Raw genomic sequence first — 115,343 nt, forward strand, 5'->3', positions numbered from 1 at the left:
AGTCGGGCGCGTACTTCGGCCGCGGCAGGATGGCTTATTCCGTCCCGGGGGGGCCCACGCCGGACGTGGCGGAATGGGGGGTGATGCGCTGGAGCGACAAGACCGGCGCGATCCACGAGATGCTGATCCCCCTCGTGAACACGTGGCTGGGCTGGGACCACCTGAACAGCCTCTAGCCCTCCTCGCCGCCGGCGCGATGACCGCCGGACCGCGCCGGCGCGGCGACCCGCTCAGGGCGCGGGGACGCAGGTCCCGCCGCCGCAGTCGGCGGTGCAGAGCCAATGGCCCCTGTCGGGATCGCAGGTGCACACCGACGGCGCGCACCCCTCGTCGGCGCAGATCTGCCCCTCGGGGCAGCCCTGGGTCTTGCAGCCGACCGGGCTTGGACCGCTGCACGCGGGCTCGTCGGGCACGCACGTGCCGCCGCCGCAGTCCTCGGTGCAGGCCCACGCGCCGGTCGCAGGATCGCAGGCGCACTCCGAGGGCGCGCACCCCTCGTCGGCGCAGGTCTGGCCCTCGGGGCAGCCCTGGGTCTTGCAGCCGACCGGGTTGGGACCGCTGCAGGTGGGCTCGTCGGGCACGCAGGTGCCGCCTCCGCAGTCCTCGGTGCAGTACCACGCGCCGGACTCGGGATCGCACCCGCAGTGCGAGGGCGCGCAGCCCTCGTCGACGCAGGTCTGGCCCTCGGGACAGCCCTGGACGTGGCAGCCGACCGGGCTGGGACCGCTGCACCTCGGCTCGTCGGGCACGCAGGTCCCGCCTTCGCAGTCGTCGGTGCAGTACCATGTGCCGGTCTCTGGATCGCACCCGCAGCGCGAGGGCGCGCAGCCCTCGTCGACGCAGGTCTGGCCCACGGGACAGCCCTGGGCGTGGCAGCCGACGGGGCTCGGGCCGCCGCACTCGGCGCCGGGGCCGCTCGACGCGCTGGCGCCATGGCCGGCGCTGCTCGCGCCGCCGCCGTCACCGCCGGCGCCGCCGCCCAGCGGCGAGCTCCCGCACGCAGCGACGAGCAGCGAGAGCGCCGAGGAGCAGCAGAGCGAAAATGCGATCTTCGAGAGCCTCATCACCAAGCCTCCTGCCGCATCAATCTACGGCATCCCTCCCGCGGGTCACGGCCCCGTCGCGGCGCCGATCCGGCGATCGCTGTCTGCGGTGTGTCTCCGCGTCTGGATCTCCTCTCATGTCGCGCGTCAGGGCTCCGCACCGGCATGATGCCCCTCCGAGCGGCCTCATCCAGATCCTGATTCAGAGTGAGCGGCCGAAATGTCTGCGGAGGGCGGAATACCGACCAGCGCCTCGGCCCGCGGCGCGCGTGGCGTTTCGAGACGTGACCTGCGCGGGGCGCCGCTTCCGGGGGAGGAAGCGCTGCCGTTCGGCTCGCTCACGCTCGTCGCGGAAGTGGTCAGCAGGGCGTGGATCGAGCATCCTCTCTGCGTCATGTCTGTTTTGTTACAGCCGAGCGGGTTGGCCGATCCGGGCGTCAAGGAGTCGCTTCGTGCGAGCGAGGAGCGCTTTCGGCTGCTCGTCGAGACCATCCAGGATTATGCCATCTTCATCCTGGACGACCGAGGTCATGTGGCCACGTGGAACCCGGGGGCGGAGCGGATCAACGGCTACGAGGCCAGGGAGATCGTCGGCCGCCATTTCTCGACGTTCTACCCGCCGGAGGACGTGGCCGCGGGGAAGTGCGACCGCGAGCTCGAGCAGGCGACCGCGCTCGGGCGGGTGGAGGACGAGGGGTGGCGCGTCCGCAAGGACGGCACGCTGTTCTGGGCCAGCGTCGTCATGACGGCGCTGCGGGACCGCGATGGCACCCTGATCGGCTTCGCGAAGATCACCCGGGATCTGACGGAGCGCCGGCACGCGGAGGAGGCGCTCCGCCGGAGCGAGGAGCGCTTCCGGCTGCTCGTCGAGAGCGTCAAAGACTACGCCATCTTCATGCTCGATCCGCAGGGCGTCGTCACGACCTGGAACCGCGGGGCGCAGGAGCTCAAGGGGTACACGGCCGAGGAGATCCTCGGGCACCATTTCTCTCGCTTCTATCGGCAGGAGGACGTCCGCGCCGGCAAATGCGCGTGGATGCTCGAGGTCGCCGCCCGCGACGGGCGGGTGGAGGACGAGGGGTGGCGCGTCCGCAAGGATGGAGCGCTGTTCTGGGCCAGCGTCGTCATCACGGCGCTCCGCGGCCCCCACGGGGAGCTCGTCGGGTTCGCGAAGGTCACGAGGGACCTCACCGAGCGGCGCCGGGCCGAGGAGGAGCGCCTCCGCCTCGTCCAGGCGCAGGAGGCGAACCGCATGAAGGACGAGTTCCTCGCGACGATCTCGCACGAGCTGAGGACGCCGCTCAACGCGATCCTCGGGTGGTCGTCGCTCCTGTGCGACAGCGTGAGCGACCCCGAGATCGCGAAGGCCTTCGACACGATCCGGCGAAACGCGCAGGCGCAGGCGAGGATCGTGGAGGACGTGCTCGACGTCTCGCGCATCATCACCGGCAAGATGCGCATCGAGACCAGGCCGCTGAGCTTCGCGGCCATCGTGGATCAGGCGATCGAGGTCGTCCGCCCGGCCGCGGACGCCAAGGGCATCGAGCTCGTCGTGCATGGCGGAGGGCGCCCCCTCATGCTCCTCGGGGATCCGGCGCGGCTCCAGCAGGTGGTGTGGAATCTCCTGTCCAACGCGGTGAAGTTCACCGAGAAGGGGGGGCATGTCCGCGTGGAGCTCGAGCAGGCAGGGGCGAGCATCCACCTCGCCGTGCACGACGACGGGCGCGGCATCGATCCGGCGATGCTCTCCCACGTGTTCGAGCGGTTCTGGCAGGCCGACAGCTCGATCACCCGCAGGTTCGGCGGCCTCGGGCTCGGGCTGTCGATCGTCCGCCACATCATCGAGCTCCACGGCGGCACCGTCTCGGCCCGCAGCGCCGGCCATGGCCGAGGGTCCAGCTTCTTCGTCACGCTGCCCGTGCGGGCGGTGGCGCCCGCGCCCGAGCACGACGCGGAGCGACCCCCCGAGGCGGCCGCTCGGGAGCCGACGCAGGCGCAGCTGGACGGCCTCCGCGTGCTCGTCGTCGACGACGAGCCGGACGCGCGCGAGCTCGTGAGCGCCGTGCTCCGCCCGCGAGGGGCGGAGGTGCACGTCGCGAGCTCCGCGTCGGAGGCGCTCTCGGCGATCGCCGCGGTGAGGCCGGACGTCATCGTGAGCGACGTCGGCATGGCCGATCTCGACGGCTACGCGTTCATGCGGAGCGTGCGGGCGATGGCGCGGGACGACGGCGGCGCGACGCCCGCGATCGCGCTCACGGCGTACACGAGCGGCGCGAGCCAGCGGCTCGCCTTCGAGGCGGGGTACGACGAGCACCTCGGAAAGCCGGTCCACCCGGAGGACCTGGTGAGGCTCGTCCGGAAGCTCGGGCGAGGGCAGGTCTAGCTCCCTCCGGCGTGGCCCAGCGGGGCGCCCTCCGCCGCCGCGTCGCCCGCGGTGAAGGGCTCGCGGCATCACCGGTCGCACCATTCACCCTATTCACCCTATCGCGTACCCTACGCGCTGGTCGACATAGAAAACCCTACTCGAACCGCATCTCTCCTGGAAAAATGACGATTGCTGGGCCCGCTTGCGGTATGAACGGACTCATGGAGATCAAAGATCTGTCGGACTCCCTGCGCGCCGACCCTCGCTTCACCACCCGTCGCAAATGGCTGATCTTGAGCGAGCTCGTCTACCTCCCTACGCGTGAGAAGGTGGAGGAGGGCTTCCGCTATTTCACCTGCCCAGTCGAGGCCCTCACCGCCGCCCTGGCGAGGCGGGACTTCGCCGCCATCGCGAAGCTCCCCTTCGCCCTGGACGCGGAGGGCGACCCGGACACCTCCGCCGTGCGCCTGGATCTCGCCTACACCGCGTCCGGTGCCCTCGCCGCCTTCCAGCCCGTGGAGTTTCGCGAGCACGTGCCCACGCCCCTGTCGGCGTCCGTGATCCTCGAGGGCGCGGAGGCCCAGGCCCTCCGCGAGACGCTGCGCGAAATCGACCAGTCCTCCTAGTCTAGAGCGGTTTTCTGCCATCTCCAGTACATGCGCTCCAGAGCGGCGTTCACCCGCACAGGAGACGGGTCCAGCTCGGCGTTTTCGGCGCGGAAGCGCACTCCAGTGCGCTGAGCACCGAAAACGTCGAGATGGGCCCGTATCCGAAGCGGGTGACCGCCGCTCTTGCCGGCGCGCATCAGGACGCGGGGAGCCGGACGCAGAAGCAGCTCCCCGGGCGCCCATCGCCGTTGTCCCGCACCTCGATCGTGCCGCCGTGCGCCTCGACGGCCAGCTTGCAGAACGTCAGTCCCAGCCCGCGGCCGGAGCGCGCCGCGACGTTCGGATCGTCGAGCCGGACGTACCTGTCGAAGATGTGGTCGCGCAGGTGGGCAGGGATGCCGGGGCCCTCGTCGCACACGAGCACCTCCACCCAGCGCGCGTCGACCGGCCGCGCCTCGACGTGCACGGCGCCGCGCGCGGGCGTGTGGCGGAGGGCGTTGTCGAGCAGGTTCTGCAGCACCCGGCGCAGGAGATCCGCGTCGCCCCGGGCGCGGCAGCAGCGCGGCGCGCCGGGGCGGAGCGCGATGCGCTGGTCGCGGGAGGCCGCGAACGGCTCGAGGATCTCGGACACCTCCTCCAGCAACGCCGTGAGGTCGAGCTCATCCAGCCGAGGCACGAGCGCCCCCAGCTGCCGGCTCGAGGTGTCGAGCAGGTTCATCGCCGTGCGCTGGATGAGCTCGGCCGAGCAGAGCACCCGGCTCCAGCGGCGCCGTTCCTGCTCCTCCAGCGCCGGATCCCGCAGCCGAGCCCTGGCGGTCAGCAGGATGCCGGCGGCGGGGCTCCTGAGGTCGTGCGCGAGGAGCTCGTTCAGCGCGTCGCCCTGCCGCTGGCCCTCCGCGAGCGCCTCGTGCCGCTCCGCGAGATCGCGGGCCAGCGCGTCGAGCTCGTCGATCCGCGCCTCGGCCTTCTCCATGCGCTCGCGGAGGGCGATGTTGTCCATCGCCAGCGCGGCGCCGTCGGCGAGCGCCTGGAGCAGCGTCACCTCGTGCGCCGTGGCCACGCGCGTCGAGCCCCAGTAGCACCCGATCGCCCCGAGGGGAGCGCGCGCGTGGATCGGCACCATCGCCATGCTCCGCACGAACGTCGGCCTGTAGACGCCGAGGGGGATCCGGGGATCGAGCGCGATATCGTCGACGATCGCCGGCCTCCGATTCCGCATCACCCACCCGCTGACGCAGCTCGACATCGGGAATCGCCTGCCCTGCCAGAGCGAGGAGATCGCGTCTTCCCTGGCATAATGGCAAAGCTCACCGTCGCGGAGGACGAACGACGCGCCGTCGGCGCCGGTGAGCTCCCGGGCGGCTCGGGCCGCGACGTTCAGGAGGGTCGGGAGATCGGGCGCGCGCCACAGCTCCCCCACGGCGCAGAGCAGGCGCTCCGCGCCGTGATTCTCCCGGACGCTCGAACCGTGACCGTTCGAGCGGGCTGGATCTCCCGGGCCCTTGGGGTTCATCGCGTCATGCTCTAACGCCTGGTCCCTCGCCCGACAAGGCGAACCGCCGGCGCCGCGCGCGGCGCGGCCTGCGAGCTCATGCACCTCGGCCGACGCCGCTCTGCTTGCCTGCGCGGAACGCGCCGGACGCGCCGGACGCGCCGAACATGCGCAACGCGTAACGACAGCGGAGCGGGCCCATGCATCGATGGATATTCCTCAATCGCCGTGCTATCGTGCGAAGCGATCTGCTTGATTCGACAGCTCACCGGGTGTTCGCTCCGTCACGCTGGTTCCGCGCTCGATGACATGATCCTGGCGTCTCGGGTCCACGCGCGACGGTGAAAGGAGAACTATGCCTAGGTCCTTTGCATTCGTGCTTGCTGGATTGATCGCTCTCGGGGTCTCGCCGCCGGCGCACGCGAAGCCGTCGGTCCTCGTCGAGGGGGCGCGGCTCCACGGCGCCAACGGGATGAACGTGGGGCCGGATGGCCGGCTGTACGTCGCGAGCCTGTTCGGCGACGAGATCGCCGTCGTGAACCGCAAGAGCGGGAGCGTCGTGGACCGGCTCGACGGGTCGGACGGCGTCGTGGGCCCGGACGACCTCGCGTTCGGCCCGGATGGCTCGCTCTACTGGACGTCGCTCCTCACCGGGAACGTCGTGCGGCGCTCGCCGTCGGGGGACATCACCGCGCAGAACGTCGCGCTCGGGGTCAACCCCATCACCTTCTCCGATACGGGGCGGCTCTTCGTGGCCCTCGACTTCCTCGGCGACGGCCTCTACGAGCTCGATCCCGATCTGTCGGCGCCGCCGCGCTTCATCGCGGGCAACCTCGGCTTCCTGAACGGCATGGACTGGGGCCCCGACGGCAGGTTGTACGGGCCGATCTGGACGCAGGGTAGGGTGGTCAGCATCGATGTGGACTCCTGCACCGGCGCGATCGACCCGGAGGCGGAGTGCGATATCCGGACGGTCGCCGACGGCTTCTTCATCCCCGCGGCGGTCAAGTTCGACGGGCTCGGCCGGCTCCACGCGGTCGATCAGAACGGCGAGGTGGTGCGGATCGACGTCGCGACCGGCGACACGGAGGTCCTCGCGGTGCTCCCGCCCGGCCTCGACAACCTCGCCATCGACGCGCAGAACAAGCTCCATGTCTCGAGCGCCACCGACGGCTTCGTCGTCCGGATCGAGCCGGACGGCGGGGTGCGCTCGCTGCTCCCGGGTGGCCTCATCCTGCCCGGCGGCGTGGCCGTGCTGAGCGAGGGAGGGGCCGAGACGGTCTATGTCGGCGACACGGCCTCGCTCCGGACGTTCGATGGAGACACGGGCGAGCCGCTCGGCGTGGAGCGGTCGTTCCTCGGCGTCTCCGAGATGCACGCGCCCACCACCGTGTCGGCGGACGGCCCGGCGTTGATCTTCACCTCGTGGTTCGCCAACGTGGTTCAGGTCTACGACCCGGCGACCGCCTCGGTGCTCGAGACCTACAGCGACTTCGCCACGCCGCTCAACGCGGTCCGGTTCCAGGGCGATCTCGTGGTGGCCGAGCTCGGCGCGGGGCAGGGAGCGGGGCGCGTCGTCCGCGAGACCGGCGGCGGGCGCGTGACCCTCGCGCCGATGTCCGTGCCCTCGGGCCTCGCCGTCGAGGGCGGCGACCTCTGGGCCGCCGACTGGGCCACGGGCGAGGTCCTCCAGCTGGTGTCCGGCGGCGCGACGCTCTCTCCGCCGCTCGAGGTGGCCGCCGGCCTGTGGCAGCCCGAGGGGATGGCGGTGGATCTGGACGGCACCCTGCTCGTCGTGGAGAGCGGGAGGCGAAAGCTCCTGCGCATCGACCCGTCGACCGGAGAGATCACGGTTCTGGCGAAGCACCTCGAGGTGGGGCTCCCGGCGACCACCGGGACGCCGCCGACCTTCGGGATGAGCAGCGTCGCCGTGGGCCCGTCGGGCGCGATCTACGTGTCCGGCGACAAGGCCAACGTCCTTTATCGGTTCTGAGCGATCGGCCCGGCCGGCGGCGGGGGCCCGCCGCCTCGCGGCCACCGCGGATCGCGCCGCTCAGCCGCCCTTCGAGAGCCACCGCACGATCAGCGACTCGAGCGCCTTCGCGGCGGCGGCCTCGTCGGCGCGGCCGCGGAACATCTCGGCCGCGAGCGCCTCGGCGGCGCCGATGATCGCCACGCAGCGGAGGTGCAGCTCGCGCTTCGAGAGCTGGACGCACGGCGCGAGCGCGTCCCGGTAGATCGTCACGTACCTGTCGAGCAGCTCCCGCTCCACGGCGTCCATCTGCTCGTCGCCCTTCAGCGCCGCGAGGATCGCGAACCACTGGGGCCCGACCGTCGCGCAGCAGTGCATGTACGCGGCGCTGACGACGCGCGCGACGTCCTCCAGGCGCTTTTGCGTCCGCGTCAGCGCCTCGAGCAGCGCCGCGACCTGGCGATCGTCGATCTGCCGCGCGAGCGCGATGAGGAGCCCGGACCGCGTCTCGAAGTGCTCGTACGCGATCGGCTTGCTGACGCCGGCGCGCTCGGCGAGGTGGCCGAGCGTCAGCGCCTCGGTGCCCTCCTCGCGCGCGATCTGCTCGGCCGTCTCGAGCAGCTGCTCGCGGCGCTCCGCCTTCGGCAGGCGCTTGCCGGGGGCCTCGCCCCTCGGCCGGGTCGGGGTCTGCGCTGCGTTCGTCTTCGCCATGCGCCTTGACACTACCACGGGTAGGTTCATATTACCAAAGGTAACTTACTGATGGTAGGTTGCTTCGAGCACGCCCGGCCGCTCGCGCGACCCGGCGGGAGGAGTCCATTCCCATGAGCACACGTACGATGTCTCCAGTTCTCTTGATCGGCGGCTCGGGTCACGTCGGCGCGCGCGCGGCGAGGGCGCTCCGGCGCCTGCATCCGGATCTCCGGATCGCGATCGGCGGGCGCGACGGGCGCAAGGCGGCGGCGGTCGCCGCGGAGGTCGGCGGTCCGACGGCGGCGGTGGCGGTCGACGTCCAGAGGAGCGACCTCGGCCTCGAGCCGGGCGCGTCGTTCAGCGCCATCGTCACGCTGGTCAAGGACGAGTCGTCGAACGCGCTGAAGCGCGCGCAGGCGGACGGCGTGCCCTATATCGCCTTCTCGGACTTCGTCTCGGAGATCGGCCCCCTGGTCGCCCATTACGTGGCGCGTCCGACGAGCGCTCCCATCCTCATGCTGGGCCACACCTTCGGCGGCACGGCGACGCTGGCGGCGCTGCACCTCGCGCAGGAGCTCCGGAGCGTCGACGCGATCGCGATCGCGGCCGTGATCGGCGCGGACGATCATGGCGGTCCCGCGTCGAGCGCCGATTTCGAGCGGATCCGGCAGGCCGGGGGGGCCGCGCTCGTCCTCGACGACGGGAAGTGGACCTGGTTGCGCGGGGAGGCGTCCACCCGGCGCGTCGTGGACGCCGAGGGCGCGGCGCACGTCGGCCAGGCATTGCCGCTGCCCGACGTGGTCAGCCTCGCGGCGGCGACCGACGCGCGATCGATCCGGACCGACCTCGCCGCGCGCGACGGGGCGGCCGGCGGCGCGCGCCCCCTGACGGAGCTCATCGTCGAGGTGTCGGGGCGGCGCCACGACGGGTCGGGGGCGCGGCTGCGTTACGACATCATCGACACGGACAACCTCTCTCGCCTCAGCGCGTACGGCGCCGCGATCGCGACGGAGCGCCTGCTCGGGCTCGCGGGCGGCCCGCCGGTCGGCCCGGGCCTCTACAACCCGGAGAGCGTGCTCGACCCGGCGAGCGCCATCGCGCGGCTCGAGGAGCTCGGCGCGCGCGTCCGCCGCACGCTGGCCTGAGCGCCGCGCGCTGGCCTGAGCGCCGGGCCGCCGGACGCGCGCCGGCGGGACCGGGCCCCGGCCGTCCGCGGGGGCGGGATCTGGCGGGGCGCGGCGATCGGACCGCAATCCAGCGCGTCATGGCAGCGCGACAGGCACGGCCTCGACCCGCGTGCTGACGACCCTCCGGCGCTGCGCGCCGAGGTTCGCGAAATCGGTGAGGAACGAGAGTACGAATTTCACCTCGCCAGGCGAAGGCGCGAGGTGAGGCGATCGGAAGCGATCATCCAGCGAGTCTTCGCGGATGATCGGCTTGCCGCCGTCGTGCTTCGCCATCGGCATCGGTATCCCGTGCCCCGTCCCGTCGGGCACGACGACCCGGCTGTTCACGTGGACGATGACCCTGCTGCCGGCCGCGAAATCGCCGTTCATCGGCAGCGCGCGCCCGGAAAAGCGCCTCAGCACGGCCTGGGCGATGCGCCGCCAATCGTCGCCGCTCCCTGCGTTCGCCCGGAGGAAGCGCGCCGAGATCAGCTGGCCTTTCGCGTTCAGGGTGAGCTCGAACGAGCTCTCGGAGACCTCCGGCGCCGGGGACGAGGACACCTCGTCCGCGACGGCCGAGGCGAGCGTGCCCGCCGCGGGAAACACCAGCATGGGCCCTCTCCCGCCCTCCTCGGCGTCGTTCTTCGCGGAGCGCGGCGGGACGGGGCGCGTGGGAGCGGGAGAGCCGGCCGGAGGCGCCGCCGGCAAGACACCCGGCAAGGCCCAGACCGGCGATCCATCGAGGCCGGGAGGGGCCGCGGCGGGGGGAGGCGCGCCGTATTCGTCCGGGGGCGCCGCCTCGTGGGTCTCCGGTCCGGAGCTCGGCGCCTGCGCGGAAGGCGCCTCCGGCGGCGCCGGCGCCCGCCCTCTCGATGCGGCGCGCGCAGAGCCGGGGTCGGCGCTGCTCGTCCGGGCGAGGCCCCGCGGCGGTTCTATCGGCGGGTCGTCCGGCGCCCTGGGCTCGTCAGGCGACACGTCGAGATCCAGCAGGACGAGCGGCTCGACCTCCGCGCCCGCGCCGGCGCGCTCGTCGACGACCCGCGGCACGAGCGCAACCGCGGCCACGACGCCGCCCGCGTGGAGGAGGAATGCAACGAGCAGAAAGAGGGAGTCCCGACCGCGCGCCGGCCGATCGCCGCAGCATGTGGGCGCGATTCCCATGATTTCCGCCGAATCCTTACCCTGCCGGCCCCACCCCAGCAAGCGCTGGCGACGGCGACGCGAGGACGCTCGATGCCTGGTCGCGGCTCAGGCGGCTCAGGCCCACCGCCGGCGAGGTCGGCCACGCCGATCGGCTCGCGCTTCAGGCCCCTTGACATTTCCGATTCGTCTTGCTTTTCCTGACCCCTCGCGCTAGAGGAGCCGGCCGACCTCGAGGCGTGGACTGCGTCCGGCGCGCGCGATGCCGCCTGGGGGGCCCACGCGGACATGTTCGACGCTCGATCGTCTCGGTTCCGCCGCCTCGGTTCCGCGAGGTGGCCAATCGCGTCGGTTTCTGATCGTGGCCTTCGGGGAGACTGCGGCGGTCGGGCGTTTCGGGCTCGGAGAAGGAGGCAATCGTGATGGATCGCCAGTTCATCCAGGTGCGCGGCGCGCGTGAGAACAACCTCAGGGACGTCTCGCTGGACATCCCCAAGCAGAAGATCACGGTGTTCACCGGCGTATCCGGCTCCGGGAAGTCCTCCCTGGTCTTCGACACCATCGCCGCCGAGGCGCAGCGCCAGCTCAACGAGACCTTCACCGCCTTCGTGCAAGGCTTTTTGCCGCATTACGGCCAGCCCGACGTCGATCGCATCGAGCACCTGAACGCGCCGATCATCATCGATCAGAAGCGCGTCGGCGGCGGCTCGCGCTCGACGGCCGGCACCTACACCGACATCGCCGCGCTGCTGCGGCTGCTCTTCTCGCGGGTCGGGCAGCCGGCCGCGGGGCCGGCCTTCGGCTTCTCGTTCAACAACCCGCAGGGGATGTGCCCGGAGTGCGAGGGTATCGGCAAGACCGTCCAGCTCGATCTGGACAGGTTCCTCGACCGCAGCAAGTCCCTGAACGGCGGGGCCATCCTCCATCCGGACTTCAAGGTCGGCAAATGGATGTGGAAGATGTACCCGCTCTCCGGGCTCTTCGACAGCGACAAGCCCATCAAGGACTACTCGGAGGAGGAGCTCCGCGCGCTCCTGTACGGCGCTGACGTGAAGGTCTCGTTCGGCGAGTTCGGCTCGAAGTACGAGGGCCTCGTCGAGCGCTTCACCCGCATGTACCTCAAGAAGGACGCCGCGGCGATGTCCGACCGCAACCGGGCGGTCTTCGAGCAGTTCACCACCTCGCAGACGTGCCCGGCGTGCCGCGGGGCGAGGCTCAACCAGGCGGCCCTGAACTGCAGGATCAACGGCCGTAACATCGCCGAGGCGTCCGATCTGGAGGCGACGGAGCTGATCGAGTTCCTGCAAGGCCTCACCGATCCGGTCGCCGTGCGGCTGGCCGCGCGGCTCATCGAGCGGCTGCAGCACCTCGTGGACATCGGCCTCGGCTACCTGAGCCTCGGCCGGGAGACCGCCACCCTGTCCGGCGGCGAGTCGCAGCGCGTGAAGATGATCCGGCACCTCGGCAACAGCCTGACCGAGATGCTGTACATCCTCGACGAGCCGAGCGTGGGGCTGCACGCGCGCGACGTCGCCCGGCTGAACCGGCTGCTCCAGAAGCTGCGGGACAAGGGCAACACCGTGCTCGTCGTCGAGCACGATCCGGACGTGGTGGCGATCGCGGATCACGTGGTGGACATGGGCCCGAAGGCGGGGGTGCACGGCGGTCAGGTGGTCTTCCAGGGGAGCTATGAGGCCCTCAAGGACGCCGACACGTTGACCGGAAGGTCCCTGAAGCAGCACCTCCCGATCAAGCGGAAGGTCCGGCAGCCCACCGGGCAGATGCTCATCAAGAACGCCGCATTGCACAACCTGAAGAACGTCACGGTGGGCATCCCCACGGGCGTGCTGACGGTCGTGACGGGGGTCGCCGGCTCCGGGAAGAGCACGCTGATCAACGATGTCTTCCTGGAGCAGCACCCGGAGGCGATCGTGATCGACCAGTCCCGGGTGACGGCCAACAGCCGCTCGGCGCCGTGCACGTATACCGGCATCATGGACGACATCCGGCAGGCGTTCGCCAAGGCCAACAAGGTCAGCGCCTCGCTCTTCAGCTTCAACTCGGAGGGCAGCTGTCCCAACTGCAACGGTCTGGGCGTGGTCTACACCGATCTGGCGTTCATGGAGGGCATCGTCTCCACCTGCGAGCTCTGCGAGGGCAAGCGGTTCAAGGCCGAGGTGCTCGCGTACCGCCTGCGCGGCAAGACGATCAGCGACGTGCTGGACATGACCGTGGAGGAGGCGCTGGCGTTCTTCGGTGAGAAGAAGATCCGGGCCGTTGTGCAGGCCATGAACGACGTGGGGCTCGGGTACCTGAAGCTGGGCCAGCCGCTCAGCACGATGTCGGGCGGGGAGGGGCAGCGGTTGAAGCTCGCCACCGAGATCCACAAGCAGGGCAGCGTCTACGTGATGGACGAGCCCACCACCGGGCTGCACCTCTCCGACATCGGCCTGCTCATGGGCATCATCGACCGGCTGGTGGACGCCAGGAACACGGTGGTCCTGATCGAGCATCACCTCGACGTGATCCGGCAGGCGGACTGGATCATCGACCTCGGCCCGGAGGGCGGCAGCGCCGGCGGCGAGGTGCTGTTCGCGGGGCCGCCCTACGAATTGAAGGGCTGCGAGCGGAGCATCACGGCGAAGTTCATCTGAGGGCGTCGACGGCGCGGCGGGCCGTCCCCTCCACAGCCCTGTCCGGACGCCCGGGGGGTGGAGCTACGGGCTCCGCCGGCCGTAGTAACCGGCGAGCATCGAGAACGCCTCCTTGGGCGCCCAGGTGCCGTCCTTGAGGACCTTCACGACGCCGGTGCTGGCCAGGTCGAGGTCCTTGCGCGGCTCGCCCGGGTCGTGCGGCAGGATGTATCCGGCGAAGGCGTGCACGAACGCGGCGTCGACGCCCTCGGCGTCGAGGACCTCGAGCACCTCGCGCAGGTAACTGGCTTGCTCGGCCTCGTCGCGCGCGTGCGCGCCGTTCAGCCCGAGCGGCGTCGCGGTCGCCTCGTCCCACACGATGATATCGCTGCCGCGCGGGCCGGCGTCGGCCGCGCCCGCGTAGGTCGCGCAGCCGAACTCGGTGATCGCGACCGGCTTGCCCAGCGCCTTGCCCTGGGCGACGAAGGCGCGGATGAGCTCGGGGAACCGGTCGGCGATCTGCGCGTACCGGTACGCGGCGTCGGTGCTGACGATGTCGAACGGCGTCCAGTCGACGCCCTCGAACGAGAGCGAAGCGTAGGTGACCTTGCCGCCGAACCGCGCGCGGACCACCGCGACGGCCCGGGCGAGGAGCGCGTTCAACCGGGCCGGGATCGCGGCGAGCAGCTCGCGGAGCTCCGGCCCCCGCCCGGTGAACACCTTGCTCCGGTCGAGGAACGTCTCGCCGGGCACGAAGCCCTCGTTCATCAGGCTGAGCTCCGAGCCGGTGACGATCACCACCTCGGCCCCCGCGCGGCGGAGCCGCTCCCCGTGCTCGGCGCATTCGGCGAGCAACGCGAGCAGCTCGTCGCCGGTCAGATCGGTGGTGAACGGGCAGATCCACGTCTCCAGGCCCGCCGCGGCGGCGTGGGTGGCGGCGATCTTCAGCCGGTCCAGATCGCCGCCGGTGATGCGGACCGCGGTGCAATGCAGGTCGCCGCGGATGACCCCCATGTCCCGCCGCACGCGGTCCGGGTCGAACGGCTCGTGGGTGCTGTTGCCCTTGTTGAGAAAGCCGGTGTCGTAGCAAATGCCGTAGGCTCGCATGATCGATGGCCCTCACGCCGGTTAAGGTACTGATCGTACCTTAAATCGTCTCGGCGTGCGCGCAACGTAGTTTAAATTACATGTCCGAGAGCGGGTGACGGCGTGGCGGCGGAACGACGGCGTGGAGCGGTGCTTGAGCTGGCGATCCTGCGCGCCGCGGCCGAGGAGCTCGCCGAGGTCGGCTTCCCGGGGCTGACCATGGATGGGGTCGCGAGGCGCGCGGGGACGAACAAGAACGCGATCTACCGCCGGTGGCCGAGCCGGGCCGCGCTCGCCGTGGCCGCGTACCGGCAGCTCGCGGCCGACAGCGCGGCGCTGCCGGACACCGGCTCGCTGCGCGCCGACGCGCTCGAGCTGCTGCGGGGGGCGAATCGGCACTGGTCGTCGCCGCTCGGCGATGTGCTCCGCGGCCTGCTGGCAGGGGTCGGCGGCGAGCCCGAGCTGCTGAAGGAGCTCCAGGAGGCGTCGAACGACGGCGGCAGCGCGCTGTGGCTGAGCGTCCTCGGCCGCGCGGTCGCGCGCGGCGAGGCGCCGCCCGAGGCGCTGCATCCCCGCGTCGCGACGGCGGCCGTCGTCCTCCTGCGCAACGAGTTCATCACCCGGGGCGCGCCGAGCGTGCCCGACAGCGTGCTCGTCGAGATCGTCGACGAGGTCTATCTCCCGCTGATCCGCGGCCGAGGCGCCCGGGGACCGACCTCGGCGCGCTAAACGAGCATCGAATAGCGCTGCTCCGCCGCGAGGCACGGCGCCAGCTCGAGGCCGAGCTCGCGGCGGACGATGTTCGCGCCGCGCACCAGCGACACCATCTTGTGAAACGCGTGCATCCGGCTCATGCCCTGTCGGCCGAAGCCGCAATCGCTGCTGAGGATCAGCCGCTCCGGCTCGATGAACCGGAGCGCCTTGCGGACGAGCGCCGCGACCTGCTCGGGGGTCTCCACCTCCAGGCTGCGGTGGTGCACGACGCCGATGCAGACCTTCTTGTCCTTGCCGATGGCCTCGCCGATCGCCGCGAGCGCCGCGCCGCCGTCGCTCGCGGCCTCGAACGTGATGACGTCGACGTCGAGCCGGTCGAGCAGCCCGAGCGCGCCCTCGTAGCCGCTCGTCGCGACCTCCACCCGCTGCGCCGCCGGGTTGCCCCAGCAGGTGTGCACCCAGACCTCGGTCTTGTCGCGCAGCCCGGCGACCTCGCGGTTGAAGGCGTCGACGTAGAGCGCCGCGGTCAGCTCCGCCCCCTTGTCCTGGCCGGCGACGTAATGGAGCATCGGCTCCTCGAGCTGGATGACGGGGCACCCCGCGTCGGCGACCTCGTGCAGCTCCTGATTGAGACTGTCGGCGATGGCGAACAGGAGCTCGCGGCGGTTCGCGTAATGCTGGTTGAGGAGGACGGCCTCGAGGAGCTGGCCGCAGCAGGTGCCGAGCTTCATGGGCCTGCTCGTCATGCGCTGCGCCGCCTTCCAGACGCGCGCGTACTCCAGCCCTCCGCGGCCGACGGGGCCGCGCACGAAGAAGGGGAGGCGGGCCTCCATCACCTCGTGGAGGATATCGCCCGCTTCCCGCTCCCTCGGTGACGTCCAGGGCTGGGGCCGGAGGCCGGGATCGGCCATGCCCTCCATGCGCTCGGCCAGATAGCCGAACCAGGAGCGGCCCCCGACATCCATGTCGAAGCGGGCGTCGCCGTCGGTCAGGATGTCGAGGCCGGCCCTGACCTGATCGGTGATGTGGACGGCGAGCGTGTCGGTGTACTGCTCCCTGAACACGAGATCGGCCATGGCCGTCGAGAACCTGCGGCCCGCGAGGCCGGAGACATACCAGGACGGCCGCGGCAGAGAGCCGGTGATGGTCGTTGCGAGAGGCTTGTGCTTCGTCGCCTTAATCAAGGAAACCTCCTGCGCATACCCGTGCAGCGCGCCGCGGAGGGTAACCCAGGAGACCAGCGCGAGCGAGCCCTCGCATCGCGGCTGCGCTCGCCGCGCTCGTGGGGAACGATGCCGCGCAGCGGGCGGGCGCGCGGCCCGGTCCAGGGAGACCCGGGCGAGGCCCGCCGAACGGCGCCTCACCGCGGTATGAACCGATAGATCTGCCGAGCGGACACGAGCTCCAGGATCTCGGTCTCCCACGCTTCGGAGCCCTGCTTCACCGTCCCCTCGTATACCCTGAAGGAGCTCACGGCCTCCCAGTCGATCTGGTGGGCCACCGTGGTCGGGTACTTCTTCTTCGTCTCCCGGTAGTCCCTGGTGGTGTCCTTGAGGTGCCCCCATCGCACCGGCTTGTTGCGCAGGCGCTCCTTGCTGGCGTGGTCGTAGGCCATCCCGCGGATGGCGTCGCCTTCGACCTTCAGCGAGCCCGTGAACGTATCGCGGTCCAGATCCGTGAAATGGAACGCGCTGTCCTCCTCGATCCTCAGACGAAGGGCGTGCATCTCGGTGCGAAACCGGTCGAGCGTGAGCACGGCTCCGCTCTGCCGATCCTTGATGGAGTGGAGCGACCAGCCGTGCGCGCTCAGCCTGGAGTAAGGAAACCGCTCCAGCACGTAGATCTGCGAGGGGGTATGGAGGTAGAGCGTGCGCTTCTCCAGACGATAATGACTAGCGCGGCCGTAATGGACGTCTTCCACGGTGAAGTTGCAACCGAGCAGGCTGCTCGTCACCTCGGGACCGAGGGTGAGCTTGCCGGCCTCGGCCCGAGCGAGCGTCGACAGGTGATTGCACCCGTCCGTCCAGCGGAACAGGCCGTCCGTGGAGAGGGTGAACCCACCATGGTGCTTCGGCACGAACGGCTTGCGCCCGTCTTTGTAACGGACCTGCTTCAGCTCCCACCGATCGACGAGCTCCGGCGGAACCTTAGGCCCGCCGCTCTTCGGCGCCACGCCCTCGCGGAGAGGGTCCTCGGCGTCCTCGTCCTCTGCGTCCGCGTCGACGCCAGTGGCAGGGTCGGGGGCCGCGGCGGCGCTGCTCGTGGCCGTGGCCGCCGGCGGGGCCGAGGGCGCCGTCGGCGCAGGGCTCACCGGCGCCTGCGCCGGGGGCCTGTCGCCGGAGCAGGCCAGGAGCGCCGCGGCCACGAGCCCGCGCAGCGCGGCGGAGAGCGCATCGATCGTCCTCATCACGCCACCTCGTTCAGAGCCGTACCCCTCCAGCAATAGGCGCGCGAGCGTACCGCCGGAGGAGCCCGGAGGCCAGCGGGTCGCATCGCCCCGGGCCGCGCACTGTTCGGCAGGACTGGATACCTCCTCGCCTCGCCGCCTCGCCGCCTCGCCGCCTCGCCGGCGAGCGGCTGTCCGTGCGCTGCGCAGCTGTACGATCCTTGCGCAAGATCTCGTGATCGGCCCGAGGCGACGAAGCGCCTTTGCGGCCTTCGCCCCGGCGTCCTCCCGCGGCGGGCGGTATGGCCGCCCGCTTGCAATGTCCCCGCGTCGAAGCGCCCGGCGCACGCGCCAGGGTCGCGACTTCAACGTGACAGGCAACACTTCGAGGACAAAGGCTCATGAATCGATCGATGAGAATCCGCGCGCCGCACGCGGCGCACCGCCTCGCTCCGTCCGGCATCCTGCTGCTCGCCGTCGGGCTGTCTTCCGCGTGCGCAGCGCCGTCCGGCCCCGACGACGCAGGCGCAGACGCGCTTCAGGCCGGGCTCGCCGCGGCGGCCGGGCCGTGCGGGGATCGCTCGAGCGGCAAGATCATCACCGTCGCTCCCTCGGGCGGCGATCATCGCACGATCCAGGCCGGCCTCGACGCGGCGGCCGCGGGCGACACCGTGCTCGTCAAGGCGGGCACCTACAGGGAGAACGTCTCCTTCGGGAGGGGCGGCACGGCCGTCGCCGGCTGCATCACCCTGCAGGGCGAGACAGGCGCGATCCTCGACGGGGCAGGCAGGGACGGCGCCGGGATCGAGATCGCCAGCAAGAGCTACATCCGGGTCGCCGGCATGACGGTGCAGAACTTCAAGGGCGCCGACACGCCGATCGGCATCAGCGCGAGCGGGAGCTCGAGCTTCCTCGAGATCCGCGACAACGTCGTGCACCACATCGAGAGCTCCGAGGACGCCCACGGCATCGCCGTCTATGGCACGTCCGCGACGCCGATGACGGACATCCTCATCGACGGCAACGAGATCCGGGATTGCAAGCTCGGCTCGAGCGAGTCGCTGGTCCTCAACGGCAACGTCACGAACTTCGTGGTCTCGCGCAACGAGGTCCACGACAACGACAACATCGGCATCGACTTCATCGGCTTCGAGGGCGTCGGCCCCTCGGGCTCGGATCAGGCGAGGAACGGCGTGTGCGTGGACAACGTCGTCTACAACATCACCTCGGCCCAGAACCCCGCCTACGACGGCGAGCGGTCCGCCGACGGCATCTACGTCGACGGCGGCAGGGACATCGTCATCGAGCGGAACAAGGTCGAGAACAGCGACATCGGCATCGAGGTCGCCAGCGAGCACCGGGGCAGGACCACGAGCAACATCACCGTGCGGAACAACTTCGTGTCGCGGAGCTACCAGGGCAACATCATGGTCGGCGGCTACTCCACGAGCGTGGGCAGCGCGGCGAACATCTCGGTGCTCAACAACACGCTGGTTCAGGCCACCGGCGGCGAGATCATCCTCCAGAACAACTCGGACGGCGTGCTCATCCAGAACAACATCCTCTACGCCAAGGCGACGAACGCCTACGTGAGCAGCGGCCGCAACAACAGGAACGTGCGCGTCGACAACAACATCTTCTTCGGCGCGAGCAAGACCTCGGCCGGCGCCTTCACCGACTCGCGCGCGCGGTTCGTCGACCCGCTCCTGGCCGGGCCGCCGTCGGACCTCCACCTGATGAGCGGCTCGCCGGCCGTCGACGCGGGCGTCGATCCGGGCGCGCAGGGCGGAGCGTTCGACATCGACGGCGAGGCGCGGACGCGCGGGGCGCGCATCGACATCGGCGCCGACGAGCGATGAGGCGGGAGCCCGACGGCGCCGGGGGTTGAGAGGATCGAGGATGCGGCGCGCGAGCGCCGCGGGCAGCCAGGTTCACTCGTCCAGGAGATCCAGCCTCGAGCCAGGCACCATCCTGTAGTCACCGATCGCGAACCCCTGCAGATCGCTCGTGAACTCGAACGGACCGAGCACGTGAACCACCTCGCCGCTGGCGCCACCGGCGCCGCCGTCTCCGCCTGTGCCGCTCGTGCCGCCTGCGCCGCCTGCGCCGCCGTCGCCGCCGTCGCCGCCTGCGCCGCCGTCGCCGCCTGCGCCGCCGTCGCCGCCTGCGCCGCCGTCGCCGCCTGCGCCGCCGTCGCCGCCGTCGCCGCCTGCGCTACCGGCGCCGCCGTCTCCGCCTGTGCCGCTCGTACCGCCTGCGCCGCCGTCGCCGCCCGTGCCGCCGGGCCTCGTGATCCTGATGAAGTCGACATAGACCACGCTCGGGTTGGCCCAGGGCCCCGAGATACCTGCGTCGACCCTTAGGCCGATGCGCCTCACCTGGGTCTTGTCGAACGTCATGGTCTCATCCGCAGCGGCGGCGGCATCGACGTCGATGGTGAGCTCTGTCCACTCCTGCAGGCTGCTGAGGTCCGTCCAGGCCCAGGGGAGGCCTATCCAGGCCTGTGCACCTCCATTCTGTACGAACGTCTGCACGCCACCGCCGGTGCCGGCGTACGTCTTCACACGGAACGTGACGGTGGCGCCGGTCAGGTCGATCAGATCCGGCAAGTCGAACTGGAACAGCGTCCCTGTGTCGGCCTCGGTGAGCGGCACGGCCAGCCGGGCGCAGCCCGAGCAGCGCTCGTCCGGACCGGGACCGATGTCCACGTCTTCAGCGCCGCCCGCGCCACCGTCGCCGCCCGTGCCGCCGTCGCCGCCCGCGCCGCCGTCGCCGCCCGTGCCGCCGTCGCCGCCGTCGCCGCCCGCGCCGCCGTCGCCGCCCGTGCCGCCGTCGCCGCCCGTGCCGCCGCCGCCGTCGCCGCCCGCGCTCCCGGTACCGCTCGTCGACGAGCTGCTTGAGCTGCTCGTCGTGGTGCCGCCACCGGTCCCGCCGTCGTCACCGCCGCAACCCGTCGTGACGAACGAGCCAGCCAGCAAGCCGCACATCGCCAAAGCAAAAACTGATCTCATCGCATCCTCTCTACGCTCTGCGCTTTTGTCCCACGCGATGGCGCGCGGTTCGGGCCGGCGTTCGCCGTGCCTGCTCCCCTCTGTCCCAGCTCTCTGAAAGCCAGCCGCGCCGGACCCGGGCACTCTCTACGTTCACCGGGAGCGCGCCCGCTGGATCATCGCTCCCGGCACCGGCTCCGTCAGTTCGCGACGGCCCCGCTCCGCCCCGCTTTTCGCGCACGACGCCGCGCGACGATCGCGCCCAACGCGGTCAGGGCGGCGAGCACGCTCGCCGGGGAGATGGGCCCCGTCTTGACCCGGCACCCACACCCGCCCTCGTCCTCGCCGGCGCTGTCTGGCGGGGCGGCGCCAGCGCCGCCCGTGCCGCTGCCGGTCGTCGCCGCGCTGCTGACGCTCCCACCCTCACCCGAGCCGCCGCTGCCCGTCGCTCCCCCTTCACCCGTGTCCGGACCGCCCCCGCTGCCCGTCGGATCCGTGGCGTCGAGCATAGCGAATTTCCACCAGTTGAAATTGAACAGGGGACCGTTCCCACCGGTGAACGTCAGATACAAATCGTGTATCCCTTTCGCACCGTCGACCGGACACGACGTGGTAACCCAGGTCTGGGCGCCGCCGGTACCCTCAACCACACAGGTCCCCACCAGCGTGCCGGTCGGGCTGTCGAGGCGCAGCTCGATGCTGCCGCCGCCGGTCGCCGAGGCGACCCTTGCGTCGAACGATCCCGCGCCGGCACCGAAATCGACGTCCTTCACCTTGATGTAGTCCCCGTCGTCAATCGAGGTGACATTCATCCCACCCTCGCTGCATGCCTCGGTCTCGACGCCGGATTCCCAGGCGATGGTCTCAGCCTCCGTCATGACGTACGGATTGAGGGTGTCGACGCCAGGCGGTCCCGCCTCGGTCATCGTGATCGTCGGGATGGTACCATCCTCGTTGTACGTGAATCGCTCGACGGCCACCGAACGGTGATACCCTCCTCCGCCCGGCAAAGCGCCGTTGTGGTAGAAGAAGTACGAGTTGTCCTTGAAGTCGATGATGGCCGGATGATTGGTGAAGCTGTCGCCTTCCGTGGGCATGATGACCCCCCGGTACGTCCACGGGCCGGTGGGGCTGCTGCTCGTGGAGTAGGCGATATATTCGGGGATGCCGCCTGCCGGATACGCCAGGTAGTACATTCCATTGCGCTTGTAGAGCCACGGACCTTCCTCGTACAGGGTCGGTCGTTCGGCGCTCCCGGTGCGCTCTCCGAAGCTCTCCGCCGTCATGGGTACGCGTACGACCTCTCCCTGGTAGGAGATCATGTCCTCGTTCAACTTCACGTAGCACAGGTTGGGATTTCCCCAGTAGAGATAGGCCTGGCCGTCGTCGTCGATGAACACCGTCGGATCGATGTCGCCGCAATTGGCGTTGATCAGCGGCTTCCCCAGGGCGTCTTCGAACGGGCCGACAGGGCTGTCCGACACGGCGACGCCGATGACCATCCTGTTGTGCGTCCGGCTGGTCGTAGGGACGTAGAAATAGAACTTCCCGTTCCTGTGGGCGACCTGACCTGCCCAGGCATCTGCCTTCGACCAGCTGAAATCCTTGTATTTCAGCGGCGAACCGCGATCCGTCCAGTTCACCATGTCCGTGGACGAATACACCCTCCATTCGTTCATCCCGAAGAACGTCGAAGCGCTGTCTTCGTCATGTCCGGTATAGAGGTATAGGGTCCCGTCGTGGACCATGGGGGCCGGATCGGCGGTGTAAATCGTCTGCACGATGGGGTTGTCCGCCATGGATTCAGACGGAAACACGGTCGTGCTACAAAGCAGCAGTGCCGCGATGAGGTGCTTGTGCTGGAGGGATGTCGTAACCGTGGCCATTCCTGGACCTCGCTGCTCTCCTGAAGGATCGTCAAGTGCCGCCAGATGTCGTAGAACGCTCAGGCGATGGCTCTCCGGCGCCGCTCGATGGGCACTACGCCGCGACGGCAGCCCGGCCCATCAAGAGCTCATCAGCATCGCGTCCGAGACGCTCGGGCGAATGGAATCAGTGCCGAGGCCGAGATCGATATCGATCGGATGACGAAGGTCTCGGTGCGCATGACCCATCCAGGCTATGCAAACGATAGCCGTTCACGGGTCGGAGCGCGCTCCTGAGCTATTTCGGGCACTTACGAGCCCATCGATCATGGGCAGCATAAGCGAGCTCGGCCTTGCAAGTGTTCGAGATCGTTGCTTTTATGGATCCGATCCGTGAACGTTTACAGCAAAAGGGTACCACTCGGGCCCATTGTGAACGCTCACATTGTCGGTGTCAATTCCGATCGACCACGCCTGGCGACGACAGGAGCTCGTCCGCCCTCACCGAGGCTCGTCGCGCTTCCGGAACCACGTGGAGAGGTAGCGCTCCCCGAGGTCGATGAAGGCTTCGCGCATCATCGCCTCGTAGACGATGGCCTCGAGGGTCCCGCGGGGCGGGGAGCCCACCTGCTGTTGGATGAGCCCGGCAGGGATCTGCCGCGCGATCTTGTGGCTCGTGAGCAGCGGTTGGGCGTCTCCGGGCAAGATGAACTCCGTTTTGAAGAGGAACTTGAGCCCCATCACGATGATCTGCGGCTTCTTGCTGCCATAGGCCATACCGGACGACTCGACGCGATAGCTCACCACGAGGGCGGGAGAGGTCACGGAGAGCTGCTCCTCGGCGGAGCCCTCGAACGGCGGGCCCGGCTCGAAGGTGATGAGCTCGAGGTCGAAGCCCCGCGCGAGCCCCTCCGCCAGCGCCGTCGCGGTCCGCTTCTCCTGGGGATCGAGGCGGGTCGCATCCACGTAGCGCGTCGGCAGGGACGTGACGCCGCTGAACATCGGGCTCTTCATCACGAGCTCGTCGGCGCGCTCCAGGTCCTGCGACGGAAGCCGCCGGAAGCGGACCTGGACGGCCGGGCCGCGCAGGCCCTGCGGCGTGCTCCTGGGCCCGACGCGCTCCGCGTAGGCGAGGAGCCGCCGCACGAAATCCGCGTTCTGCTCGCTCCCTTCGGGCATCTCGCGCTTGTACCGCTCGAGCGCGCGCACATAGAGCGCGTGCCTGGCGTCGTTGAACGCCTTGTCCAGGCCGTGCTTCGGGTAGCGCTCCGCGAACGCCAGCAGCGCCGCGAGCGTGCCCACCTCCCGCGCCCGCTCGAGCGCCGCGGCGAGCGCGGCGCGGCGGGCCGCGGCCACCTCGCCCTGGATGCCCGTCTTGGGGTAGGCGCGGATGAAGTCGTCGATGGCCTCCACCGAGCCTTTCGCCACCGCGAGGCGCAGCTCGGCCCGCGGCAGCAGCACCTGCGAGACGACCTCCCCGTGGCCGCGGCCGCGCGTGATGTAGCGCTGGTACGCGGCCACGTCGTCGCGCGCCCGCGCCGCGGCGTACATCCGAGCGTCGCTCATCCGGTTGCGGAGGAAGAAGAGCCCCAAGCCGAGGGCCACGCCGACCGCGGCCGCGACGAGCCATGCATAGCTTTGCCACCCCGGGACCACGCGCGAGAGCGGGATCGGCGACGCGAACGGGCTCTCGATGGCAGGCGGCTGGAATGGATCGAGCCGGCGCAGCTCCGCGGGGTCGGGGTTCGCTCTCATGCGGCTCCACGCCGCTTCGATCTCCCGGATCACGTCGTCCGAGCGCGACGGGTCCTCGAGGGGAAATGCGTGCCGCGTGCCGCCGAACGTGAGGACCACGGCGCCCCGAGGGCCCGCCGAGACGCGCGAGAGCTCCGCGAGCGAGAAGACCCGGAGCCTGTGGTCGCGCGCGTCGATCAGGTTCGCGGGGAAGACGAACAGGCCGGGCGCGAACGGCAGCGAGACGAGCTCGGCATTGTAGGCGAGCGCCTGGACCACGCCGATGGCGGTGGTCGCGGCGAGCAGCACGTACGCGGCGGCCGCCGCCGTCGGGTGGAGCGCGACGGGGCTGTCGACGTCGCCGAAGCCGGCCGCGCAGAGCGCCGCCAGCAGGAGGCCCGCCGCGACGCTGACCGCGAGCCAAGCCACGATGGTGCGCCGAGTCGCGAGCCGGCTGACGATCGGCGCCGGCGCGAACCGGCCGCGGAACGCCTCGATGACGCCGTCCTGAATGGCACGCGGAAGCTTGTAAAAATCGATCTCGTTCATCGCGCTGCTCCCACCCGGCGCCGGAGCTCGGCGCCCTTCCGCTCCTCGACCTGCCGATCGACCCTAATGCATTTCGCCCCGAGCTCCGAGACCGGAGATGGCATATCCTTGCAGCAGGAGCGTGCAACGATGCGTCGACTTCTGCTCCTCTGGCACTTGTGCAGTCTGCTCGCCGCCGGCGGCGAGCCCCCGGGGGACGGATCGAGCGCGCCGGGGCTGGCGGCGCCGGCAGCGCGAGCGCGTGCAGCGCGCCATGTCTCGACTTTTCCGGGGAGTCGTGGCCAGCTGCGAGCGACGAGGTGTCACCATGGGAACGAGGGAATCCAAGATCGGAAACTCGCCGCCGCCGGGGCTCGCGGCCTCGATGGCGCGCAACCTGGCCCGGATGGTCGGTCTGACGTTGCTCTCGACGCTGGGCTGCTCGAGCGGCATGGATGACGGATCGTCGGCCGGCGCTGGTGGGAGCGAGGGCCAGGGCGGGAGCGGGGGCGAGGGCGGGAGCGGCGGCCAGGGGGGCAGCGCCGGGGAGAAGGCCGTGCTCCGGGTTTCCCTGTACCCCTATATCCCCGACGCGGCGGGAGACAAGCTCGCGGCGATGGCGCTCCGCATCGAGGCCGAGTTCGAGGAAGCGCACGCCGGGATCGATCTCGTGGTGAATCCGCCCTGCTTCGCGGCGGATGTCTACGATCCCGCGGCGCTGGCCGTGAGCCTCGCCGGGGAGGACGCCGACTGTCCGGTCGACGTCATCGAGACGGACATGATCCTGCTCGGCGAGCTCGTGGCCACGGGCGCCATCCGTCCCTGGTTGGAGCTTCCGCCCGCGGACTGGCACCCGGCGGGCGTCGAGGCGTCGACCCACGACGGCGAGATCTACGGCGTCCCGCACTGGCTCTGTGGCCATTTCACCTTCTCCAGGGACCCGTCCGTGGAGAGCGCTGGCACTGCGGCCGAGCTGGCGTCGGCGCTCGTCGACCTCCAGACGGATGCGCCGGACATGGCCGGCAACTTGCTCGGAAGCTGGAACCTGCCGTCGCTGTACCTGGACGCGTGGGCGGACACGAACGGGCCTGAGGGGGTCGCATCGGCGATCTCCACCACGATGTACGACGCGGCGACCCTCGATGCGCTCGGCACCTTCGCGAGGACGTGCGAGAGCGAGGGGAGCAATCCGTGCCTCGACGGCACCTACGATCGGGAAGAGAACGTCGATCTCCCGGCGCAGCGGTTCGCGGCAGGGGAGGTCGACGCGACCTTCGGTTATTCCGAGCGGCTCCACACCATCTTGAAGAGCCTCCCTCCTGGCGGCGATCCGGCCGAGATCAAGCTCTCCTCGGCGCCCCTCGGGGACGGCAACCACCCGTTGCTCTTCACCGACAGCTTCGTCGTGAGCGCGCGGTGCACGGACGCCTGCGCCGATGCTGCCGCCGCGTTCGTCGCCTACATGAGCTCGGCCAGCACCTTCGCGTGGATCCTCGCGAGCGAGGACGCGCCGCGGGAGACCCGCGTTCCACGCTACCTCATGGCAGGGACGTTCGATGCGTACTCGGCGCCCACGATCAGCGCGGATCCCTTCTACCAGGCCATCAACGCGCTGACGGAGGAAGGAAAGAGCTTCCCGAACGGCGGGCTCGTCGACGTCAGGAGCGAGATGCGAGATCACCTCCTCGCGACCTTGACGTCCGCTCCCTGATCCCGGCCGTCCTCCGCGGGCGGCGGGCGCGCCAGGGAGTCGCACAGCGGTAGCCGGCGGCGCACGCCGCTGCGGCGGCTTCACCGGCCGTACGGTCACTTGACGCCGGGGGCGCCAGGGGATGATGCTCCGTCGCCATGGCGGGCTCGAAGCGGGCGGACGCATTCCTGGCGATGGCGCTACTAGGGCTGGCGGCTGCGGCGGCCGTCGGGTGTACCGCGCTGGCGGGGCTGGACGACGCCTACCATCTGGTGGGCGGGAGCGGAGGCGGCGGGGCGAGCGGCGGCGCGGGCGGCAGCGGGACGGGCGGCGAGGCCGGCGGCAGCACGGGCGGGAACGGGACCGGAGGCGAGGCCGGCGGCGAGGTCGGCGGCTGGAGCGGAGCGGGCGGTGAGGTCGGCGGCTGGGGCGGAGGCGGCGGCAGCACCGGGTGCGCGACCTGCTCGCCGCCCCCGTACGACACCGCGGATCCGGCGGAGATGTGCGAGTGGTCGGCCGGGATCTACGCGGTGCTCATGGACTGCCTGTGCGCCGAATGCGGCGCGGTGGAGGGCTCGCCCTGCTATGGCGGGTGCGGCGCCGGCGCGGCGCGGAGCGCCGAGTGCGACGGCTGCCTCGCCTCGTTGGCCGCCGAGGTGGAGGGCGCGTGCGCCTCGGAGGTCGCCGAGTGCGAGCTCGACTGGGACGAGTGATCTCGGCAATCGGGCGCGCGCGGCGCGTACGCCGCCGGCGATAGCCGATCTCGGCAACGCTGCGGACGCGCTCGGCCTCGTCGGCCGCTCTGCGCGGAATGCATCTTGAACCGCCCTGAACCATGAGCGACGAGGCTGCGCATCCTGGTGACGCAGCGGGGGCCGCGGCGCTCCCGCTGACCGAGGCGACGAGCGGAGCGGGCGTGGGCGCGCGCTCGGTCCACACATGGCTCGAGGAGCTCCTGTCCCGCGCGGTGCGCCGCTACAACCGGCGGCCTCGCCGCGCGATCATCGCGGCGTCGACCGGCGTGACCGAGCGGACGCAGGCGTGCGCGGTCATCCGGCGCGCCTGCGTCCGCTCGGCGCTCGCGGGCGGCGCGACCGGGGCGCTCTCGACCGGCGCGGCCGCCGCCACGGCCGAGACGAACGGGCTCGGCGGGCTCGTCGCGATCCCCGCCGCCGCGCTCGCGCTCGGCGGCGAGACGGTGCTCCGGCTGCTCCTGCACGTGCAGATGCTCTGCGAGCTCGCGGATCTCTTCGGGCTCCGGTTCGATCCGGACGAGCCGGCCGACGTGTGGGCGCTGCTCGCCCTCACGTTCGGCGTCGCGGAGCACCCCCAGGACACGGACGATCCCGCGGGCGTGCTCGTGCGCTCGGCGCGCGAGCGCGGCTCGGACGTGGCCAAGCAGCTCGCGGCGCGCCTCGCCGGCGAGAGCGTGGCGCGCAACCTGGTGCCCGTGCTCTCGGTCGCCTCGTCGTCGATCGCGAGCTGGTTCGTGACCCGGCGCCTCGGGGACACCGGGCGCCGCTACCTGCGTTACCGGCGCGCGCTCGACGGGGCGCTCTGCGACGACGCGCTGCGCCCGCACCTCGATCGGCTGTTCGACGGGCTCTGGTTCATCTTCACCGCCGACGGCCGCCTCAAGCCGGAGGAGACCGCGCTGCTCGCGGCCGTGCTGCGGCAGCTGCCGGCCTCGGCGCGCGCTGGCCTGAACGAGCGGCTCGCCGACGACATCGCCTGGATCGAGCGCCTCCGCGGCGTGCCGGAGGACGCGCGCGCGCCGCTGCTGCGCGCGCTCGAGATCGCGGCGGCGGTGGACAAGGTCGCGTCGCTGCGGGAGCGGAGGCTCCTCGCCCACGCCGCGGCGGCCCTGGGCCTCGGGGTCGACGAGGGCGGGCTCGCTCGGATGATCCGCGAGTTCGAGGAGATCGGCACCCTCGGCGTGGCCGCGTAGCGCGGGCGCCCGGCGGCATGCCGCGGGGGGTGGTCGCGATCCACTTCGCATTCGGCCCCAAGGCGGGCAGCGCGCCTGGCCGTCTATGCCGTCACCGCAGTCCGTTCTTCACCGCCGTGACGAGCTCGCCGTTCGCGGTGTCGCCGCTCAGCTCCCAGAACATCGCGCCGCCCAGCCCCTCGTCCTTGATGTAGCGCATCTTGACCCCGAGCGAGGCCGGTTTGTCGTAACTCCCGAAATCGGTCCCGTTGAAGGTGTAGACCGCCTTGGTGTCCGGGTGGGTGAAGCCGATGAAGTCGTCGCGCTTGTTCTTCGGGACGCCGAGCATGCATGGTACCCGGGGATCGCGATTTGATCCTTGCCTCGCCCACCCTCACCGTGGGTTCCGTGCCTGCCGCTTGCACCGCTACCGCCGTCATTGATACACCTTCGCCGCGCCCTCCGCTCGCCGCGCCCGGCCCGACTGTGGGCACCGCAATGGCGTCCGGACGGCGTTCGGCTCGGATCTCAGAAGGCGCGCAGCGGTGGCGTGCGCGAGATTCGGACGATCGCGCGTCGCGATAGTGACAATAAAACATTGCGAAAATAACTGTGCATAGTTTTCCAAATTCATGAAAATGGCTATCCGGCTTGTTGGCGGTAATCGTCGTGTAGTTTAGGGTCGATGTGGGCCGTACGCAGCTCACATCGAGCCGATTGCCCGACCGCCTTGGCTCGGTCGCCAGTTCGGATTTAGAAAGGAGCTCCCCATGGCATCGACATCTGCCCGCACGCCACGCGCGTGTCAGGGCACCTTTGATACCCGTGCCGCGCCCGCGCCGCACCCGTCGACGACACGGCGGGTCGCGGTCGCTCGAAGCGTCGAGCCCGCGGAGACGGTCTCGAGCGCGCTGATCGGCGTGCTGCAGGAGCTCGGCGTCGAGCACGCGTTCGGGTTGGTGGGGGGCGCGATCGCGCCCTTTGCCGACGCCCTCGGGAGCAGCGACATCGACGTGCTGCTCTGCCGGCATGAAGGCGGCGCGGCCTTCGCGGCGGTCGAGGCTTACTTCGCGAGCGGCCGGCCCGCGATGGTGTTCACGACGACGGGCCCCGGCGTGCTGAACGCGCTCACGGGAATGAGCGCAGCGCGCTGGGAGGGCGCGAAGGTGGTGCTGATCGCGGGCGCGACCGCGTCGCAGCAGCGCGGGCGCTGGGCGTGTCAGGAGACCAGCAGCCATACGATGCCCGCGTCGGGCGTGCTCACCGCCGGCCCGATCTTCGATTACGCCGTCACGCTCGAGAGCCCAGCCGAGCTCGAAGAAATCGCCCGTCGGCTGGCCATGGGCTTTGCGCGACCCACGGGGTTCGTGGCGCACATCGGTCTACCGCTGACCTACCAGCAGGCGCCCGTCGTGCGGCCGCGATCGATGCCGCACGCGCGCCTGCTCTGGCCGGGGTGCGATCCCGCCGCTGCGGCCGAGTGCGCGCAGCTGCTCGAGGGCCGTACGGCGGCCATCTGGGTCGGCCACGGTGCGCTCGGGGCCTCGGAGGCGATCCGGGCGCTGGCCGAGCGGCTCGATGTGCCGGTGATGTGCTCGCCCCGCGGCAAGGGTGTCTTCCCGGAAGACCACCCGCTATTCCTTGGCGTTACCGGGATGGGCGGGCACCCGCGCGTGGACACGTACATGCGCCAGTACCGGCCCGATTACATCCTCGTGCTCGGTACGCGGCTCGGCGAGCTCACGTCGTTCTGGCGGCCGGAGCTCTCGCCGGCGCGCGCATTTCTGCACGTGGACCTCGATCCGACCGTGCCGGGCGTGGCGTACCCGAACATCGCCACGGTCGGGATCCAGGCCGAGGTCGGTGCGTTCGTCCGCGCGCTGCTCGCCGAGGTCGCCGGCGGCGACCGCCCCGCCGTGCCATCGATCGCGCGCGAACCGGCGCCGGTGCTCGCGCAGCGGCCCGCGGGCCCGGTGCGCCCGCAGTACCTGATGCAGGAGATCCAACGGATCGTCATCGATGGCAGCGACGCGCTGGTGATGACCGAGGCGGGGAACGCTCTTGCGTGGGGCAACCATCACCTGCGGTTCCAGACCCCAGGGCGCTACCGCGTCAGCACCGGGTTCGGGTCGATGGGACATTTCACCACCGGCGTGCTCGGCGCGGCGCTGGCCCGCAAGCGCCCCGCGGTCGCGATCATCGGCGACGGCGCGATGCTGATGAACAACGAAGTGAGCACCGCGGTCGCGCGGCATGTGGCGTCGATATGGATTGTGCTCAACGACTCGCGTTACGGAATGGTCCACCAGGGCATGTCGGGCAATGGGCTCGTGCCGCTCGGCGCCGAGATCCCGCCGACGGATTTCGTCGCGATGGCGCGCGCGATGGGCGCGCGCGGCGTCCGCGTGGCGCGCGAGGCCGACGTGGCCGCCGCGCTGGAGACGGCGCTCGCAGACGGCGGCCCGTTCGTGGTCGACGTCGAGATCGATCGCGACGAGGTCGCGCCGCACTTCGCCCGGATCGCCAGCCTCGGGCGGCAGAAGAACCAAATTTCCAAGGGGAAGCAATCATGAACACCTCGGTAGGCCTGCGCTCGCTTGCGGTCAGTTTTCCGCGCACGATTCGAACCAATGACCACTGGCGGCAGAAGTTCCCCGACATCGTCGCCAACGCGGAGCAGCGCTCGCTCGCGAAGCTATGGGCCGCGTCGAGCGCCGACGCCGCCACGATGAGCGCCTTCGAGGCCGAGATGCAGCCCTATCTGTCCGATACGTTCCGCGGTACGAAGGAGCGGCGCGTCGTGCAGCCCGGAGAGTCCGCGCGCTCGTACGAGCTCATCGCCGCGCGCGACGCGCTGGCCGCCGCGGCGATGAAGCCCAGCGACGTCGACCTGCTCATCTCCGTGTCGTTCTGGCCGGACCAGATGGGCTTCGGCAACGCCGCGTGGCTGGCCAAGGACCTCGGCCTGCGCTGCGGCGCGTGGAACCTGGAGACCGCGTGCTCGGGCGGGCTGGTCGCGATGCAGACCGCGTGCTCGCTCGTGAAGGCCGGGCAGCAGCGCAACGTGTTGGTCGTAGTCTCGTGCCTGTATTCCCGGCACGTCGAAGAGTCCGATACGCTGTCGTGGTTCCTCGGCGACGGAGCGGGCGCGACCGTGATCGGGCACACGCCCGAGGGTTTCGGGCTGCTCGGCTCCAAGACCCTGCACACGGCCGACACGTGCGAGGCCTTGATCGCCGACGCGGTGCCTGACCCGACGTTCGGGCAGAAGATCCGCCTGCGGCTGAACCGCAATCCGTCGTCGCTGAAGGACACCGCCGATGAGTACATCAGGCACTGCTGCTTCGGCGCAGCCGAGGCCGCGGGCGTCTCGATCCGCGACATCGATTTTTTCGTCTTCAACACGCCCACCGCATGGTTCTCGGCGTTCGGTACGCGTGCGCTCGGCGTTGATCCGGCGCGCACTGTCAACGCCTACCCGCTGTACGGCAACATCGGTCCCGCGCTGACCACGGCGAACATGCACCTTGCCGCGTCGACGGGGAAGATCAAGCGTGGCGACCTGGTGATGATCTATTCGATCGGCAGCGTGTCGAGCTGCGGCGCGATGGTGATGCGCTGGGGCGACGTGGCGCTGGGCCCGGCGCCCGAGCGCCCGCCGGCGCCATAGAGATCGGACGAGCTCCCACAGGCCGTGGAGCGAAGGTGACGCCATCGATGCGGCAGGGCGATGGCGCCGCCTTTCATGGATACCTCCGGCGGCCTCGATGAACGCGCGGGTCTTCTTGCTCGTGCGGATGCCGAAAGTGCCGACGATGATGGACAGTCGCCATAAGGACAACGTGGCATCAGCGCGACCCTCGGCCCTTCACGCCGTCACCGCAGGCCGTTCTTCACCGCCGTGACGAGCTCGCCGTTCGCGGTGTCGCCGCTCAGCTCCCAGAACATCGCGCCGCCGAGGCCCTTGTCCTTGATGTAGCGCATCTTGGTCCCGAGCGAGGCCGGGTTGTCGTAGCTCCAGAACTCGGTCCCGTTGAAGGTGTAGAACGCCTTCGTGTCCGGGTGGGTGAAGCCGGGGTGCCCCTTCGCCTTCAGGACCTTGTAGTCCTCGATGCCCGCCTCGTACGTGCCCGGGGCGGCGCCGGCGGCCGACTGCCACACTCCCTGGTTCGCGTTGGTCACGCCGGTCCAGCCGCGGCCGTAGAAGGGCACGCCGACGACCAGCTTGCTCGCCGGCGTCCCGCCGTTCAGCCAGGCCGTGACCGCCTCGTCGGTGCTGTACTTCAGCGCCTTCGCGGGGTTCGCGCCGGCGTTGTAGAGCGGCGAGTGGAAGTTCGTCGTGCGCTCCCACGCGCCGTGCATGTCGTACGTCATCAGGTTGATGAAATCGAGGTGCCGGTGGATCTGGCCCACCTGGATCTTCTCGATCTTGTCGAGCCCGGCGGGCGCCGCGATCGTGAGCAGCAGGCCGGGGCGCGCCGCGTTGAGCTGGCCGCGGAACTCGGCGAGCAGCGCCGTGAAGTTCTGCGTGTCCTCGGGGCGCTGGTTGCAGGTGCTGCCGCAGGCGGCCGGGTACTCCCAGTCGATGTCGATGCCGTCGAACACGCCCGCCCAACGGGGATCCTTGATGAAGAGATCGACGCACGACGAGACGAACGACGCGCGGTTCGCGGGCAGCGCCGCGTCGGAGAAGCCGGCGGACCAGGTCCAGCCGCCGAGCGAGATCAGCACCTTGAGGTGCGGGTGCTTGCGCTTCAGCTTGCGGAGCTGGTTGAAGCTGCCGCGGAGCGCGCCGGCGTCCCAGGTGTCGGCGACGCCGTCGACGCTGTCGGCGGCGCTGTAGGCCTTGTCGTAATCGGCATAGGTGTCGCCGAGCGCACACCGGTTTCCTACCACGTTGCCGAAGGCATAGTTGATGTGCGTGAGCTTCTCGGCCGATCCGCTCGTGTCGATGTTCTTGACGTGGTAGTTGCGGCCGTAGACGCCCCACTCCGCGAAGTAGCCAATCACCTTCTTGCCGCCGCCGCCGGAGCCGCCGCCGCCGCCGCCGCCGGAGCCGCCGCTGCCGCCGCTGCCGCCGCTGCCGCCGCTGCCGCCGCCACCGCCGCTGCCGCCGGAGCCGCCGCTGCCTCCGGAGCCGCCCGCGCCGCTGGTGCTGGAGCTCGTGGTGCTGCTGCTCGTGGTGGTGCTGCCGGCGCCGCTGACCGGCTGCCACAGCGCCGGGACGATCGGCGGCTGCCAGCCCGGAAGGGAGGTGTGCGCCTGGATGCAGCGGTATGTGACGCCGCCGTAGGTCACCTCGGCGTTCACCGCATACGCGGTATACGGCGCCCACGCAGCGGCGACGGCGGCTTGCTCCGTCGATTCGAGCTCTGCTCCATCTGGGCCGAAGCGCTCCGCGTCGCCGCCATCGATGCCGCCGCAAGCGGCCAGCGCGATCACAGCAAAGAGCGGCAGGGTCGTGAGGGCATAAAGCTTCATAACGGATCTCCTTTAGTTTGCCGGTTGCCGGTCGTTGCTGGTCCAACGAGCAATCGGCGTACCGGTCGCGGCGACGCCCTCGACAGCCGCCGCCACGGCGCCCCCTCGGCCCGTTTTTGCGCGCCGCCAGGACGGGAGCCGCCGCGGTCGCGCCCGGCGATCCCGGCGAGCAGGGGGGCGATCCGGGAGATCGCCGGGCGATCCCCCCGATCGCGGGAGCGCTCCCGGATCGCCCCCTCGCCGTCCGCGCGATCGTCGGGAGATCGCCGGCGATCCCCGCGCGCAGCGCGCTTTTCTCGATCACCCCCCTCCTGGAGCAGCCAGCGCCAGCGCAGGGCACGACGCTTGCTTTTGTCTCAATCCGTGGACGGAACCATCGCGCCCCTCGGCCAGGAACCTGTCGAGCCACATCCGGGTAGGATCGCGGTCGACATGCACCCCGGCGAATCGCTGACGCTGCTCGCACCGCTCTCCGGTCCCATCGTGCCGATCGAGTCGGTCCCCGACGCGGTCTTCGCCGACAAGATCGTCGGCGACGGCATCTCGATCGACCCGATCTCCCAGACGTTGCTCGCCCCGTGCGACGCGACGGTGACCCAGCTCCACGCGGCGCGGCACGCCATCACCCTGAGCGCCGCGGGCGGGGTGGAGATCATGATCCACGTCGGCATCGACACGGTCGGCCTGAAGGGCGAGGGCTTCACGGCGCGCGTGAGCCAGGGAGACCGGGTCTCGGCGGGCCAGGCGCTCCTCGAGTTCGACGCGGATCTCCTCCTCCGCAAGGCGCCCAGCCTGCTCACGCAGATCGTGGTCCTGAGCGGCGAGACGAGCGCCATCGTCGAGCGCGCGAGCGGCGTGGCCAGGGCCGGCGTGAGCCGCCTCATGACCGTGAGCCCCCGGCAGCGCGGCGGCGGGGGAGCGCCGCGGGCATCGAGCGCGGGGGAGGCGGGCGCGTCCAGGCCGCCGCCGCGGGCCACGGTCGGGGTCACGTCGGCGCTCGTCGTGGTGCCCAACCCGCACGGGCTGCACGCGCGGCCGGCCGCGGTGCTCGCCAGCGAGGCGAAGTCGTTCTCCGCCGACATCAGCGTCGAGCTCGCCGGCCGCAACGCCAACGCGAAGAGCGTCGTCGCGCTGATGAACCTCGGCGCCGGTCCGGGCGCCGAGCTGCGCATCGTAGGCAGCGGCAGCGAGGCGGCGCGGGCCGTGGCCCGCCTGGTCGAGCTCGTGCGGAGCGGGCTGGGCGAGGACCTCTCCGCGGCGACCGCCGCGCGCACGGCCGAGCCCGAGCGCGCCGCCGCCGCCGCGCCTGCTTCCACGCCGCGCGCGGCCGACGACGCGCGGCACGTGCACGGCGTGAGCGCCTCGCCCGGCCTCGCCATCGGTCCCATCTGCAAGATCGACCCGCTCGCCGCCGACGTGGACGAGCACGCGAGCGACACGGAGGCGGAGCTCGCGCGGCTGCAGAAGGCGCTGCGCCACACCCGGCTCGAGCTGAAGCAGCTCGTCGCCGCGTCGGGCAAGCGCGTCGAGCAGGCCCAGATCTTCAGCGCGCACCTCACGATGCTCGACGACCCGGAGATGATCACCCGCACCGAGGTCGCCATCGTGGAGGGCAAGTCGGCCGCGTTCGCGTGGCGCGAGGCGGTGATGGCGTCGTGCCGCGAGCTCGCGCGCCTCTCGAACCCGCTGCTCGCCGCGCGCGCCAACGATCTCCGGGACGTGGGCGGCCGCGCGCTGCGGCACCTCGTCGGCGGCGGCGAGGCGCAGGCCGCGCCCGCGGGCAGCATCGTCGTCGCCGAGAGCCTGACGCCCTCCGAGGTCGTGCGGCTCGCCGACCAGCGGGTCGCCGGCCTCGTCAGCGTGCTCGGCGGCACCACCTCGCATGCGGCGATCCTGGCGCGCTCGCTCGGCCTGCCGTACCTCGTCGGCGCCTCGGCGTCGCTGCTCGCCGTCGAGGCGGGCGCGACGGCCGTGCTCGACGCCGAGGGGGCGGTGGTGCTGCTCCGCCCGACCGAGGCCGAGCTCGACGCCTACCGCGGCCGGCTCGGGGCGCGCAAGGCGCTGCGCGAGCGGCAGGAGGCGGCCGCGGGGGAGCGCGCGGCGACCCGGGACGGGGTCCGCGTCGCGGTGCTGGCCAACATCGCGAGCGCCGACGACGCGCGCAAGGCCGTCCGGCTCGGGGCCGAGGGCGTGGGCCTCCTGCGCACCGAGCTGATGTTCTTCGATCGCGACGCCGCGCCGACCGAGGCCGAGCAGACCGCCGCGTACCAGGAGATCGCCGACGCGCTGGGCGAGCGCCCCCTCGTCGTCCGCACGCTCGACGTCGGCGGCGACAAGCCGCTCTCGTACATGCCGCTCCCCGCGGAGGACAACCCGCTCCTCGGCATCCGCGGCCTGCGCATCGGCGCGCTCCACCCGGCGCTCCTGCGCAGCCAGCTCCGCGCCATCCTGGCGGCGCGCGCCCCGGCCGGGCACCGGATCCTCCTGCCCATGGTCGCGAGCCTCGAGGAGCTCCGCGAGGCGAAGCAGGTGCTCGAGGAGGAGCGCCGGCGCGCCGGCTCGCCCCCGGTGGCGCTCGGCGTGATGGTCGAGGTGCCGTCGGTCGCGGTCCAGGCCGACAGGTTCGCCGCGGAGGTCGATTTCTTCTCGATCGGCACGAACGATCTCACCCAGTACACGCTGGCCATGGACCGCACGCACCCGCGGCTCGCCGGCCGGCAGGACGCGCTGCACCCGGCGGTGCTCCGGCTCATCGACACGGCCGTGCAGGCGGCGAAGAAGCGCGAGCGCCACGTGGGGATCTGCGGCGCGGTGGCGAGCGACCCCGAGGCCGTGGCCGTGCTGGTCGGCCTCGGCGTGACCGAGCTCAGCGTCAGCGTCCAGGCGATCCCCGAGGTGAAGGCGAGGATCCGCGAGCTCGACGCCGCGCGGTGCCGCGAGATCGCGCGGGCCGCGCTCGATCTGGGGACCGCGGCCGAGGTGCGGGCGTTGCTCGCGCCGGGCGCGCGGCCCGGCTGATCTCGAGAGCCCAGCAAGCAGACCGGGGGCGGCGCGGCGCGGAGGCCGCCCCGCCCAACGGAGGAGGAGCGTCGTATGAGAGGATTCAACGAGCTGCAGCGCGTTGGCAAGGCGCTGATGTTGCCCATCGCGGTGCTGCCGATCGCGGGCCTCCTGCTCCGGCTGGGGCAGCCCGACGTGCTGGACATCGCGTTCGTCGCCCAGGCGGGCGGCGCCATCTTCGACAACCTGGCGCTGATCTTCGCGGTCGGCATCGCGGTCGGCCTCGCGCGCGAGACGAACGGCGTGGCAGGGCTCTCCGGGATGATCGCCTACCTCGTGATCACGAACGGGGTGAAGAGCATCGACGACAAGATCAAGATGGGCGTCCTCGCCGGCATCCTCGCCGGCGTCCTCGCGGGGGCGATGTACAACCGCTTCCGCGACACGAAGCTGCCCTCCTTCCTGGGCTTCTTCGGCGGCAGCCGCTTCGTGCCCATCGTCACCGGCGGCGCGAGCCTCGCCCTCGCGCTCGTCCTCGGCGTCGTCTGGCCGACGATCCAGGGCGCCATCGACGCGGTGGGCGGCTGGATCGTGGCCTCGGGGCCGGTCGGCGCCTTCTTCTTCGGCGTCCTCAACCGCCTGCTCATCCCGACCGGGCTGCACCACATCCTCAACAACCTCGCCTGGTTCGTGGTCGGCTCGTTCCAGGGCGCGAAGGGGGCGGTGACCGGCGATCTGAACCGCTACTTCGCCGGCGATCCCTCGGCGGGGGTGTTCATGGCCGGCTTTTACCCGGTGATGATGTTCGGCCTGCCGGCCGCGTGCCTCGCGATCTACCGCACCGCGCGCCCGGAGAACCGCAAGGCCACCTTCGGCGTGATGTTCTCGGCCGCGCTGACCGCCTTCCTGACCGGCATCACCGAGCCGATCGAGTTCGCGTTCATGTTCCTCGCGCCGGCCCTCTACGCGGTCCACGCCGTGCTGACCGGCCTCTCGCTGGCGCTGCTCGACGTGCTCGGCGTGAAGCACGGCTTCAGCTTCTCCGCCGGGTTCATCGATTATGCGCTGAACTACGGCCTCTCGACGAAGGGCTGGATGATCGTGCCGATCGGCCTCGCCTACGCGGTCGTCTATTACGGCCTCTTCGTCGTCTGCATCGAGCGGTTCAACCTGGCCACGCCGGGGCGCGAGGCCGCGGCGGCGCCCTCCGCGGTCGCGTCCGAGGGCGGCGGGGCCGACACGGCCGGCGGGGCCGAGGCGGGCGCCGGGGTCGAGGCGGGCGCCGGCGGGCTCGCGGGGCAGTTCCTGCGGGCGCTGGGCGGCCACGGCAACATCCGCGAGATCGACGCGTGCATCACCCGCCTGCGCCTGGTCATGGTCGACCGCGATCGCGTGAAGGACGCGGACCTCAGGGCGCTCGGCGCCAAGGGCGTGGTGCGCCCGGGGACCGACAGCCTGCAGGTGATCCTCGGCCCCATGGCCGAGTCGATCGCCAAGGAGATGCGGGAGCTCGCGGGCCGCGCGCCGGCGGCAGGCGAGCCGAAGGCGGCGGGCGCCGCGCGCGGGGGCGCGGCCACGGCGGCCGTCGCGCGGTCCGAGGCATGGCCCGCCGCGCCCGCGGCGCGGCAGGAGATGTGGATCGACCGCTGGCTCGCGGCGCTCGGCGGCGCCGCCAACATCCGGTCCGTGGAGGGGTTCTCGAGCGGGCGCGTGCGCGTCGAGCTCGCCGACGCGGATCCGATCGACGAGGCGGCGCTGGAGGCCGCCGACGTGAAGGGCGTGATGCGCCTGTCCGATGGGGTGGTCCACCTCCTGGTCGGCCCGGAGGCGCCGCGGTACGCCGCCGCGCTCGCGCAGAAGCTCAAGGGGTGATGGGCGTGGAGCTCGTGGGCAACATCCTCACGCCGGACGGCTGGCTCCGCGGGCGCCTGTACTTCGGCGCGCGGGTCCAGGAGATCGCGGGCGCGCCGGCCGAAGGGCCCGGCCAGGGGCCGCGGATCGTGCCCGGCTTCATCGATCTGCACGTGCACGGCGGCGGCGGCCGGGACGTCATGGAGGGCGGCGACGCGCCCCGCGCGATGGCCCGCGCGCACGCCGCCACCGGGACCACCAGCCTGCTCGCCACCACGATGACGGCGCCCCTCCCGGAGATCGCCTCCGCGCTGCGCGCGATCCGGGCCGCGATGGACGCGCGCCGCCGCGGCGAGGCGCGCGTCCTCGGCGTCCACCTCGAGGGCCCGTTCCTCAACCCGGGTCGGCTGGGCGCGCAGCCGCCTTGCGTGGTGGGCGGGGATCTCGACACCGCGCTCGCGCTGAACGCCATCGCGCCGATCCGCGTGCTCACGCTGGCGCCGGAGCTCGCCGGCCACCTGGAGCTCGTCCGCCGCCTGTCCGGCCTCGGGCTGCGGGTCCAGATCGGGCACACGCTGTCGAGCTACGAGGAGGTCGTGGCGGCGCTCGCCGCCGGGGCGAGCGGCTTCACGCACCTCTTCAACGCGATGAACGGGCTGCATCACCGCGAGCCCGGCGCGGTGGGCGCGGCCCTGGCCCACGGCGACTTCGCCGAGCTGATCCCGGATCTGGTCCACGTGCACCCGGGCGCCATCCGCGCCGCCCTGCGCTGCATCCCCCGGCTCTACGCCGTGACCGACGGCACCGCGGCCTCGGGGATGCCGGACGGGCCGTACCAGCTCGGCGCGCACGCGGTCGCGAAGTGCCAGAACAGCGTGCGGCTCCCCGACGGGACGCTCGCGGGGAGCTGCCTGACGATGCACCAGGCCTTCAAGAACCTCGTCGACCTTGGGCTCCCGCTGGCCGAGGCGTCGCGCCGGTGCAGCCAGTTCCCGGCCGAGCACCTCGGCATCGAGGATCGAGGGCGCATCGCGCCGGGTTGCTTCGCGGATCTGTTGGTCCTGGAGGAGGATCTCGCCCTGCGGCAGGTCCTCGTGGAGGGGGAGCCCCTTGAGTGACCGAACGACCTCGATGATGGCCGAGGAGGCCCGCTCCGCGCCGGAGATCGTCGCGCAGCAGCTCGCGCAGGACGAGGACGCCTACCGCGAGCTGGGCGCCCGGCTGCGGGCGGCGCCGCCGCCGTCGGTGGTCACGATCGCCCGCGGCAGCTCGGATCACGCCGCGAGCTACCTCGCGTACCTCGTGACGACGCAGCTCGGCTGTCCGGTCGCGAGCCTGCCGCCGTCGGTGGTGACCCTCTACCGCGCGCCGCTGCGGCTCCCGGGCGGCCTGGCGGTCGCGGTGTCGCAGTCGGGGCAGAGCCCGGACGTGGTGGGCGCGCTGTCGGCGTGCGGCGCCGCGGGCGCGATGACGGCGGCGCTGGTGAACCAGCTCGGCTCGCCCCTCGACCAGGCCGCCGCGACGACGATCCCCCTGCGCGCCGGCCCCGAGCGCAGCGTCGCCGCCACCAAGAGCTTCATCGCCAGCCTGAGCGCCATGGCGAGGGTGGTGGGGGCCTGGGGCGAGGACGCCGCCCTGCTCGACGCGCTCCAGGCGCTGCCGGAGACCCTGGCCGCCGCGAGCGAGAGCGACGTGGGCCCGCTCGTGGACGCGCTCTCGGGCGAGGAGCGCCTGCTCGTGCTCGGGCGGGGCCCTGGCTTCTCCATCGCGCTGGAGGCGGCCCTCAAGTTCAAGGAGACGTGCGGCGTCCACGCCGAGGCGTTCACGGTCGCCGAGGTGCAGCACGGGCCCATGGCCCTCATCGACGAGCGCTTTCCGCTGCTCGTCTTCGCCCCGCGGGGCCCGGCGCAGGCGGGCCTCGCCCGCGTGGCGGAGGAGTTCCGGGGGCAGGGCGCGAAGGTGATCCTCGTGGGCCCGGCCGGGCTGCCGGGGGTCGATCTCGCGGTGCCCGCGTCTCCTCACGAGCTGCTCGACCCGCTCTGTCAGATCCTGGCGTTTTACCTGGCGGCCGCTGCCCTGGCCGAGGCCCGAGGGCTGGATCCCGACGCGCCGAGGCGGCTCAAGAAGGTCACCAAAACACTGTAGGAGTGCGTCATGAGAATGCCTGTTTACCGATTTGGGCTGCTCGCCGGCGCCCTGTTTGTGGCAGGGTGCGGCGACGACGGGACGTCCTCGTCCACGGCGAGCACCACGATGAGCACCAGCACGGGCAATGACGGCGGCGGCGGTGGCGGCGGAGGTGGTGGTGGCGGCACCGGAGGTGGCGGCGGCTCGGCGCAGGAGCGCCCGTCGGGCGCGGACTTCGCCGTCACCTGGGGCGTGCTGGACAACCACAAGAACCCCGCGGTGAGCTTCGGCTCGGAGCTGACGATCGCCAATCACGGGAAGGTCGCGCTCGGGAACAGCGGCTGGACGCTGTATTTCAACTTCGTGCGCTCGATCCTGCCCGAGAGCCTGCCGGCGGGGGTGAAGGTCACCCACATCAACGGCGACTTCTTCAAGCTGGAGCCGACCGAGGCGTTCCAGCCGCTGGAACCGGGGCAGAGCGCGGTGATCCCCTTCGATGGATCGTACTGGGCCATCAAGGAGACGGACGCGCCCGCGGGCTATTACTTCGTGTTCACGGACGGCGAGGGCGTCGCCTCGGCGCCGGAGGCGGTGGGCTCCGAGGCCGTCGCGCCGTTCGTGGAGAAGAAGCAGACAGACCGTTTCCCCGGCGACATGACGCCCGTGCCGACGGCGGCGTCTCGTTATGACGAGAACCTCGCTGTCCGCCTGCTCCCGGCGGGCGACGTGGACAGGGTCGTGCCCACGCCGGTGCTCCTCGAGGCGGGCGCCGGAGAGCTCTCGCTCTCGTCGGCCGTGCCCATCTACCACGCTGCCGGGCTCGAGGGAGAAGCGGCCTTTCTGGCGGAGGCGCTGGGCGCGCTCCTCGGCGCCGCGCCGGAGGTCCGCGAGGGCGCGCCGCCCGCGGGGACGGCGGCGATCGCGCTGGCGACGGGCGCGATCGACGTCGGCGGCCAGCCGAGGCAGGCGGGCGACGAGGCCTATCGCCTCACGGTCACCGCCGAGGGGGTCGAGATCGTGGGCAGCGACGCGGCCGGCGTCTTCTATGGCATCCAGAGCCTGCGCGCCCTCGCGCCCGTCGAGGCGTACCGGACCGCGAAGCCCGAGATCGCGATCGGCGCCGTGACGGTGGAGGACGCCCCGCGCTTCGGGTATCGCGGCATGCACCTCGACGTCGCGCGCAACTTTCAGCGCAAGGAGGCCGTGCTGAAGCTGCTCGACGTGATGGCCTTTTACAAGCTCAACAAGTTTCATTTTCACCTGACCGACGACGAGGGGTTCCGTTTCGAGGTGAGCGGCCTGCCGGAGCTCACCGAGGTCGGCGCCCGGCGCGGCCATACGGTCGACGACCGCGACCAGATCGTCCCCTCGTTCGGCTCCGGGCCGGATCCGGCGTCGCCGTCGTCGAGCGGCAGCGGCCACTACACGCGCGCCGAGCTCGTGGAGATCCTGCGTCATGCCAAGGCGCGCCACATCGAGGTGATCCCCGAGATCGATATGCCGGGCCACGCCCGCGCGGCGGTCAAGGCCATGGAGGCGCGTTACGCGAGGCTCGCGGCCGAGGGCGATGTAGAGAAGGCCGAGGAGTTCCTGCTGAGCGATCTGGAGGACCCGTCCCAGTACATGTCCGTGCAGATGTGGACCGACAACGTGGTGAACCCCTGCCGGGAGTCCACCTACAGGTTCCTGCGAAAGGTCGTGGACGACGTCGTCGCGATCTACGCCGAGGCCGGCGCGACGCTCACCACCATCCATACGGGCGGCGACGAGGTGCCGGACGGCGTCTGGGAGCAATCCCCGTCGTGCCAGGCCCTCCTCGGCCAGGCGCCGGGCGGCGTCGAGTCCGTGGAGGACCTGGCGAGCCATTTCCTCCGCGAGCTCAACGCGATCGTCGTGTCCCACGGCCTGGTGACCGGAGGCTGGGAGGAGATCGCCTTGAAGAAGGTGCAGGCGGAGGGCGGCGTCGACAAGGAGGCCAACCCCGAGTTCCTGAGCAGCAATTTCAGGGCGTATGTCTGGAACAATGTCTGGGGGTGGGGGGACGAGGACAACGGGTACAAGCTCGCCAACGCGGGGTATCCGGTGGTCCTCTCCAACGCCACCAACCTGTATTTCGACCTCGCCTACGACAAGGATCCTGCCGAGCCTGGGTATTACTGGGCGGGGTTCGTGGACACGCGCAAGCCGTACGAGTTCGTGCCGTTCGACGTCTACAAGAGCGCCCACGCGGACCGCATGGGCAATCCGATCGATCCGGCCGAGATGTTCCGGGACCACGTCAAGCTGACCGACGCCGGCCGGGCCAATATCCTCGGCATCCAGGGGCAGCTCTGGGCCGAGAACGCGAAGGGGCAGGGGGCGATGGAGTACCTGATCTTCCCGAAGCTGATCGGCCTCGCGGAGCGGGCCTGGGCGCCGGACCCGGCGTGGGCGGCGGAGGAGGACGGGGCGGCGCGCGCGGGCCTGCTCGCCGAGGCGTGGAGTCGCTTCGCCAACAGCCTCGGGCAGCGCGAGCTGCCGCGGCTCGACCACCTGAGCGGCGGCGTGGGCTACCGGCTTCCGCTGCCGGGCGCGCGCATCGAGGACGGCAAGCTCGTGGCGAACGTGGCGTTCCCGGGGCTGCAGATCCGCTACACGACCGATGGCGCCGAGCCTGGCGCCGACTCGGCGGTCTATGAAGGGCCGGTGGCGGTGAGCGGCGTCGTGAAGCTGAGGACGTTCGACACGCGCGGGCGTGGCAGCCGCACGTCGGTCATCGGAGAGGGGGCGTCCCCGTAGGATCGCCGCGCTCGGCGATCAGGCCTCGCCCAGCCACGCGCGCGCGAGCTCGAGGGTGCGCGCGTTCTCGCGGATGTCTTCGAGGAAGCTCCGGCGGAGCTCCGGATCGCCGATCTTGGCGGCATTGGCGAGCAGGTGCGCGCGGGCTTCGGCGAGCGCCGCCAGGGCTCTTTGCTGGTCTCCCGCCGCCATCAACGCCTCGGCATGGATGAGCCGAGCGAGGGAGCCCTTGAAGAAAAACATCCGGAACGCCTCGTACCCGGCCATCGCCTCCTCCGCGTCCGCGAGCGCCTCGGTCATGCGACCCTGCGCGAGCCGGATCGCTGCGAGTGTCCGCTTGAGCACCGTGCGTTCGGGGGGCGTCGTCGAGGGCATCCCCAGCGCGGTGAGCGCCTCTCGCTCGGCGGCCTCCAGATCGCCCCCGTGAAAGAGGGCGTAGGAGAGGAGCCTGCGCCCCATGGCTTCATAGGGCGCGACGCGCCGGGCGCGCCCCGCCTCGACGATGCCCTCCGCGATGAGGCGCCCTTCCTCGATCGCGCCCTGGTCGATCAGGATCTCACCGAGGAACATCGACCGGTTGGCCACCGCGAGCCACACGTCCTCGTCCGTGCAAGGCGGTGTATCTCGCAGGATCTGCGCCCCCCGCGCGCGCGCCCCGAGGAGCCATAGGCCGGCGGCGACGAGCGCGCGCGCGTGCGCGACATCGACCTGGGAGCCTTCCCGCTCGAAGCCCTCGAGGGCCGCTTCGGCCCACCCCAGGCCAGACCACGGATCTTCGTCGCCATACATCGCGTAGAAGGAGCGCGCCATGTCGCGGAACCCCCGCGCCCTCGAAGCGCTCTCGGCGACGGGCTCCACGATGTCCTCCAGCCACCGCAAAAATGGCTCAGCGACCCGGAGTTGACCGTGGAGCAGGAGGTACGTCACGCCCACATAGACGGTATCCGCGACGGCCGCGGCGGCGTCGGGGAGGGGTTTGACGGCACGCACGGCGTGCAGCGTGGCCGTGAACGCCGCGGGCTCCCGCGCGGCGAGCAACGCGAAGAGCTTCAGGAGCGCGCCCCTCACCCAGAGCCCGCTGCCCGGCGTGGCCAGGGTCATCAGCTGCTCCGCGACGCGCACGGCAGCGGGGTTCGTGAGATCCCTGCCAAAAACGTGGGCCTCCCAGAGGACGTCCAGGAGGGCGAGCCGGAGCTCGTCCGAGGGAGCGTACACGAGGCCCCGGTAGGCATACGCGATCACCGTCTCCATATCGCCGAGCCGCGCGGCCTGCTCCGCGGCGCGGCGGTAGAGGCCCGCGGCGCGCGCCGGCTCCCCGCCCCGCACGAAATGCTCGGCAGGCATGACGGAGGCGCTCTCGCCGCGCTCCTCCAGCCACGCCCCGGCGAGCCGGTGGCCGCGGACGCGCTCGTCTCCCGTCAGCATCTCGTACGCGCCCTCCGCCAGGAGGGCGTGCCGGAACGCGAGCTCCGGCTCTCCCGCGAACCGGCTCTCCGGCCGACGCACGAGCGCCTCCTGCTGGACGAGCCGGTCGATGAGCCAGCTGAGCTCGACGCCAGCGTCGCCGGCATCCTGCCCGTCGCCGAGCAGCGATGCGACGGCGCCCGGCCAGAAGACCTCGCCGAAGATGCTGGCCGTGCGGAGCAGCCGCCGGGCCTCGGGCTCGAACCGCTCGATCCAGGCCTGCACCATCGCCGCGACCGTCTCGGGGAGCGTCTCGCGGCCCTCGGCGACGGCGCGGATCAGCTCCTCCAGGTAGAACGCGTGCCCTCGCGATCGGGAGACCAGGCGCTTCACCGTCTCGGCGGGCACCGCGTCGCCGAGCACCTGCCGGACGAGCTGCTCGCTCGCCTTGGGCGTCAGCGCCCCGAGCCGGATCTCCTGGAGCTCGCGCTCGGCCCAGAGGCGCGGAAACCGCTCGTGGACCTCCGGGCGCGCCGACGCGAGCACCAGGAGCGGCAGGTCCTTCGCGACCCGAAGCGCGGCGTCGACCAGGCGCACCGTGGCGTGGTCGGCCCAGTGCAGATCGTCGAGCGCGAGCAGGACCGGGCCCGCTGCGCACTCGGCGAGGAGGAAGTCCTCCCAGGCCCGGCGGACCTGCTCGCTCATGAGCTCGGCCTTGGCGCGGGCGGCGCGGAGCGGCGCGCTCTCGTCGTCGGGGAAGGCCGCGCCGGCGAGCTCGCCCAGAAACCATGTCACCCGGGCGCGATCGGCCTGGGCCACGCGCCGGGCGACGCGGGCGCGGAGCTTGTCCCGGCGCGCCTCGGGCGGGTCGTCCTCGCGGATCTCGCACGCGCCGCGGAGCGCCTGTCCGAGCGCGCCGAACGCCTGTCCGCCTCGGAGCGCGTCGCCGCGCCCGATCCAGGTCTCGATCGGCGCGCCGCGCCTGCGGGCGGCGCGCAGGAACTCGTGACAGAGGCGCGACTTGCCGACGCCGGCGGGCGCCGTCACCAGCACCGCGCGCGCGACCGGCTCGTCCACGCATTCGGACAGCAGCCCGGCCATGACCGCGAGCTCGCGGGTGCGGCCGACGCACGCGGTCCGCTTCCCGAGCAGCGTCCGCGATCCCGTGACGACGTCGTGCTCGCGGAGCAGCTCGTACCCGGCCTCGCCAGCGGCCACCTCGAACCGCGCGTCGAGGAGACCCGCCGTCAGGTCGTCGAGGACGACGGGCTGCGCGCCGGGACCGCGCCGCGCGACGAGCCTCGCGGCGCGATCGATGACGTCGCCGAGCGGCCGCATCCCCGCGCCCTCGCTCCGGCCCGTCGCGACCGCCATCGGCCGGCTCGGGCGGATGGCGTGCAGGGTGAGCGCGCAGCGCGCGGCGCGCGCCGCCAGATCGGTGGCGACGAAGACGCCGGAGAGGGTGACCGCCGCCGAGCCGTCGGCGAGGACGTCGAGGCGGCCGCCGAACGACGCGGCCGTGTCGCGCAGCTCGTCCTCTTCCGGCTCTAGCGTGCTGTGGGGCCTCAGGGGCTCGGTGGCATCGAGCCAGAGCGGGCTCTCCCTTCCGAGCATGACGACCGAGACCACCTTCGGCTCGCCCGCCGTCCGTGTGGGGGCAGGAGGGCCCGCCGGGGTCGGGTCCACGTGTGCGTCGTCGTCGAGCGCCGAGAGCTCGGCCGCCACGCTGGCGCCGTCGCGAGGGCGCATGTCGGGCTGCTTGGCGAGCATGCGCGCGACGAGCGCGTCGAGGGCGCGCGGCACGCCGGCCCGGAGCGCGGCGACGCGCGGCGGCTCTTCGCAGCAGATCTTGGCGAGGACCGCCATCAGGCGCTCGCCGGCGAAGGCGGGCGTCCCCGTCAGGCACTCGTAGAGCACGCAGCCCAGCGCGAAGACATCGGCGCGCGCGTCGAGCGCGCCTGCGCCGCCCGCCTGCTCGGGCGCCATGTAGCCCGGGGTGCCGAGGATGGCGCCGGTGCGCGTCAGGCGCGTGACGTCGCCGAGGTGGGCGATGCCGAAGTCGAGCACCTTGACGAGCGCGACGTCGCCGGCCGGCAGAAAGAGGTTGCTTGGTTTGAGGTCGCGGTGGACGACGCCGCGCGCGTGCGCGGTGCCGAGCGCCGCGGCGACGCGCGCGGCGAGCGCGACGCTCTCGTCGACGCCGAGCATGCCGCGGGCGAGCCGCGCCCGCAGGTCCTCGCCCTCGAGCCACTCCATCGCGAGGTAGGGCTCGCCGTCGGGCGTCTCGCCGTGGGCGACGAACTGGACGATGGCCGGGTGCCGGAGCTCGGAGAGGAGCCGCACCTCGCGCTCGAAGCGGGCGCGCTCGCCCGAGTGCCTGGCGAGCATGACCTTGACGGCGACGGCCTGACCCGTGGCGTTGTCGCGCGCGCGGAAGACCTCGCCCATGCCGCCCGACCCGGCGGGCGCGTCCAGCGTGAAGCGGCCCTCCAGCACGTCCCCCACCCGCATCTTCGCGCGCGCATTGTCGGCTCCTCGATCCCGCGTGTCCAGGGGCATAACGCTCCGTGTTGCGCGCGGATCACACCCGATGTTGCGCGCGGATCACACCCGATGTTGCGCGCGGATGTCGTTCCCGCTCGGCGCACAAAGAACGCCCGGAGCTTCCCCTGGCCCGGCTTCTGCTCTGCGCGATGGCATGGCCCTCGACGGAGGGCTGGACGCCGGGCCCTCGCGGGCCCCGGCGTCGCTTCATCCCTGGGGCTCACCAGCCATCGACAAGGGCGGTTCATCGTGCCTGATTTCAAATACTCAATCGCGAGCGTGCCCGACATCGATCAACGGTGGGCAGCTTGCCGGGCGGCGGCAGCGCTTTCTGCGTGCCCACCTCGACCATGAACTGGATGTACTACATCGCCAGTCACGGCCGTCCCTCGGTCGCGCCGCCTGTTCGTCGCCCAGGACCGGCACGTCAGCTGATCCCGGCTGCACGAAGCCCGGTCCGCGCCGCCGCTCACGCCCGCTCCGCCCCGCGGAGCCCGTAGCGCTCGATGAGCCGATAGACGAGCTGCCTCGACACCCCGATCGCGTCCGCGGTCCGCGAGACGTTGCCGCCGTGCTCGCGGAGCTTGGCCGCGATGTAACGGCGCTCGAAATGCTCGACCACCGCATCTCGCGCCTCGTGGAGCTGCATCTGGAGCAGCGCGCTCAGGCCGTCCTCGGCCGTGTCGACCGCGGGGCCCTCGGCGCGCTCCGCCGCGCCCGCCGGCGAGGGCGCCTCCGCGCGGCGCGCCGGCGGCGCGGCCTCGACCCTCGAGGGAGCCAGCGCGACCCCGAGCGCCTCCCGCGCGAGGTCGGGGAAGATCACGAGCCGGGAGACCATGTTTCGGAGCTCGCGGACGTTGCCTGGCCAGTCGTGCGACAGCAGCACATCCATCACGTTCGGGGGCAGATCCGACAGGGCGCGGGGGGGCGACTGGGCGGCCAGGAAGCGCTCCACGAGCGCCGGGATGTCGTCCTTGCGCTCGCGCAGGGCCGGCACCCGCACCTCGACGACGGCGAGACGGTAATAGAGGTCCTGGCGGAACGTGCCCTCGGCGACACGCGCCCGGAGGTCCCGGTGGGTGGCGGCGATGACGCGCGCGTCGAACGAGCGCCACTCGCTCGATCCCACCCGGCGGATCTGGCGCGCCTCGAGCGCGCGGAGGAGCTTCGGCTGCAGATCGAGCGGCAGCTCCCCGAGCTCGTCGATGAACAGCGTCCCGCCGTCCGCCTGCTCGAGCAGGCCCGCGTGCGGGGCCACGGCGCCCGTGAAGGCCCCGCGCGTGTGGCCGAAGAGCTCGGCCTCGACGAGGCTCGGGGCGACGGCGCTGCAATCGACGACCACGAGCGGCCCGTCCCTCCTCGGGCTCGCGGCGTGGATCGCCCTGGCGAGCACCTCCTTCCCCGTGCCGGACTCGCCGAGGAGGAGGATCGTCTCCGAGGTGGCCGCGGCGCGCTCGAGCTGGGCGAAGAGCGCGCGCATGACGACGCTCCTGCCGATGGCCTCGCCGAAGCGCTCGGAGGCCGACAGGCGGACGAGCGACGGGGCGCCCTCGAGCGCGATGGACAGGCGCGTGCTCCCGATCGTCGCGATCGCGCCGACCGGCAGGATCGCCTCCATCACGGGGATTTCGCCGATGAACGTGCCGTTCTTGCTCCCGAGATCGCGCAGGACGACGCCCCGCCGGGTCAGCTTCAGCTCGCAGTGCCTGCGCGACACCCGCGCGTCGGGGACGACCAGATCGCACTCCGGGCCCGTGCCGACGACCATCAGGTCCATGGTGAGGCGCGCTTCGCGGGTGAGGTTGTGCGGGAGCGTCGCGATCACCCGCGCCGACGGCAGGACGATCGAGCTGTCCTCGCCGTCGGTCAGGGTGCAGATCTTCGTGTCGTCCCCGCCCATGAACGCGGGGCCATGTTCGCGCGTCCCCCCCGCGCGTCAAGGTTCGGAGCTCGATGCACGCCGCCCGCGGCGCGAGCTGCCGGGGTTGACGCCCGCCAGGCGATTGCTTCTCTTCGAGAGCAGGCCATGAGGGGTGCATCGGTGAGCGGCGGGTCGAGAATCGCACGGCGGACGGGGGCCGCGCTGGCCCTCCTCGCGCTGCTGCCCGGCTGTTACATCGACCTCGACGGCCTGACCGGCGGGGGTGTCGGCGGCGGGGGCGGCGAGGGTGCCGGCGGCGGGGGCCTGGCCGGCCCCGACGCCGGCGACCCGGGGCGCTGCGCGCCGACGGACTGCGATGGCCCGTGCGTGGTCGCCGCGGCCGAGGAGGCCGGCGGCCCTGCGGCGATCGCCGCGGCCGGGCCGTACGTGGTGTGGACGAGCCGCGCGAGCGATCGCCTCCGCCGCCTCGACCCGGCGACGGGCGCGGTGGAGGATCTCGTGTCGTCCATGCCGTCGCCGGGCCTGCTGGCGGCCTCTGGCGAGCTCGTCGTCTGGGTCGCCGCCAACGGGCTCTGGCGGTGCGCGGTCGACGATTGCGCGGCGGGGGCGACCTCGCTCCTCGCCTTCGGCGCGGGCGACGCCGAGGCCGTGCGCGGCCTGGCGACGGACGGGCGGCACGTCTACTGGACGCGCGACGAGCCGAGCGGCACCGCCGGCGAGCTCTTGCGCTGCCCTGTCGCCGAGGGCTGCGGCGCGGCCCCGGAGCTGCTCGCGCCGAGCCAGTCGCACCCGCGCGGCGTGGCGGTCGCCCCGGGCGACGCGGGGAGCGTCGTCTGGGTCCAGCGCGGCACGGGCGCCGATTTCGGCCGGGTGCTCGGCCTCGACAAGGGCGCTCCGTCCGGCGCCGTCGCGGCGCAGATCGCGGTGCTGCTCGACTATCCGGACCGGATCGCGCTCGGCGACGCGGCGGTGCTCTGGACCTGGGCCCACCCGGACGGGACCTCGGGCGGCGTCTCCCGTTGCGGCCTCGTGGCGTCGTGCGCCGCGGCGGAGCTCGCGCCGCAGGCCGAGCCGTCGCGGCCGCTGCGCGAGCCCGCGGCGCTCGTGATCGACGGCGCCGACGCGTACTGGGCGGACCGCGGCGGGGGCACGGTGATGCGCTGTCCGACCGCGGGCTGCCCCGGCTATCCCGAGGTGCTCGCCGAGGGCCTGACGCGCCCCGCGGCCGTGGCGGTGCAGGGCGCCTGCGTTTACGCCACTGACGAGGCCGGCGGCGGCCGCGTGGTGCGCGTGGCGCGGTAGCGCCGTGTTGACCGGGCGCATCGCTGGTTGCATGAGAGGAGGAACCACGGAGGCGCGGAGGACATGAGCCAGTTCGACCATCGATCGGGGCAATCCATCGAGATAGATGGGGCGAGCATCTATTACGAGATCGTCGGCCCGGACGACGGTCCGGCGCTCCTCTTGCTCCACGGCGGCTTCGGCGACATGGAGGACTTCAATGGGCTGCTGCCGGCATTGACTCGGAGGTACAGGGTCATCGGCGTCGACAGCCGCGGGCACGGGAGGTCGACGCTCGGCGAGGTCCCCTTGACGTACCAGCGCCTCCAGGAGGACGCGGAGCAGATCGTCGACCGGCTGAAGCTCGGCAGGTACAGCGTCATCGGCTTCAGCGACGGAGGCATCGTGGCGTACAGGATGGCCTCCCGGGGGGCGTCGGCCATCGAGCAAGTGGTGGCGATAGGCGCCCAGGGCGACCTGCCGGAGGACGATCCGGTGCGAGGGATCCTGGCGAAGGTCACGCCGGAGAGCTGGCGCGAGCGGTTCCCTTCCACCTACGACAGCTACCAGCGGCTGAATCCGGCGCCGAACTTCGACGCGTTTGCCCGGGCGGTCGTCGCGATGTGGCTCGACGCGGGCCCATCCGGGCACCCGAACGACGCGGTCGAGAGGATCGGTTGCAAGGTGCTCATCGTGCGCGGGGAGGACGATCACCTCGCGCCGAGAGACGCTATCGACAGGCTGGCGAAGCGGATCCCGGATGCGAGGGTGCTCGAGATCCCGGGCGCCGGGCACGTCGCATTCCAGGACCAGCCGGAGCTGTTCCTGCGCGGCGTGGGTGAGTTTCTCGCGTGAGGGGGGCTTCCGGCGACCCGGCGCCCGGATGGCCGTCGCAACCGACCGCGAATGCCGTGCGGGGACATCGCAGCGCATCGTCGGATCGAGGTCCTCGCTGAAGCAGGTGTGGGCGGCCGGGATCGGTGTAGTATTCGAGCATGGCAAGGACGGCTCCGGTACCCAACATACCTGCAATACCCGGGATGAACCCTGGCGTCTTCGTGATGGGGGGAGGCGGTGGCGGTGGCGGCGGCGGGGGGCGTGGAGGCCGCGGCGGCAAGGGTAGGCAGGGCGCCGGCGGCAAGAACGGTGGCCGCCGGGCCCGGGGAGGCGGCAGAAACGCACGATCATGCGGGCCGGGTAGCGGCGGCGGTTGTTCCAACCCGGTCCACGGGCGCCGCGGAACCCACGCGGGGGACCCCATCGATCCCGTCACCGGTCGCGCCTATACGATCGCGGTCGCGGATCTTTCGCTCCCCGGACCGCTGCCGCTCGTTCTGGAGCGCGCCTACTCGAGCTCGGCTGCGGACGAGGACGTCGGCCTCGGGTTCGGGTGGAAGCATTCGCTCGCGTGGTCGATCATCGAGACCCGTTCGGAGATCCGAGTCATTGAGCCGTTCGGCTTTCCCACCATCGTCGAGAAGCCAGACCTCGGCGAGACGCTCCCCTTGCCGTGCGGGCGGCTCCGACGGCTCGAGCACGGGTACGTGCTCGAGCGAGACGATGACCTCTATATCTTTCGCCTGGAAGACGCCCGCGACAGACACTTTCGTCTCTCGCGCATCACGGATGCGAACGGCTCCGCTATCGAGCTCCTCTATGGCGATGCTGGCCTTTCGGCCGTGGTCGACAGCGCAGGTAGGCTGGTTCGCGTCCGTCGGAACGCGGCGGGCCGAATCGCGGCGTTTGAGGTCAAAAACGCCAAGTCGCAAGGACAATGGGTCGCCTTCCGGCACTATGTGTACGACGACGCTGGCAACCTGGCCGCCGCGATCGACGCCCGCGGCTACGCCGAACGGTTCGCCTACGACGAGGAGCACCGCCTGCTCTCCCGCCTCACGGCCGCCGGCTTGAGCACCGAGCTCCGGTACGACGGCGAAGGCCGGTGCGTCGAGAGTTGGTGTCACCGAGTCCGCGGCGAAACGGGCCTCGCTCGGGATATCTCTGCGACGCTCGCGGACGGGAGCACGCAAGCGAAGGGCTTCCTGCACGTCAAGGTCGACTACTACGACGACTTCTGCGAGGTCATTGCGTCGCGAACGATACGACGCATCCACGGCAACGATCTCGGGATGACTGATAAGGTCGTCTCGGGCGGCGGTGTCCACACCCAGGTGTTCGACGACCTGGGACAGCTCGTGTCGTACACTGACGCGAACGGCGGCGAATGGCGGTGGGAGCGGGACGCCCGTGGCCTCCTCGTGCGCACGGTGAACCCACTAGGCCACACGAACGAGTACGAATACGACGAGCGCGGTTTCCTCGTGCAGGCGTGGGACGCCCTCGGCGGGTTTGCACGCTACACCCGAGACGAGCGAGGGAACGTCCTATCGATCGACGACGATGCGGGGAGCGTCGCCTTACTCCGATACGACCCGCGCGGTCTCCTCGTCGCGGCGACGCTTCCCAACGGAGGGACGACGACGCTCACGTATGACGAGCAGGGGAACCGCATCGCGATCGTGGAGCCGGACGGAGCCGCCAGACGAATTCATTACGATTACCTTGGCCGTGTCCTGTGCATCGTCGATGAGCGCGGCATGGGGACGTGGCTCAGCTACGACGAGTGCGGAAATCTACGTGGCGTACGCGGGCCGACGGGCGACGTGGCGTTCTACGAGTACGACGAGGACGGCGAGCTTGTCCGTATCACCGATCAAGACGGTCGCTCGACGACGCTCGTGCGCGGCGGCTTCAACGTCGTGATAGGTGTGGTCCGCCCTGACGGGACGATGGTCCGCTACTTTTACGATCGAGAGCAGGAGCTCGTGCGCATCGTCAACGAGGTGGGGGACGAGCGCCGGCTCGATCGCAATAACGAAGGTCGGATTGTCGAGGAGCATACGTTCGACGGGCGCAACGTGAGCTACCGCTATGATTTCCAGGGGCGGATCACGCGGATCGACTATGGTGAAGGCGATTTTGTGGAGCTCGAGTACGACGTGCTCGGTCGGCTCATCACGCGGAGCTACTCCGACGATCGCGTCGACCGTTTCGAGTATGATGCGGCAGGTCGTCTCACCTCCGCCGAGAACAACGATGTCGCTTGCGCCTACACATACAACCCACGCGGCGACGTCACGCGACAGACGACCACCTACGCCGGGGATGTCCACCTCGTGGACTCGACATTCGACGCGCTCGGCGCACGCACCGGGATGACCAGCAAGTGGAGCCGGCGGCAGACCGGCGCCGTGCCGGCAGCGGAGCTGGAGATCCGTTTGACCCGGGATGTAGTGGGTCGAGCGCTTCAGGTGTGGCATGGCCCGACGACACCGATAGAACTCCGTTATGATCCTCATGGCACGGAGAGCTTGCGGTTGCTGCCCCACGGGGGCCGCATCGAGACGGAGATCGGGCAGGATCGTTCGCTCTCGCGCGTCACTGTGCGACGGCCCTCGAGCGACCGGGCCGTCCGGCCGGGAGAACCGGCGTGGGTCGGCTCGTTGCAGGGCGAGGAGACGCTGCGACGCTCGTTCGCCTGGTCTCCGGGGGGGCACCTCCTCTGGGTCGACGACGCGGGGGTTGGCCGAACCGAGATGAGCTACGACGCGAACGGCCGCGTGCTGGCGGAAAGGCCGAACAAGGGCGACCCGACGGTGTTCCGCTACGGACCGAGCGGCGATCTCGATGAGCCGACATCGTCGGGGACGAGGCGTCGTTACGGTAAGGGTGGTCGCCTGCTGGAGCGTGACGGCGTCGTGATGCGGTATGACGGGCGCGGTAGGCTTATCAAAAAGTGCGTTCGTGGCCTCTCTGGCACGACGTCCGAGTGGACGTTCTCCTGGGCGGCGAGTGGTCTACTTTCGTCCGTGGTGAGCCCCGGAGGGGAGCGCACGGAGTTCGTCTACGATCCGTTCGGCCGGCGGATCGAGAAGCGTACGCGGAAGGGCAACGAAATCGTCTCGAGAACGAGCTATGCGTGGGATGGAGAGGTCGTGCTGCGCTCGGCAGAGGAGCGCCTCGCCGAGACCGGAGCCGTGGTCTGTCAGACCCGTGATTATCTGCAGCTCCCGGACAGCCTGGTTCCTCTCGCGCAGCGCGTCTGCACCGACCATCAGGACGCGCGCTGGGAGTACTTCCTCTCGAATTACACGACGCTGCAGCCGGAGGCTTTGCTCGACGGCAACGGCGAGGTGCTCGCGCGCATCGGCGCGTCGCTCCACGGGAAGGTAGACCCAGCGAAAGCCCATCTGACCGATATCCGGTTGCCGGGGCAGGTCGCCGACAGCGAGACGGGCCTCCACTACAACCGATATCGTTACTATGATCCCGACGCAGGCGTCTTCATCAGCCCTGAACCGATCGGTCTCGAGGGAAGCCTCCTCACGTATGCGTACGCGGACAACATGCCGCTCCGTGGCGTCGATCCCGACGGCCTGGCCGTCGTCCGATCCACCGTGAGGGGTGTGGGCGGAGACGGGCGGCCGATCTCGACATCAGTCGACGCGAACGGCTCCAACGTGAATCGGCCGCTGCACCCGGCGGTAGCCGCCGCGCTACCAGCTCACAACGCCCGTGGACGTTACCAGAGCACAGGGATGGAGCACCCCATCACGCAGTGCGGTGATCCGCACGCGTTCAGCGATTACATCCGTGCGTGGGAGAACAGCCACACCCCCCCGCGACGATGCGACCCGGCGACTGCGCGCGGCCGGCGCAACCTGCGTGACGCTCTGCGGAGCGTAGATTCGTTCGAATCCAACCAGATCGGCAAAGGGGCGGGGCCCCGCGCTCCATGCCCGAACTGCTCGCAGACCATCTCGCGTCTGCATGCGCTCGCCGGGCTGCCTCCGCCCCGTTCACAGCGGACCGGCCCCATGCAGCCGGGACAACGCGTCGCCCCGCGAGGTGAGCGGGCGACCAGGGGCACCTACGAAGACCCGCAGGGGGACTCGGATCTCGCCGCCGTGGTGCGCGGCGGGCCGGGCGCCGATCCTCGCCAGCCGAACCGGGCTAGGTACGAGGAAGCGGTCCGGCAGATGGGCTGGCAGAACCCCGGCCGCGCGGAGAACATCCCCGAGGCGGGCGCATATCGCTACGATAACCCGAGCCCACGGCGCAACAGCCAGGGGCGGTGGCGGCGCGTATGATCCAACTCTCCGAACAGACATCGGCCTATCTCCTCCATGTTCCGACGGTGACGGCCTGGGCGCCCGATGCTGCCAGGGCCGCGCTTCCAGAAGCCGCGCGCTCTCTTGAGGCCGCACTGTACGAGGCGACCGGGAAGCGGGGTATTCCCGTGCTCGCTGGCTGGGTGCTCGGCCATGCCGCGGCGAGCGCCTTGATGAAGCGGCCCGATCCTGCGACCCGAGATCGCGTCCTCATCGCCGAGCACCCGCTGCGCTGCGCGATCTTCCTCGATCGGAACGGTCGCGCGCTCTCGTCGGAGCATCCGCCTCGGGTGCTCGCTGACGATCCGGCGTCGCTCGTCGACCGACTCGTTGCTCTGGACTCCTTCAGGGATCCTGCGTTCTCTCTCGTCGCCCTTGGACGGTGGGGAAAAGCCCTGGGGCGTGAGCTCGGCATCCCGCCGATCGGCCGATCCATGGGACAAGATCTCTGGATCGCCACGGGGCGCGCGTTGATCGAAGAGCAATGGAGCGAGACGACGGTCGCGTGTGTCGCCGCGGACGACGTGGCGCGCTGCCTCCGGTTCGCCGCTCGGAAAGACATCGCCGTGTGCTTCTCCGCCTCGCCACCAGAGACCGCGCCGCCTTCGCTCCTCGCGGACGAGGCTGCTGGCCTGGTATCGGTCTATGTACGGGAGGAGCATGGACGCACCGCCAGGATAGATGCGCGGCCGACGGGAGCAGGGTTCGTCCAGCGCCTCGAGAGGTACGGCGACGTCATCGAGCGCCGCGAGATCGCCCCACGTCGTGTGACCGTCACGTCGTCGCCCGTCCTGAAAGGCGCCTCACCAAGGCTCGCCCGCTACGCCGTGTCAGCGCCGCTCGGCCGGGCAGCGAGCCTCACCTCCGTGGAAGGCCTCTCGACGTATCTTGCTGAGATGGGCTGCCGCGGGTGGGATGTGTTGCTGCACGTCGAGGCGCAATTCGGCGGCCTCATCCAGGAGCCGCTGTGGCCGGGCCCGCCGAGGATGCGGCTCGGGCCCTGGCTGGCGGTGAGGCTCGCGGAGGAGCTCGAGGCCGAGGGGCGGGGAGACAGCCCCGACGCCGAGGAGTTGCCGCGTGCTTTCCCGTTCCTGCGGTGGGGCGAGCACGAGCTCTGCCTCATCGGCACATTCGATCAGGATCAAGACCTCTCCATCGATCCGCGCGGCTTCGTATTCCTGGGTGATTGCGAGATCGGCCAGCTGTCATGCCTGGCGCAGTCGGTGCTCGGGATGCTGGAGAAGGCGGCCCTCGTGGATGAGCGAGCGAACGGCTGGGGCAGGCTCGCTGCGCTCATCGTGGACCGCGACCTCGGTGGCGACTTCGCGGAGCAGGCGGGCACGACGTGCGTCGATGAGGCATCTGACGTCGTGAGTGCGCACCATGTGGGCGAGCTGTCATGGATCCACCGCGTGTCGGAGCTGGGTCCTAACCGGGCAGAAACCCGGATCGTGGCGAGGACATCGGAAGAGCTCGTGCGGCTCGCCCGGCTCGCTCGCGAGCTCGCGCCTGAAGCCAAGCTGCGCGTCGTGACGTCCAGCCTCGAAGGGCAGGCTCGCATCGCGGCGCTCCATGCGGCGGGCCTGCGGGATGTGACATCCATTCACTGAGGAAGCGCTGGCGGGGTGCTTTGCGCATCGTGTCGCGGCGCGAGCGCGCGGGTCGCATCGGTTTCACGCCACTCACCCGGTTCGAGCGGAGCCGCACGACCCGGCTTCGGCCCCCAGCAAGGCAACGCCGCACCGCGCCGCCGCACGGCGCGCTGGCGCGCGTCGTCGTCGCAGCGCCGTCACGGACAGCGCGGCGCCGTGTACTCTCCGCTCGGGTTGCCGCCCATGAGCGCCGCGTCGGTGGTCACGCGGAACCGCACCTCGGCGCTGTCGATCGCGAGGATCTCGAGCGTGCCCGAGCCGAAGAGCGTGCCGCCGCCCTTCGGGCAGTCGTCCGGCGCCGGAGAGTAGGGCGCGCCCGTCTCGAAGACCGTGGCGTGGAGCGCGAAATCGTCGAGATCGTAGACGCCGACCTGCTGGTAGGCGATCGGCAGGACGAGGCGCAGCTGCCAGTGCCCACCGCAGGGGAGAGCGCTCGGATAGACATCGCAGGACTCGCCCATGTCCGAGATGTGCAGCATGAGGTCGTTGGGATCCTGGTCGGGCTGCCCGCCGGCCGCCGCGGTCGAGACCACGCTGCCGGTCTCGTTCATGATCTTATCGTAATACGCCTGCACGAGGGCTTCGCGCTGCGCGCGCGTCATCGCGACGGCCGCCGACAGCGGGCCCGAATCGCCACCCCCGCCGCCGCCCGCGCCGCCCGCGCCGCCCGCGCCGCCGGTGCCAGGCGGCCCCGGCGGATCGCTCGAATCCGGCGGATCGTGCGCGCCGCCGTTGAAGACGTCGGAGATATCGACCGAGCTGCCGTCCCAGAAAGCAGGGTCGCAGGCGGTCAGCATGAGTGGAATCAAAGCGACAAAGACCGATCTGTTCTTCATGGCTGTGCCGACCATGCAGCTCCGGTGCCAGGGCGGGAGAATGCGAAAAGCGCTGCTCGCGGCGATTCAGACCCTCGGCGCACGATAGCGCCGAGTGCCAGATTGTGCCGTGGCACATGCGCGGGAGCTCGATGGCCCAAGGGCCGCATGGCAGCCGGCCAGCGGGCCTTGGTCGCCGGCTCCGCCGCCATGCGTCGAGCTCGGCGGGCGGGACATCGTTCCGGACGTTCTGTATTCTCCTCCCAGGACACGCCGCCAGGAAGACCGCCATGTCGCAACGTTGGAAGATCGCGGCCCTGCCGCTCGCCTTTGCGCTGCTCGACGCCGGCTGCGCCGACCCCGGACCGGACGTTTCGCCCGGCGCCACGGGCGGCGGCTCCAGCCCGGTGAGCTCCGCGTCCACCTCGACCGGCGGGGCCTCGTCGAGCGAGGCCAGCAGCGCGTCGACAGGCCAGCCGCCCGGCGATCCGGTCGAGGTCGACTGCCGCACGCCGGGGGACGGGAAGTCCACGCTGGCCTTCGTCAACCGGTGCGACAAGCCGCTCCAGTTCCTGGGCAGCCTCATCGAGGGCGGGGAGCTCGGCCCCGGGCAGTTCGCGTGCCGCGACGTCGGCACCAGCGAGGAGCCGCTGTCGTCGCTGCGCTACTGGGCGTATGCTGGGTCGGACCCCGGCGGCGGCCGACACACGCTGGCCGAGATGACCCTCAACACCGATTTCAACGATTTCGACTGGTACAACATCAGCCACGTGGACGCGCACAACCTCCCGCTGGCGATCGTGCCCGTCGGCCTGCCGGACTGCCGGACGCTGTCGTGTCCGGACAGCCTGCTCGCGGGGTGCCCGGAGGCGGGCCGCTACGAGGACGCGAGCGGCGCGACGATCTCCTGCGTGAGCCCCGACCGGGACGATCCCACGAACCCCGTGGCCGTGTACTTCGAAGAGCGATGCAAGGATGCCTATTCCTGGTCGGGCGACGACCAGGAGTCGATGGCCGCCTGCGCGGGGGAAGACTACGACATCGTGTTCTGCCCTTGACCTGCTCCCTCGCATTCCCGCGCATCAGGTCAATCGCCGCGGCATCACGGAACAGGGGATCCCCGGGCGCGGCCCTCCGTGCTAGGTCAGCCGCGTGGCCACCAAGGACCGCCGCGCCCGCAAGCAAGCTCCGGAGGTCGGCCGCCGCCTCCCGGTGGCCCCGGGGCCGCGCCGGGGGCGGCGAGAGCCCGCCGCGCTCCCCGACACGATCTCCTGGTGGGCCGCGTTCTACCGGGTCATTCGCCGGATCCCCGCGGGGCGGGTGTGCACGTACGGCGCGGTCGCCGCGATGGCCGGGCACCCCCGCGCGGCGCGCCACGTCGGGTATGCCCTCGCCGCGCTCAAGGAGACCGGCGACGGCGCGGGCGTGCCGTGGCAGCGCGTGCTCGGGAGCCGCCCACGCCATCGCGCGGCCGTCACCATCAAGGATCCGGTGGGCGGCGCGCTCCAGCGCATGCTGCTCGAGGCCGAGGGCGTCGAGTTCGACGATCGCGGCAACGTGTCGCTCGATCGCTTCGGGTGGTTCCGGAGCACGCCCGCCGCCGCGCCCGCGAAGAAGGCCCGCGGCGCGGCGCCCCGGAAGCGGCGATCGTGAGGCCGCTGCTCCTTGCCATCCGTCTCCTGCCGCTGGCTCGGTCCGGTTCTGTGAGGCGCTCTCACGAGCGCCGCAGCCCTGGAGCAGAGCGGCCCGTCACAGCGTGCGACAAGCGAGATGGACGGCGCGCACGAGGGTGTCGGCTTCTCCGGTGATCTTGGCGACGGCGGTCCCCTTCGGGCACTTGACCCCGAAGCCCATGCTCTGGACGGGGCCGATGCCAGGGCCGACATTGAGGTTCATGTCGTCCATCTTCCACGCTTCGATGGTCTGGCACAGCAGCTCGACCCGGTACACCCGGTTGTCGTCGACCCAGATGTTCATCCCGACCATGACCTGGCTCGCGGGGCAGATCACGCTGCCGGGCGACCCGCCGTCGCCACCGGCGGTCAGGGTCTGGAAGGCGGTGCCCAGGGTGCCGTCGCTCGCGAGCGGAGCGCACATCAGGCCGATGCTGTCGAGCGAGCCGCCGCTCCGGCCGTGGACGCCGACAGCAACATTGCCGCCCCCACAGTTGATGTCGTAAGAGATGTCGCCGGCGCCGCCGGTGCCGCCCCCGCCGCCGGTGCCGCCATCACCGCCCGTGCCGCCGGCGCCGCCCGTGCCGCTGGTGCCCGTGCCGCCGGCGCCGCCGCCGCCGCCCGTGCCGCCATCGCCGCCCGTGCCACCAGCGCCGCCGCCGCCCGCCTCACCGCCGGCCGTACCGCTGCCGCTGCCGGCCGCGCCGCCGCCCGTCGCGTCGGCGGTGCCCGAGAAGTCGAGCTCGTCGACCCCCGAGATCGCGTTGCATGCCGCGATCCCGCACGCGAGGGCGAGCGCCGCGGCCATCACCATCGCGCGTGGCTCCGTCGTCCGGACTGCTGCGTGCTCTCTCATCAGAAGCTCCCGTGGAGGGTGACCTGGCCGGCCCGGAGCTCGCCGGCCGTCGTGCCGGGCGGTCAGCGACCGGGGCGTCCAGGACAACCGGCCTCACCATACCTGCGAGGGGGGGCCAGCGTCATCGAAAAATGCGCGCCTCCATGGACGTTACAAAAATCGTCAGGTGGCACGTCGACTCGATCACGGAAGCCACCCGCTCCGGCAACGAGGTGTGTGAGAGGAAACGGGACGCCGGGAGCGCGGCGGTGCGCCTTCGCCATGCACACTTCTTCGTATCGACATCGAACCTCCCGTGAGGGCGCGTTGCGTGTGTTCGCTCGGGCATGAGGCGCCGAGACGGCTGCATCCGCAACGACCTACGCCGCGCGCAGGCGCTCGATGAAACCGCGTGAACCCTTCTGACGATGATGGCCGAGGTACATCTGGAATGCGCAAATATATAGTTCGTGTCCCCACGCCGTGGGGCGCAGCGCGTCTGCGCTCGTTGCGCAGCTGCGCTCATGGGTTCGGCTCGGTGGCCGGGCACATCCTTCGGCCGTCGGCGCTCGCCGTCGGCCTCGTCGCCCTGGGTTGTGCGTCGGAGAGCCCCGAACAGCCCGATCGAGGCGAGGCCGGCCAAGCCAGGCAGCCCATCGTCATCCCCTCGGGCTTCCAGCACCAGGTGATCGCGACGGGGCTCAGCCAGCCGACGGCGATGGCGATCGCGCCCGACGGCCGCATCTTCGTCACGCAGCAGACGGGGCAGGTGCGCGTCATCAAGAACAACGCGCTGCTCGCCGCGCCGTTCGTCACCGTCACGGTCGACAGCGTCAACGAGCGAGGCCTGGTCGGCATCACCCTCGACCCGAGCTTCTCGAGCAACGGTCACGTCTACCTCTTTTACACCTCGACCAGCGGCAGCGCGCACAACCGCGTCAGCCGCTTCACGGCGAGCGGCGACGTGGCGGCGGCCGGCAGCGAGGTCGTGCTCGTGGACTTTCCCCCGCTCAGCGCGGCCGGCAACCACAACAGCGGCGCGCTCCACTTCGGCAACGACGGCAAGCTCTACGTCGCGCACGGCGACAACGCCGAAACGGCGCACGCCCAGGACCTGAACCACACCTTCGGCAAGATCCATCGCTTCAACGCCGACGGCAGCATCCCCACCGACAACCCCTTTTACGGCACCTCCACCGGCCTCGCGCGCGCCATCTGGGCGTACGGCCTGCGCAACCCGTTCACCTTCTCCGTCGAGCGCGCGTCCGGGAAGATCTTCGCCAACGACGTGGGCGGAGGCGACCCGGAGGAGATCGACCACATCACGCGCGGCTCGAACTACGGCCATGGGGGCGGCCCCTCGCCGGTGCCGCCGGTCCACGCCTACCCGCGCGACGCCGGGCGCTGCGCGATCACGGGCGGCACCTTCTACAACCCCACGGTCGTCAACTTCCCGCCGTCCTATGTCGGCAAGTACTTCTTCGCCGACTACTGCTCCAGCCAGATCTGGTCCATGAACCAGGACGGCACGGGCGTCACCGTCTTCGCGGACGACTCGAACGGCGAGCTGAACAACCCCGTCGACCTCGACGTCGGCCTGGACGGCTCGCTCTATTACTTGCAGCGCGGCAGCGGCGCCAAGGTCGGGCGCATCTACGTGGCGCAGCCGGCCTGCACCACGAACGCCGATTGCAGCGACGGCGACGTCTGCACCGGCGCGGAGACCTGCGTCGCCGGGCAGTGCCAGGCCGGCACACCGCTGAGCTGCGACGACGGCGACCCCTGCACGACCAACGGCTGCACCGCCACGAGCGGCTGCGCCTACACCGACAACGGCCAGTGCTGCGCGAGCTCGGCGACCTGCAACGACGGCTCGACCTGCACCACGGACTCGTGCGTGAGCGGCATGTGCCAGTACGTGGACAACGGCAGTTGCAACAGCTGCGTCAGGATACGCTCCCAGCGCACGAACAACTACCTGGTGCTCGACGCTGCCAAGAAGGTCGTGCCCGGCGCCACGCAGGCGGCCGCGCAGATCTTCGAGAAGGTCCCGTCGGGGGCCGCGTTCAAATTCAAGAGCAGCTCCGGCGATTACCTGCGCGTGGTGGCCAATGATCTCACGATGGACGCGACGTCGGCGACCGCCGCCGCGTTCGCGGAATACGACTGCTCGAGCGGCGGCCTCTACCCGAACGGCAAGGGCTACGCGGCGCTCGCCGGCGCGGCGCCGCACTGGAAGGCGACAAGCACCGCCGGCCCGATCAAGAGCGGCGACGGCGGCAACGGCACGAGCTGCGTGACGGGGGACGCCACGTCCTGGGAGCGCTTCTATCTCGAGGCGACGGCCTGCGGCAGCGCCGGCCCCGCGTGCGGCGACGGCGCCTGCGACGCGGGCGAGACGTGCGGCAGCTGCGCCGCGGACTGCGGCACGTGCAGCGGCACACCCGCCAAGCTGACGCTGGCCCACGTGAGCGACAGCGGCGGCTGGTCGAGCGCGGCCGGCCTCACCGACGGCAACCTGACCGCCAAGGTGAGCAGCGCGGCCTCGCCGAGCTGCGCCACGTACGATCTCGGCGGGACCTACACCATCAGCTCGGCGCGCCTGCTCGAGGACAACGATGGCGCCTGGCATACGGACACTTGGAAGGTGCAGTACCAGACCGGCAGCGGCTATGTGGACGCCTTCGCGTACACCGACACGCCGAGCGCGATGCCGGCCTGGAATACCGTGGACTTCGCCGACGTGCCCGGCGTCTCGCGCGTGTCGGTGTGCATGCAAAACGTCGGCGGACCGGTCGAGCTCGCCGAGATCGAGGTCTGGGGCTTCCCTGACGCCGGCCCGGTCTGCGGCGATCGCGCTTGCAACGGCGGCGAGACGTGCGCGAGCTGCCCCTGGGATTGCGACACCTGCATGGGGAGCCAGCTCGGCCTCGACGCGCGGCCGTCGAACACGGCATGCGTGGCGGGCGATGGGGCGATCGAGCCGCCGGTCCTCCTCAGCGACCACCCCTGCTTCACCAGCGTCGCGAACCCGCCGGCGCTCGCCCCCGGGGTGATCCCGTACGCGATCGCCGAGCCATTCTGGTCGGACGGCGCGGTGAAGTCGCGCTACCTCGCTTTGCCGGACGGCACGACGTTCGACGTGAAGAACGACGGCGATTTCGAGCTGCCGCCAGGGGCCGTCACGATCAAGAGCTTCCAGTGGCAGGGCCAGTACTTCGAGACACGCTTCTTCGTGCGCTTCACGAACGGCACCTACGGAGCCTACACGTACCGGTGGAGCGACGCGCAGGACGAGGCCTTCCTGGTCGATCCTATCGACGGCGCCTCCAGGACGCTCGCCGGGGGCCACGTCTGGAGCTACCCGACCGAAGCGCAATGCTTCGAGTGCCACACCAGCGCCGCCGGTTTCAGCCTGGGCCTCGAGACGCGGCAGCTCAACGCGACCCAGCTCTATCCGTCGACCGGCCGTACGGCGAACCAGTTCGACACGCTGAACGCCATCGGCATGCTGAGCGGCAATCTCACCAGCCTGCCGCCGTTCCCGCCGCACGCGCAGCCGGACGCGTCGCTGCAGATGCGCGCCGACGCTTACCTGCATGTCAACTGCTCGAACTGCCACCGCCCGGGTGGCCCCGGCTACGGCACCGCGGACTATCGCTACGACACGCCGCTTGCCGGCAAGAACATCTGCGACCAGGAGTCGATCCTGACGGCTTACTCGGGGCTCGCGCTGATCGAGCCGGGCGCTCACGAGGCGTCGGTGGTCTGGCTGCGCATGAGCCAGCGCGCGGCGAGCTTCATGCCGCCCATCGGCAGCAAGCTCGCCGACGGCGGAGGCGCCGCGCTGCTAGCGCAGTGGATCGACGGCCTGACGGGCTGTCCCTAGAACGACGGTCGCGTCGAGATGCGGTGTGACTCTTCCGCAGCTTCAGGGGGCGATGCTGGGCGAGGGCGCGGCGGGCAGCGTCACGCGGCCGGCTGCTGCCTGGCCCGGATCTCGTCCCGCCGAGCGAGGAGCCCACGCGCGCGCCTCGGCTTCCGTGGCGAAGAAATCGACGGGATAGGAGCGTGACGTGAGGAGGTTCACGCTCCTCAGGGTGAGCATCGCGAGGACGCGCAGGGCGAAGCTCGCTCCGACGACCGCGACCGCGTCGTGGCGCGCCCCGAGCGTTCCGCCCGCCATGAGCTTGCGCACGTCATGCGGGATGGCCTTGATGCGGCTCACGTCGGCGAGCGCCAGGACCTCGCGGCCGCTCTCCGCGATGCGCCGGGACGCTGCGGCGATCGAGCGCACCATCTCCTCCGAGAGCTCTCCTTCGGCCGTCACATAGAGGATTCCGTTGGGCTCCTCGCGGAGCTCGAGGACTCCGCGCCTGGGATCCGGCTCGTGCATGGCGGGCAGCATAGCCGCTCTGCGTCGCACCGCGACAGGGGTCTCTCGGGGCGAAGGGGAGCGGCGCGCCCTCACGGGGAGGAGCCGCGACCGCCATCGTATCCGCCGCGCCCACACCGGACCGGCTCCGCGCCCGGACGCCGAGCCCGGCGGGGCGGCGCCTGGCGACCCGCGCTCGCCCGGGAGAAACCCGGGAGACACCAGCGTCGGCCGCCGCGGCACCGGCGCGCCGTGGGCCGGCTGAGCCAGATCGGTCCGCGCATGACCGCGTCCAGCGCAGGAAGATGTTTGTCGTTGCACGCTTGCGGCAGGTTTGATAGCCATCCTCTGACGCCGCGAGACCGTCCCTGCGCTCGACGGTCGTCCTCCCGGCCGCGGCGCGCGATCCCCAAGAAGGAGCATGAGCAGATGCCTCAATTGAACGGCAACACCTGTGAAATCGACGAGCTCCCGGATGGTGTGACCGTGACCATCAAGGTGACGACGAACTCGAGGCACACTCAACGGATCACGGTGACTCGCAACGATGAGGTGCTGTGCGTCTTCGCGGGCTCTGGCGAGCGCAACGCCATGACGGGCCAGTCGACCATCGTCGCCAACTCGCGGGCGAAGCTACAGGCGAAGTTCGAGTATCAGACGGACATCAACGCAGAGTGGCGCAAGTCGCACCAGCTGAAATCGGGCGGTCCTTACGCGATCGGCAGCTACAATCTCCTGGTGATCGTCGCCGAGAACGGAGACGACAGCGACTACAACGACAGCGTGCTCGAGCTCAGCTGGAGCACGTCCACGTAGTCCTGGCGGGAGATCCGGAGGTGGGGCGCCGGAGGGGCAGCTGGCGGCGTCGAACGGGCCCCCTGAGCTCCGGCGGCGCGCCGCGCCAGGCTGGTGGAGTGGGCGGGCTGCTCGCCACCGCGGCCGGGATCGCCATCGGCTCCCTCCGGAAGGTCGAACGCGCCAAGGCCGACGTGGGGGTCGCCGTCCATGGGTCGGCCTGGGAGAGAACTACAGCGGGAGCAGCGCCGGGGAGGATTGTGATGGATATCCAGGATGTGTTGGTTGATTTCTACAGTGGGGCGCACGCGGTCGATGTCGTAGCTGCGTGGGCCTATGTGGTCGCAAACCGACAGGCCGTCCTTGAAAGCCTCGCCTCGTTCGAGAAAGCGTATGAGCGGCTCATCGAGCTGCAGGCGGCGGGCAAGCTCGGCGTCGGAACGGCCGATTTTCCGGCTGGCAACCTCGAGATGGTCAAGCGGCTCAATCGGCTGATTGCGGCGGGCTTCGACAGCGACGAAGCGCGTCAAGCAGCTCGAGAGATCCATGCTCTGGCCGAGCTGTGCGCGAGCGCGTTGAAAGAAAGCGACACGTCGCCGGCCGGGCAGGGGAGCCAGTGACGTCGAGGCGGCGGGAAGGCGGCGCAGGCCGGCCACCTGCCAGCGGCTAGCCTTCACGGCCGAGCGAGCCGGCCATCTTCGAGCAGCACGCGAGGTGGAAGCCTCGTGCCCTGGCGTCGGGGCCCACGGAGGTCACACGGCGTCACGAACCCGGATCGATGCCCGTAAGCAGGGCGGTGCGGCCTCGCCAGGCGCGATCGGGCCGTTCTCGGTCGGCCTATACCGGAGACGGTGCCGTGTCGCTGGCGGGGGCCCCGATCTAGCGGTTCGACACACCGCGCTCGGCACGCCGGTCCAGAAGCACCGAGGACGTAACGTGGCCTAGATCACTGTTGACACCGCTCTCCGGCAGGCGAAGCCTCGGGATTCGGGGTGGGGGAGGGCATGGGGAACGGGCTGAAGGGGAAGGCGTGCGCGCTCGTGCTGCGCGGGTGTGCCTGCGCGCTGGTCGTTGTTCCGGCGCCGGCGACGGCTTTCGAGCTCAGTGGTGGCGTGGACCGTGGGCGGGATCCAGATCGGTGCCGACCCCAGGCTTGCGGCTGTTTTGATGTGGAGTTCGTGGGAGATGCGAAGCGGGGGCTGTGACGGAGAGAAATGTGATGGATATCGAGGATTCACTGGTTGATTTCTACAACGGGGCGCATGCGCTCGATGTCGTTGCCGCGTGGGCCTATGTGGTCGCAAACCGCCGGGCCGTCCTTGAAAGTCTCGCGTCGTTCGAGAAGGCGTATGAGCGGCTCATCGAGCTGCACGCGGCGGGCAAGATCGGCGTCGGAACGGCCGATTTCTCGGCTGGCAACCTCGAGCTGGTCAAGCGGGTCAACCGGCTGATTGCGCCGGGCTTCGACAGCGACGAAGCGCGTCAATCAGCTCAAGAGATCCATGCTCTGGCGGAACGGTGCGTGCGCGCGTTGAAAGAAAGTGACACATCACCGGCCGGGCAGGGGAGTCAGTGACGCCGAGGCGGCGGGCAGCGGCGAGGCGCCTGGTGCGTGCGCTCTCGGCCCCGCCCATGGTGGTCGTGGATCAGGTGCGGGAGCTCGTGGGCGAGCACGTGGTCGATGAGGGCCCTCGGCGCCTGCACGATGCGCCGTTCAGCGGCTTGCGCTCCGAGATGAGGCCGTAGATGGCGAGCCCCGTGTCCGAGAGGCCCAGCGTGTCGGCGGTCTGCGCTCGGTTGTGGATCTTCTTCTCCACCTCGTCGAAGAGCAGCAGCTGCTTGGCCGCATCGATGCGCTTCGCCTTGCGATCCTCGATGTTCTGCTCCAGGCGCTCGCGCAGCGACGTGAGGAACACGGGGTCGTCGTCGAGCCGGACATGGATCTCTTCCCGGAGCGCGTGCTCCATCTCGCTCGCCCGCGCCTCGGGGGTCTTCAGCTTCTTGAGCTCGTCCTCGAACTCCGGCGCGAAGAGCGAGGTGGGCTTGACCAGGATCTCGATCCCGTCCGCCGCCACCGCCTCCTCGATGAGCTTCCGGACCTTGGCCCCGCAGTCGGAGATATCTCCCTATCCCCGCCTCCTCAGCGACCGTCCGCCCGCGCCTCCAACTTCACCGAGCCGGCGATCTGCCTCGTGGTGACGTTGAAGCGGTTGAAGCAGTTGACCAGCGCGATGTGCAGGATCAGCCCCGCGAGCGCCCGCTCGTCGTAGTGCCTCGCCGCCTCCTCCCAGACGTCGTCGGGCACCGGATCCGCGCGATCGCTGAGCCTCGTCGCGGCCTCGGCGAGCGCCAGCGCGGCGCGCTCCGCGTCGGTGAAATAGGGCGTCTCGCGCCAGGCCGCCACGGCGAACATGCGCTCGTCGGTCTCGCCCGCCTTCTTGAGGTCGCGCGCGCCCACGTCGACGCAGAAGCCGCACCCGTTGATCTGGCTCACCCGCAGGTGGACGAGCTCGAGCGTCCGCGCCGGCACGCCGCTCTTCTTCGCCGTGCCGAGCAGGGCGTGGATGGGCTGTATGACTTCGGGCATGAGCATCGCAGGGTTCTTCATCCGTGCCTTCAACATGATCGTGATCCTCTCGAGGATAGGGGTGGGCTCGCCGACCGTGACCGGACGCTGAACGTCCGTTCGCGTCGTCACATCGGCGAGGGTTCGTTCGTCACAGCCATGACGAAGCGCGGCGAGGGAGTGTGACCGATGGATGAAAAATTGTTGGCTGCCGGAGCGGTTCGAGGCCCACCGGGCCCGCGACCCGGAGCGCGAGGCGATGCTGGCTCGAGGTAAGGAGGCGTCGCGCAGCACGTCGCCGCCTGGTCAAGCGCAGCCGGAGAAGCTACCGTCGCCCTCGACACTGCCGCGTCGAGCGCGGGCCGCGCGGCGAGCACCTCCCTCGAGCTCGCACGACTCGCGCGCCGAGCTCGGCTGAGAGACGCTCCACCAGCGATTGCCATCCACGAGGTACCGCGATGCAAGACGAAATGCAGGTCGAGGATTGGGGAGAGCTGTTCGTCACGCGCAAGTGCTGTGGCGCCGGCACGTGCCGGAACTACGCGCCGGAGCTCCTCGGCGAGGTGGTGCCGGCCAGCGACCTCCCGGAAGGCCGCCGCCTCTCGGTGCTGCCGGGCTCCTACGAGGCGGGCGCCTTCACGGGGGTGCTGCGGCAGCCGCGGAGCCAGGAAGATCTGATGGCGGCGCGGACGGCGGTCGCGGCGTGCCCGTTCGGCGCCATCAAGCTCAAGCCGGGCGCGTCGCGGGTCCGCCGGGGTGCCCTCGGCTCGCCCTGGCGCGATTTTCCGCGCCTCATCGAGGACAACGTCTGGATCGTCGGACAGCCATCCATCAAGAACATCAGCGCCCTGTCCTATTTCATCGAGCGGGACGGAGGCGGGGTGCTGGTCGATCCCCCGAAGCCGAGCGAGGAGGTCTTCCGCTGGCTCGCGGAGCACGGCGGCGTGCGATGGCTCTTTCTGACGCACCGGGATCATGCGCACCACCACGCCGAGTTCGCCAGCCGCTTCCCGGGCTGTCGCCGCATCATCGGCGCCGCCGACGTGAACCTCCGCGAGACCAAGCACATGGCCTCGACCGGCGACGTGGAGATCAAGCTCGGGGACGAGCTCGGCGCGCTCTCGCCCGAGGGGGAGCCGCTCTCGAGAGAGGCGGCCAAGGAGGCCGACATCGTGATCGTGCCGCAGCCCGGACACACGCCGGGCTCGCTATGCCTCCTGTATCGAGGCCGCTTCCTGTTCACCGGCGATCACCTGAGCTACTCGCGCGCCTCGGGCCAGCTCGTGGCGCATCGACTGCAATGCTGGGAGGATTGGGAGCGACAGACCCGATCGGTGCGTTATCTGCTCGCGGCGGCCGAGGCCGGATGGCTGAGGTTCGCGTGGGTGTTGCCGGGTCACGGGGAATGGGCCCGCCTGCCGGGCGAGGGGAGCGCGGCCGAGACGGCCGCCGAGCTCCGCCGCGTCATCGCGTCGATGGAGCAGAAGCCGAAGGGGCATACGCCGCTGGGCCGCTGGATCCTGTACGCTCAGGGCCGGATCGCGCCCGAGGGCAGGCTCGGCCGGGCGGTGCGCGCGATCGGCGGCGGGAGCGACGCCTGGGTATTGCCGCGCGGCGCGCGGAGCTCGCTCACCGATTTCGATCCCGACAAGACGGCGGTCGCCCTGCGCCGGCTCTATCTCCTCGGCGCCACCGCCCTCCTGGCCGCCGCCGGGGCCGTATGGCTCGCCGCGCGCCGGGACACGGTCCAAACACGCTGAGCTCATCGCGGGATCTTCCTCCGTGCCTTCCGCAGGATCGTGACCCTCTCGAGGGGTAGAGGTGGGCTCGCCAACGTGACCGGGCGCTGAACGCCCGTTCGCGTCGTCACATCGGCTAGGGTTCGTTCGTCACAGCCATGACGAAGCAGGACGAGGGAGTGTGACGGGATGGATGAACATCGTTGGCTGGCGGAGCGGTTCGAGGCCCACCGGGCTCACCTGCGGGCGGTGGCGTTCCGGATGCTCGGCTCCGTGGGCGAGGCGGATGACGCGGTGCAGGAGGCCTGGCTCCACCTGAGCCGCGCCGACACGACCGGCGTCGAGAACCTGGGCGGGTGGCTGACGACGGTCGTGGCGCGGGTGTGCCTCGACATGCTGCGCTCGCGTAAGGCGCGGCGCGAGGAGCCGATGGCCGCGCCCGACCCCGCCGCGGACCGCGAGGCCGGGACCGATCCCGAGCGCGAGGCGGTGCTGGCCGACTCCGTCGGCCTCGCGCTGCTCGTGGTGCTCGACACGCTGACCCCGGCCGAGCGGCTCGCGTTCGTGCTGCACGACCTGTTCGCGGTGCCCTTCGAGGAGATCGCCACCATCGTGGGCCGCTCCCCGGCCGCGGCGCGGCAGCTCGCGAGCCGCGCCCGCCGCCGCGTGCAGGGGGCGCCCCCGTCCCCGGACGCCGACATCGGCCGCCAGCGCGAGGTCGTCGACGCCTTCCTCGCGGCCATGCGCGGCGGCGACTTCGACGCGCTCGTGTCGATCCTCGACCCGGACGTCGTGCTCCGCGGCGACGCCACGGCCGCGCCCCCGGCCGGCATCGAGCTCCGCGGCGCGCGCGCCTGCGCCAAGCGGGCGCTCTCCGGCGCGCGCGGCGCCAAGCTCGCCCGCCCCGCCCTCGTCGACGGCGCGGTGGGCGTCGTCTTGGCCCCGCGCGGGCGGCTCTTCCGGGTGCTCCGCTTCACGCTCGCGCAGGGGAAGATCGCCCAGATCGACGTCATGGGCGACCCCGAGCAGCTGCGCGATCTCGACCTGTCGGCCCTCGACGACGGGCCGCACGCGGAAACCTAGTACCGCGGTCAGAACTCCCGCCAGGGATCTGCCTCGCGAGCGAAGAGAAATTAACGCAAAGGCGGCGACCAAAGGCGCAAAGGCGCAAAACTACAAATTCTTTTTTGTTTTTTTGCGTCTTTGCGCCTTTGCGCCTTTGCGTTGAACTCTCTCTCCGGATCCCTGGCCGGACTCCTGGCGGGCGGAAACTAGGGCCGGCAATACGGGGTAGACGATCGGGCTCGGTCTCCAGGCTCGTACCGCTCGAGCTTCGGCACGAAGCGTGCTTGGACTACGGAGGATGTCCTCCAGGGTCGGAGAGAATGAAATTTCCGACACCCAGGCGTTCTTTCAGCACATCGATGTCCGCGGCCCCGTGGACCCCCTCGGAAGGAGATGCCGCTTGAAAGAGCCTGGGCCCACCGCTGACGTGGAGCTCGTTCGATGGCTGGCGTGAAGCAAGCGAACGGCGAACGAGGCCATGAAGGCGACGGTCCGGCGCAGGACGACGCGCTCGACGACGGCGCCGGCGACCCCGTGGGCGTCCTCGCGGACGAGGAACATCCTCACCGCGCGGCGCTCCGTCGCCTGCCGCTCCTGCTCAAGGTGCTCGTCGGTCCCTCCTGGGGGAGCCTCGCGGCGCTCGTCCTCTTTCAGGCGCTCGCCGGGGCCACCCCCAGCCTCACGGTCTGGCTGAACGCGATGATCGTCGACGAGATCGCCGGCGCCGGACCCAGGAGCGTGCACGAGCTCCTGGCCTACTCGGCGTTGCTCCTGGCTGTCCTGGTCGTCCTGCTGAACGCGCTCGGCGACGTCCTGGAGGCGATGGAGGGCTTCGTCGGCGACTCGTTCAAGGACCGCGTGCGCAGGAACGTGTCGCTCAGGATCAACGAGGAGATATCGAAGCAACCGCTGCTCACCTTCTTCGATGAGCCGAGGTTGAATCACCTGGTGATCCTCGCGCGCCGCAGCTTGAGCTCGATCAACGAGCTGGTCCATACGTCGTCCTATACGCTCATGGGCATCCTGGGCATGGTCCCGGCGCTCGTCTTGGCTGCCAGCTTGAGGTGGTGGATCCCGCTGGTGGTCGTGTCGAGCATGACCCCGGTGCTCTACGCGAAGGCGACCAACGAGAGAAAGAGCTGGGACATCGAGACCTTTCACGCGGCCACGTTCAATCGGCTGCAGCTCGGCGAGCGGATCCTCACGCAGCAAGAGTTCGCGAAGGACCTCAGGCTCTTTTCCATGCAGGAGTGGGTCCTCCGGCGATGGAGCTGCTTGTACGAGACGTTCCTCAGGGATCTCAAGGCCGTCCGCAAGAGAGGAGCGTATCAGATATCGATCTGGTCCCTGCTGAGCGGCCTCGGCATGTCGGTCCCGTTCGTGTACGTCGTCAAGGAAGCCCTGGAGGGAGGCTTCACGGTCGGAGACGTGTCGCTGCTCATCGGCGTCATCGTGCAGATACGAAACGGGCTGGCCGTCATCATCTACAACGGTGGAGACATCATCGGCGCCTTGCTGGCGACCAAGCCGTTGATCGAGCTGCTGAACCTGCCCGAGCCGCCGCGCGGGGACGCGCGCCAGGAGGCAGAGCGGTTTCCTGTCCCGGGGATCCGGCTCGAGGACGTATCCCTGCGGTATGCGGGCAGCGCGGAGCTCGCGCTCCGGAACGTGAACCTCCTGATCGCTCGAGGAGAGAAGATCGCCGTCGTCGGAGAGAACGGCTCGGGCAAATCGACCCTGGTGAAGCTGATTTGCGGGTTCTACCGCCCGACGTCGGGACAGATCCGGTGGGACGGAGCCGCCGCGAACCCCGGCGCCAGCGACGGGCGCGGAGACACGAGCAGGATATGCGCCGTCTTCCAGGATTTCGCGAGGTTCCCCCTGTCCGTCCGCGAAAACGTCGATGTGCGGCAGACCGGGGCCAGCGATGACGACATCAGGTCGGCGCTGAAGCGGGTCGGGCTCGACGCTCTCGCGGGAGAGCTCGACACGGTCCTCTGGAAAGGCGTCGATGGGGGCACCGAGCTCTCGGGAGGGGAGTGGCAACGACTCGCCATCGCGAGGGCGCTCTTGAACGCGAAGACGGCCGATCTGCTCATCTTCGACGAGCCCACGTCCGCGATCGACCCGGATGCAGAGCACCACATCATCCAGCTCATCCGCGAGATGATGGGCGGGAAGACGTCGATCGTGGTGAGCCATCGGCTGGCGCTCACCCGCTTCGTGGACCGGATCGTCGTGCTGGAAAAGGGGCGCATCATCGAGGCGGGATCGCACCGAGAGCTCATGGGGCTGAAGGGCAAGTACCACGAGATGTTCACCAAGCAGGCCAGCTACTACGTGGACTGAGCCGGCGGCGGCGCCTTGTCATCCGGACGTGGAGGTCCGGGCGGACGGGCTCGCGAAATTCGACCCGGAGGCCGCCGGGAGCTTCCGGGGAGAAATGAAATTCAACCCGGAGGCTGCCGGGAGGTGATGTCCGGAACCACATCGGCACCATCCGCGTTCCGGACACCCTGCCCGACGCATTCCGGACACCCCGTTCTACTGAAGCGACGGGGGCACCCGCGGGCGGCTCGGCTTGAAGCGGCGCGCGACCCGCACGAGTGCGTCGACGCGTCACGTCTGCGTGGTAACGTCGACGGATGAGGATCGAGATCAAGCGGCGCGCCGATGGCGAATGGGAGAATGTGGGCGAGGCTCAGTTTTTGGACCGCGGACGCGGGCAGTACTTCGTCAACCTGCCGACCGAAGCGAACATGTGGCCGACCGTCGCTGCCTCCATCCAGAATGGCGATCGGGACGTCCCGCTGCGCGTCAATGGCGTCGACGCGATCAGGGCATCCGCAAAGGAATGGGGGATCCATGGGGTTCAGCTCATCCTGCTGATGCCGCAGGATTTTCGCGTCGGCCGCTGACGATCCTGGCCAGGAACTCCCGCGTGTTGCAGCGCGCGCTTCCGACGCAATCGGCGCCTCGCAGTGCTCAGTTCCGCGTGACCGGCTCGTCCTCGTCCTGTGGGTCGATCCGGTGCATGAGCCACGCCCACAGCGCACGGATGTGCGCTAGAGCGTATCGAAGAATGCCTGCGCCTTGGCCTTAAGGCCATCGTCCACCGGACGCGGCTTCCCCTTTTCCATCTGGAAGAGCACAGAGAAGCACCCCGCGCGCTTGGAGCCAACGAACGTGTTCGACGGGTCACCGGCGAACTTGGACGCCTTGGTTTCGTACACCTCCGTCGCGGATTTGTCGGTAGTCGGGCTCGCGCACGCGACGATTCCGCCTGCGCCGTTGTTTGCGTCGGAGCCGATCTCGAACACAACAGGGTCTCCAGGTTTCTCGCTGGTCTTGCAGGTCCCGCCGGTCGCGGACACGAGGCGCTTGCAGAGCTTCATCATCGGGTTGATTTCGCAGTCTCTGACCAGCACGTTCATCATGAGGCCACCTACGCGGCCGCGCACCGTGACTTTCTGCCCCTTCGACAGCGCAGCTGCGGCGCCAGCCTCCCCGTCGGCGATGAAGCACTGGACCACTGGGATCTCCAACATCGCACCGGTGCCAACAGTCACGTAGACGCTGCCCGTGATGTCCTTCTTGACATCGCCGACGACGCCCGACGTTTGCACGAGCTTGCCCTTGAAGGCCGAGTCGGCTCGCACCTCATTGTCGTGGTACTCGCCGAGGAGCTTCTTGACGTCGACGTCGATCGCCGCCTCCCGCGGCGCTGGCTCCTCCTGCTTCGCCGCTGCCGCTGGCGTCGCCGTCGTTGCGGCCGGTGCCGCAGCGGCAGGCGCCTCCGCCGCCGGTCGCGCCTCGCCGTCACGCTCCTGCCCCTTGCATCCCACCGCGAGCAGCAGCATCGCAGCGACCCCCATACACCTGACCATCCGACACCTCCGCCGCGGAGGCTACGCGCACGCCAGGTCGCCGCGCAAGCTGCCTGCGCCCACGCCCGCCGTGGCCACCGGGTGGCGCAGCTCCGCACGTGCCGCGGCCTCGTTACGCCCGCCCACTCCGCGCCGCCATCTTGCCCCGCCTCGGTCGCCGCGCTGCCCGTTGGCGCTGGCGACCGACGGCGCAAGAGAGCCGTCAAATAGGCTGTAAACGCGCACGCTGGCTAGGACATCCGCTGTCCGACCGGACCCATCAAGAGCAGGCCGACGACATCTCAAGTGGTAGACTAAGGGCCTTAACGAAAGCGCCCGCCCGTAGCTGGTCACTACGGGCGGGCTGCAAACACACCCTGTGGTGGCCCACAGAGCGCGCGTCGCAGCCGCATCATGGGCCGACCCAGGGGGAGAGGCAAGGCCCGTCATGCCCGCACCGCTCCCGCAGGAGATGCGCGTCCGCATCGCGTCCGCTCTCGTAGAAGGCAACTCGATCCGCGCCGTCGCACGCATGGTCGACGTCGACAAGGGCACCGTGATGGCCTTGGCGCTGCGTCTCGGTGAGGGCTGCATCCGGTTCCACAACCGCAAGGTGCGCAACCTTGCGGCGCATGTGGTCCAGATGGACGAGATGTGGGGGTATGTGCAGAAAAAGCAGGCTCGCGTGACCGCGAAGGACCCCGCCGAGCATGGCGACGCCTACCTCTACGTCGCGCTGGACGCGAACACGAAGCTGGCGATCTCGTTCCACGTCGGCAAGCGCGACGGCGAGAACACTGAGGTGTTCATCAAGGACCTCCGCTCTCGCCTCACGGTCGTTCCGCACGTCACGAGCGACGGCTGGCAGCCGTACATCGAGGCGATGTTCGCAAACTTCCGCGGGTCGGCGGACTACGGCCAATGCGTCAAAAATTACCGCGGCGGGCCGCAGCGGTCGCCTGATCACCGGTACGAGCCAAGTCGCGATATCTTCGTTACTAAGACACCCGTCTTCGGTGTACCCAAGGACGAACTTCTCTCGACGTCGTTTGTCGAGCGCTTCAACCTACAGACTCGGCACACGGTTGGCCGGACGCGCCGCCTGTGCTTGGCGTTCAGCAAGACGATTCGCGGGCACCGCGCCGCGATCGGTCTGGGGATCGCTTCGTACAACTGGGCCCGCGTGCACGGCACGCTCGGCACCACGCCTGCCGTCGCGGCGGGGCTCGCCGAGCGCCCCTGGACCCTCGCTGAGCTCGTCGCGGCCGCCCTTGCCGAGGAGGAGACGGCGCCGCCAGTCGCGCAGCCGCTCAAGCTGGAGCCGCGCCCCGGTGAAGCGTCTGCGCCCGCTCGCGAGCTCCCGGATGGCCGCGGCTGGCTCCGGCTCGTCTCGGGCGGATCCGCATCGACAGCGCCCGCTGCTTCGCAACCGCCGCCCTTGGCGCCCGTCGCCGTGCCGTCGGAGCCGGAGCCTCCGCCACCATCAGAGCCGCCGCCTGCACCGGGGCCGCGCAGGATGGTGCAGCTGAGCTTGTTCAGTATGGACGAATGAGGCCCGTCTGCTTTCGTCAATCTCCGGCATCGATGATGCCGCGCACGTATCGTGCCAACACGGACGCGGCGGACTGGGCGCCGCTCAGTTCGCTGCGACTGTCGCTGGAATGGACGCCGTCCAGCACCCTTCAGGCTGCGCGATTTGCGCCACATCTTCCTAGCGCTGCGATCCCAGATGCATCAAAGTTGAACTTGGTCAAGGCCAAATTTCTCGGCCACCGACACACCTGGGCGACGTCGGAAGAATCATCAATAACTCCAGGTATTTATGCATCACGAGACGTCAGTGCGCAGCAGACCGACCGGACCAGACGCGGAAGCCGTCATGCTTTCCGTTGACGCGCGGCGGTCGCGCGGGTTCGATCGTGGTGCTTATTGTGCACCGGTCTGCCTGGATGCCATTCTGCGGCTTCCAGGGCAGCTGGAACATGTCGGACTCGAGATGGCGACCGAGCTCATACCCTCCACCCACCTGGAGCACCTCCTGGAGTCGCTGTATCCATTCTACAGCAGCGACGACATGGACCTTCTGTTCAAGAAGGCTCGCTCAGACAGCCTGGCATCGAAGTTGGAGGTCCTTGATGCCATCGATCGCTATAAGAAGGGCACGTCCGAGCACCTATCTTCCATCTGGTGCTTTCGCGGGTCGCGCTCAGTGCTGCTTTGGGATCTTCCGTTTCTCCGTGGTGCGACTGTCGAGCAAGCTTTAGATTATCGCGTAGGCGGCCAGCACCGACTATTTGACGACTGGGAGAGTAACAAAGTCGATGGCCGCCGACTAAAGCCTGGACAGTGGGTGACGGTCAAACAGTCCGACCGCTCGAAAGGCAAAGACCGAGTGTATCAGGTCCGGATGACCAAAGCGTCATTCGATGCTAGGGTTCGGCTGGTGAAACCGCTCGGGTTCACATTCGAGGATCAGCGGCAGTCGACCGACAGGACCACCGACGTAGAACTGCATATCGATTTCTCGAAGAAGTATCGCATCGCCGAAGTGTACGCGTATCAAACGGACGCTCAGACTGCTCTCGTTACATTCATAGAATGGTGTACCGGTCAACAGATGCCAACGGCGCGAACGGCGCGCTCCGGGTACCGTCGAGACCACATGACCTCCATAGGGTTCACGGAGCGTCAGATCGACAGCCTCGCTGTCAGACTGAGCCTGGAGAACACGTCTGCGAAGGCGCGGCCTAAGCATGGTCAGGCCGGAGAGGTACAGCTCTGGGGAGACTTCAGTGGACCGCGCAGGCAAGCGTTAGACAGTAGCGTATTAGCAACTCACTCGATCGACAAGTCCCCCAAAAGCTTACTCTGGTACAATATGACGCATGTCCATCCGGATGGATATCGCGAGCACACTGAGCTGGAGTTTATGTTCAAGGCAGCACATCCGCGCATAACCTTTCGCCAGAAGGCGAGCCGGCTGTGCATGAGCCACGTGGTCTCCGAACTATGCCATGAGATCGGCGTCGTGTAGTCGTGTAGCAGACGAGGGGCACCATGAACAGTAGGTCTCCCAATGCAATCGCGATCGACATCGAGGAGGAGATCCGTGCGGAGTACCTCTCGTCCCACGCGCGAGTATTTTGGCCAGAGCAGTTTGTTGACGCAAGGATAGGCAGTCAGGAAGACGTGCTGGATGCCATCCGCGTCCTTGCGACCACTGGCAAGGTGCGCGTTCTCGCTGAACTGCATTGCCCCAACGGGCACCAACTTTGGGAGGGGCCACCGGAGGAGCTGTCAACGTATACGGCCACGTCTTGTCCGTACTGCGGCGCAGGTCTTGAGGACGATGGTGCATTTATATACTTGCATATAAGAGCCAACGACGAGTGGCTCATGAGACTGGACCGCGAAACCCGGGGGAACAGTGGCGCCAATCTCAAAAAAAAAGCGTAATCCATCGCAACGCCTCTCGCCGCGCTGTTTCGCGGGTCACACTTCAAAAGTTTGTTAATTGCGGCAGCGTGATCGCGGTCGCAGAGCGTGGCTCGGCCGCCAACATCAACGTACTAACTATGGGTGGCAACGTGGCAGACGACAACGGAGGCGGCCGCGAACGGGAGCGCCGTGTAGAGTCAGATATAGATGCAACTGGCAAGTCAAAGGTGCGGACCGTCAGGGTCGAGTCTGGTAGCTCGAAGATCCGCGCCGGGGACGGGTCAGAGGTTGAAGGTGTTACTGTTGGCTCTGGACCGGCTTCTGCCGAGCTAAAGTCTGGCGGAGCGAAGGATTCAAGAGTAACACTCTGGGTCGTCCCTCTGGTTGTTGCATTTATAGCGGCGTTGGGCGCAATTGTGGCCGCGCTGCTCCAGAGTGGAAAATGATCGTGGAGTCAGCGCATGCGCCCATGGCGGCTGTCCCGGCTGCTCGCGACTGAAGAGCCTTTCAATCCGGCTGTAACGCTCAGCTGGCACTGGTGACGGGAAGCTGGGTTACATGCGCCTTCGGGGGGCCGCCTACTCGCCGGCTTTCGCCATTCGCTTCAGGGCAGCGTTCTCGCGTATCGGCTCAATCCCAGGTCCGCCAGAGCCGCCCCGATCGGCGGCGACGCTCCGGGCCCTTGCTGGCTGCGATGTCGGCGAGGACTTCGCCGGGCGAGCGCCTACTCGTCGGGTCGGACGTACAGCTGGATCAGGGCGTCGAGCGCCAGGATCGCGCCGAGGGCCCGCTGGGCCGCCGTGCTCGGTCTTGGTTCTGGCCTCGATGAGGGCGTCGAGCACGGCGGCCCAGAGCTTGTCCCGGTTCCAGGGGCGCACGCCGGGCGGCCGTCGAGTGCTGGTAGGTCAGACGGTAGCGAGGCGCTTCGCCGCGCGCGCCCGGCAGCGCTGCAAGGCCCATTTGCCGGCGCGCCTGTGCATGCCTGCGTCGACGGCTGCCTCGTGGGCGAAGCGGAGCGCGCCGCCGACCCCGAGCATCGCGAGCAGGAAACGCTGGGCCTTCGGGGGTTCCGCGCGGATCTCCGAGGCAAGCTCGAGCGCGGGCTCCACCTCGTACGTGCGCGCCTCGAGCAGCGTCTCCCCGCCCTCGCGGTCGTGGCGCCGGAAGACGTCCTTGAAGCGCTTGCGGTTGCTCACCATGCGCCACGCCATCGTCCGCATGTACCCGCCGATCTGCCCTTCGCGTTCGGCAGGATCCGCGCAGAGGGCGAGGGAACCATCGGCGATGTTGCGGTACGTGAGGCAGGCGCACTCGAAGGCGAAGTCCTCGACGTCGCCGGAGGGCAGACCGCGGCGGCGCAGGTACGCCTCGACACGGGCGACCCCGTGCATGAGGGCGCGCCCGACGGCGTCCTTGGTGTGGCGATCGAGGTGCGGCGGGGCGGTGGTCGGACGGGTCCCGGGGTTCCTCGGTGGGCGCTTGGGCGCACCGGTCCCTTGGCCCGATCCGCGCGGATCGGTAGGCTGCATGCTGTCGGCTCCGTGCAAGCGGTGTCGGCCACGCGGGGCGGACGCTGGCAGGCGTCGCGCCCCGCACTACTTCCGGCGGAAGCCTACGGACCGATCACGAGGTCACAACAGATATCAGCATTCCGGACACTGCATTTTTAGGTTCCGGACACTCGATCTGGGAGAGGGCCTATCCCGGACACTACCTGCCGGGAACTGCCGGGGAGAAATGAAATTCAGCCCGGAGACTGCCCGGAGCGTCCCCGGAGAATTGAAATTCAACCCGGAGGCTGCCCGGAGGTAATGGTCAAGGTGCCAGTCGATTGGTCAAAGTGAGCAGTTTGCGATAGCGGACCTCAGATCGGGCCCGTAGGTTCGGCCTCAAGCAAGTGCAGCCCGCGGGTGCGTCAACACCCCGGGCTGCGTGGCCGAACCCCGCGTCAACGAGGTCCGACGATGCAACTTGTACTCCCGCTGCCCGAATCCGGGCAAGGCGGACGTGTACCTACACGCCGCTCGTACCATCGAAGCCGATCCCTGTCCCTGACCCCCGACGAGACCAGGCGGCTCCGCGCCGCCCTGCGCGGGCTGAAGGCCCGCCTGGGCAGCTGGCGCGCCGTCTCAGCCGCGATGGGCGGCGTCCACACGCGGACGCTGGCCGGCGTCGCCTGCGGCATCGGCCGAGGCTCGCCCGCGCTCGTCCTGCTGGCCGCTCGCGTCGCTGAGACGACCGTGGAGCGCATCCTGTCGCCCGGTCTCGTCGAGGCGGGCACGTGCGCCGCGTGCGGGAGGAGCGGATGAGCCGCCCGCGGAAGGGGGCGAAGAGCCCGCCTGCCGCACGACATCGCCGGAAGCGCCTGCCCATCGAGGCGCTCCTCGCCGAACGCGGCATCGTCCGCGCGACTCTGCGCGGCGTTCCCGCTCGGGACCGAGCCGACGTGGAGGCAGAGGTCTTCCTCGCCGCCTGGAAGGCGGTCCGGCGCGGCAAGTACCGGCCTGACCCCCGGGTCGAACCGCGCGTGGCCCTCCGCGCCTGGCTTCGCGGCATCAGCTGGAGGCAAGCGTCGAAGTACTTCGAGAGCGCGTACGTGCGCCGCGCCATCCTCCACGCGGAGCCGCTCGGTCTGCTTCGCGGGGTGGTCGGCCCGAGCCTCGACGCGCAGGTGGAGGCGCGCGACCTGCTCAGGGCGATCGAGCGGCTGGAGCCTCGCCATCAGGAGATCCTCCTGACCGTCGACGCGCCGGAGACGCTCTCCGCGTACGCAGCGCAGCGCGGGATGAGCCAGGGCACCGCAGCGTCGAGGCTCCGCATCGCCCGCGCCATGCTGGCCCTCAGGCTCAGGAGGTGGCGCCGATGAACTTCAACATCCGCGACCCGAAGCACCGCATGGCCGTCACGTTCCCAGGGCGGCCCGTCACCCGGCGCGTCTCGCCTGGCGACGTGGAGCGCTACCTGCGGGAGCGCGGCTACGAGCCACATCGCCTCGGCGACGACGCCTGGCCTCCGGACGCCATCTACTCCTGGTGGCCGCCGCGACGGCCGCCGAGGTGGCCGGACCCACGGCCCACGTCCATCGACCTCCCGCCCCGCGTCGTGCGCGGACTCCGGGAGTGCTGCAAGTCCCTGGAGCAGGCAATCGAGACCATCGCCCAGAACGAGGGGCGCACGCCCGGCGAAGTCCTGCGCGAGATCGCCGTCATGGCGCAGATGGCCGAGGACGGCGGGTAGATCGGCAGACCGGCTGCTCCCACCATAAAAAGGCCCGGTCGGCCACAGGCCGACCGGGCTGTGTGATCCGCGATCGGTATGTTACCGGCGCGGCGTCTTGCTGGTCCTCCTCCGCGGGGTAGGCGCTGCTGGCGCAGCACGCTGAGTGCCCGGCTGCCTGTCAGGCGCCTGGCGTCGAGGACCGTCGATCCTCACCTCCAGTCGAATGGCCCGATAGCCGAACTCGTACGCGTACACCCGACGCTTCAGTCCCCAGTTCCAATAGCTGGAGACGTAGATGAACCTGTACCCCGGACGGGGCTCGTCGTTGGCCATATGATGGCGTCCTCATGAGAGCGAGACTCACGGCTTGCCTCGGCGGTGCCTGACCGCCAAGTCGCGGAATCCACTGCCCGGGTGCGACGGCGCATCGAGCCGCAACTACGACCGGCGCACCCGTTCACGCTCTAGAGACGCGATCGCTTGATCGCATGGCACACCTCTCCCGCTACGACGCGAAGGTCGCTGAAGATGCTTGCGCAGCACCCTTCGAGCGGGTAGGATAGCGACTGTGTGGAGGCGCTATGCCTGTCCCGCTCGGGGCCGGTCGGTGCCGCGCAAGCCGGTTGCTAAGACCGGCCGCAGGGCCGTTGGGGGCGCTGGGAACGCCCCCTTCGGCCCGAAGTCTTTGTGTGGGCCTACTCGTCCGCTACGTCCTCCGCTGAGGGCTCTCCGGGGTAGTAGACGCGGGTTCCGCGGGAACCCTCCGCCTTGATCTCGCCGCTGTCCAGCGCTCGGTACAGTCCCGAGTGGACCAGCGCGGGGTCTACCTTCGGCATCACAAGCCGAACCGTGTCCACGACCTGCGGCGCCCTGATCCCCTCCGGGTGGTCCATGACGATGGCCCGCACCATCTGAGGCATACTCAGCTTCCTGAAGGCGCTGGCGGCCATCGGCAGGCGCGGCTGCTGCTGGTCTCGCGCATCGCCGCGTTGCTCCTCATCGTCCGGGGCGTCTTCGTCCGGCGTCACTGGATTTTGACCCGGCGGTTCCGGGATCATGGCGAGCGCGGCGTCGATCTCGCGGATCCTCTTCTGGAGGAAGCTCTTCTCGGCCAAGAGCTTCGATCGGAACTCAGCGCCCTGCCGCCACCAGGCTTCGATCTGGGAGAGCACCTCGTCGGGGGCGTCCACTCCGTTGTCGTTCGTCATCCGTCCGCGATTGTACAAACCTACATCGGCGCAGGCAAGGCGAAACGACATCCCGTAGATTGATTGGAGATACGACACGACGGATAGGATTCTATCCACTTGCGCTCTCGTCGCCGGGTAGGCCGGAGGCTCGACGATCGGATCGGCGAGCGGCCAGAACCGCGGCATCCCCCACCCTGGGTTTTACGTCCGGTGGCATCGGCGGCGCATCAGTCGCGCTTCTTCCCCGACTTCGCGGGCGGCTCGGGCGGCATGTGCTGCGCCGGATCCCAGCCCTTCGCGCGTAGCTCCCGGTTGAGGAGCTCCCGGAACGCGGTGCCCTCGGTCGCGCGCGCCTCGATGCCCTGCGCTCGGAGTGCGACGGCACGCTGCTTCGCGAGCCATTTCAGCCCGGCGCGCTCTTCCTTCGAGAGTCGGATCGTGACGTTCTCCGTGAGCCTGATCTCGCCGTCGTCGATGTCCATGCGGGGCTTCATAGCGCCCGCGCCAGCCGGATGCACGACCGTCGCACGACGTTGCGAGACGTGCGTCGTGCGGCGCTCCGCCGCGCGGGCGGTCACGCCGCCCTCTTCGGCGCGGCGCACGTGTCCCAGCGGACGGTGACCTCCCAAGGGCCGCGGTCGGGCGAGAAGCCGGCCGCGCGGAGTGCCTCCGCGATGAGGACGAGCATGCGGATCTCGGCGCTGCGGCTCGCCGGGCTGAGGATCCCAATGGCCGCAGTCGTCCCGTGGGCACGACGGACGACGATCGTCTCCCCGTCCACCGGCGCCGCGAAGCGGCCGTTCTTGAACGTGAACGAGGTGCGGAACGCCTTCGCGATGGCCGGGATGATCGTCTCGTTCGCCGTCGTCGTCATGCGGAGAACATGACCACAACGTCTTGCGCGCGCAAGACGTTGCAAGACATTTGTTTTGCAAATGGTAGGATATGGTGCGTTGCGCGTGCGCCGGGCGCGGCAGCGACCTATGCCGACACGCCGAGACGCTGCGCGGCGTACGCCGCGCAGCGATAGCGGGGCCCATCCACCACGGCGCTCAGGCTCCGCATGTCGACCCCATGCTGGCGCGCTGCGTCGGCGCATCGCACGGGCCATGCACGCATTGACGCGCGCCACGCGAAACGGCTAAAATACGGCAATTCCATGCCGCAACATGGTTCGTCACCTGCGCTGGCGTTCAGTCGACTGCTGACCTCATGGGGTCGCTGCGGTGATGGCATCCGTTTGCAACGAACGGCGTTGCATCCGTCTGCTCGAAAGGCGGGACTATGAATATGTCTTCGGCTCAATTGAGCGATATAATAGGTAACCTGCCATCAGAGCCGGAGGTGATTGAGCGTCTCCGAGCGTTCCTGGACCGTGCCCAGCCTGGCAATGTATACTCCGCAGAGCGCTTATACAACATACTACGGCCACCATCGTTGCCGCTGCTTGCGCAGATTCTCATAAGAATGGTGAGGCACGGTCTTCTCGTTCCAGAGCTACGCGTGGAGACGCCGAACGGACGCACGCTGCGCACATTCAAATCGGTTCAGGATGTGCCTGACGTTGTGTACGACACAGTCGCCGATGCCGACGTGAGAGTGTGTCCGGAGAATGTGCAGGTTGTGTATCAGGTGCCAAATGGGGGCTGACGTTCCCAGCAGTGGACACGAGCCGACCAAGGACCAGGTTCCCAGTAACGCAGAAATAGTTCAATGGTGCAGGCGCGTCCAAGTCGACCTGATGGATGTCACAGAGGACATGCAGTGGCAAACGATGAAAGCATCGCTTGCCGAACTGTCGGACGATTCGCAGATCGCCATCGTCTGCATTTTGCATCTCGGGCAGCAGTTGGAGAGGGCGAAGTCTGCCTCTGGTGAGGCGGGGGCATCGTTCCTCCTCAATAAGGATGGAGAAATCTCTGGGCAGAGATTAAGGTCACAAGACGCGGTAGCGATGGCCAACGCGGTGAGCCGCGTCGCAGTCCCCGGTGGCGTCACGGCATCCGGTGCGTTCACTGACAGCACAGTGGCAGACGTAGTCAAGAGCGTGTCTCCCGAGCCGCAGAACAAGCCAGGAATCGCAAGGTTTCTGTTTGAGGAGCACTTGAAGTCCACGCTGGCCACCGTAAGCACGGTGGTCGCAGGCGCAGTTGCTGCCTACTTGCTTCCGTCGGCGTGCGGGCCCAGTCCTGCCGCCTCCGGCCCGCGACCGCTCGCTTCCGCTTCTGCTGGGATCGGCGCTCCGGCAATCAAAGCCGCTGCTGCGCTGGAGGCTCCCATTCCTACAAGCAGCGCGACGGCGGCGGCGAGTGCGTCTGCTCCGCCAGCGCGCCGTCGTATTCGCAAGCCGTAGCCACCATGGCCTCAATCATCATCGAACAAACTGAGCTGCTTCATCCGCCTCGGCCCCGGCCCCGGCGGCGGCTCTGACGGCGGGGGCTCCGGCTCCGGCTGAACCGCGACGGACGCCACGGGAGGCGGCTGCGGCGCCACGGGGGCCGACGGCGCGGCGCCGACGAGCCGAAGGAACCCCCTCCCGTTCGGCAGGGCCCTGGCGGGCGCCGTGGGCGCTCCGGCGGGCGGCTCCCGTAGCCTGAGCGGCTGCGGGGTCGGCGGCTCGGTATCGGGCTCCGCCAGGGCGGCCTCGACGAGCTCCGGGATGGACCAGACGTGCCGCGTGATGCCCGCCTCCATCGCTGGCGTGCAGCGGATCGACTCGTGGATCCGGCAGAGGTTGTACCAGGCGACGTGTAGCGCGACCGCGGCGCGGTGGTTCGCGAGCTTCCGCGAGAAGCCGTTACACAGCCGCGTAAACCGGCGGATGTGCATCCGCATCGTCCAGTTCTGGCGCTCGACGTGGCTCGTACTGGCGCGCTCCACGTCCGGCACACCGTAGACCGGGATGCGCGTGATGAACGGGTCGCGCGGGGGCTCGTAGCGGTGATCGTCGTCGCGGCGCGCCTTCCGGCTGTAGTTTTTGTGGACGACCGCGTAGTCGGCGCCGCCCGCGAACGAGGCGCCGATCGCCGATGGATACGGCTGCCAGCCGTCCGTGTAGAGCTGCGGGACGGTGGTCAGCCTCGCGCGCAGATCGGCGATGAAGGCGCGCGTGTTCTCGTCGTCGCGCTTGCCGACGCGATAGCTGATGATGAGCTTCGACGCGCTCGCCAGCGCAACGAAGGTGTACGCATCGCCGAACTCCGCAGGATCGGAGTCCGTCACACGAGACTGCTTCTTCTGCACAAAGGACCAGATCTCGTCGCACTGCGCAACGTGACATGCGACGCCGCGAACGAGGCGATTGTGCAGCCGTTCGCATCCGGCTCCGACGCGGAGCAGCAGAGCGAGCACGGTCGGTTTGCTGACTCCGGTCAGCCTACACGTGGAGGCGATGGAGCAGCCTTCGACGAGCTGGGAGACAACGCGCGCGCGTGCCTCCGCCGACAGCCGAGACATGGCCGGGCCTTGCCTTTCTCGACGGCATGGCCCATGCTCGGCGTTGTGGGGCGACGGGCGGGCCTACCGCTCGGTGCTCTGGCGCCGTGCTCGGGTTCCAGCCGAGCATGGCGCTTTTGCTTGGTAGGCCTTCATTTTAGCCGATTTCGCGATCGACCGCTGTTGCGGTCGCACACCGGCTAGGACATCTCCTGTCCGACCATTGGTCAACGTGGGCAGCACCTTGACCATTACCTGCCCGGAGCGTCCCCAGAGAATTGAAATTCAACCCGGAGGCTGCCGGGAGCCCCGGGGAGAATTGAAATTCAACCCGGAGGCTTCAGGCGCACCGTCGCATGGATCGATTCCGGTGATGCTGTAACGTTTGCGCCCCTGAACGGCCTGCCCCACGCCGAGCGGCCGCCCGATGCCGCGCGCGCCGGGTCCCCGCGTCACGTCTCCAGATCCCGCTTCAGCCGGTCGAGCAGGTCGACCGCGGCGGACGCGTAGCGGCTGATCCACCGGTCGTGGATCCGCTTGACGGGGAGCACGTTCAGGTAGTTCCAGCGGTGGCGCCCCTCGCGCTTGACGATCACCAGCTCGGCCTTCTCCAGCACGCCGAGGTGCTGCATCACCGTGCAGCGATCCCAGTCGGCGAAATGAGCGCAGAGCTCGCCCGTCGTCTTCGGCCCGTCCTTGAGCAGGTCCAGGATCTCTCGCCGCCGCCCGTCGGCCAGCGCCTTGAAGACGAGGTCGTCCGGGTCCGCGCTTGACATGTTATAAGAATATAACATGATGGGGGGGCGGTCAATCGCCGCGCGAAGCTGGGTCCGTACGGGCGGCGCACCGGTGCGTCCGCGCGCCGAGGTGTTCGGGCGCGGGTGCGCCGGTGTACCCGTGCGCCCGCGCGCCGGTGCACCCGCGCATCGCGCGCGGTCCGCGGCCGAGGCAGCGCCGCGACAAGGAGGCGTCATGGAGCTCAAGTTTCAGGTGCAGACGAAGGTTCAGAAGCCCGTCCACGAGGTCTTCGATGCGGTCTACAACCCGAAGAAGCTCAGCGGGTATTTCACGACGGGCGGCGCGAGCGGCCCGCTCGACGAAGGAAAGACCGTGATGTGGAGCTTCGCCGATTTCGACGGCGGCAAGCCGTTCCCGGTCTACGTCAAGCAGGTCATCGCCGACAAGCTCATCGCCTTCGAGTGGGCGGCCGGCGAGCCCGGCGACGACGGGAAGCCGGTGAACGAGCTCCCCTACAACACGCGGGTCGAGATGCACTTCGAGGCCCTGGGCCCGAGCTCGACGATGGTCCGGATCGCCGAGTCGGGCTGGAAGCAGACCGAGCAGGGATTGCAGGCCTCCTACGGCAACTGTCAGGGGTGGATGCACATGGCCTGCTGCCTGAAGGCGTACCTCGAGCACGGCATCAACCTGCGCGAGGGCTCATTCTGAGCGGGGCGCCCGGCCGCGGTCCCAGGCCCGCGGCGAGCCCGGCAGCTCAGAACCGGCCGCCGAGCGCGGCGGCGGCGCCCCCGCGCACGGGGACGACGTGCACCGCCGCGGTCGCGGCGGGCGCTCCGGGCTCGGCGCCGCGCAGGACGAGCGCGGCCACGGCGCCGGCGAGCGCCGCCACGCCGACGCCGAACGCGATGTTGGCGCCGAGGATCTTGGCGCGCACGGCGTCGACGTCCGCCTCCGCGCAGCGCGGGGCGCAGGTCGCCCGCAGGCGGTCGGCGTCGGCGCGCGCGCTCAGGCCGAGCGCCGCGTAGGCGACGCCGCTTCCGGCCGCGGCGCCACCGAGCGCGATCGGCAGGACGAGCGCGCTCGCGGGCGACGAGGCGGCGCGGTCCTCGCGGGGCGGGACGGCGCCGCCTCCCGGCGCGCCCGCGCTCGCCCCCGGCGCGGCCGTCCGCGCGAGGCGGGCCGAGACGCGGCGCAGCTTCTCGCCCTCGCGCACGACGAGCCGCAGCTCCACGGGAGCGCTGCCCGCGCGCTCGAACCGGAGCACGCGCTCGCCCGGGTCGACCTCGACGGCCTTGCCGTCCAGGCGCGCGGCGAGCGGCGCGCCGTCGAGGGTCACCCGCACGTCGGCCACGTCGTGGCCCTGCTCGTCCTGGGCGCTCAGGATCAGCGTCGGCACGCGCGCCGTGACGTCGGAGAGCCAGCCCGCGCAGTCCGACTGGACGAGATCCGGACAGCCGGCGCCGCCGCACGCGATGAAGCGCGCCCGCGCCTCGCGCAGCCGGCCCTCGTCGCGCAGGCGCTGGCCCTCCTCGGAGGCGGTGAAGCACGCCTCGGCGTCGCCGGCGCGAGCGCGGGCGGGATGGAGGCACGCGGCGGCCGAGAGGGCGGCGGCGACGAGGAAGCGGGGAGAGGTGCGCGGGGTCATCGGGCCTCCGTCAGAAGCACTCGCGCTTGTAGCGCTTGTGGCCCTGTCCATCGATCACGAAGGGCGGATTGCACCCGTCGCGCGCGGGCTCGCGGCGCGGCAGCCGCCGCGCGCCCGCGCCGGCCGCCTTCGCGGCGGGCGCCGAGGGCGCAGCCGTCGCGGCGGCCGCCGTGGGCGCGGCGGGCGTCGCCGACGCATCCGGCACCCCCGCGCCGGCCGCGCCGGCCGCTCCGGCCGCGAACTGCGCCCCGTGCGGGAGCGCCGCCGGCCGCGCCGCGACCCGCGCGCGCGCCGCCGCCACCGCCGCGACGCCGGCCCTCGCGCTGGCGCGCGGCGGCGCCTCGGCGCGCGCGAACCCGATCGCCGCCGCCGCGATCGCGAGCGCCGCGCCCGCCGCCGCCGCCGCGCCCCAGCGCCGCCGGCTCGGGCTGGCGGCGGCGGGCTGCGGCGCGCTCGCCACGGCCGCCTCCGCCGGGCCCGCCCCGGCCGTCCCGAGGGCCGCCCTGGCCGTCCCGAGGGCCAACCCGGCCGTCTCGAGGGGCGACCCGAGCTCCGGCGGCGCGCTCGGCGTGGCCGCCCCCGGCTCGATCGCGGCGATCAGCGCCGCGCGCTGCGAGAGCGCCTCGCCCGCGAGCGACGCCACCCACGCGCCAACCTCCGAGGTCGACGCCGCGAGGCCCGTCGCCTCCAGCGCGAGCGCCATCTCGCGCGCCGTCGGGAACCGGTCCTCGGGGCCGCGCGCGAGCGCGCGCAGCGTGATCGCCTCCAGCTCCGGCGGCACCCCGGGCCGGCGGGAGCTCGGCGGATCCACGCCCGCCTGCAAGAGCCGCAGGATCGAGAGCGCCTCGCCGCGCCCCTCGAACAGGCGCTCGCCCGTCAGCGTCTCCCACAGCACCACGCCGGCCGCGTACACGTCCGCGCGCCGGTCGAGCGGCTCGCCCGCGATCTGCTCGGGCGACATATAGGCCAGCTTGCCCTTGAGCTGCCCGTCGCGCGTGATCTGCGCGCGCCCGGCCGACTTCGCCACGCCGAAGTCGAGCACGCGCGCCACCCCATCCTCGCCGACGAGCAGGTTGTGCGGCGACACGTCGCGGTGCACGAGGCCGAGCGGGGCGCCGTCCTCCGCGGTCGCCTCGTGCGCCGCGTGCAGGCCGTGGAGCGCGCCGGCGAGCACCGCGCAGGCGATGCGCGGCGGGGGCGCGCCGCCGTCCTTCGTCGCCGCGCGCAGCAGCCGCGCCAGCGACTCGCCGTGCACGTACTCCATCACGAGCAGCACCTCGCCGCCGCTCGACACGACGTCGATCGTCGCGACCACGTTCGGGTGCCGGATCCGGGCCGCGACGCGCGCCTCGTCGAGGAGCATGGCCACGAGCTCGGGATCCCGGACGAACTGCGGGTAGAGCCGCTTGACCGCCACCGTCCGCCGGAACCCGGCCGAGCCGTGCTGGCGCCCGAGGTGCACCGTGGCCATGCCGCCGGCCCCGATCTCGTCGAAGAGCAGGTAGCGGACGACAGCCGATGCGCCGCCCTGGGCCCGCAACATCGGGGCGACGATAACACGCCCGCGGCGGATGCCGCGGCGGCATGTCAGCCGGAGCGCGGCTCGCGGTGGTGGTCAACCTTGCCCAGAGAGAGTCCACATGAAGGCGGGAAGGCGGGAAGAACATTAAGGTTTTCTTCCCGCCTTCCCGCCTTCATGTTCAAATTTGACCACGACTGCCGCGCGCAGCCTCTTCAGGTGGACCGCCGCGCGCGCAGGAGCTGGAAGTACCTCCGCGCGAGGCCCGACGCGGCCGCCGCGCTCCGGACGTTGCCCCCGTGCTGCGCGAGGACGCGCTGCACGTACCGCCGCTCGAAGTGCTCGACGATCCGCTCCCGCGCGCGCGGCAGGGGCAGGTCGAGCGCGAGGATCTCCTCGATGATGTCGCTGGATGTCGCAGTCTCGGCTCCCTCGCCGGCCCCGGCGCCCGCGGAGGCGGGCGGCGCGGGCGTGGCCGGCGGCTGCGCCGAGGACGCGGGCCCGCTCGCCGCGGCCGGCTGGGTCACCGACGCGGGCCCGGAGGGCGGGGCCGGCGCGCCCGCGGAGGCGAGCCCGGCCCGGCTGGTCTCGATCGGCGCGGCCTCGCCGAGCGCCACCCGGCGCGCCACGGCGTTGTAGAGCTCGCGCACGTTGCCCGGCCAGTCGTAGTCCTCGAGCCGCTCGGCGAACCCCTGCGGGAACGGCGCGCCGCGATCCGCGAGCTGCCGCCAGAAATGGTGCGCGAGCACCGTGACGTCGCCCCGCCGCTTGCGCAGCGGCGGCAGCTCGATCCGCGCCACCGCGAGCCGGAAGAACAGATCGTCCCGGAACCGCCCCGCCTGGATCTCGCGCTCCAGGTCGCGCCGCGTCGCCGCGAGCACCCGGATGTCGACGCGGATCCACTTGTTCGAGCCGACGCGCTGCACCTCCGAGCGCTGGATGGCGCGGAGCAGCTTCGCCTGCAGGCCGAGATCGAGATCGCCGATCTCGTCGAGCAGCAGCGTGCCGCCGTGCGCCTCCTCGAAGACGCCGCGGCGGGTCTCGTTCGCGCCGGTGAAGGCGCCGCGCTCGTGCCCGAAGAGCGCCGACTCGACGAGCGTCGGCGGCACCGCGGTGCAGTCGAAGACCACGAACGGCCCGGCGGCGCGCGACCCCTGCTCGTGGATCGCCTCCGCGAGCACCTCCTTGCCGGTCCCGGTCTCGCCCTCGATGACGACGGGGACGCTCGAGGCCGCGAGGCGCTCGCAGAGCGGGTAGAGCCGCCGCATCTCCTCGCTGGCGCCGACCAGCTTGCCGAAGCGCACCGCGCGCGACAGCTCGGCCGCCTGCGTGACGCCGAGCGCCTCGACGCGGAGCACGGTCTCGCCGATGCGGACGAGCTCGCTGCCCTGGAGGTAAGCGTCGCCGACGCGGATTCCCTGGACGAACGTGCCGTTCGTCGAGCCGAGGTCGGTGACGCGCAGCCGGGCGCCGGCGAGCTCGAAGGCCGCGTGGCGGCGCGAGACGAGCCGGTCGGTGAGGGGGATGTCGCAGGCCGGGCTGGTGCCGGCGAGCACGCGGGCGGGCAACCCCGGCGCCACGGTGAACCGGAGGCCCTCGTCCGGGCCCGCCATGACGGAGAGGGCGAAGCTCTCGGCCGCGGCCGCGGCGGGGCGCAGCGGCCCGGGCACGAGCTCGGTGGAGGCGGCGTCGTCGTCGTTCCACGGGGGCATGCGCCCATCTCAGCAGGCCTCCGCGCCGGCGTCACGCGGCGCCGCGGCGCCGCGGCGCGTGCCCGGTCCACGAACACGGTGGGTTTCCGGCGTGACCGGATTGCTACCGAGCGTAACGCGCGCTGGCCAACGTGTTACCGATCGTAACGCAATGCCGCGGATCGAGGCGTCCAGCGCGCTCGCCCGCCATGAAACATGGTGTCGTTCAGGCCCCCCGTGTGGCACCTTGGGCGGCACTTGTAGGGGTATAGCGTCGGACGAGGACCATGCGGAAAATTCTTTACGCACTGCTGTTTCTATCGATCACCGGCTGCGGCGATGATTCGCCCGGATCCGATACGACGAGCACCGGGTCGAGCGCGACGACCAGCTCGGGGAGCTCCGGGGGGGCGACGAGCTCCAGCGGGTCGGAGGCTTCCGGCACCGGCGGCGGCGGCGGCGGCGGCAACGACGCTGGCGGAGGCGGAGCGGGCGCCACCGGCGGCGCTGGCGGCACGGGCGGCGATGGCGGCACCGGCGGCGACGGCGGCAGCTCCGGGGAGAGGCGCTGGGTCGGCACCTGGACGACCGGCCCGCAGCTGACCGAGACCAACAACAACCCGCCCGCGCCGGGCCTCGCCAACAACACGCTGCGCCAGGTCATTTACACCTCGATCGGCGGCAGCAACGTGCGGCTGCTGCTCTCGAACGAGTTCGGCAACGGGCCGGTGACCATGAGCTCCGTGCACATCGCGGACTCGACGAACGCCGACGGCATCAATGCGGACACCGACACGGCCCTGACCTTCGAGGGCTCCGCGTCGGTGACCATCCCGATGGGCAAGTCGGTCTTCTCCGATCCGATCGATTACGACCTCAAGCCCCTCACCAAGCTCGCGGTGACCATCCATTTCGGCGCCGTCCCGAGCGGGATCACCGGGCACCCGGGCTCACGGACGAACTCGTACATCCAGACCGGCAACGGGGTCTCGTCGCCGACGCTGACGTCGCCGGTGAGCACCGCGCACTGGTACTACATCACGGGCCTCGACGTCATGGCCGACCCCACGGCCCATGCGATCGCCATCCTCGGCGACTCGATCACGGACGGCCGCGGCTCGGTCACGGACGGGAACACGCGCTGGCCGGACTTCCTGTCTCGCCGGCTGCGGGCCAATCCCGGGACCGAGGACGTCGCCGTGCTGAACCTGGGGATCGGCGGGGGCACCGTGCTGGCCGGCGGGCTCGGGCCGACCGCCAAGCTGCGCTACCAGCGCGACATCCTGGACCAGCGCGGGGCTCGCTGGGCGGTCATTTTCATCGGCGTGAACGACATCGGCGGCGACAGCGCGCCGAACGTCGCCGACGCCCTGATCGCGGCCTATCAGGAGTTCATCGACAAGGCGCACGCCAAGGGGATGCTCGTTTACGGAATCCCCATCCTGCCGTTCAAGGGCAACGGGTACTACTCCGACGCGCACGAGGCCGCCCGTCAGAAGGTCAACACCTGGATCCGCACGAGCGGCAAGTACGACGCGGTCATCGACCTGGACCCGGCGGTCGTCGACCCCAACGACCCTGCCAAGCTGCAAGACGACCTCGACTTCGAGAATGACGGGCTGCACCTGAACCCGACTGGCCTGGAGGCGATGGCGAAAGCCGTCGACCTCGACCTGTTCACCAAGTAGAGCGAAGCGATCGTGGGGGAGCTCGGCCGGGCGCGCGACATCCTTGCGCGCCCGGCCAGGCCCCCCGCTTCCCCGGCGGGGAGCCGGGGAGTCGTGGCGATCGCCGAAGGCTGCGATGGACGCCTCTGCGGGAGACATCCCCTCGGTAACGCAGCTTCCTGGACGCCGGCGCTGACGCGTTGCGTTGTGCGCCCACACATGTTCATCCGTTGCGCTCCTGAGTAGCCTTGTCCCATGCGCGGAGGACACGACGCGGAGGCCGTCGCCACGGAATGTGCGCCCGCGCTCGCGGCGGCGGGCGGGCTCGTTCCACGCGCCGGCGGGCCCGAGGTGGCGCCGTGAGCCGGATCCTGCTGGTCGAGGACGAGGTCGTCATCCGGATGGAGCTCCGGCGGCTGCTCGCGCGCCACGGGCACGACGTCGTCGAGGCGGGGTCGATCGCCGAGGCCGAGGCGGCGCACGACCTGCGCGCGTTCGATCTGGTGCTCGCCGACGTGCGCCTGCCCGGCGCGCCGGGCACGGAGCTCGTCGGCCGGTGCGGCGGCGCGCCGGTCGTGCTCATGACGAGCTATGCGACCGTGAAGGCGGCCGTCGACGCGGTGAAGCGCGGCGCCGCGGATTACCTGTCGAAGCCGTTCGATCACGCCGAGCTCGTCGCGCTGGTCGATCACCACCTCGCCGGCGCGCGCCCCGCGCAAGGCGCGCCCGGGGAGAGCGCGCCGCGCCCGCCGTCGCCGGCGTCCGTGCCGCCCGCGCCGGCGTCGACGCCGCCCGCGGCGTCCACGCCGCCCGCGGCGTCCACGCCGCCCGCGCCGGACGACGAGGAGCTCGAGGGCATGATCGGCGGCTCGGCGGCCATGCGCGAGGTGTTCGCGCGGGTGCGCAAGGTGGCGCCGAGCGAGGCGACGCTGCTCGTGCTCGGCGAGAGCGGCACCGGCAAGGAGACGCTCGCCCGCGCCGTGCATCGGCTCAGCCCGCGGCGGCAGTGCCCGTTCGTGCGCGTCCACTGCGCGGCCATCCCCGAGGGGCTGATCGAGGGCGAGCTCTTCGGTCACGAGCGCGGCGCCTTCCCGGGCGCGCTCTCGGCGCGCGCGGGGCTCTGCGAGGCCGCGGAGGGAGGGACGCTCCTGCTCGACGAGATCGCCGACCTGCCGGCGCGCGTGCAGGCGCGGCTCCTCCGCTTCCTGCAGACCGGCGAGGTGCGGCGCGTGGGCGCGGCGCAGGCCCGGCGCGTCGACGTGCGCCTCGTCGCGGCGACCCAGCGGGATCTCGTGGCGATGGTGCGCCAGGGGTCTTTTCTGAGCGATCTCTACTTCCGCCTGCGGGTCCTCGAGCTCCGCCTGCCGCCGCTGCGCGAGCGGCCGGGCGACGCGGTCCGCATCGCGGAGTCGCTGCTCACGCGGCGCGCGCGGACGACGGGCCAGCGGCCGCTCGCGCTGTCGCCGGAGGCGCGCGCCGCCATCGCGGCGGCCCCGTGGCCGGGCAACGTCCGCGAGCTGGAGAACGCCATCCACCGCGCCATGGTCCTCGCCGAGGGCAGGGACATCGGGGTGGGCCTGCTCGGGCTCGACGACGCGGCGCAGCCCGCGCCGCCTCCGGCCGCGCACGAGAGCGAGCCGCGGTCCGATTCGCTCGAGGGGTATTTCCGCCGCTTCGTCCTCGAGCACCAGCACGAGCTGACCGAGACCGAGATCGCCCGCCGCCTCGGCATCAGCCGCAAGGCCCTCTGGGAGCGCCGCCAGCGGCTCGGCATCCCCCGGCCGCGCTAGCACCAGGCGCCGCCAGACGAGCTTTCCTCATCAGAACACGCTTCCGGTCGTGCCCCTTCGCACGACGATACCGCCGGCGTCGGGCCGAGTCTTCGAAGTGAAATATGAGCTACAGAGGCGCAGAGGACACAGAGGAGAGAGAAAGAAAAGAGATCTTTCTCCTCTTCCTCTCTGTGCCCTCTGTGCCTGTGAGGTTTGTCTTCTTTTCATCGGCCATGCGCACCACGTCCGGCAGCAACACCACCTGGACCTGGACGCTGCCGGCGCACTTCCCGCCGGGCAAGTTCCTGCGCATGAAGGTCGACGGCGGCACGCTCAGGCAGGGCGGCAGCGCGCTCGCCTGGGACGACCACGGCTATTACGAGGTCGCGCTCGACGCCGGCTCGCTCACCCTGTCGCCGTGAGCAGCGCCGCCGCGCCTCGCTCGCGACGCCGGTCCCCTGAACGCCCGCGCGGGTGACGGAGCCAACAACGCGACCGCCGACCCCACTGTCGCGTGATGGCGCCGACGCTGGTGATATATCCTACGGTCTGTGCCGTGGAAGATCTCGAGCTTTGATCGCCCGCTCACCGCCCGAGCCCCGCGCCGGCGGACCGCCTTCCGCACCGGGCGGCGTGCATGAAGCCCCTCCGCGCCTTCGAGCACAGCGAGCGCTTCGAGATCCGGCGCCAGCTCGGCGCCGGCGGGTTCGGCGCCGTCTACGAGGCCGTCGACCGGCGCTACGGCTGCGTGATCGCGCTCAAGGCCCTCTACCAGCAGTCCGAGCCGACCGCGTTGCTCCGCTTCAAGCAGGAGTTCCGCAGCCTCGCCGACCTCGTGCACCCGAACCTGGTCACCCTGCACGAGCTGCTCTCCGACGGCGGGACGTGGTGCTTCACCATGGAGCTCGTCGACGGCGTCGACTTCCTCAGCTTCGTGCGCGTCCAGCTGCCCAGCCACCGCGCGCACGCGGAGCAGGAGACGATCGTCTCGGACGCGTTCGTGGACCGCGCGTCGCTCGAGCCGAGCACCGCGCGCCCGTTCCCGACGGACGACGCCACGTGGGTGGAGCGCGCGTCCGCCGGCGCCGGCGGCGGCGTCGCGGGCCCGGACGAGGTGACCCACGCGCTGCTCGGGACCCCCGCGCCCCCGGCGCGGCGCCTGAACGGCGGCTGGCCCGAGCGCAGATCCGGCCCGCACCGCCCGCTCCGGCAGACCTTCTCGCTCGACACGCGGCGGCTCCGGGCCGCCTTCTCGCAGCTCGTCGAGGGGGTCTCCGCGCTCCACGCCGCCAACATCCTCCACCGCGACCTCAAGCCCTCGAACGTCCTCGTGACGCGCGACGGCCGCGTGGTGCTGCTCGACTTCGGGATCGCCAAGGAGCTCAAGCCGAGGGCGCCGGGCGAGGCGACCGTCGAGGACCTCGTGGGCACGCCGGCGTACATGCCGCCGGAGCGGATCACCTCGGCGCCCGAGACGGAGGCCAGCGACTGGTACAGCGTCGGGGTGATGCTCTACGAGGCGCTCACCGGCGCGCTCCCGTTCGTGGGCTCGGTGGTCGACACGATCTCCGCCAAGCTCTGGTCGACGCCGACGCCGCCGTCGCTCCTCGTCGACGGCGTCCCGCGCGACCTCGACGAGCTCTGCGCGGCGCTCCTGCAGCGCGACGCGGCCGCGCGGCCGTCGGGCGCCGAGGTCGTGCGGCGCCTGCACGGCGAGCGGCCGGCGCACCCGGTCCGGTGGCTCCGCGCCTCGCCCGAGGGCGCCGACCGGCTCGTGGGGCGCGAGCGGGAGCTCGGCGCGCTGGAGGACGGGTTCCGCGCGAGCGCCGCCGGGCGCACGATGGTCGTGCTCGTCGCCGGCCGGTCCGGGATGGGCAAGAGCGCCCTCGCGTCGAGCTTCCTGCGCGCGCTGCGCGAGCGCGGCGCCGCCACCGTGCTCGCCGGGCGCTGCCACGAGCGCGAGTCCGTGCCCTACAAGGCGCTCGACAGCCTCGTGGACGCGCTCTGCGAGCACCTTCGGCGCATGCCGGCCGCCGAGTCGGCGAGCGTCCTGCCGGACGACATCCACGCGCTCGCCCGGCTCTTCCCCGCGCTCCGCGCCGTCCCGGGCGCCGAGGTCGAGGGCGCGCCCGCGACCGCGCCGGACGCGCGGCAGGCGCGCTGGCGCGCGTTCCAGGCGCTCAAGGCGCTCTTCCGCCGCCTCGCGGCGCGCCGGCCGCTCGCGATCTGCATCGACGATCTGCAGTGGGGCGACGCGGACAGCGCGCGCCTGCTCGCCGAGCTGCTCTCGCCCCCGGACGCGCCGCGGCTCCTGCTCATCGCCTGCTACCGGAGCGACGAGGCGGAGCGCTGCGCCGCCGTCGGCGAGCTCCGGCGGCTCGCGACCCGGTGCGGCGCCGCGGTCGAGCTCCGCGAGCTGACCGTCGAGCCGCTCTCGTACGAGCAGGCGATGCGCCTGGCCATCGAGCGGCTCGGGCCCGCCGCGGGCGCGCGCCTCGAGCGCGCGCAGGCGATCGCCCAGGAGTCCGAGGGAAGCCCCTTGTCGGTGAGCGAGCTCATCCAGTATCTCTCGAGCCGGGACGGGGGCACGCTCGCACCGTCTGGGGGGGGAGGCGACATCAGCCTCCGGCGGGTGATCATGAGCAGGATCGACGAAATGCCCGAGCGCGCCCGGCGGCTCATCGAGATCGTCGCGGTCGCCGGATGCCCGATCGAACAGGAGGTCGCCTTCGCGGCCGCGGAGCTCGGCGAGGAGGCGCTCTCGTGCCTCACCCCGCTCCGCGCCGCCAACCTGGTCCGGATCACGGAGGCCCGCGGCGGCCCGCGCCTCGAGATCGCCCACGATCGCATCCGCGAGACCGTCCTCGCCGAGCTCGATCCCGCGGCGCTCGCCGCCCGGCACGCCCGGCTGGCGCGCGCGTTCGAGGCGACGGGGCGCGCCGATCCGCAGGCGCTCGTGGTCCACTTCCACGGCGCGGGGGAGCTCCTCGAGGCGGCGCGGCACGCGGCCGCCGCGGCCGATCTGGCGAGCGCCGCGCTGGCGTTCGACCGCGCGGCCGAGCTCTACGCGCAGGCGCTCGCGTGGGGGCGCGGCGGCCCCGGCGACACCCCCGAGGCGCGCCGCGATCTCCAGGTCCGGCGCGCGACCGCGCTGGCGAACGCCGGGCGCTGCCGCGACGCCGCGCCGCTCTTCCTCGCCGCGGCCGAGGGCGCGTCGCCCGCCGTGGCGCTCGATCTGCGCCGGCGCGCCACCGAGCAGTACCTCGTCGGCGGCCACCTCGAGGAGGGCACCTCCGCGCTCGTCCCGCTCCTCGCCGAGGTCGGGCTCGGCTATCCGGCGACGACCGCGCGCGCGGTCATGACCGTGGCGGCGCTCTACGCCCGCATCCGGCTGCGCGGCCAGGCGTTCCAGGAGCGCGCCGCGGCCGAGATCCCGCCCGAGGTGCTCACGCGGATCGATCTCTGCCTCTCGGTCAGCAAGGCGCTCACCGACGTCGATCCGCTGCGCTCGACGGTGTTCCTGTTCCGCAGCCTGCTGCTCTCGCTCGACGCGGGCGAGCCGTCCCGCGTCGCCCTGGGGCTCTCCGCCTTCGGGCTCATCTCGGCGTTCCAGGGGACGCCGGCGGCGATCGAGGAGGGGTCGAGGCTGCTCGCGCGCGGCGAGGCGATCGCGGAGCGGCTCGGCGACGGCCGGCTCGGCAGCGTCATCCGCATCTACGTCGGCGGCGCGCACCTCGTGCGCGGGGCGTGGCGCGAGGCGCTCGACTACTACGACGCCACCCGCCGGCAGCTCGAGGAGCGCTGCGTCGGCGTCGAGATGGAGCGCAACCTGGCGCAGGCCGGCGCCGTGGTCGCGCTGGAGGCGCTCGGCCGGTTCGTGGAGCTCGCGGAGCGCACGGCGAGCTGGCGCCGCAGCGCGACGGCGGTGGGCAACCTGTTCGCGTCGGTGTCCGCGACGATCGCGTCCGCGGTGCCGCTGCTCGCCGCGGACGACGCGGCCGAGGCGCGGCGGTGCGTGCGCGAGGTGGTCGCCCGCTGGGCGAGGGGGGCGCGGGGGGCGATGCACGTGCAGCACCTCTACGCGCTGCGCCTCGAGACCCTGGCGGACCTGTACGAGGGCGAGGCCGACGCGGCGCGCGCGCGGCTCCTCGCCGAGTGGCGCGGCATCGAGCGCTCGCAGCAGCTGCGGGTCCAGCCGGCCCGCATGGACATGCTGCTCCTGCGCGCGCGGACGGCGATCGCGGCGGCCGCGGCGCGGCGCTCCGGCCGGGAGCCGCTCCTCCGGGAGGCCGAGGCGGACGCGGCCCGGCTCGAGCGCGAGGTGCGGCGCGACGGCGCCCCGCTCGCGGCGCTGCTCCGGGCGGGCGTCGCGCGGCTCCGCGACCGGCCGAGCGAGGCGATCGTGCAGCTCGGCGCCGCGGCGCGCGGCTTCGACGCGGTGGACATGGCGCTCCACGGCGCCTGCGCCCGCCGCGGCCGGGGGGAGCTGCTCGGCGGCGACGCCGGGCGCGCGCTCGTCGCGCAGGCCGACGAGGCGATGGCCCGCCAGGGGGTCCGTCGCCCGGATCGATGGACCGCGCTCTACCTGCCGGGCTTCGGCGGCCCGGGAGGCTGACCTCGATGCATCGCCGCTCCCGCGCCGCGCGCGCCTCCTCGATGTCGCCGGCGTGGGCGGCGTGGGCCGCGGCCCTCTGGCCCGCGCTCGCCGCGTCCCTCGGCTGCCTGGGTTGCACCTCGCAGGCCGGCCTCGCCTCGCCGCCGGAGCCGGCGCAATCGGACGCGCAGGCGCTATCGCCGTTCGTCGCCCGGCCGCTGCCCTATGCGGCGGAGCCGGGCTGGCGGTCGCGCGATGAAGAGGACGTGTACTCGATGGGCCTCGGGCTGGCCGACATCGACGGCGACGGCTTCAAGGACATCGTCGTGGCGAACGGCAACGACATGACGAAACAGCCGATCGTCGTCTATTACAACGACGGGACGGGCCGTTTCCCGCCGGAGCCCAGCTGGTCGTCGGCGGACGCCGACTACAACACGGGGCTCGCCGTGGGCGACATCGATCGGGACGGCTGGGTGGATGTCGCGGTGAGCGTCGGCCCCCGGGAGCCGGGCACCCTGAAGCTCGGGCACGTCAAGGTGTACAAGAACCGCGGCGGCGCGCTGGAGCCGACGCCGGGCTACCGCAGCGCGGACGGCTACTCGAGCGTCGGCTGCGCGCTCGGCGACGCGGACGGCGACGGGGATCTGGATCTCGCGGCCTCCGTGGCGCTCGAGGAGGGGTATGCGCCGGGCCCCGCGCGGATCTATGAGAACGTCGGCGGCGCGCTGTCCCCGCTGCCGAGCTGGAAGAGCGCGAGGGTCGATCACAGCTTCGGCATGGAGTTCGCCGACATCGACGAGGACGGCCTGCTGGATCTCGCCGTCGCGATGCCGGGCGTGCCGATCTTCCGCGGCGTGCTGCGGGACGGCGGCGTCATCTCCCTCCCGCGGGAGCCTGCCTGGACGGCGAGCGAGTCCATCCAGTATCCGATGTTCCTGGACGCGGGGCGACTCGGCGCCTCCACCGGGCTCGTGGTCTCGTACAGCGACTTCGGTGCTGGCGCCGCCCCGGCGGGCCGCGCGCGGCGCTCGGGCGCGCCAGGGCGGGGGGCGGCGGGCGCAGGCGCGGGCGCGAGCTCGACCCGGTTCGAGGCCTATGCGCCAGGGCGCCAGCGCGGCCCGACCTGGAGGTCGGCGAGCGCCGGCTGGGGGGCTGGTGTCGCGCTGGCCGACGTGAGCGGCGACGGCGTGCTCGATCTGATCGCGGGCCGCTGGGGCCCGGCCCCGCCGCCGAACGCGCTGGGCGCGCCGCTGCAGATCTACCTCGGGCTGGGCGGCGGGTTCACCCGGGAGCCCGTCTGGTCCTCGGCGACGATGACGGTGCAGGAGACCATCGCGCTCGCCGACCTGGGCCGGGAGGCATTGCAGTCGGCGACCGAGACGTTCCGCATCGAGCGCGAGCAGGCCGTGATCACGCTCTCTCGCCCGGTCATCGAGCAGATCGACGAGATCCTCCGGAACGGCGCGCCCGTCGCGCCGCGCGACGTCGCCTCGCTCCCGGGCGGGAGCTGGGTTTCGTTCGCGCAGCGGCTCCGGCCCGGCGATGAGGTGGAGGTCCGCTATTCGTACTCGACGGAGCTGGACATCGTCGAGACGAACTGGGATACATCGAATTTCATCTACTATCATCGGACGTCGTCCCGGTGAGCGCCGGGCGGCGCGTGGGCGCAGGGCCCTTGCCGCGTCCATCACCCTTAGCCGTGGAGCGGTTCTCATGTTGATGTTCTTCATCGCCGATCTCGCGCGCGATCCCAACCTGCAGGCCGCCTTCAGCGAGGATCCGGAGCGCGCCATGGCGCAAGCCGGCCTCTCGGACGAGCAGAAGGCGCTCTTGCGGACCCGCGATCCGAAGCGCATCGCCGACGCGGTGGCGCAGGAGGTCGAGGCCCTGCCGATCCGGTCGGTGAGCCCGGTGGTCAACTGGATCGGCCCTGTGCTCCATGTCACGGCCGTCGAGCCGAACAGCGGCGTGCACGGGCAAGAGGTCAAGACGGTCGTGTACGGCACGTATTTCGAGAGCACGATGGCGTGCTCGCTGGTGCAGGGCACTTCGGTCATCTCCGGGGTTGTCTCGAACGTGGTCACGGGGATGAACTCGCGGATGGATGTGCGGTTCAACCTGGCCAACGCGGTCCCCGGCCCGTACGGCGTGCAGGCGAGGTCGCGGAAGGCCGAGAGCACGCTGCCGAGGGCGTTCGAGGTGAAGCGCGCTCGCCAGACGCCGGTGTGAGCGGCCGGGGCGGCGCGGCGCTGCGGGGAGCGCGAGGAGGGTGATCGTCCCGGTGCACGCGCTGATGGCCGAGGGCGCGGCGCTGCTCCCGCCGGCGCTGGTGTCCCCGGCGGCGCACGCGCGCCTCGCCGCGGCGGCGGCCGGGCTGCCCGCGGCGGCCTCCTGCGCAGCCGTCGAGTGCCGGCTCGACGGCTCCGAGCGGGTCGATCTGCTGGTCTGTCTGACGGCGGCGGAGGGGGGGCACCGCGCGCTCGCGCGGCGGCGCGCGGATCTCGACCTGCTCGCCGAGCCGGCGTGGGCGCGGGTGGCCGCGTTTTGCGCGGAGTGGGCGGACCCTGGCTCGCCGCTCTACCGCGGTATTCCGCTGCTCTGGCTGGAGCTCGACCTCCCCGACGACGGGGCGCGACTGCCGTCGACCGTGCCGGCGCCGTATCCGTTTCCCTGCATCGAGCCCTCGGTGCCGGGCGGCGTCGCGCCGGGCGCTGCGGGCGATGGGGCGGGGCTTCCGGAGCAGACGGGCGTGATCCGGCGGGCGCTCGCGCTTTTGCTGGGCGAGCCCGTGCCGCCCGCGGTCGACGGCGCCTTGCTCCGGTGCATCGCGCGGCTGCCGCCGAGCGGGCGCGCGATGCACGTGGCCCCGCTCGCCGTGCGGGGGCGCGCCGCGGTGCGCCTGGTGGTCGCGATGGGGAGGGCCGATGTCCCGGCGTACCTGGCGCGGATCGACTGGCCCGGATCGATCGCGGACATCGAGGCGCTCCTCGACAGCATGGTTCCTTTCACGAGCCATGTCGGCTTCCACCTCGACGTCGGCGCGACGGTGGAGCCGATGCTGGGCCTGGAGATCTCGGTTCCGGTCGTGGATGCCCGCTGGGCGACGGCGCTGGACCGGCTGGTCGCGCTCGGCGCGTGCTTGCCGGACAAGCGCGACGCGATCCTGGCCTGGCCGGCGGACGCGCGGCCGTGGCCTGGCCGGGGGTGGCCGACGCGGCTGCGCCAGGGCGTCATGCTGAAGCTGGTCTACCGGCCGGACGCGCCGCTGGAGGCGAAGGCGTATCTCGGGATCACGCCGTATGTAGCGCTGTTCGGGTGAGCGCGGCGGCGGGCGGAGCTGGCGAGTCGGTGGGCGGGAGCGGTGGTGGGGGAGGCGATCGCGATTCGGCGGATCAAGTAGGGAAGACGGAGCCGCGGTTCAGGATGCCCCCCGGATCTTGCTGCGCCTTGAGGCCGCGGAGCGCCGCATAGGTCTCCTCGCCGAAGCACGCGCGGTAGGCGTCGGCGCCAGAGGTCGACTCGGACTGGATGTAGCGGCGGCAGCCGATCTCGATGGCGGCGCGCGTGAGCGCCTCGTCGTAGGCGCGCAGCGGGCCCGCGGCGTCGCCGGGGGGCAGGCGCAGCGCGCCCCAGGAGCCGAGCGCGAAGAACGGCTCATCGCGCGGGTAGACGAGCGGCGGCACCGGGCGCCGCTGGCGGATCGGGTATGCGTAGCGCCGGCGGTACGAGAGCAGGCCCGCGTGCTCCGCCTCGAGGGCGGCGAGCCGCGCCTGCGCCTTCGCGAGGCTCCTGCCCGGGGTGAACAGCGTGAACCACAGGAGGCGCTCGTCGCGCTCGGCCTCGTCCGGACCGGGGCCCTGCAGGTCTGGCGAGGCGGCGATGGACTCGCGGCTGACGGTTGCGCCGGCCGGGTAGGGCGGGGGAGCCGCGGTGTCGAGCGGATGGAGATCGAGCGTCGCCTCGACGACGACGCCGAGCTGGCCCATCGCGCCGAACAGCCACGGAAAGAGCGCATGATGCCTGTCGACGCGCTGAAGGCGGCCCGTGCCGTCGACGAGCGTCAGGGCCGCGACGTTCTCCCAGAAGCCCCCGTGCAGGTTGGAGCGCGGCCCGAAGCCGCCCGCGGCGACGAACCCGGCGACCGAGGGCCCGGCGTGGCCGTCGTTGACGACGGGCACGGTGTAGCCGTGGCGCTCCACGACGCTCCGCAGGCTCCAGAGGACGACGCCGGCGCCCGCGGTCACGGTGCCTTCGGTCTCGAATCGGACGTTGCCGAGGCGCTCGGTGCGGAGGAGGAGCTCGTGCGCGGCGGGCAGCGAGGCGCCGTTCAGCGCGTGTCCCTGGCCGCGGGTCCGCACGGGGACGCCGTGCAGGTGGGCCGTCCCGACGGAGTCGGCGAGCTCGGCGGACGAGGCGGGGGCGATCTCGCAAAAGGTGTCGGCGCTCTGCCGGAGGCGGCCGAAATGGGAGATCCGGCCCGAGGCGACGCGCGGGGCGAACGCGGAGAAGAGATCGCGGAGCTGCTGCGGCGAGCGCACGGGGCGAGCGTACACGGGGGAGAGATCGACGCAAAGGTGCCAGGGTGGGAGGAGAGGTGAAATCGCCGATCGAGGGGCGTCTTCGTAAGGCTCAGGGGCTTCGGGACGAGATGCGGTATGCAGGACCGTCTCGGCTGGGCGCGTCCGCGATCATGCATCATCCCCGCGGCGGCGGTCGGGGAGTCGAGGGGGCGCTGACGAAAAACTTGACGAGGGTAGAGTGTCCAAGCCCCCTGGATGCGTCGCTGCGGTCCGGCCCCCGGCGATGCCGCGCCGCCCCAGGACCGGCCGCGATCTTTCCGTTGCAATCGGCCGCCGCCCCGACCTACCGTCTTACTCTGCGCATGCCGACGCCGCGCCAAGTCCTCGATCTGCTTCTTCGTGGCCGAGTGTTCGCGGAGTACATGGTTCCGATTTTTACCGGTGTGAGCGTGCCCAGTCTGAGTCCCGAGCAGATTCGGGCCTTTCCCGTCGCGTTGCCTCGTCGCGATGAACGAGATCAAATGTGCGAGAAGATCGAAGCTGAAGCACTCGCTCTCGACGTTGCGATTTCACAAGCCGAGCGAGAAATCTCACTCATCCGCGAGTACCGCACCCGCCTCGTCGCCGACGTCGTCACCGGCCAGCTCGATGTCCGGGCCGTGGCCGCTCGCCTCCCCACCTCCGATCCCGACGAACCCGCCCCCGCCGATCTCGAAGACGACGCTACCCACGACGACCTCGACGAGGGCGACCCTGAATGACCGCCCCGCTCGCCCCCGTCCCCGCCGTCCTCGTCGACGAGCTGCGCCGCCTCATCGACCAGAGCCGCGCCGCCGCCGCCCGATCCATCAACAGCGAGCTCGTCTGGCTGTACTGGCAGGTTGGCCGCCGCCTTCGCGAGCACGTCGTCGGCGACGGACGGGCTGCGTACGGCGAGCAGGTCGTCGCCGACGTGGCCGCTGCGCTCTCGGCCGAGTACGGTCGCGGCTTCGGCAAGCGCAACCTCCACCACATGCTGCGCTTCGCTGAGGTTTTTCCCGACCCGCAGATTGTGCACGCGCTGCGTGCACAGTTGAGCTGGACCCATCTCCGGGAGATCATCGCCCTCGACGACCCCCTCCAGCGCCGCTTCTACGTCGAGCTCTGCCGCCTCGAAGGTTGGAGCACCCGGACCCTCCAGGAGAAAATCGCCGGCATGCTCTTCGAGCGCACCGCCATCGCGAAGCGCCCGGAGGCCGTCGTTCAGGAAGCCCTATCCGCGCTCGGCGAGAGCGGACGAATGACGCCCGACCTCATCTTCCGCGATCCGTACGTCCTCGACTTCCTCGGCCTGCCCGCCTCCTTTGGCGAGCGCGAGCTGGAGGCCGCCATCCTGCGGGAGCTGGAGGGCTTCCTCCTGGAGCTGGGCCAGGGTTTCAGCTTCATCGCGCGGCAGAAGCGGATGAGCATCGGCGCCGAGGATTACTACCTCGACCTGCTCTTCTTCCATCGTTCGCTGCGGGCGCTCGTGGCCGTCGAGCTCAAGCTCGGCCGCTTCGACGCCCGCGACAAGGGGCAGATGGAGCTCTACCTACGCTGGCTCGACAAGCACGAGCGCCAGCCCCACGAGAACCCGCCGCTCGGCCTCATCCTGTGCGCCGACAAGAACGAGGAGCAGATCGAGCTGCTCCAGCTCAGCGAGGGCTCGATCCGCGTGGCGAGCTACCTGACGGAGCTGCCTCCCCGCGCGCTCCTCGAGAGGAAGCTCCTGGAGGCCATCGCCCACGCGCGCGCGGAGATCGGCGCCGCACCGCGGCCGAACACGAGCGGGGGTGAACCTTCGACCTGAGCCGAGTCTCGCCCCGGCGCCTTCTCCCGCTATCGCTCATCGAGCAACGCCGACGGCCCCTCTAGCTCCTCGAGCGTCCGGCTCAGCGCCTCGAGCGCCGCGCCGGCCTCGTGGAAGCGACGCTCGCCGAGCAGGCGCAGGTAGCTCGCGAACGCGTCGTTGGCCCGCTGCGCCAGCCCGTCGGTCACGCCGCGCGCGCCGCGCGCCTCGGGCACGCCGGGCACGCCCGCCGCGGCCGGCGTCGGGGGCGGCCCGCCCTCGAGGAGCCCGCGCAGCGCCGCGTCGAGCGAGCTCGCGAAGCTCATCCGGTCGCCGTGCATCACCACCACCACGCGGAGCTCCGGATACGCCGCCGTGTCCGCCTGGAGGAAGATCGGCTCGACATAGAGGAGCGTGTCCTCGACAGGGATGACCAGCGCGTTGCCGCGGATCACCTTCTGACCGCGCTGGCTCCACAGGGAGAGCTGCGCCGACAGCACCGGATCCTGATCGATCTTCGTGTCCATCTGCTGGGTGCCGAGCACCCGCGTGTCCTTCGGGAACTTGTACGCGAGCATGCGCCCGTAGTCGTCGCCGTCGGACATGCCGGCGATCCAGCCGATGAGCACCTGCCGGTCCTTCGGCGTGAACGGCAGGATCAGGGTGAACTCGGGCCGACCCTCGCCCGGCGGCTTCCACATTACATAGTAGGGCTCCACCGGCTGGACCTTGTCGTAGTACTTCTCGGTCGCGCGCGCCCAGAGGTCCTCCTGGTTGTAGAACACCTCGGGATCCGTCATGTGGTACTTCGCGTAAACGAGGCCCTGCGCGAGGAGGAAATCCTCCGGATAACGCACGTGCGCGCGGAGCTCCGCCGGCATCTCCTCGCGCGGCAGGAGCAGGCCGGGGAAGATGCGGCTGTAGACCTGGAGGATCGGGTCCTCCGGTTCGAAGACGTAGAGCCGCACCGAGCCGTCGTAGGCGTCGACCACCGCCTTGACCGAGTTGCGCACGTAGTTCGCGCGGCGGAGGTGATGCGCGAACCCCGCCCGCCCGCCCGCGTCGCCCGGCGCGCTCGCCGCGCTCATCCCGGCGCCCTCGGCCGAGAAGAAGCTCTCGCTGTAGGGGTAGTAGCTCGACGTGGTGTACGCATCGAGGATCCAGTGGAGCCGCCCGCCGGCGACGACGATGTACGGATCGCGATCCAGGGCCAGGAAGGGGGCGATCGCCCCCACGCGCTCGCGGACCTCGCGGCGGAACATCACCCGGCTGTCGTCCGTGGGGATGCCGGACGCGAGGAGGCTCGTGCCGCCGAGCTTCCACCCGAAGAGGAGCTTGCGGAAGAAGCCGTCGAGCGCGATCCCGCCGGTGCCCGCGTAGCGCGTGTAGACGTTCTCCGAGCCGCTCGGATAGTCGAACTCCGGCTCCCTGGAGTTGGCCACCACGTAGCCGTGGGTGGTCTCTCCATAATAGATCTCCGGCCGCTCGATCGCGAGCTCGGGCGAGGCGGAGACGGGCGGGATGTCCTTCACGAGCAGGTTCGGCTGCCCGTCGTGTGTGAAGTCGTGCGCCGAGGCCATCGCGACGCCGTAGCCGTGCGTGTACTTGAAGCGACGGTTGACGAAGGTCTGGTGCTCGGGCGGCAGGTTCTCGGCGTTGAGCTCGCGCGGGGCGAGCATGACCTGCCGGTAGCGGTCGCCCACGGCGTAGCGATCGATGTCGATGCCAGGCATCTCGTAATAGAGGCGGATCGCCTGGAACTGATGGATCACGGCCTCGAGCGCGCGCGGGTCCCAGAGGCGCACCTCGGACAGGAGATCCTGGTTGTCCGCCAGGGTCTCGCGGGTGAGCCGGTCGGAGACGGGGAACTCGGTGACCTCGATGTCGTGGAGGCGGAACCCCGCGCGGGTGAACGCGATGTTGTGGGCGAGGTAGGGGCGCTCGAGCGCGAGCTCGTTGGGCACGACCTTGAGCCACTGGACGAGCGCCGGGAGCACGTGCATGCCGAGCGCCCACGGCACCGCCACGAGCAGCGCCGGCAGCGCGGCGAGCCTCGCCAGGGCGCGCCGGCCCGCGCCGCGCTCGACGGCGGCGGCGCGGCAGAGGGCGCGCTGCACGGGCGGGAGGAAGAGCGCGATGCCCACGAGCGCCGCGATGACGGCGATGACGCGGGTGGCGGGCAGGCGCACGTGGACGTCGGTCCAGCCCGGGCCGACGACCACGCCCGACGACGAGTACATGAGGTGATAGGCCGCGAGCCACCGCCCCCAGGCGATGACGAGCGCGAGCGCGCCGAGAGAGAAGAAGAGCGCGCGGTACCGCGCTGCGCCGGCCTGCGCGGCGTCCGCGGCGGGAGCCGGGATGTCCGGCGCCGCGGCGCGCTCCGCAGGGAGGTCCGCCGGGGGCCCCGTGACCTGCTCCGCAGGAGGCGCCGCGATGCGCTCCGCAGCAGGCGCCGCGACGTGCTCCGCAGGAGGCGCCGCGACGTGAGGAGGCGCCGCGACGTGCTCCGCGGCGGGACCGGTCGTCCGCCGCGCCGACGCGAGGTCCGCGTCGACCGCCGCCCCGGCGAGCGCGAGGAGCGCGAGGGTCCACAGCAGGAAGTACACCGCATCGTAGAACGGCAGCGAGAACAGGTAAAACGAGGTGCTTCGGCCGAGGATGGGGTCGCGCAGCGCCGTGGGCACCTGCGCGAGGAAGCGCAGGATCACCTCCCAGCCGAAGAAGCCCCAGAGGGCGCCGAACGCCGCGCCGAGCAAGGTCGGGACGCGGCGCGCGCCGAGCGACCGCGCAGGGAGGGTCAGCAGGAAGACGAGGAGCCCGCCGAGCGAAGCGGCCGCGAGCGCCGAGATCGACCGGGCCAGCGTCGCCGTCCAGAAGCGCGCCGTGTAACCGAGCTCGGCGAACCAGAGGTACTCGCCCCAGAAGCTCAGGAACCCGAAGAACGCGAGCGTGCCGGCCGCGAGCAGCGCTCCCGCCGCGACGGGCAGCCGCCTGCGCATCCACATCCCCCACGCGATCAGGGCCGCTCCGGCGCCGAGCAGCACCACGATGAAAAGAATGTACATTCGATGCCTCCCTTTGGCGGGGCCCCACGCGGGGCGCGACGTGTGCGCCCTCAGGGCGCAAGGTCCGCGCCCGATCCAGAGCCGCGAATGCGTGTCCGCGACGCACGGGCACGCGAGCTGGCAGCCGGGACCGCGGGCAGGGCGGCTCGCCCGGCCGCGCGAGTACGCGCTGGGACCACGGAGCGGGGCCGACGCGCCCGCTTTCCGGCCAAACGCAGGCAGCCGCCGAGGTGGAGCTTGCGCCGTGAGAGCTCTGGCTCCACCCAGTTCATCGACAGGGCGGTTGGAGCCGCTCGTGCTCGCTCGGAGTGGGAGCCACGCGCATGACGCTCGTCCTCGCGACTGACTTTTCCGCGGATGCGCAGCGCGCCGGGGGCAGCCTCGGGCCGTCGCCGGCATCGAAGGGGAACCTGCTGCGATGCTGTGGGCTGTCCTGAGCGTATTCGTCGGAGCGCTGCTGGCGCCGCCCCTCCATCGCAGGCTCGGCCGCCAGGCCGGCTGGCTCTTCGCGGCGCTCCCGCTCGTTCCGCTCGTGCTCGCGATACGGTTCGTCCCGAGGCTCTTCGCCGCGGGGGAGGCCCATCACGCGTCGCTGCCGTGGATCCCGTCGCTCGGCGTGGAGCTCGCGGTGAGGCTGGATGGGCTCTCGCTCGTGTTCCTCGGGCTCATCTGCGGCATCGGGGCGCTGATCTTCGTGTACGCGAGCGAATACCTGCGCTCGCACCCGCGGCTCGGGCGGTTTTACGCCTATCTGCTCCTGTTCACGGGATCCATGGCGGGCCTCGTGCTCGCCGACGACGTCATTCTCCTCTTCGTGTGCTGGGAGCTCACGAGCGTGAGCTCGTATCTCCTCATCGGGTGGGACCACGAGCGGCCGGAGGCGCGCAAAGCCGCCTTGACGGCGCTCCTCGTGACGGGCGGCGGCGGGCTCGCCATGCTCGCGGGCCTCGTCCTCCTCGTCGTGGTCACCGGCGAGACGCAGATCTCGCGGTTCTCGGGGGACGTCGTCCGCGGGAGCCCCCTCTACCTGCCGATCCTGCTCCTCGTCCTCGCGGGGGCCTTCACGAAATCGGCGCAGGTGCCCTTTCATTTCTGGCTCCCTCGGGCGATGGAGGCGCCCACGCCGGTCAGCGCCTACCTGCACTCGGCCACGATGGTGAAGGCCGGCGTCTATCTGCTCGCGCGCCTGCACCCCACGCTCGGCGCGACGCGCGAATGGACCCTCGTCGTGACGGGCTTCGGCGCCGCCACGATGGTGACGGGCGCGGCGCTCGCGGTCACGCAGAAGGATCTCAAGCGGATCCTCGCCTATTCGACCGTGAGCGTCCTCGGCCTCCTCACGATGCTCCTCGGCATCGGGACCCGGGCGGCCGTCTCCGCGGCGGTGGTGTATCTGGCGGCGCATTCGCTGTACAAGGGCGCGCTCTTCATGACCGCGGGGACCCTGGACCACGAGACCGGGACCCGCGACGTCACCCGCCTGCGGGGCCTCGCGCGCCGGATGCCGATCACCGCGACGGCGGCCGTGCTGGCGGCGCTCTCGAGCGCGGGGGCGCCGCCCCTCCTCGGTTTCGTGTCGAAAGAGCTCTTCTACGAGGCCGTCCTCGCGCCGCCCTCGATGACGGCGGTCCTCGCCGGGGCCGCGGTCCTGTCGAGCGCCCTCCTCGTCGTGGTGAGCCTGGTCGTCGCCCATCGCCCCTTCTTCGGGGGTTCCCCGGCGGCGCCCACGCTCCCCCACGAAGCGCCGCCGTCCTTGTGGCTCGGGCCTGCCACGCTCGCGGCGGCGAGCCTCGTCCTCGGGGTGGCGCCGCGGCTCCTCGGCGACCTCCCGGGCCTGGCGGCGACCGCCATCCTCGGCCGACCCGCGCCGCTCGCGCTGCGCCTGTGGCACGGCCTGACCCCCGTGCTCGGGCTCAGCGTCGCGACCCTCCTCGCCGGACTCGGGCTCTTCCGCGTCCTCTCCGGCCGAGACGCGCGCCTCCTCGACGCCGCCACGCGCGCCGCCACGCGCCTTGGAGCGTGGGGCCCCGCGCGCGTGTACGACGCTGCCTTCGCGGGGCTCCTCCGGTTCGCGGAGTGGCTGACCCGGCGGCTCCAGACGGGGCATTTGCGCCATTACCTGCTCATCACGGTCCTGACGACGGTCGTGCTCGTCGGGACGCCGCTGCTCCGGAGCCTCCCGTTCACGGTCCCGTCGCTCGCCGTGGAGCTCCCGGAGCTCGTGCTCGCGGGCGTGATCCTCGGGTCCGCGGTCATGGCGACGCGCACGCAATCGCGCCTCGCCGTCGTCGCCGCGCTCGGCGCGATCGGCACCTGCGTCATGCTCATCTTCGTGATCTTCAGCGCGCTCGATCTCGCGCTGACGCAGATCATGGTCGAGGTGCTGACGATCGTCATCTTCGTCCTCGTCCTGCACCACCTGCCGCGCTTCGTGCCCCGATCCCCCGCGCGCGTGTGGATCCCGGACGCGATCGTCTCCGTGATCTTCGGGGGCACGGTGACCCTGCTCATCCTCATGTCGTCGTCGCTCTCCCCGGAGCCGATCCTGCGCGAGTTCTTCGTGGAGAAGGGATACGCCGAGGCCCACGGGCGCAACATCGTCAACGTGATCCTCGTGGATTTCCGGGCGATGGACACGCTGGGGGAGTCCACGGTCCTCTGCGTGGCCGGGATCGGGGTCTATGCGCTGCTCGCGACCCGTACGCGGAAGGGAGCCTGAGCCGTGCCCTCCGTGATCCTGCGCGCCGCGGCGCCGGTCTTGATTGTGCTCCTGATCATCGTCTCGATTTACGCGCTCCTCCGCGGTCACCACGAGCCCGGGGGCGGGTTCGTCGGCGGGCTCATCATCGCGTCGGCGTTCTCGCTCCACGTCCTCGCGTACGACGTCCCCTCGACGCGGCGGCTGCTCCGCATCGCGCCCCAGACGCTCATGGGGCTCGGGCTCTCGACGATCCTGCTCTCGGGCGTCATCGGGCTCGTGGCCGGCGGAGCCTTCCTGCAAGGCGTGTGGGCGACCGTCCCGGTGCCGGGGCTCGGCAACGTTGCGGTGGGGACGCCGGTGCTGTTCGACGTCGGCGTGTATGCCGCCGTGATGGGCATGGTGCTCATGATCGTCCTCATGACCGCGGAGATGAGCTCATGACGGTCCTCCTCGCGATCGTCGTCGGCGGGCTCTATGCGTCGGGGCTGTTTCTCATGCTCCGGCGCAGCATCGTGAAGCTCGCCTTCGGCCTCGTGCTGCTCGGGCACGGCACGAACCTCCTCATCCTCACGGCGGGCGGCGTCGTCCGCGGCCGTCCCCCGCTGATCCCCAGGGGTGGAGAGGCCTTCCACGCGCCGCCGGCCGATCCCATGGCCCAGGCGCTGATCCTGACGGCGATCGTCATCAGCTTCGCTGTCGTCGCGTTCGCCGTCGTCCTCCTTCATCGCGTTCATCGGACCATGGGCAGCGACGACATCGACTCCCTCGAATCGGCCGACCCATGAAGGTGCTCCTCGTCCTGCCCGTCCTCGTCCCCATGACCACGGCGGCCCTCTCGCTCCTCTCCTTCCAGCGCGCGGGGCGGCACCCCGCGCTCGGCCTCGTCGGGAGCGTCGTTCAGCTCGCCGTCGGCATCGTCTTGCTCCGCGCCGTGCACCGGGGAGGCATTCAATCGACCCAGCTCGGAGGCTGGCCCGCCCCGTACGGCATCACCTTCGTGGTCGACCTCTTCTCGGCGCTGATGGTCCTGCTCTCGGGCATCATCGCGGTCGTCACGTCGATTTACTCCCTGTCGGACATCGACCGGGAGCGGCGGGCGCGCGGGTTCTACCCGCTCATGCAGGTGCTCCTCATGGGGGCGAACGGCGTGTTCGTCACCGGCGACCTCTTCAATCTCTACGTCTGGTTCGAGGTGACGCTGATCGCGTCTTTCGTGCTCCTGGTGCTCGGCAATGAGCGGCCGCAGATGCAGGGCGCGATCAAGTACGTCGCGATGAACCTGATCTCGAGCGCCCTCTTCCTCACCGGCCTCGGCATCCTTTACGGATCCGTGCACGCCCTCAACCTGGCCGACCTCTCGCTCAAGCTGCCGGGCCTCGCGCCGCCGATCCGGCTCACCCTCGCGATGATCTTCCTCGTCGCGTTCGGCATCAAGGCCGCTGTCTTCCCCCTCTTTTTCTGGCTGCCGGACTCGTATCACACGCCGCCCGTGACGGTCACCGCGCTGTTCGCGGGCCTCTTGACGAAGGTGGGCGTCTACGCCCTCGTGCGGATCTTCACCCTCGTCTTCGTGGCCGACGGCGAAGCCACCCACGCGCTCCTCCTCGGGATCGCGGCCTTCACCATGGCCGTGGGCGTCCTCGGCGCGGTGTCCCACCGGGAGGTCCGGCGGATCCTCGCGTTTCACAGCGTGAGCCAGGTCGGCTACATGGTCATGGGCCTCGGCCTGTTCACGGCGTCGTCGCTCTCGGGGGCGATCTTCTTCGTCTTGCACCACGCCATCATCAAGTCGAACCTCTTCCTCATCAGCGGGATCATGCGACCCGACAGGAGAGACGCCCCCCTCGAGCTTCAGGGCGGGCTCCTCGCGCGGAGCCCGGGGCTCTCCGCCTGCTTCCTCGTCACGGCCCTCTCCCTCGCCGGCATGCCGCCCTTGTCGGGGTTCTGGGGCAAGCTCATGTTGGTGCGGTCGGGGCTCGAGGTCGGCTCGCGAGGGGCCGCGGCCGTCGTCGCCACCAGCCTCGCCGTCGGCCTCGTCACCCTCATCTCGATGACGAAGATATGGAACGAGGCCTACTGGAAGCCCGCGCCCGCCGAGGCCGACCTCGCCGCGCGGGAGGGCGGCGCGCGGCGCCGCGCGCTCCTCTACGCGCCGGTCGTCCTCTTGACGGCGCTGGGCTTCGCGCTCGGGATGGCGCCCGAGCCGCTCCTCGCCGTCGTCCGTCGGGCCGCCGCGCAGCTCGCCGAGCCGACCGAATACGTGCGCACCGTGCTGGGGGAGGGGCGCCCATGAGAGCCCTCGTCCTCAATCTGTTCCTGGCGATCGTCTGGGTGACCCTGCTCGGCCGCGTCACCGCGGGGGGCCTCGCCTTCGGCTTCCTCCTCGGGTACCTCCTGCTCTTCGGGCTCCGGCGCCTGCTCGGCCCCACGACCTATTTCGAGAAGCTGCCGGGGGTGCTGTCCTTCCTGCTCTTTTATGCGAGAGAGATGGTGCGGGCGAACATCAGGGTCGCCCGCGACGTCATTTCGATCCGGCGAAAGAGCCGCCCCGGCATCGTCGCGGTCCCCCTGGACCTGACGACCGATCTCGAGATCACGGTGCTGACGAACCTCCTCGCCCTGACGCCCGGCACCTTTGGCCTCGACGTGTCGAGCGACCGCACGGTCCTCTTCGTCCACGCGATGTTCGTGGACAGCGCCGACGCGCTGCGCGCGACCATCAAGAACGACCTCGAGCGCCGCGTGAAGGAGCTCTTGCGATGACCCCGCTCTTGCTCGTCGCGATCGCCGTCGTCACGGCGGCGTTCGTCGTCGCGTTCATCCGGCTCCTGCTCGGGCCGAGCCTCCCCGACCGCGTGGTCGCCATGGACCTCATGGCGACGGTCGGCAGCGGGGGCATCGCCCTCTACGCGATGGTGACCGACCAAGGCATCCTCCTCGACGCGGTGATGGTGCTGTCGCTCATCTTCTTTCTCGGCACCATCGCGTTCGCGTATTACCTCGAGCGACAGGGGGAGTCGTCGTGATCCTCGAGCTCGTCGAGGGCGCGCTCCTCGTCATCGGATGCATCTTCATGCTGCTCGCGGCCGTGGGCATCCTGCGCATGCCGGACCTGTTCACCCGCCTCCAGGTGACATCGAAGGCCTCGGTGTTCGGGATGACGTGCATCATCTCCGCTTCCGCCCTTCATTTCCAGGACCCGGCCGTCACGGCCCGGGCCATCGTCATCATCGCATTCGTGGTGCTGACGATGCCCGTCGCGACGCACTTGCTCGCTCGCGCCGGTTACGCGACCAACACGCCGCTCTCGCCCGAGACCGTGGTGAACGAGCTCGCGGGGCAGTACGATCCGACGACCCACACCCTCGCCGGCGCGGAGCCGAGGAGCCGCATGTTCGAGC

The 115,343-nt window shown here is 70.7% G+C and carries 87 protein-coding genes and 1 pseudogene (2 of these 88 cut by a window edge); 57 read left to right on the forward strand and 31 right to left on the reverse strand.

The features are described from left to right. Window positions 1-176 carry the 3' portion of a CHAT domain-containing protein gene (locus WME98_RS40335; protein ID WP_437946985.1) on the forward strand. Its footprint begins 1,372 nt before the window's first position, so the window shows 176 of its 1,548 coding nt (coding positions 1,373-1,548); its start codon lies off the left edge, out of view; it ends in the stop codon at window positions 174-176. 54 nt (window positions 177-230) lie between these two features. Here WME98_RS40335 and WME98_RS40340 read toward each other — a convergent pair whose 3' ends face one another. Beyond that, the gene (locus tag WME98_RS40340; protein ID WP_437946986.1) at window positions 231-1,064 is read right to left on the reverse strand and encodes a hypothetical protein; all 834 of its coding nucleotides are present in this window, start codon (window positions 1,062-1,064) and stop codon (window positions 231-233) included. Between the two features lie 373 nt (window positions 1,065-1,437). Between WME98_RS40340 and WME98_RS40345 the strand changes: the two genes are divergently transcribed. After that, entirely contained in the window at window positions 1,438-3,426 is a 1,989-nt protein-coding gene (locus WME98_RS40345) for a PAS domain-containing hybrid sensor histidine kinase/response regulator (RefSeq protein WP_437946987.1), read from the forward strand. A gap of 203 nt (window positions 3,427-3,629) precedes the next feature. Further along, the gene (locus WME98_RS40350; protein ID WP_437946988.1) at window positions 3,630-4,034 is read left to right on the forward strand and encodes a hypothetical protein; all 405 of its coding nucleotides are present in this window, start codon (window positions 3,630-3,632) and stop codon (window positions 4,032-4,034) included. A 178-nt stretch (window positions 4,035-4,212) separates the two neighbouring features. Here the strand turns inward: WME98_RS40350 and WME98_RS40355 are convergent, their stop codons facing one another. Beyond that, the gene (locus tag WME98_RS40355; protein ID WP_437946989.1) at window positions 4,213-5,529 is read right to left on the reverse strand and encodes a sensor histidine kinase; all 1,317 of its coding nucleotides are present in this window, start codon (window positions 5,527-5,529) and stop codon (window positions 4,213-4,215) included. 367 nt (window positions 5,530-5,896) lie between these two features. On the opposite strand from WME98_RS40355, the gene WME98_RS40360 reads away from it, so the two are divergent. Beyond that, window positions 5,897-7,501 carry a Vgb family protein gene (locus WME98_RS40360; protein WP_437946990.1) on the forward strand — a complete coding sequence of 535 codons (1,605 nt, stop codon included), beginning with the start codon at window positions 5,897-5,899 and terminating at the stop codon, window positions 7,499-7,501. Window positions 7,502-7,561: 60 nt separating this feature from the next. Here the strand turns inward: WME98_RS40360 and WME98_RS40365 are convergent, their stop codons facing one another. Beyond that, window positions 7,562-8,191 (reverse strand): TetR/AcrR family transcriptional regulator, encoded by a 630-nt coding sequence (locus WME98_RS40365; protein WP_437946991.1) that lies wholly within the window; start codon window positions 8,189-8,191, stop codon window positions 7,562-7,564. Window positions 8,192-8,304: 113 nt separating this feature from the next. Between WME98_RS40365 and WME98_RS40370 the strand changes: the two genes are divergently transcribed. Then, a complete protein-coding gene (locus tag WME98_RS40370) occupies window positions 8,305-9,318 on the forward strand; it encodes a hypothetical protein (protein WP_437946992.1) in 1,014 nt (337 codons plus the stop codon). 117 nt (window positions 9,319-9,435) lie between these two features. On the opposite strand, the gene WME98_RS40375 is transcribed toward WME98_RS40370, so the two are convergent. Further along, complete coding sequence (locus WME98_RS40375; protein WP_437946993.1) at window positions 9,436-10,500, reverse strand: hypothetical protein; 1,065 nt, start codon at window positions 10,498-10,500, stop codon at window positions 9,436-9,438. A 401-nt stretch (window positions 10,501-10,901) separates the two neighbouring features. On the opposite strand from WME98_RS40375, the gene WME98_RS40380 reads away from it, so the two are divergent. Then, window positions 10,902-13,133 (forward strand): ATP-binding cassette domain-containing protein, encoded by a 2,232-nt coding sequence (locus WME98_RS40380; RefSeq protein ID WP_437337867.1) that lies wholly within the window; start codon window positions 10,902-10,904, stop codon window positions 13,131-13,133. Window positions 13,134-13,196: 63 nt separating this feature from the next. Here WME98_RS40380 and WME98_RS40385 read toward each other — a convergent pair whose 3' ends face one another. Then, a complete protein-coding gene (locus WME98_RS40385) occupies window positions 13,197-14,219 on the reverse strand; it encodes a hypothetical protein (RefSeq protein ID WP_437946994.1) in 1,023 nt (340 codons plus the stop codon). 129 nt (window positions 14,220-14,348) lie between these two features. On the opposite strand from WME98_RS40385, the gene WME98_RS40390 reads away from it, so the two are divergent. Then, window positions 14,349-14,927: a TetR/AcrR family transcriptional regulator gene (locus tag WME98_RS40390; protein ID WP_437946995.1), complete on the forward strand. Its 579-nt coding sequence runs from the start codon at window positions 14,349-14,351 to the stop codon at window positions 14,925-14,927. Here WME98_RS40390 and WME98_RS40395 read toward each other — a convergent pair. Together WME98_RS40395 and WME98_RS40400 are read right to left on the reverse strand one after the other, a co-directional pair. Beyond that, a complete protein-coding gene (locus tag WME98_RS40395) occupies window positions 14,924-16,096 on the reverse strand; it encodes a hypothetical protein (RefSeq protein WP_437946996.1) in 1,173 nt (390 codons plus the stop codon). The genes WME98_RS40390 and WME98_RS40395 overlap by 4 nt on opposite strands. A 176-nt stretch (window positions 16,097-16,272) precedes the next feature. Further along, a complete protein-coding gene (locus tag WME98_RS40400; RefSeq protein ID WP_437946997.1) occupies window positions 16,273-17,319 on the reverse strand; it encodes a hypothetical protein in 1,047 nt (348 codons plus the stop codon). Between the two features lie 392 nt (window positions 17,320-17,711). Here WME98_RS40400 and WME98_RS40405 point away from each other — a divergent pair, with 392 nt between their 5' ends. Beyond that, on the forward strand, window positions 17,712-19,157 hold the full coding sequence (locus tag WME98_RS40405) for a right-handed parallel beta-helix repeat-containing protein (protein WP_437946998.1): 1,446 nt from the start codon (window positions 17,712-17,714) through the stop codon (window positions 19,155-19,157). Window positions 19,158-19,229: 72 nt separating this feature from the next. Here WME98_RS40405 and WME98_RS40410 read toward each other — a convergent pair whose 3' ends face one another. The 3 genes from WME98_RS40410 to WME98_RS40420 form a co-directional block, all read right to left on the reverse strand. Further along, window positions 19,230-20,309: a hypothetical protein gene (locus tag WME98_RS40410; RefSeq protein ID WP_437946999.1), complete on the reverse strand. Its 1,080-nt coding sequence runs from the start codon at window positions 20,307-20,309 to the stop codon at window positions 19,230-19,232. A 179-nt stretch (window positions 20,310-20,488) separates the two neighbouring features. Further along, window positions 20,489-22,174 carry a glycoside hydrolase family 43 protein gene (locus tag WME98_RS40415; RefSeq protein WP_437947000.1) on the reverse strand — a complete coding sequence of 562 codons (1,686 nt, stop codon included), beginning with the start codon at window positions 22,172-22,174 and terminating at the stop codon, window positions 20,489-20,491. Window positions 22,175-22,654: 480 nt separating this feature from the next. Further along, window positions 22,655-24,436: a hypothetical protein gene (locus tag WME98_RS40420; RefSeq protein WP_437947001.1), complete on the reverse strand. Its 1,782-nt coding sequence runs from the start codon at window positions 24,434-24,436 to the stop codon at window positions 22,655-22,657. A gap of 307 nt (window positions 24,437-24,743) precedes the next feature. On the opposite strand from WME98_RS40420, the gene WME98_RS40425 reads away from it, so the two are divergent. The 3 genes from WME98_RS40425 to WME98_RS40435 all read left to right on the forward strand — a co-directional run bounded on the left by WME98_RS40425 (window position 24,744) and on the right by WME98_RS40435 (window position 28,053). Beyond that, a complete protein-coding gene (locus WME98_RS40425; protein WP_437947002.1) occupies window positions 24,744-26,126 on the forward strand; it encodes a hypothetical protein in 1,383 nt (460 codons plus the stop codon). Between the two features lie 173 nt (window positions 26,127-26,299). After that, window positions 26,300-26,818, forward strand: coding sequence for a hypothetical protein (locus WME98_RS40430; RefSeq protein ID WP_437947003.1), 519 nt, complete (start codon window positions 26,300-26,302; stop codon window positions 26,816-26,818). 122 nt (window positions 26,819-26,940) lie between these two features. Next, window positions 26,941-28,053, forward strand: a complete 1,113-nt coding sequence (locus WME98_RS40435) for a hypothetical protein (RefSeq protein ID WP_437947004.1) — start codon at window positions 26,941-26,943, stop codon at window positions 28,051-28,053. Between the two features lie 91 nt (window positions 28,054-28,144). Here WME98_RS40435 and WME98_RS40440 read toward each other — a convergent pair. Then, window positions 28,145-28,291 (reverse strand): annotated as a pseudogene (locus tag WME98_RS40440) (glycosyl hydrolase family 18 protein); the annotation flags it as partial. 511 nt (window positions 28,292-28,802) lie between these two features. Here WME98_RS40440 and WME98_RS40445 point away from each other — a divergent pair. Next, the gene (locus tag WME98_RS40445) at window positions 28,803-30,605 is read left to right on the forward strand and encodes a thiamine pyrophosphate-dependent enzyme (protein ID WP_437947005.1); all 1,803 of its coding nucleotides are present in this window, start codon (window positions 28,803-28,805) and stop codon (window positions 30,603-30,605) included. Further along, entirely contained in the window at window positions 30,602-31,702 is a 1,101-nt protein-coding gene (locus WME98_RS40450; protein ID WP_437947006.1) for a 3-oxoacyl-ACP synthase III family protein, read from the forward strand. Before WME98_RS40445 ends, WME98_RS40450 begins: the two co-directional genes overlap by 4 nt. Window positions 31,703-31,908: 206 nt before the next feature. On the opposite strand, the gene WME98_RS40455 is transcribed toward WME98_RS40450, so the two are convergent. Then, window positions 31,909-33,513 carry a glycosyl hydrolase family 18 protein gene (locus tag WME98_RS40455; protein WP_437947007.1) on the reverse strand — a complete coding sequence of 535 codons (1,605 nt, stop codon included), beginning with the start codon at window positions 33,511-33,513 and terminating at the stop codon, window positions 31,909-31,911. A 432-nt stretch (window positions 33,514-33,945) separates the two neighbouring features. On the opposite strand from WME98_RS40455, the gene ptsP reads away from it, so the two are divergent. From ptsP to WME98_RS40480, 5 genes are all read left to right on the forward strand, one after another. Then, the gene (ptsP, locus tag WME98_RS40460; RefSeq protein WP_437947008.1) at window positions 33,946-36,531 is read left to right on the forward strand and encodes a phosphoenolpyruvate--protein phosphotransferase; all 2,586 of its coding nucleotides are present in this window, start codon (window positions 33,946-33,948) and stop codon (window positions 36,529-36,531) included. Window positions 36,532-36,606: 75 nt separating this feature from the next. Next, window positions 36,607-38,385: an N-acetylglucosamine-specific PTS transporter subunit IIBC gene (gene nagE, locus WME98_RS40465; RefSeq protein ID WP_437947009.1), complete on the forward strand. Its 1,779-nt coding sequence runs from the start codon at window positions 36,607-36,609 to the stop codon at window positions 38,383-38,385. Next, window positions 38,385-39,482, forward strand: coding sequence for an N-acetylglucosamine-6-phosphate deacetylase (gene nagA / locus WME98_RS40470; protein WP_437947010.1), 1,098 nt, complete (start codon window positions 38,385-38,387; stop codon window positions 39,480-39,482). Before nagE ends, nagA begins: the two co-directional genes overlap by 1 nt. 16 nt (window positions 39,483-39,498) lie before the next feature. Further along, the gene (locus WME98_RS40475) at window positions 39,499-40,509 is read left to right on the forward strand and encodes an SIS domain-containing protein (protein ID WP_437954075.1); all 1,011 of its coding nucleotides are present in this window, start codon (window positions 39,499-39,501) and stop codon (window positions 40,507-40,509) included. 9 nt (window positions 40,510-40,518) lie between these two features. Further along, the gene (locus WME98_RS40480) at window positions 40,519-43,269 is read left to right on the forward strand and encodes a family 20 glycosylhydrolase (RefSeq protein ID WP_437947011.1); all 2,751 of its coding nucleotides are present in this window, start codon (window positions 40,519-40,521) and stop codon (window positions 43,267-43,269) included. An 18-nt stretch (window positions 43,270-43,287) separates the two neighbouring features. On the opposite strand, the gene WME98_RS40485 is transcribed toward WME98_RS40480, so the two are convergent. Beyond that, complete coding sequence (locus WME98_RS40485) at window positions 43,288-47,184, reverse strand: protein kinase domain-containing protein (RefSeq protein ID WP_437947012.1); 3,897 nt, start codon at window positions 47,182-47,184, stop codon at window positions 43,288-43,290. A gap of 502 nt (window positions 47,185-47,686) precedes the next feature. Further along, on the reverse strand, window positions 47,687-49,117 hold the full coding sequence (locus tag WME98_RS40490; RefSeq protein WP_437947013.1) for a sigma 54-interacting transcriptional regulator: 1,431 nt from the start codon (window positions 49,115-49,117) through the stop codon (window positions 47,687-47,689). A gap of 126 nt (window positions 49,118-49,243) precedes the next feature. On the opposite strand from WME98_RS40490, the gene WME98_RS40495 reads away from it, so the two are divergent. The 4 genes from WME98_RS40495 (at window position 49,244) to WME98_RS40510 (ending at window position 57,161) form a co-directional block, all read left to right on the forward strand. Continuing rightward, a complete protein-coding gene (locus WME98_RS40495) occupies window positions 49,244-50,401 on the forward strand; it encodes a hypothetical protein (RefSeq protein ID WP_437947014.1) in 1,158 nt (385 codons plus the stop codon). Window positions 50,402-50,464: 63 nt separating this feature from the next. Next, window positions 50,465-51,235, forward strand: coding sequence for an alpha/beta fold hydrolase (locus WME98_RS40500; protein ID WP_437947015.1), 771 nt, complete (start codon window positions 50,465-50,467; stop codon window positions 51,233-51,235). Between the two features lie 140 nt (window positions 51,236-51,375). Beyond that, window positions 51,376-55,530 carry an RHS repeat-associated core domain-containing protein gene (locus WME98_RS40505; RefSeq protein ID WP_437947016.1) on the forward strand — a complete coding sequence of 1,385 codons (4,155 nt, stop codon included), beginning with the start codon at window positions 51,376-51,378 and terminating at the stop codon, window positions 55,528-55,530. Continuing rightward, entirely contained in the window at window positions 55,515-57,161 is a 1,647-nt protein-coding gene (locus WME98_RS40510) for a hypothetical protein (protein ID WP_437947017.1), read from the forward strand. Before WME98_RS40505 ends, WME98_RS40510 begins: the two co-directional genes overlap by 16 nt. Window positions 57,162-57,340: 179 nt before the next feature. On the opposite strand, the gene WME98_RS40515 is transcribed toward WME98_RS40510, so the two are convergent. Next, window positions 57,341-58,000, reverse strand: a complete 660-nt coding sequence (locus WME98_RS40515; protein ID WP_437947018.1) for a hypothetical protein — start codon at window positions 57,998-58,000, stop codon at window positions 57,341-57,343. A gap of 308 nt (window positions 58,001-58,308) precedes the next feature. Here WME98_RS40515 and WME98_RS40520 point away from each other — a divergent pair, with 308 nt between their 5' ends. Further along, on the forward strand, window positions 58,309-59,076 hold the full coding sequence (locus tag WME98_RS40520; protein ID WP_437947019.1) for a thaumatin family protein: 768 nt from the start codon (window positions 58,309-58,311) through the stop codon (window positions 59,074-59,076). 94 nt (window positions 59,077-59,170) lie between these two features. Further along, window positions 59,171-59,671, forward strand: coding sequence for an MGMT family protein (locus WME98_RS40525; RefSeq protein ID WP_437947020.1), 501 nt, complete (start codon window positions 59,171-59,173; stop codon window positions 59,669-59,671). A 96-nt stretch (window positions 59,672-59,767) separates the two neighbouring features. On the opposite strand, the gene WME98_RS40530 is transcribed toward WME98_RS40525, so the two are convergent. Beyond that, on the reverse strand, window positions 59,768-60,505 hold the full coding sequence (locus tag WME98_RS40530; RefSeq protein WP_437947021.1) for a hypothetical protein: 738 nt from the start codon (window positions 60,503-60,505) through the stop codon (window positions 59,768-59,770). Window positions 60,506-61,064: 559 nt separating this feature from the next. Here WME98_RS40530 and WME98_RS40535 point away from each other — a divergent pair. Further along, the gene (locus WME98_RS40535; RefSeq protein ID WP_437947022.1) at window positions 61,065-64,415 is read left to right on the forward strand and encodes a PQQ-dependent sugar dehydrogenase; all 3,351 of its coding nucleotides are present in this window, start codon (window positions 61,065-61,067) and stop codon (window positions 64,413-64,415) included. Between the two features lie 42 nt (window positions 64,416-64,457). Here WME98_RS40535 and WME98_RS40540 read toward each other — a convergent pair whose 3' ends face one another. Beyond that, window positions 64,458-64,922 carry an STAS/SEC14 domain-containing protein gene (locus WME98_RS40540; protein WP_437947023.1) on the reverse strand — a complete coding sequence of 155 codons (465 nt, stop codon included), beginning with the start codon at window positions 64,920-64,922 and terminating at the stop codon, window positions 64,458-64,460. A 408-nt stretch (window positions 64,923-65,330) separates the two neighbouring features. Between WME98_RS40540 and WME98_RS40545 the strand changes: the two genes are divergently transcribed. From WME98_RS40545 to WME98_RS40555, 3 genes are all read left to right on the forward strand, one after another. Further along, a complete protein-coding gene (locus WME98_RS40545; RefSeq protein WP_437337900.1) occupies window positions 65,331-65,717 on the forward strand; it encodes a fucose-binding lectin II in 387 nt (128 codons plus the stop codon). Between the two features lie 242 nt (window positions 65,718-65,959). Further along, a complete protein-coding gene (locus tag WME98_RS40550) occupies window positions 65,960-66,316 on the forward strand; it encodes a hypothetical protein (protein WP_437947024.1) in 357 nt (118 codons plus the stop codon). A gap of 599 nt (window positions 66,317-66,915) precedes the next feature. Then, window positions 66,916-67,272 carry a hypothetical protein gene (locus WME98_RS40555; RefSeq protein WP_437947025.1) on the forward strand — a complete coding sequence of 119 codons (357 nt, stop codon included), beginning with the start codon at window positions 66,916-66,918 and terminating at the stop codon, window positions 67,270-67,272. A 70-nt stretch (window positions 67,273-67,342) separates the two neighbouring features. Here WME98_RS40555 and WME98_RS40560 read toward each other — a convergent pair whose 3' ends face one another. Both WME98_RS40560 and WME98_RS40565 read right to left on the reverse strand, forming a co-directional pair. Further along, a complete protein-coding gene (locus tag WME98_RS40560) occupies window positions 67,343-67,771 on the reverse strand; it encodes a type I restriction enzyme endonuclease domain-containing protein (protein ID WP_437947026.1) in 429 nt (142 codons plus the stop codon). A 65-nt stretch (window positions 67,772-67,836) separates the two neighbouring features. Next, window positions 67,837-68,316, reverse strand: a complete 480-nt coding sequence (locus WME98_RS40565; RefSeq protein ID WP_437954076.1) for a carboxymuconolactone decarboxylase family protein — start codon at window positions 68,314-68,316, stop codon at window positions 67,837-67,839. A gap of 404 nt (window positions 68,317-68,720) precedes the next feature. Between WME98_RS40565 and WME98_RS40570 the strand changes: the two genes are divergently transcribed. From WME98_RS40570 to WME98_RS40585, 4 genes are all read left to right on the forward strand, one after another. Next, window positions 68,721-70,022, forward strand: a complete 1,302-nt coding sequence (locus WME98_RS40570) for an MBL fold metallo-hydrolase (protein WP_437947027.1) — start codon at window positions 68,721-68,723, stop codon at window positions 70,020-70,022. Between the two features lie 168 nt (window positions 70,023-70,190). Then, the gene (locus WME98_RS40575; RefSeq protein ID WP_437947028.1) at window positions 70,191-71,084 is read left to right on the forward strand and encodes a sigma-70 family RNA polymerase sigma factor; all 894 of its coding nucleotides are present in this window, start codon (window positions 70,191-70,193) and stop codon (window positions 71,082-71,084) included. A 432-nt stretch (window positions 71,085-71,516) separates the two neighbouring features. Beyond that, a complete protein-coding gene (locus WME98_RS40580) occupies window positions 71,517-73,415 on the forward strand; it encodes an ABC transporter ATP-binding protein (protein WP_437947029.1) in 1,899 nt (632 codons plus the stop codon). A 296-nt stretch (window positions 73,416-73,711) separates the two neighbouring features. After that, window positions 73,712-73,984 (forward strand): hypothetical protein, encoded by a 273-nt coding sequence (locus WME98_RS40585; RefSeq protein WP_437947030.1) that lies wholly within the window; start codon window positions 73,712-73,714, stop codon window positions 73,982-73,984. Window positions 73,985-74,131: 147 nt separating this feature from the next. Here the strand turns inward: WME98_RS40585 and WME98_RS40590 are convergent, their stop codons facing one another. Beyond that, a complete protein-coding gene (locus WME98_RS40590; RefSeq protein ID WP_437947031.1) occupies window positions 74,132-74,926 on the reverse strand; it encodes an OB-fold protein in 795 nt (264 codons plus the stop codon). 454 nt (window positions 74,927-75,380) lie between these two features. Here WME98_RS40590 and WME98_RS40595 point away from each other — a divergent pair, with 454 nt between their 5' ends. The 4 genes from WME98_RS40595 to WME98_RS40610 all read left to right on the forward strand — a co-directional run bounded on the left by WME98_RS40595 (window position 75,381) and on the right by WME98_RS40610 (window position 78,816). Then, window positions 75,381-76,484, forward strand: a complete 1,104-nt coding sequence (locus WME98_RS40595; RefSeq protein WP_437947032.1) for an IS1 family transposase — start codon at window positions 75,381-75,383, stop codon at window positions 76,482-76,484. A gap of 327 nt (window positions 76,485-76,811) precedes the next feature. After that, the gene (locus WME98_RS40600) at window positions 76,812-77,966 is read left to right on the forward strand and encodes a hypothetical protein (protein WP_437947033.1); all 1,155 of its coding nucleotides are present in this window, start codon (window positions 76,812-76,814) and stop codon (window positions 77,964-77,966) included. Window positions 77,967-77,989: 23 nt separating this feature from the next. Beyond that, window positions 77,990-78,388, forward strand: coding sequence for a hypothetical protein (locus WME98_RS40605; RefSeq protein ID WP_437947034.1), 399 nt, complete (start codon window positions 77,990-77,992; stop codon window positions 78,386-78,388). A 68-nt stretch (window positions 78,389-78,456) separates the two neighbouring features. Continuing rightward, window positions 78,457-78,816: a hypothetical protein gene (locus WME98_RS40610; RefSeq protein WP_437947035.1), complete on the forward strand. Its 360-nt coding sequence runs from the start codon at window positions 78,457-78,459 to the stop codon at window positions 78,814-78,816. A gap of 459 nt (window positions 78,817-79,275) precedes the next feature. On the opposite strand, the gene WME98_RS40615 is transcribed toward WME98_RS40610, so the two are convergent. Then, a complete protein-coding gene (locus tag WME98_RS40615) occupies window positions 79,276-79,899 on the reverse strand; it encodes a hypothetical protein (protein WP_437947036.1) in 624 nt (207 codons plus the stop codon). Window positions 79,900-80,334: 435 nt separating this feature from the next. Here WME98_RS40615 and WME98_RS40620 point away from each other — a divergent pair, with 435 nt between their 5' ends. The 3 genes from WME98_RS40620 (at window position 80,335) to WME98_RS40630 (ending at window position 81,607) form a co-directional block, all read left to right on the forward strand. Further along, complete coding sequence (locus WME98_RS40620) at window positions 80,335-80,679, forward strand: transcriptional regulator (RefSeq protein WP_437947037.1); 345 nt, start codon at window positions 80,335-80,337, stop codon at window positions 80,677-80,679. 137 nt (window positions 80,680-80,816) lie between these two features. Beyond that, complete coding sequence (locus tag WME98_RS40625) at window positions 80,817-81,236, forward strand: RNA polymerase sigma factor (protein ID WP_437947038.1); 420 nt, start codon at window positions 80,817-80,819, stop codon at window positions 81,234-81,236. After that, the gene (locus WME98_RS40630) at window positions 81,233-81,607 is read left to right on the forward strand and encodes a hypothetical protein (protein ID WP_437947039.1); all 375 of its coding nucleotides are present in this window, start codon (window positions 81,233-81,235) and stop codon (window positions 81,605-81,607) included. Before WME98_RS40625 ends, WME98_RS40630 begins: the two co-directional genes overlap by 4 nt. Window positions 81,608-82,284: 677 nt before the next feature. Here WME98_RS40630 and WME98_RS40635 read toward each other — a convergent pair. The 3 genes from WME98_RS40635 to WME98_RS40645 all read right to left on the reverse strand — a co-directional run bounded on the left by WME98_RS40635 (window position 82,285) and on the right by WME98_RS40645 (window position 83,653). After that, window positions 82,285-82,797, reverse strand: a complete 513-nt coding sequence (locus tag WME98_RS40635; RefSeq protein ID WP_437947040.1) for a hypothetical protein — start codon at window positions 82,795-82,797, stop codon at window positions 82,285-82,287. Window positions 82,798-83,006: 209 nt separating this feature from the next. Continuing rightward, entirely contained in the window at window positions 83,007-83,261 is a 255-nt protein-coding gene (locus WME98_RS40640; protein WP_437947041.1) for a hypothetical protein, read from the reverse strand. Between the two features lie 92 nt (window positions 83,262-83,353). After that, complete coding sequence (locus WME98_RS40645) at window positions 83,354-83,653, reverse strand: hypothetical protein (RefSeq protein ID WP_437947042.1); 300 nt, start codon at window positions 83,651-83,653, stop codon at window positions 83,354-83,356. An 867-nt stretch (window positions 83,654-84,520) separates the two neighbouring features. Between WME98_RS40645 and WME98_RS40650 the strand changes: the two genes are divergently transcribed. Then, entirely contained in the window at window positions 84,521-85,132 is a 612-nt protein-coding gene (locus tag WME98_RS40650; RefSeq protein ID WP_437947043.1) for a hypothetical protein, read from the forward strand. Window positions 85,133-85,143: 11 nt separating this feature from the next. On the opposite strand, the gene WME98_RS40655 is transcribed toward WME98_RS40650, so the two are convergent. Together WME98_RS40655 and WME98_RS40660 are read right to left on the reverse strand one after the other, a co-directional pair. After that, entirely contained in the window at window positions 85,144-86,235 is a 1,092-nt protein-coding gene (locus tag WME98_RS40655; RefSeq protein ID WP_437947044.1) for an IS1 family transposase, read from the reverse strand. Window positions 86,236-86,666: 431 nt separating this feature from the next. Next, window positions 86,667-86,990, reverse strand: a complete 324-nt coding sequence (locus tag WME98_RS40660) for a helix-turn-helix domain-containing protein (RefSeq protein WP_020735210.1) — start codon at window positions 86,988-86,990, stop codon at window positions 86,667-86,669. A gap of 196 nt (window positions 86,991-87,186) precedes the next feature. Between WME98_RS40660 and WME98_RS40665 the strand changes: the two genes are divergently transcribed. After that, window positions 87,187-87,663, forward strand: coding sequence for an SRPBCC domain-containing protein (locus WME98_RS40665; protein ID WP_437947045.1), 477 nt, complete (start codon window positions 87,187-87,189; stop codon window positions 87,661-87,663). 46 nt (window positions 87,664-87,709) lie between these two features. On the opposite strand, the gene WME98_RS40670 is transcribed toward WME98_RS40665, so the two are convergent. From WME98_RS40670 to WME98_RS40680, 3 genes are all read right to left on the reverse strand, one after another. After that, window positions 87,710-88,600, reverse strand: coding sequence for a hypothetical protein (locus tag WME98_RS40670; protein ID WP_437947046.1), 891 nt, complete (start codon window positions 88,598-88,600; stop codon window positions 87,710-87,712). A 10-nt stretch (window positions 88,601-88,610) separates the two neighbouring features. Then, window positions 88,611-90,143, reverse strand: a complete 1,533-nt coding sequence (locus tag WME98_RS40675; RefSeq protein WP_437947047.1) for a serine/threonine-protein kinase — start codon at window positions 90,141-90,143, stop codon at window positions 88,611-88,613. Window positions 90,144-90,334: 191 nt separating this feature from the next. Beyond that, window positions 90,335-91,831, reverse strand: a complete 1,497-nt coding sequence (locus WME98_RS40680; RefSeq protein ID WP_437947048.1) for a sigma 54-interacting transcriptional regulator — start codon at window positions 91,829-91,831, stop codon at window positions 90,335-90,337. A 266-nt stretch (window positions 91,832-92,097) separates the two neighbouring features. Here WME98_RS40680 and WME98_RS40685 point away from each other — a divergent pair, with 266 nt between their 5' ends. The 7 genes from WME98_RS40685 to WME98_RS40715 all read left to right on the forward strand — a co-directional run bounded on the left by WME98_RS40685 (window position 92,098) and on the right by WME98_RS40715 (window position 103,165). After that, complete coding sequence (locus WME98_RS40685; protein ID WP_437947049.1) at window positions 92,098-93,498, forward strand: SGNH/GDSL hydrolase family protein; 1,401 nt, start codon at window positions 92,098-92,100, stop codon at window positions 93,496-93,498. Between the two features lie 338 nt (window positions 93,499-93,836). Next, window positions 93,837-95,267 (forward strand): sigma-54-dependent transcriptional regulator, encoded by a 1,431-nt coding sequence (locus WME98_RS40690; RefSeq protein WP_437947050.1) that lies wholly within the window; start codon window positions 93,837-93,839, stop codon window positions 95,265-95,267. 215 nt (window positions 95,268-95,482) lie between these two features. Continuing rightward, window positions 95,483-95,671 carry a hypothetical protein gene (locus WME98_RS40695; RefSeq protein ID WP_437947051.1) on the forward strand — a complete coding sequence of 63 codons (189 nt, stop codon included), beginning with the start codon at window positions 95,483-95,485 and terminating at the stop codon, window positions 95,669-95,671. 215 nt (window positions 95,672-95,886) lie between these two features. Then, entirely contained in the window at window positions 95,887-99,864 is a 3,978-nt protein-coding gene (locus WME98_RS40700) for a serine/threonine-protein kinase (protein WP_437947052.1), read from the forward strand. 5 nt (window positions 99,865-99,869) lie between these two features. Further along, complete coding sequence (locus WME98_RS40705; RefSeq protein ID WP_437947053.1) at window positions 99,870-101,492, forward strand: FG-GAP repeat domain-containing protein; 1,623 nt, start codon at window positions 99,870-99,872, stop codon at window positions 101,490-101,492. 67 nt (window positions 101,493-101,559) lie between these two features. After that, window positions 101,560-102,075 (forward strand): hypothetical protein, encoded by a 516-nt coding sequence (locus WME98_RS40710; RefSeq protein ID WP_437947054.1) that lies wholly within the window; start codon window positions 101,560-101,562, stop codon window positions 102,073-102,075. Between the two features lie 40 nt (window positions 102,076-102,115). Next, window positions 102,116-103,165 (forward strand): hypothetical protein, encoded by a 1,050-nt coding sequence (locus WME98_RS40715; RefSeq protein ID WP_437947055.1) that lies wholly within the window; start codon window positions 102,116-102,118, stop codon window positions 103,163-103,165. 73 nt (window positions 103,166-103,238) lie between these two features. On the opposite strand, the gene WME98_RS40720 is transcribed toward WME98_RS40715, so the two are convergent. Next, window positions 103,239-104,399, reverse strand: a complete 1,161-nt coding sequence (locus WME98_RS40720; RefSeq protein ID WP_437947056.1) for an FAD-binding oxidoreductase — start codon at window positions 104,397-104,399, stop codon at window positions 103,239-103,241. 488 nt (window positions 104,400-104,887) lie between these two features. Between WME98_RS40720 and WME98_RS40725 the strand changes: the two genes are divergently transcribed. Together WME98_RS40725 and WME98_RS40730 are read left to right on the forward strand one after the other, a co-directional pair. Beyond that, a complete protein-coding gene (locus tag WME98_RS40725) occupies window positions 104,888-105,127 on the forward strand; it encodes a restriction endonuclease subunit S (RefSeq protein WP_437947057.1) in 240 nt (79 codons plus the stop codon). Next, entirely contained in the window at window positions 105,124-106,194 is a 1,071-nt protein-coding gene (locus WME98_RS40730) for a PDDEXK nuclease domain-containing protein (RefSeq protein WP_437947058.1), read from the forward strand. Before WME98_RS40725 ends, WME98_RS40730 begins: the two co-directional genes overlap by 4 nt. Window positions 106,195-106,223: 29 nt before the next feature. Here WME98_RS40730 and WME98_RS40735 read toward each other — a convergent pair whose 3' ends face one another. Beyond that, entirely contained in the window at window positions 106,224-109,241 is a 3,018-nt protein-coding gene (locus tag WME98_RS40735) for a UPF0182 family protein (RefSeq protein ID WP_437947059.1), read from the reverse strand. A 418-nt stretch (window positions 109,242-109,659) separates the two neighbouring features. On the opposite strand from WME98_RS40735, the gene WME98_RS40740 reads away from it, so the two are divergent. The 7 genes in view from WME98_RS40740 to mnhG are tightly spaced (at most 3 nt apart) and all read left to right on the forward strand, a layout consistent with a single transcriptional unit that may run on beyond the window. Next, a complete protein-coding gene (locus WME98_RS40740; protein ID WP_437947060.1) occupies window positions 109,660-111,960 on the forward strand; it encodes a putative monovalent cation/H+ antiporter subunit A in 2,301 nt (766 codons plus the stop codon). Window positions 111,961-111,963: 3 nt separating this feature from the next. After that, window positions 111,964-112,383, forward strand: coding sequence for a Na+/H+ antiporter subunit B (locus tag WME98_RS40745; RefSeq protein ID WP_437947061.1), 420 nt, complete (start codon window positions 111,964-111,966; stop codon window positions 112,381-112,383). Then, a complete protein-coding gene (locus tag WME98_RS40750) occupies window positions 112,380-112,727 on the forward strand; it encodes a Na+/H+ antiporter subunit C (RefSeq protein ID WP_061624825.1) in 348 nt (115 codons plus the stop codon). The genes WME98_RS40745 and WME98_RS40750 overlap by 4 nt, the downstream gene beginning before the upstream one ends. Next, on the forward strand, window positions 112,724-114,235 hold the full coding sequence (locus tag WME98_RS40755; RefSeq protein WP_437947062.1) for a proton-conducting transporter transmembrane domain-containing protein: 1,512 nt from the start codon (window positions 112,724-112,726) through the stop codon (window positions 114,233-114,235). Before WME98_RS40750 ends, WME98_RS40755 begins: the two co-directional genes overlap by 4 nt. After that, window positions 114,232-114,705 carry a Na+/H+ antiporter subunit E gene (locus WME98_RS40760; RefSeq protein WP_061624827.1) on the forward strand — a complete coding sequence of 158 codons (474 nt, stop codon included), beginning with the start codon at window positions 114,232-114,234 and terminating at the stop codon, window positions 114,703-114,705. Before WME98_RS40755 ends, WME98_RS40760 begins: the two co-directional genes overlap by 4 nt. Further along, window positions 114,702-114,968 (forward strand): monovalent cation/H+ antiporter complex subunit F, encoded by a 267-nt coding sequence (locus WME98_RS40765; RefSeq protein ID WP_061624828.1) that lies wholly within the window; start codon window positions 114,702-114,704, stop codon window positions 114,966-114,968. The genes WME98_RS40760 and WME98_RS40765 overlap by 4 nt, the downstream gene beginning before the upstream one ends. Next, window positions 114,965-115,343: the 5' portion of a monovalent cation/H(+) antiporter subunit G gene (mnhG, locus tag WME98_RS40770; RefSeq protein WP_437947063.1), read on the forward strand. The gene runs 236 nt beyond the window's last position; only the first 379 of its 615 coding nucleotides appear in the window; its start codon is at window positions 114,965-114,967; its stop codon lies beyond the right edge, outside the window. Before WME98_RS40765 ends, mnhG begins: the two co-directional genes overlap by 4 nt.

Origin of the sequence: Sorangium sp. So ce296, assembly GCF_051529605.1 — a bacterium.
In the GTDB taxonomy this organism is placed as follows: Bacteria; Myxococcota_A; Polyangia; order Polyangiales; family Polyangiaceae; genus Sorangium; species Sorangium cellulosum_D.

Excerpts from the sequence above, each read along its gene's own strand:
- WME98_RS40760 (WP_061624827.1), top strand. The coding sequence starts at position 114,232 with ATGAGAGCCCTCGTCCTCAATCTGTTCCTGGCGATCGTCTGGGTGACC.
- WME98_RS40555 (WP_437947025.1), top strand. The coding sequence starts at position 66,916 with ATGGATATCGAGGATTCACTGGTTGATTTCTACAACGGGGCGCATGCG.
- WME98_RS40640 (WP_437947041.1), bottom strand. The coding sequence starts at position 83,261 with ATGGACATCGACGACGGCGAGATCAGGCTCACGGAGAACGTCACGATC.
- WME98_RS40735 (WP_437947059.1), bottom strand. The coding sequence starts at position 109,241 with ATGTACATTCTTTTCATCGTGGTGCTGCTCGGCGCCGGAGCGGCCCTG.
- WME98_RS40685 (WP_437947049.1), top strand. The coding sequence starts at position 92,098 with ATGCGGAAAATTCTTTACGCACTGCTGTTTCTATCGATCACCGGCTGC.
- WME98_RS40480 (WP_437947011.1), top strand. The coding sequence starts at position 40,519 with ATGAGAATGCCTGTTTACCGATTTGGGCTGCTCGCCGGCGCCCTGTTT.
- nagA (WP_437947010.1), top strand. The coding sequence starts at position 38,385 with ATGGGCGTGGAGCTCGTGGGCAACATCCTCACGCCGGACGGCTGGCTC.
- WME98_RS40380 (WP_437337867.1), top strand. The coding sequence starts at position 10,902 with ATGGATCGCCAGTTCATCCAGGTGCGCGGCGCGCGTGAGAACAACCTC.
- WME98_RS40400 (WP_437946997.1), bottom strand. The coding sequence starts at position 17,319 with ATGAGGACGATCGATGCGCTCTCCGCCGCGCTGCGCGGGCTCGTGGCC.
- WME98_RS40635 (WP_437947040.1), bottom strand. The coding sequence starts at position 82,797 with ATGACGAACGACAACGGAGTGGACGCCCCCGACGAGGTGCTCTCCCAG.
- WME98_RS40410 (WP_437946999.1), bottom strand. The coding sequence starts at position 20,309 with ATGAGATCAGTTTTTGCTTTGGCGATGTGCGGCTTGCTGGCTGGCTCG.
- WME98_RS40485 (WP_437947012.1), bottom strand. The coding sequence starts at position 47,184 with ATGCGGGTGGGGGACGTGCTGGAGGGCCGCTTCACGCTGGACGCGCCC.
- WME98_RS40345 (WP_437946987.1), top strand. The coding sequence starts at position 1,438 with ATGTCTGTTTTGTTACAGCCGAGCGGGTTGGCCGATCCGGGCGTCAAG.
- WME98_RS40740 (WP_437947060.1), top strand. The coding sequence starts at position 109,660 with ATGCTGTGGGCTGTCCTGAGCGTATTCGTCGGAGCGCTGCTGGCGCCG.
- WME98_RS40700 (WP_437947052.1), top strand. The coding sequence starts at position 95,887 with ATGAAGCCCCTCCGCGCCTTCGAGCACAGCGAGCGCTTCGAGATCCGG.
- nagE (WP_437947009.1), top strand. The coding sequence starts at position 36,607 with ATGAGAGGATTCAACGAGCTGCAGCGCGTTGGCAAGGCGCTGATGTTG.
- WME98_RS40660 (WP_020735210.1), bottom strand. The coding sequence starts at position 86,990 with ATGTCAAGCGCGGACCCGGACGACCTCGTCTTCAAGGCGCTGGCCGAC.
- WME98_RS40430 (WP_437947003.1), top strand. The coding sequence starts at position 26,300 with ATGGCGCTACTAGGGCTGGCGGCTGCGGCGGCCGTCGGGTGTACCGCG.
- WME98_RS40705 (WP_437947053.1), top strand. The coding sequence starts at position 99,870 with ATGCATCGCCGCTCCCGCGCCGCGCGCGCCTCCTCGATGTCGCCGGCG.
- WME98_RS40545 (WP_437337900.1), top strand. The coding sequence starts at position 65,331 with ATGCCTCAATTGAACGGCAACACCTGTGAAATCGACGAGCTCCCGGAT.
- WME98_RS40585 (WP_437947030.1), top strand. The coding sequence starts at position 73,712 with ATGAGGATCGAGATCAAGCGGCGCGCCGATGGCGAATGGGAGAATGTG.
- WME98_RS40675 (WP_437947047.1), bottom strand. The coding sequence starts at position 90,143 with ATGTTGCGGGCCCAGGGCGGCGCATCGGCTGTCGTCCGCTACCTGCTC.
- WME98_RS40710 (WP_437947054.1), top strand. The coding sequence starts at position 101,560 with ATGTTGATGTTCTTCATCGCCGATCTCGCGCGCGATCCCAACCTGCAG.
- WME98_RS40405 (WP_437946998.1), top strand. The coding sequence starts at position 17,712 with ATGAGAATCCGCGCGCCGCACGCGGCGCACCGCCTCGCTCCGTCCGGC.
- WME98_RS40680 (WP_437947048.1), bottom strand. The coding sequence starts at position 91,831 with ATGCCCCCGTGGAACGACGACGACGCCGCCTCCACCGAGCTCGTGCCC.
- WME98_RS40575 (WP_437947028.1), top strand. The coding sequence starts at position 70,191 with ATGGATGAACATCGTTGGCTGGCGGAGCGGTTCGAGGCCCACCGGGCT.
- WME98_RS40655 (WP_437947044.1), bottom strand. The coding sequence starts at position 86,235 with ATGTCTCGGCTGTCGGCGGAGGCACGCGCGCGCGTTGTCTCCCAGCTC.
- WME98_RS40530 (WP_437947021.1), bottom strand. The coding sequence starts at position 60,505 with ATGGTGATGGCCGCGGCGCTCGCCCTCGCGTGCGGGATCGCGGCATGC.
- WME98_RS40515 (WP_437947018.1), bottom strand. The coding sequence starts at position 58,000 with ATGCTGACCGCCTGCGACCCTGCTTTCTGGGACGGCAGCTCGGTCGAT.
- WME98_RS40650 (WP_437947043.1), top strand. The coding sequence starts at position 84,521 with ATGGATGTCACAGAGGACATGCAGTGGCAAACGATGAAAGCATCGCTT.
- WME98_RS40375 (WP_437946993.1), bottom strand. The coding sequence starts at position 10,500 with ATGGGAATCGCGCCCACATGCTGCGGCGATCGGCCGGCGCGCGGTCGG.
- WME98_RS40645 (WP_437947042.1), bottom strand. The coding sequence starts at position 83,653 with ATGACGACGACGGCGAACGAGACGATCATCCCGGCCATCGCGAAGGCG.
- WME98_RS40765 (WP_061624828.1), top strand. The coding sequence starts at position 114,702 with ATGACCCCGCTCTTGCTCGTCGCGATCGCCGTCGTCACGGCGGCGTTC.
- WME98_RS40350 (WP_437946988.1), top strand. The coding sequence starts at position 3,630 with ATGGAGATCAAAGATCTGTCGGACTCCCTGCGCGCCGACCCTCGCTTC.
- WME98_RS40750 (WP_061624825.1), top strand. The coding sequence starts at position 112,380 with ATGACGGTCCTCCTCGCGATCGTCGTCGGCGGGCTCTATGCGTCGGGG.
- WME98_RS40725 (WP_437947057.1), top strand. The coding sequence starts at position 104,888 with ATGTGCGAGAAGATCGAAGCTGAAGCACTCGCTCTCGACGTTGCGATT.
- WME98_RS40415 (WP_437947000.1), bottom strand. The coding sequence starts at position 22,174 with ATGGCCACGGTTACGACATCCCTCCAGCACAAGCACCTCATCGCGGCA.
- WME98_RS40500 (WP_437947015.1), top strand. The coding sequence starts at position 50,465 with ATGAGCCAGTTCGACCATCGATCGGGGCAATCCATCGAGATAGATGGG.
- WME98_RS40570 (WP_437947027.1), top strand. The coding sequence starts at position 68,721 with ATGCAAGACGAAATGCAGGTCGAGGATTGGGGAGAGCTGTTCGTCACG.
- WME98_RS40385 (WP_437946994.1), bottom strand. The coding sequence starts at position 14,219 with ATGCGAGCCTACGGCATTTGCTACGACACCGGCTTTCTCAACAAGGGC.
- WME98_RS40365 (WP_437946991.1), bottom strand. The coding sequence starts at position 8,191 with ATGGCGAAGACGAACGCAGCGCAGACCCCGACCCGGCCGAGGGGCGAG.
- WME98_RS40695 (WP_437947051.1), top strand. The coding sequence starts at position 95,483 with ATGCGCACCACGTCCGGCAGCAACACCACCTGGACCTGGACGCTGCCG.
- WME98_RS40425 (WP_437947002.1), top strand. The coding sequence starts at position 24,744 with ATGGGAACGAGGGAATCCAAGATCGGAAACTCGCCGCCGCCGGGGCTC.
- WME98_RS40595 (WP_437947032.1), top strand. The coding sequence starts at position 75,381 with ATGCCCGCACCGCTCCCGCAGGAGATGCGCGTCCGCATCGCGTCCGCT.
- WME98_RS40590 (WP_437947031.1), bottom strand. The coding sequence starts at position 74,926 with ATGCTGCTGCTCGCGGTGGGATGCAAGGGGCAGGAGCGTGACGGCGAG.
- WME98_RS40630 (WP_437947039.1), top strand. The coding sequence starts at position 81,233 with ATGAACTTCAACATCCGCGACCCGAAGCACCGCATGGCCGTCACGTTC.
- WME98_RS40665 (WP_437947045.1), top strand. The coding sequence starts at position 87,187 with ATGGAGCTCAAGTTTCAGGTGCAGACGAAGGTTCAGAAGCCCGTCCAC.
- WME98_RS40600 (WP_437947033.1), top strand. The coding sequence starts at position 76,812 with ATGCTTTCCGTTGACGCGCGGCGGTCGCGCGGGTTCGATCGTGGTGCT.
- WME98_RS40370 (WP_437946992.1), top strand. The coding sequence starts at position 8,305 with ATGAGCACACGTACGATGTCTCCAGTTCTCTTGATCGGCGGCTCGGGT.
- WME98_RS40620 (WP_437947037.1), top strand. The coding sequence starts at position 80,335 with ATGCAACTTGTACTCCCGCTGCCCGAATCCGGGCAAGGCGGACGTGTA.
- WME98_RS40450 (WP_437947006.1), top strand. The coding sequence starts at position 30,602 with ATGAACACCTCGGTAGGCCTGCGCTCGCTTGCGGTCAGTTTTCCGCGC.
- ptsP (WP_437947008.1), top strand. The coding sequence starts at position 33,946 with ATGCACCCCGGCGAATCGCTGACGCTGCTCGCACCGCTCTCCGGTCCC.
- WME98_RS40495 (WP_437947014.1), top strand. The coding sequence starts at position 49,244 with ATGAGGGGTGCATCGGTGAGCGGCGGGTCGAGAATCGCACGGCGGACG.
- WME98_RS40435 (WP_437947004.1), top strand. The coding sequence starts at position 26,941 with ATGAGCGACGAGGCTGCGCATCCTGGTGACGCAGCGGGGGCCGCGGCG.
- WME98_RS40730 (WP_437947058.1), top strand. The coding sequence starts at position 105,124 with ATGACCGCCCCGCTCGCCCCCGTCCCCGCCGTCCTCGTCGACGAGCTG.
- WME98_RS40755 (WP_437947062.1), top strand. The coding sequence starts at position 112,724 with ATGAAGGTGCTCCTCGTCCTGCCCGTCCTCGTCCCCATGACCACGGCG.
- WME98_RS40455 (WP_437947007.1), bottom strand. The coding sequence starts at position 33,513 with ATGAAGCTTTATGCCCTCACGACCCTGCCGCTCTTTGCTGTGATCGCG.
- WME98_RS40420 (WP_437947001.1), bottom strand. The coding sequence starts at position 24,436 with ATGAACGAGATCGATTTTTACAAGCTTCCGCGTGCCATTCAGGACGGC.
- WME98_RS40475 (WP_437954075.1), top strand. The coding sequence starts at position 39,499 with ATGGCCGAGGAGGCCCGCTCCGCGCCGGAGATCGTCGCGCAGCAGCTC.
- WME98_RS40340 (WP_437946986.1), bottom strand. The coding sequence starts at position 1,064 with ATGAGGCTCTCGAAGATCGCATTTTCGCTCTGCTGCTCCTCGGCGCTC.
- WME98_RS40490 (WP_437947013.1), bottom strand. The coding sequence starts at position 49,117 with ATGGGCGGGGACGACACGAAGATCTGCACCCTGACCGACGGCGAGGAC.
- WME98_RS40615 (WP_437947036.1), bottom strand. The coding sequence starts at position 79,899 with ATGCAGCCTACCGATCCGCGCGGATCGGGCCAAGGGACCGGTGCGCCC.
- WME98_RS40505 (WP_437947016.1), top strand. The coding sequence starts at position 51,376 with ATGGCAAGGACGGCTCCGGTACCCAACATACCTGCAATACCCGGGATG.
- WME98_RS40670 (WP_437947046.1), bottom strand. The coding sequence starts at position 88,600 with ATGACCCCGCGCACCTCTCCCCGCTTCCTCGTCGCCGCCGCCCTCTCG.
- WME98_RS40605 (WP_437947034.1), top strand. The coding sequence starts at position 77,990 with ATGAACAGTAGGTCTCCCAATGCAATCGCGATCGACATCGAGGAGGAG.
- WME98_RS40550 (WP_437947024.1), top strand. The coding sequence starts at position 65,960 with ATGGATATCCAGGATGTGTTGGTTGATTTCTACAGTGGGGCGCACGCG.
- WME98_RS40520 (WP_437947019.1), top strand. The coding sequence starts at position 58,309 with ATGTCGCAACGTTGGAAGATCGCGGCCCTGCCGCTCGCCTTTGCGCTG.
- WME98_RS40445 (WP_437947005.1), top strand. The coding sequence starts at position 28,803 with ATGGCATCGACATCTGCCCGCACGCCACGCGCGTGTCAGGGCACCTTT.
- WME98_RS40540 (WP_437947023.1), bottom strand. The coding sequence starts at position 64,922 with ATGCACGAGCCGGATCCCAGGCGCGGAGTCCTCGAGCTCCGCGAGGAG.
- WME98_RS40355 (WP_437946989.1), bottom strand. The coding sequence starts at position 5,529 with ATGAACCCCAAGGGCCCGGGAGATCCAGCCCGCTCGAACGGTCACGGT.